General features: G+C 50.6%; 105 protein-coding genes, 1 pseudogene and 2 riboswitches (2 of these 108 only partly in view). Of the genes and pseudogenes, 58 read left to right on the top strand and 48 right to left on the bottom strand.

Translation table 11 applies throughout. The features are described 5' to 3' along the window. Positions 1-199: the start of a branched-chain amino acid ABC transporter substrate-binding protein gene (locus ABDZ76_RS04850; protein ID WP_343802046.1), read on the bottom strand. Its footprint begins 908 nt before the window's first position; the window shows 199 of its 1,107 coding nt (coding positions 1-199); its start codon is at positions 197-199; its stop codon lies beyond the left edge, outside the window. A 523-nt stretch (positions 200-722) separates the two neighbouring features. Here ABDZ76_RS04850 and ABDZ76_RS04845 point away from each other — a divergent pair. Next, positions 723-1,241 (top strand): transglutaminase-like cysteine peptidase, encoded by a 519-nt coding sequence (locus ABDZ76_RS04845; protein WP_343803107.1) that lies wholly within the window; start codon positions 723-725, stop codon positions 1,239-1,241. Positions 1,242-1,251: 10 nt separating this feature from the next. Here the strand turns inward: ABDZ76_RS04845 and ABDZ76_RS04840 are convergent, their stop codons facing one another. The 14 genes from ABDZ76_RS04840 to ABDZ76_RS04775 all read right to left on the bottom strand — a co-directional run bounded on the left by ABDZ76_RS04840 (position 1,252) and on the right by ABDZ76_RS04775 (position 18,289). Further along, complete coding sequence (locus tag ABDZ76_RS04840; protein ID WP_343802043.1) at positions 1,252-2,781, bottom strand: YifB family Mg chelatase-like AAA ATPase; 1,530 nt, start codon at positions 2,779-2,781, stop codon at positions 1,252-1,254. A 91-nt stretch (positions 2,782-2,872) separates the two neighbouring features. Continuing rightward, positions 2,873-3,814, bottom strand: a complete 942-nt coding sequence (gene gshB / locus ABDZ76_RS04835) for a glutathione synthase (RefSeq protein WP_343802040.1) — start codon at positions 3,812-3,814, stop codon at positions 2,873-2,875. Between the two features lie 101 nt (positions 3,815-3,915). Beyond that, complete coding sequence (locus tag ABDZ76_RS04830; RefSeq protein WP_343802037.1) at positions 3,916-4,206, bottom strand: DUF1330 domain-containing protein; 291 nt, start codon at positions 4,204-4,206, stop codon at positions 3,916-3,918. Positions 4,207-4,306: 100 nt separating this feature from the next. Next, positions 4,307-5,005, bottom strand: coding sequence for an orotidine-5'-phosphate decarboxylase (pyrF, locus tag ABDZ76_RS04825; RefSeq protein WP_343802034.1), 699 nt, complete (start codon positions 5,003-5,005; stop codon positions 4,307-4,309). 231 nt (positions 5,006-5,236) lie between these two features. Next, positions 5,237-5,818 carry an NADPH-dependent FMN reductase gene (locus tag ABDZ76_RS04820; protein WP_343802031.1) on the bottom strand — a complete coding sequence of 194 codons (582 nt, stop codon included), beginning with the start codon at positions 5,816-5,818 and terminating at the stop codon, positions 5,237-5,239. Positions 5,819-5,848: 30 nt separating this feature from the next. After that, a complete protein-coding gene (gene pmtA, locus ABDZ76_RS04815; protein WP_343802028.1) occupies positions 5,849-6,448 on the bottom strand; it encodes a phospholipid N-methyltransferase PmtA in 600 nt (199 codons plus the stop codon). Positions 6,449-6,658: 210 nt separating this feature from the next. Beyond that, complete coding sequence (gene dnaJ, locus ABDZ76_RS04810; RefSeq protein WP_343802025.1) at positions 6,659-7,807, bottom strand: molecular chaperone DnaJ; 1,149 nt, start codon at positions 7,805-7,807, stop codon at positions 6,659-6,661. 273 nt (positions 7,808-8,080) lie between these two features. Beyond that, positions 8,081-9,988 carry a molecular chaperone DnaK gene (gene dnaK, locus ABDZ76_RS04805; protein WP_343802022.1) on the bottom strand — a complete coding sequence of 636 codons (1,908 nt, stop codon included), beginning with the start codon at positions 9,986-9,988 and terminating at the stop codon, positions 8,081-8,083. A gap of 213 nt (positions 9,989-10,201) precedes the next feature. Beyond that, a complete protein-coding gene (locus tag ABDZ76_RS04800; protein ID WP_343802019.1) occupies positions 10,202-11,188 on the bottom strand; it encodes a Gfo/Idh/MocA family protein in 987 nt (328 codons plus the stop codon). A gap of 521 nt (positions 11,189-11,709) precedes the next feature. Continuing rightward, entirely contained in the window at positions 11,710-14,508 is a 2,799-nt protein-coding gene (gene gcvP, locus ABDZ76_RS04795) for an aminomethyl-transferring glycine dehydrogenase (RefSeq protein WP_343802016.1), read from the bottom strand. After that, on the bottom strand, positions 14,508-14,876 hold the full coding sequence (gene gcvH, locus ABDZ76_RS04790) for a glycine cleavage system protein GcvH (RefSeq protein WP_343802013.1): 369 nt from the start codon (positions 14,874-14,876) through the stop codon (positions 14,508-14,510). Before gcvH ends, gcvP begins: the two co-directional genes overlap by 1 nt. 5 nt (positions 14,877-14,881) lie before the next feature. Continuing rightward, positions 14,882-15,991, bottom strand: a complete 1,110-nt coding sequence (gene gcvT / locus ABDZ76_RS04785) for a glycine cleavage system aminomethyltransferase GcvT (protein WP_343802010.1) — start codon at positions 15,989-15,991, stop codon at positions 14,882-14,884. A 149-nt stretch (positions 15,992-16,140) separates the two neighbouring features. Continuing rightward, positions 16,141-16,242, bottom strand: a riboswitch (glycine riboswitch). Between the two features lie 85 nt (positions 16,243-16,327). Then, on the bottom strand, positions 16,328-17,488 hold the full coding sequence (locus ABDZ76_RS04780; RefSeq protein ID WP_343802007.1) for a benzoate/H(+) symporter BenE family transporter: 1,161 nt from the start codon (positions 17,486-17,488) through the stop codon (positions 16,328-16,330). A gap of 30 nt (positions 17,489-17,518) precedes the next feature. Continuing rightward, the gene (locus ABDZ76_RS04775; RefSeq protein WP_343802004.1) at positions 17,519-18,289 is read right to left on the bottom strand and encodes an alpha/beta hydrolase; all 771 of its coding nucleotides are present in this window, start codon (positions 18,287-18,289) and stop codon (positions 17,519-17,521) included. Positions 18,290-18,647: 358 nt separating this feature from the next. Between ABDZ76_RS04775 and infC the strand changes: the two genes are divergently transcribed. From infC to pheT, 6 genes are all read left to right on the top strand, one after another. Further along, positions 18,648-19,127, top strand: a complete 480-nt coding sequence (gene infC / locus ABDZ76_RS04770) for a translation initiation factor IF-3 (protein ID WP_343803104.1) — start codon at positions 18,648-18,650, stop codon at positions 19,125-19,127. 293 nt (positions 19,128-19,420) lie between these two features. Further along, on the top strand, positions 19,421-19,621 hold the full coding sequence (gene rpmI / locus ABDZ76_RS04765; RefSeq protein ID WP_184222183.1) for a 50S ribosomal protein L35: 201 nt from the start codon (positions 19,421-19,423) through the stop codon (positions 19,619-19,621). A gap of 28 nt (positions 19,622-19,649) precedes the next feature. Then, positions 19,650-20,051: a 50S ribosomal protein L20 gene (gene rplT / locus ABDZ76_RS04760; RefSeq protein ID WP_343801999.1), complete on the top strand. Its 402-nt coding sequence runs from the start codon at positions 19,650-19,652 to the stop codon at positions 20,049-20,051. An 89-nt stretch (positions 20,052-20,140) separates the two neighbouring features. Then, positions 20,141-20,971 carry a BUD32 family EKC/KEOPS complex subunit gene (locus tag ABDZ76_RS04755; RefSeq protein ID WP_343801996.1) on the top strand — a complete coding sequence of 277 codons (831 nt, stop codon included), beginning with the start codon at positions 20,141-20,143 and terminating at the stop codon, positions 20,969-20,971. 147 nt (positions 20,972-21,118) lie between these two features. Next, positions 21,119-22,228 carry a phenylalanine--tRNA ligase subunit alpha gene (pheS, locus tag ABDZ76_RS04750; RefSeq protein ID WP_343801993.1) on the top strand — a complete coding sequence of 370 codons (1,110 nt, stop codon included), beginning with the start codon at positions 21,119-21,121 and terminating at the stop codon, positions 22,226-22,228. A gap of 21 nt (positions 22,229-22,249) precedes the next feature. Further along, positions 22,250-24,667: a phenylalanine--tRNA ligase subunit beta gene (pheT, locus tag ABDZ76_RS04745; RefSeq protein ID WP_343801990.1), complete on the top strand. Its 2,418-nt coding sequence runs from the start codon at positions 22,250-22,252 to the stop codon at positions 24,665-24,667. Between the two features lie 108 nt (positions 24,668-24,775). Here pheT and ABDZ76_RS04740 read toward each other — a convergent pair whose 3' ends face one another. Then, entirely contained in the window at positions 24,776-26,029 is a 1,254-nt protein-coding gene (locus ABDZ76_RS04740; protein WP_343801987.1) for an aminopeptidase, read from the bottom strand. Positions 26,030-26,486: 457 nt separating this feature from the next. Here ABDZ76_RS04740 and ABDZ76_RS04735 point away from each other — a divergent pair, with 457 nt between their 5' ends. Next, positions 26,487-28,973 (top strand): PIG-L family deacetylase, encoded by a 2,487-nt coding sequence (locus tag ABDZ76_RS04735; protein ID WP_343803102.1) that lies wholly within the window; start codon positions 26,487-26,489, stop codon positions 28,971-28,973. A 123-nt stretch (positions 28,974-29,096) separates the two neighbouring features. Here ABDZ76_RS04735 and ABDZ76_RS04730 read toward each other — a convergent pair whose 3' ends face one another. The 8 genes from ABDZ76_RS04730 to ABDZ76_RS04695 all read right to left on the bottom strand — a co-directional run bounded on the left by ABDZ76_RS04730 (position 29,097) and on the right by ABDZ76_RS04695 (position 37,542). Beyond that, entirely contained in the window at positions 29,097-30,020 is a 924-nt protein-coding gene (locus ABDZ76_RS04730; RefSeq protein ID WP_374844537.1) for a cell wall hydrolase, read from the bottom strand. 541 nt (positions 30,021-30,561) lie between these two features. Next, positions 30,562-31,248 carry a phosphate regulon transcriptional regulator PhoB gene (phoB, locus tag ABDZ76_RS04725; RefSeq protein ID WP_184222197.1) on the bottom strand — a complete coding sequence of 229 codons (687 nt, stop codon included), beginning with the start codon at positions 31,246-31,248 and terminating at the stop codon, positions 30,562-30,564. A gap of 188 nt (positions 31,249-31,436) precedes the next feature. After that, positions 31,437-32,159, bottom strand: coding sequence for a phosphate signaling complex protein PhoU (gene phoU / locus ABDZ76_RS04720; RefSeq protein WP_343801982.1), 723 nt, complete (start codon positions 32,157-32,159; stop codon positions 31,437-31,439). Positions 32,160-32,194: 35 nt separating this feature from the next. Then, a complete protein-coding gene (gene pstB, locus ABDZ76_RS04715; RefSeq protein WP_343801979.1) occupies positions 32,195-33,016 on the bottom strand; it encodes a phosphate ABC transporter ATP-binding protein PstB in 822 nt (273 codons plus the stop codon). 14 nt (positions 33,017-33,030) lie between these two features. Then, positions 33,031-34,359, bottom strand: coding sequence for a phosphate ABC transporter permease PstA (pstA, locus tag ABDZ76_RS04710; protein WP_343801977.1), 1,329 nt, complete (start codon positions 34,357-34,359; stop codon positions 33,031-33,033). Continuing rightward, positions 34,359-35,822: a phosphate ABC transporter permease subunit PstC gene (pstC, locus tag ABDZ76_RS04705; protein ID WP_343801974.1), complete on the bottom strand. Its 1,464-nt coding sequence runs from the start codon at positions 35,820-35,822 to the stop codon at positions 34,359-34,361. Before pstC ends, pstA begins: the two co-directional genes overlap by 1 nt. A gap of 129 nt (positions 35,823-35,951) precedes the next feature. Further along, entirely contained in the window at positions 35,952-36,998 is a 1,047-nt protein-coding gene (locus tag ABDZ76_RS04700; RefSeq protein ID WP_343801971.1) for a PstS family phosphate ABC transporter substrate-binding protein, read from the bottom strand. Between the two features lie 175 nt (positions 36,999-37,173). After that, complete coding sequence (locus ABDZ76_RS04695; protein WP_374844559.1) at positions 37,174-37,542, bottom strand: YbaN family protein; 369 nt, start codon at positions 37,540-37,542, stop codon at positions 37,174-37,176. 726 nt (positions 37,543-38,268) lie between these two features. Between ABDZ76_RS04695 and ABDZ76_RS04690 the strand changes: the two genes are divergently transcribed. Next, entirely contained in the window at positions 38,269-38,601 is a 333-nt protein-coding gene (locus ABDZ76_RS04690) for a septal ring lytic transglycosylase RlpA family protein (protein WP_343803094.1), read from the top strand. A gap of 5 nt (positions 38,602-38,606) precedes the next feature. Here the strand turns inward: ABDZ76_RS04690 and dps are convergent, their stop codons facing one another. Next, positions 38,607-39,098: a DNA starvation/stationary phase protection protein Dps gene (dps, locus tag ABDZ76_RS04685; RefSeq protein WP_184222212.1), complete on the bottom strand. Its 492-nt coding sequence runs from the start codon at positions 39,096-39,098 to the stop codon at positions 38,607-38,609. A 204-nt stretch (positions 39,099-39,302) separates the two neighbouring features. Here dps and tsaB point away from each other — a divergent pair, with 204 nt between their 5' ends. From tsaB to ABDZ76_RS04585, 20 genes and pseudogenes are all read left to right on the top strand, one after another. Then, positions 39,303-40,007 carry a tRNA (adenosine(37)-N6)-threonylcarbamoyltransferase complex dimerization subunit type 1 TsaB gene (gene tsaB, locus ABDZ76_RS04680; RefSeq protein ID WP_343801965.1) on the top strand — a complete coding sequence of 235 codons (705 nt, stop codon included), beginning with the start codon at positions 39,303-39,305 and terminating at the stop codon, positions 40,005-40,007. A gap of 57 nt (positions 40,008-40,064) precedes the next feature. Continuing rightward, positions 40,065-40,568, top strand: coding sequence for a GNAT family N-acetyltransferase (locus tag ABDZ76_RS04675; protein WP_374844558.1), 504 nt, complete (start codon positions 40,065-40,067; stop codon positions 40,566-40,568). Then, positions 40,565-41,368: a lyso-ornithine lipid O-acyltransferase gene (olsA, locus tag ABDZ76_RS04670; RefSeq protein WP_343801959.1), complete on the top strand. Its 804-nt coding sequence runs from the start codon at positions 40,565-40,567 to the stop codon at positions 41,366-41,368. The genes ABDZ76_RS04675 and olsA overlap by 4 nt, the downstream gene beginning before the upstream one ends. A gap of 59 nt (positions 41,369-41,427) precedes the next feature. Next, positions 41,428-42,849, top strand: a complete 1,422-nt coding sequence (miaB, locus tag ABDZ76_RS04665; protein ID WP_343801956.1) for a tRNA (N6-isopentenyl adenosine(37)-C2)-methylthiotransferase MiaB — start codon at positions 41,428-41,430, stop codon at positions 42,847-42,849. Between the two features lie 60 nt (positions 42,850-42,909). After that, positions 42,910-43,974, top strand: coding sequence for a PhoH family protein (locus tag ABDZ76_RS04660; RefSeq protein WP_343801953.1), 1,065 nt, complete (start codon positions 42,910-42,912; stop codon positions 43,972-43,974). A gap of 126 nt (positions 43,975-44,100) precedes the next feature. Next, positions 44,101-44,622, top strand: coding sequence for an rRNA maturation RNase YbeY (gene ybeY / locus ABDZ76_RS04655; RefSeq protein WP_343801950.1), 522 nt, complete (start codon positions 44,101-44,103; stop codon positions 44,620-44,622). A gap of 2 nt (positions 44,623-44,624) precedes the next feature. After that, complete coding sequence (locus ABDZ76_RS04650; RefSeq protein ID WP_343801947.1) at positions 44,625-45,707, top strand: hemolysin family protein; 1,083 nt, start codon at positions 44,625-44,627, stop codon at positions 45,705-45,707. A 79-nt stretch (positions 45,708-45,786) separates the two neighbouring features. Next, positions 45,787-47,277 (top strand): annotated as a pseudogene (gene lnt / locus ABDZ76_RS04645) (apolipoprotein N-acyltransferase); the annotation flags it as partial. Positions 47,278-47,543: 266 nt separating this feature from the next. Next, positions 47,544-47,954: a helix-turn-helix domain-containing protein gene (locus tag ABDZ76_RS04640; protein WP_343801944.1), complete on the top strand. Its 411-nt coding sequence runs from the start codon at positions 47,544-47,546 to the stop codon at positions 47,952-47,954. Between the two features lie 206 nt (positions 47,955-48,160). Beyond that, the gene (gene metK, locus ABDZ76_RS04635) at positions 48,161-49,426 is read left to right on the top strand and encodes a methionine adenosyltransferase (protein WP_343801941.1); all 1,266 of its coding nucleotides are present in this window, start codon (positions 48,161-48,163) and stop codon (positions 49,424-49,426) included. Between the two features lie 11 nt (positions 49,427-49,437). Then, complete coding sequence (trmB, locus tag ABDZ76_RS04630) at positions 49,438-50,139, top strand: tRNA (guanosine(46)-N7)-methyltransferase TrmB (RefSeq protein ID WP_343801938.1); 702 nt, start codon at positions 49,438-49,440, stop codon at positions 50,137-50,139. A gap of 174 nt (positions 50,140-50,313) precedes the next feature. After that, positions 50,314-50,997, top strand: coding sequence for a ribosome maturation factor RimP (gene rimP, locus ABDZ76_RS04625; RefSeq protein WP_343801935.1), 684 nt, complete (start codon positions 50,314-50,316; stop codon positions 50,995-50,997). 54 nt (positions 50,998-51,051) lie between these two features. Further along, on the top strand, positions 51,052-52,656 hold the full coding sequence (gene nusA / locus ABDZ76_RS04620) for a transcription termination factor NusA (protein ID WP_343801932.1): 1,605 nt from the start codon (positions 51,052-51,054) through the stop codon (positions 52,654-52,656). Positions 52,657-52,757: 101 nt separating this feature from the next. Continuing rightward, the gene (locus tag ABDZ76_RS04615; protein WP_343801929.1) at positions 52,758-53,387 is read left to right on the top strand and encodes an RNA-binding protein; all 630 of its coding nucleotides are present in this window, start codon (positions 52,758-52,760) and stop codon (positions 53,385-53,387) included. 23 nt (positions 53,388-53,410) lie between these two features. Continuing rightward, positions 53,411-56,362 carry a translation initiation factor IF-2 gene (infB, locus tag ABDZ76_RS04610; RefSeq protein ID WP_343801925.1) on the top strand — a complete coding sequence of 984 codons (2,952 nt, stop codon included), beginning with the start codon at positions 53,411-53,413 and terminating at the stop codon, positions 56,360-56,362. 315 nt (positions 56,363-56,677) lie between these two features. Then, positions 56,678-57,118, top strand: a complete 441-nt coding sequence (gene rbfA / locus ABDZ76_RS04605) for a 30S ribosome-binding factor RbfA (protein WP_343801922.1) — start codon at positions 56,678-56,680, stop codon at positions 57,116-57,118. Between the two features lie 2 nt (positions 57,119-57,120). Then, positions 57,121-58,101: a tRNA pseudouridine(55) synthase TruB gene (gene truB / locus ABDZ76_RS04600; RefSeq protein ID WP_343801919.1), complete on the top strand. Its 981-nt coding sequence runs from the start codon at positions 57,121-57,123 to the stop codon at positions 58,099-58,101. 274 nt (positions 58,102-58,375) lie between these two features. Then, positions 58,376-58,645 (top strand): 30S ribosomal protein S15, encoded by a 270-nt coding sequence (gene rpsO / locus ABDZ76_RS04595; RefSeq protein ID WP_343801916.1) that lies wholly within the window; start codon positions 58,376-58,378, stop codon positions 58,643-58,645. A gap of 217 nt (positions 58,646-58,862) precedes the next feature. Next, complete coding sequence (pnp, locus tag ABDZ76_RS04590; protein ID WP_343803091.1) at positions 58,863-61,004, top strand: polyribonucleotide nucleotidyltransferase; 2,142 nt, start codon at positions 58,863-58,865, stop codon at positions 61,002-61,004. Positions 61,005-61,089: 85 nt separating this feature from the next. Then, entirely contained in the window at positions 61,090-62,106 is a 1,017-nt protein-coding gene (locus tag ABDZ76_RS04585) for a methyltransferase (RefSeq protein WP_343801913.1), read from the top strand. A gap of 73 nt (positions 62,107-62,179) precedes the next feature. Here ABDZ76_RS04585 and fabI read toward each other — a convergent pair whose 3' ends face one another. The 3 genes from fabI to fabA form a co-directional block, all read right to left on the bottom strand. Further along, complete coding sequence (gene fabI / locus ABDZ76_RS04580; RefSeq protein ID WP_343801910.1) at positions 62,180-62,998, bottom strand: enoyl-ACP reductase FabI; 819 nt, start codon at positions 62,996-62,998, stop codon at positions 62,180-62,182. 12 nt (positions 62,999-63,010) lie between these two features. After that, on the bottom strand, positions 63,011-64,234 hold the full coding sequence (fabB, locus tag ABDZ76_RS04575) for a beta-ketoacyl-ACP synthase I (RefSeq protein ID WP_343801907.1): 1,224 nt from the start codon (positions 64,232-64,234) through the stop codon (positions 63,011-63,013). A gap of 171 nt (positions 64,235-64,405) precedes the next feature. Continuing rightward, a complete protein-coding gene (gene fabA / locus ABDZ76_RS04570; RefSeq protein ID WP_343801904.1) occupies positions 64,406-64,924 on the bottom strand; it encodes a 3-hydroxyacyl-[acyl-carrier-protein] dehydratase FabA in 519 nt (172 codons plus the stop codon). Between the two features lie 279 nt (positions 64,925-65,203). Here fabA and irrA point away from each other — a divergent pair, with 279 nt between their 5' ends. Continuing rightward, the gene (irrA, locus tag ABDZ76_RS04565; RefSeq protein WP_374844557.1) at positions 65,204-65,611 is read left to right on the top strand and encodes an iron response transcriptional regulator IrrA; all 408 of its coding nucleotides are present in this window, start codon (positions 65,204-65,206) and stop codon (positions 65,609-65,611) included. A gap of 107 nt (positions 65,612-65,718) precedes the next feature. Here irrA and ABDZ76_RS04560 read toward each other — a convergent pair whose 3' ends face one another. Further along, positions 65,719-66,279: an SH3 domain-containing protein gene (locus tag ABDZ76_RS04560; protein ID WP_374844536.1), complete on the bottom strand. Its 561-nt coding sequence runs from the start codon at positions 66,277-66,279 to the stop codon at positions 65,719-65,721. A gap of 261 nt (positions 66,280-66,540) precedes the next feature. Here ABDZ76_RS04560 and ABDZ76_RS04555 point away from each other — a divergent pair, with 261 nt between their 5' ends. The 9 genes from ABDZ76_RS04555 (at position 66,541) to ABDZ76_RS04515 (ending at position 80,686) form a co-directional block, all read left to right on the top strand. After that, the gene (locus tag ABDZ76_RS04555; protein ID WP_343801901.1) at positions 66,541-67,545 is read left to right on the top strand and encodes a 2-hydroxyacid dehydrogenase; all 1,005 of its coding nucleotides are present in this window, start codon (positions 66,541-66,543) and stop codon (positions 67,543-67,545) included. 371 nt (positions 67,546-67,916) lie between these two features. Beyond that, positions 67,917-68,948, top strand: coding sequence for a ubiquinol oxidase subunit II (cyoA, locus tag ABDZ76_RS04550; RefSeq protein ID WP_343801898.1), 1,032 nt, complete (start codon positions 67,917-67,919; stop codon positions 68,946-68,948). Positions 68,949-68,972: 24 nt separating this feature from the next. Further along, complete coding sequence (gene cyoB, locus ABDZ76_RS04545) at positions 68,973-70,952, top strand: cytochrome o ubiquinol oxidase subunit I (protein WP_343801895.1); 1,980 nt, start codon at positions 68,973-68,975, stop codon at positions 70,950-70,952. Between the two features lie 2 nt (positions 70,953-70,954). Further along, entirely contained in the window at positions 70,955-71,584 is a 630-nt protein-coding gene (cyoC, locus tag ABDZ76_RS04540) for a cytochrome o ubiquinol oxidase subunit III (protein WP_343801892.1), read from the top strand. After that, positions 71,584-71,961 carry a cytochrome o ubiquinol oxidase subunit IV gene (gene cyoD / locus ABDZ76_RS04535; RefSeq protein WP_210307072.1) on the top strand — a complete coding sequence of 126 codons (378 nt, stop codon included), beginning with the start codon at positions 71,584-71,586 and terminating at the stop codon, positions 71,959-71,961. The genes cyoC and cyoD overlap by 1 nt, the downstream gene beginning before the upstream one ends. A 231-nt stretch (positions 71,962-72,192) precedes the next feature. Further along, complete coding sequence (locus ABDZ76_RS04530; protein WP_343801889.1) at positions 72,193-72,759, top strand: SH3 domain-containing protein; 567 nt, start codon at positions 72,193-72,195, stop codon at positions 72,757-72,759. A gap of 466 nt (positions 72,760-73,225) precedes the next feature. Then, positions 73,226-75,199 carry an autotransporter assembly complex protein TamA gene (locus ABDZ76_RS04525; protein WP_343801886.1) on the top strand — a complete coding sequence of 658 codons (1,974 nt, stop codon included), beginning with the start codon at positions 73,226-73,228 and terminating at the stop codon, positions 75,197-75,199. Beyond that, the gene (locus ABDZ76_RS04520; RefSeq protein WP_374844535.1) at positions 75,196-79,842 is read left to right on the top strand and encodes a translocation/assembly module TamB domain-containing protein; all 4,647 of its coding nucleotides are present in this window, start codon (positions 75,196-75,198) and stop codon (positions 79,840-79,842) included. Before ABDZ76_RS04525 ends, ABDZ76_RS04520 begins: the two co-directional genes overlap by 4 nt. A 118-nt stretch (positions 79,843-79,960) precedes the next feature. Continuing rightward, the gene (locus ABDZ76_RS04515; protein ID WP_343801883.1) at positions 79,961-80,686 is read left to right on the top strand and encodes a L,D-transpeptidase; all 726 of its coding nucleotides are present in this window, start codon (positions 79,961-79,963) and stop codon (positions 80,684-80,686) included. Positions 80,687-80,777: 91 nt separating this feature from the next. Here the strand turns inward: ABDZ76_RS04515 and ABDZ76_RS04510 are convergent, their stop codons facing one another. The 6 genes from ABDZ76_RS04510 to ABDZ76_RS04485 all read right to left on the bottom strand — a co-directional run bounded on the left by ABDZ76_RS04510 (position 80,778) and on the right by ABDZ76_RS04485 (position 83,848). Beyond that, positions 80,778-81,008 carry a hypothetical protein gene (locus tag ABDZ76_RS04510; protein ID WP_343801880.1) on the bottom strand — a complete coding sequence of 77 codons (231 nt, stop codon included), beginning with the start codon at positions 81,006-81,008 and terminating at the stop codon, positions 80,778-80,780. Positions 81,009-81,165: 157 nt separating this feature from the next. Further along, entirely contained in the window at positions 81,166-81,672 is a 507-nt protein-coding gene (locus tag ABDZ76_RS04505; protein ID WP_343801877.1) for a hypothetical protein, read from the bottom strand. Further along, positions 81,669-81,854 carry a hypothetical protein gene (locus tag ABDZ76_RS04500; RefSeq protein ID WP_343801874.1) on the bottom strand — a complete coding sequence of 62 codons (186 nt, stop codon included), beginning with the start codon at positions 81,852-81,854 and terminating at the stop codon, positions 81,669-81,671. The genes ABDZ76_RS04505 and ABDZ76_RS04500 overlap by 4 nt, the downstream gene beginning before the upstream one ends. A 424-nt stretch (positions 81,855-82,278) precedes the next feature. Next, positions 82,279-82,896 (bottom strand): copper chaperone PCu(A)C, encoded by a 618-nt coding sequence (locus ABDZ76_RS04495; RefSeq protein ID WP_374844534.1) that lies wholly within the window; start codon positions 82,894-82,896, stop codon positions 82,279-82,281. A gap of 82 nt (positions 82,897-82,978) precedes the next feature. Further along, positions 82,979-83,380 (bottom strand): hypothetical protein, encoded by a 402-nt coding sequence (locus ABDZ76_RS04490; RefSeq protein ID WP_343801871.1) that lies wholly within the window; start codon positions 83,378-83,380, stop codon positions 82,979-82,981. 72 nt (positions 83,381-83,452) lie between these two features. Further along, a complete protein-coding gene (locus tag ABDZ76_RS04485) occupies positions 83,453-83,848 on the bottom strand; it encodes a VOC family protein (protein ID WP_343801868.1) in 396 nt (131 codons plus the stop codon). A gap of 186 nt (positions 83,849-84,034) precedes the next feature. Between ABDZ76_RS04485 and ABDZ76_RS04480 the strand changes: the two genes are divergently transcribed. Further along, positions 84,035-85,210, top strand: coding sequence for an Mrp/NBP35 family ATP-binding protein (locus tag ABDZ76_RS04480; protein ID WP_343801865.1), 1,176 nt, complete (start codon positions 84,035-84,037; stop codon positions 85,208-85,210). 36 nt (positions 85,211-85,246) lie between these two features. Here ABDZ76_RS04480 and ABDZ76_RS04475 read toward each other — a convergent pair whose 3' ends face one another. After that, positions 85,247-86,878, bottom strand: coding sequence for an alpha-D-glucose phosphate-specific phosphoglucomutase (locus tag ABDZ76_RS04475; protein ID WP_343803076.1), 1,632 nt, complete (start codon positions 86,876-86,878; stop codon positions 85,247-85,249). Positions 86,879-87,169: 291 nt separating this feature from the next. Between ABDZ76_RS04475 and ABDZ76_RS04470 the strand changes: the two genes are divergently transcribed. The 6 genes from ABDZ76_RS04470 (at position 87,170) to map (ending at position 90,807) form a co-directional block, all read left to right on the top strand. After that, the gene (locus ABDZ76_RS04470; RefSeq protein WP_343801862.1) at positions 87,170-87,862 is read left to right on the top strand and encodes a fumarylacetoacetate hydrolase family protein; all 693 of its coding nucleotides are present in this window, start codon (positions 87,170-87,172) and stop codon (positions 87,860-87,862) included. A gap of 164 nt (positions 87,863-88,026) precedes the next feature. Beyond that, positions 88,027-88,215, top strand: coding sequence for a hypothetical protein (locus ABDZ76_RS04465; protein WP_343801859.1), 189 nt, complete (start codon positions 88,027-88,029; stop codon positions 88,213-88,215). Between the two features lie 51 nt (positions 88,216-88,266). Next, entirely contained in the window at positions 88,267-88,980 is a 714-nt protein-coding gene (locus ABDZ76_RS04460; RefSeq protein ID WP_343803073.1) for a transglycosylase SLT domain-containing protein, read from the top strand. Between the two features lie 119 nt (positions 88,981-89,099). Further along, positions 89,100-89,750 (top strand): PAQR family membrane homeostasis protein TrhA, encoded by a 651-nt coding sequence (gene trhA / locus ABDZ76_RS04455; RefSeq protein WP_343801857.1) that lies wholly within the window; start codon positions 89,100-89,102, stop codon positions 89,748-89,750. 68 nt (positions 89,751-89,818) lie between these two features. After that, positions 89,819-90,031, top strand: a complete 213-nt coding sequence (locus tag ABDZ76_RS04450) for a ParD-like family protein (RefSeq protein ID WP_184222297.1) — start codon at positions 89,819-89,821, stop codon at positions 90,029-90,031. Next, on the top strand, positions 90,028-90,807 hold the full coding sequence (gene map, locus ABDZ76_RS04445) for a type I methionyl aminopeptidase (protein WP_343801837.1): 780 nt from the start codon (positions 90,028-90,030) through the stop codon (positions 90,805-90,807). Before ABDZ76_RS04450 ends, map begins: the two co-directional genes overlap by 4 nt. Before the next feature lie 71 nt (positions 90,808-90,878). Here the strand turns inward: map and ABDZ76_RS04440 are convergent, their stop codons facing one another. Then, positions 90,879-92,099, bottom strand: a complete 1,221-nt coding sequence (locus tag ABDZ76_RS04440) for an argininosuccinate synthase (RefSeq protein WP_343801836.1) — start codon at positions 92,097-92,099, stop codon at positions 90,879-90,881. 202 nt (positions 92,100-92,301) lie between these two features. Between ABDZ76_RS04440 and ABDZ76_RS04435 the strand changes: the two genes are divergently transcribed. Continuing rightward, the gene (locus tag ABDZ76_RS04435) at positions 92,302-92,961 is read left to right on the top strand and encodes a LysE family translocator (RefSeq protein WP_343801835.1); all 660 of its coding nucleotides are present in this window, start codon (positions 92,302-92,304) and stop codon (positions 92,959-92,961) included. Between the two features lie 36 nt (positions 92,962-92,997). Here ABDZ76_RS04435 and ABDZ76_RS04430 read toward each other — a convergent pair whose 3' ends face one another. The 5 genes from ABDZ76_RS04430 to ABDZ76_RS04410 form a co-directional block, all read right to left on the bottom strand. Then, the gene (locus ABDZ76_RS04430; protein ID WP_343801834.1) at positions 92,998-93,465 is read right to left on the bottom strand and encodes a hypothetical protein; all 468 of its coding nucleotides are present in this window, start codon (positions 93,463-93,465) and stop codon (positions 92,998-93,000) included. Further along, positions 93,462-94,697 (bottom strand): dual-specificity RNA methyltransferase RlmN, encoded by a 1,236-nt coding sequence (rlmN, locus tag ABDZ76_RS04425; RefSeq protein ID WP_343801833.1) that lies wholly within the window; start codon positions 94,695-94,697, stop codon positions 93,462-93,464. Before rlmN ends, ABDZ76_RS04430 begins: the two co-directional genes overlap by 4 nt. A gap of 260 nt (positions 94,698-94,957) precedes the next feature. Further along, a complete protein-coding gene (locus ABDZ76_RS04420; protein WP_343801832.1) occupies positions 94,958-95,461 on the bottom strand; it encodes an invasion associated locus B family protein in 504 nt (167 codons plus the stop codon). 301 nt (positions 95,462-95,762) lie between these two features. Then, the gene (locus ABDZ76_RS04415) at positions 95,763-96,155 is read right to left on the bottom strand and encodes a YkvA family protein (protein ID WP_343801831.1); all 393 of its coding nucleotides are present in this window, start codon (positions 96,153-96,155) and stop codon (positions 95,763-95,765) included. Positions 96,156-96,286: 131 nt separating this feature from the next. Further along, positions 96,287-96,580 (bottom strand): 4a-hydroxytetrahydrobiopterin dehydratase, encoded by a 294-nt coding sequence (locus ABDZ76_RS04410; protein WP_343801830.1) that lies wholly within the window; start codon positions 96,578-96,580, stop codon positions 96,287-96,289. A 63-nt stretch (positions 96,581-96,643) separates the two neighbouring features. Here ABDZ76_RS04410 and ABDZ76_RS04405 point away from each other — a divergent pair, with 63 nt between their 5' ends. Then, positions 96,644-97,114 carry a low molecular weight protein-tyrosine-phosphatase gene (locus ABDZ76_RS04405; RefSeq protein ID WP_343801829.1) on the top strand — a complete coding sequence of 157 codons (471 nt, stop codon included), beginning with the start codon at positions 96,644-96,646 and terminating at the stop codon, positions 97,112-97,114. Here ABDZ76_RS04405 and thpR read toward each other — a convergent pair. Further along, entirely contained in the window at positions 97,066-97,659 is a 594-nt protein-coding gene (thpR, locus tag ABDZ76_RS04400; protein ID WP_343801828.1) for an RNA 2',3'-cyclic phosphodiesterase, read from the bottom strand. The genes ABDZ76_RS04405 and thpR overlap by 49 nt on opposite strands. A gap of 213 nt (positions 97,660-97,872) precedes the next feature. Continuing rightward, positions 97,873-98,610, bottom strand: a complete 738-nt coding sequence (locus ABDZ76_RS04395) for an arylesterase (protein ID WP_343801827.1) — start codon at positions 98,608-98,610, stop codon at positions 97,873-97,875. A 228-nt stretch (positions 98,611-98,838) separates the two neighbouring features. Between ABDZ76_RS04395 and ABDZ76_RS04390 the strand changes: the two genes are divergently transcribed. From ABDZ76_RS04390 to ABDZ76_RS04375, 4 genes are all read left to right on the top strand, one after another. Then, on the top strand, positions 98,839-99,558 hold the full coding sequence (locus ABDZ76_RS04390) for an ABC transporter ATP-binding protein (protein WP_343801826.1): 720 nt from the start codon (positions 98,839-98,841) through the stop codon (positions 99,556-99,558). Then, on the top strand, positions 99,555-102,116 hold the full coding sequence (locus tag ABDZ76_RS04385; RefSeq protein ID WP_343801825.1) for an ABC transporter permease: 2,562 nt from the start codon (positions 99,555-99,557) through the stop codon (positions 102,114-102,116). The genes ABDZ76_RS04390 and ABDZ76_RS04385 overlap by 4 nt, the downstream gene beginning before the upstream one ends. Before the next feature lie 247 nt (positions 102,117-102,363). After that, complete coding sequence (locus tag ABDZ76_RS04380) at positions 102,364-103,140, top strand: Bax inhibitor-1/YccA family protein (RefSeq protein WP_343801823.1); 777 nt, start codon at positions 102,364-102,366, stop codon at positions 103,138-103,140. A 174-nt stretch (positions 103,141-103,314) separates the two neighbouring features. After that, entirely contained in the window at positions 103,315-103,854 is a 540-nt protein-coding gene (locus ABDZ76_RS04375; RefSeq protein ID WP_343801821.1) for a GNAT family N-acetyltransferase, read from the top strand. Between the two features lie 810 nt (positions 103,855-104,664). Here ABDZ76_RS04375 and acnA read toward each other — a convergent pair. Beyond that, positions 104,665-107,352: an aconitate hydratase AcnA gene (gene acnA, locus ABDZ76_RS04370; protein WP_374844533.1), complete on the bottom strand. Its 2,688-nt coding sequence runs from the start codon at positions 107,350-107,352 to the stop codon at positions 104,665-104,667. Positions 107,353-107,664: 312 nt separating this feature from the next. Between acnA and ccmA the strand changes: the two genes are divergently transcribed. From ccmA to ABDZ76_RS04345, 5 genes are all read left to right on the top strand, one after another. Next, entirely contained in the window at positions 107,665-108,285 is a 621-nt protein-coding gene (gene ccmA / locus ABDZ76_RS04365) for a heme ABC exporter ATP-binding protein CcmA (RefSeq protein ID WP_343801819.1), read from the top strand. Next, positions 108,285-108,950: a heme exporter protein CcmB gene (gene ccmB / locus ABDZ76_RS04360; RefSeq protein ID WP_343801816.1), complete on the top strand. Its 666-nt coding sequence runs from the start codon at positions 108,285-108,287 to the stop codon at positions 108,948-108,950. Before ccmA ends, ccmB begins: the two co-directional genes overlap by 1 nt. Positions 108,951-109,153: 203 nt before the next feature. Then, entirely contained in the window at positions 109,154-109,960 is an 807-nt protein-coding gene (locus ABDZ76_RS04355; RefSeq protein ID WP_343801813.1) for a heme ABC transporter permease, read from the top strand. Between the two features lie 15 nt (positions 109,961-109,975). Further along, on the top strand, positions 109,976-110,161 hold the full coding sequence (gene ccmD, locus ABDZ76_RS04350; protein WP_374844532.1) for a heme exporter protein CcmD: 186 nt from the start codon (positions 109,976-109,978) through the stop codon (positions 110,159-110,161). Next, positions 110,154-110,759, top strand: coding sequence for a DsbE family thiol:disulfide interchange protein (locus tag ABDZ76_RS04345; RefSeq protein ID WP_343801810.1), 606 nt, complete (start codon positions 110,154-110,156; stop codon positions 110,757-110,759). The genes ccmD and ABDZ76_RS04345 overlap by 8 nt, the downstream gene beginning before the upstream one ends. 77 nt (positions 110,760-110,836) lie before the next feature. Here ABDZ76_RS04345 and ilvD read toward each other — a convergent pair whose 3' ends face one another. The 3 genes from ilvD to ABDZ76_RS04330 all read right to left on the bottom strand — a co-directional run bounded on the left by ilvD (position 110,837) and on the right by ABDZ76_RS04330 (position 114,054). After that, on the bottom strand, positions 110,837-112,672 hold the full coding sequence (gene ilvD / locus ABDZ76_RS04340) for a dihydroxy-acid dehydratase (protein ID WP_343801807.1): 1,836 nt from the start codon (positions 112,670-112,672) through the stop codon (positions 110,837-110,839). Positions 112,673-113,286: 614 nt separating this feature from the next. Next, positions 113,287-113,649, bottom strand: coding sequence for a response regulator (locus tag ABDZ76_RS04335; RefSeq protein WP_343801804.1), 363 nt, complete (start codon positions 113,647-113,649; stop codon positions 113,287-113,289). 168 nt (positions 113,650-113,817) lie between these two features. Then, the gene (locus ABDZ76_RS04330; RefSeq protein WP_184222405.1) at positions 113,818-114,054 is read right to left on the bottom strand and encodes an Lrp/AsnC ligand binding domain-containing protein; all 237 of its coding nucleotides are present in this window, start codon (positions 114,052-114,054) and stop codon (positions 113,818-113,820) included. Positions 114,055-114,192: 138 nt separating this feature from the next. Next, positions 114,193-114,279: riboswitch (glycine riboswitch) on the top strand. Between the two features lie 227 nt (positions 114,280-114,506). Here ABDZ76_RS04330 and ABDZ76_RS04325 point away from each other — a divergent pair. Continuing rightward, a protein-coding gene (locus ABDZ76_RS04325) for a D-amino acid dehydrogenase (RefSeq protein WP_343801801.1) crosses the window boundary here: on the top strand, positions 114,507-115,343 show its 5' portion. Its footprint extends 426 nt past the window's final position; only the first 837 of its 1,263 coding nucleotides appear in the window; its start codon is at positions 114,507-114,509; its stop codon lies beyond the right edge, outside the window.

Genomic DNA, 115,343 nt, shown 5'->3' with positions numbered 1-115,343 from the left:
CGAGTTTTTCACCAAGCACACCGCCATTTTTGTTGATTTCTTCAACAGCAGTTTCAGCACCGTTTTTAACTTGCTCACCAAAAGCGGCCACAGGGCCTGTCAGTGGTGCAATCAAGCCGATGGTGATGTCTGCATAGGCTGCGCTGGCAAAACCCAGGCTGGCGGCAAATACTACGCCTGACAGAAGCTTGAATTTCATTCTACTCTCCTTAATCGGGATCAATCCCTTATGTCTTTTCTTGCAACTGCCGAGCTTTCTGAGCGACGATCAGTTGTTTCCCCCGCAATTACCAAATGCTGTCATAGCAGCTTTTATAAAAGCCTGAGTTTAATGGCAGGAACGGCCTGTTCCCTTAATCTAATTACAAAGCACTTCTCTAATTTGATTGCAATAGTCTGTTTGTAGGGGGTGCTGCGCAATAAAATTATTATTGCGCGTTGTCCGGCCTAGGCGGTTTTTGCGTATTTTATGCCGAGAACCGCTCTGATTGCAGAAAATTGAGGGCTTGTGGTTGTTAACCAATTTTTAAGAAGTTCGGGGCGGAAAGCTTTCTACGAATTGACTCTTACGCCTGTCTATCATTAACGTTTTGTTAATGTTTTGACCCGCGGCAAAGGCGTTGAGTATGTTTCCCGTGTTTAAAAAAGTTTCAGTTGGTGTTTTAAGTGCAGTTGCCGCCTTCGGCATCTTTGCCTCAACTGCCGCTGCATCGGGCGAATTTATGATCACCGGTGGTCTGACATCACAGCCAATCGGCCATTATGAATTCTGCAAACGTGAAAGTGCTGAATGCGGTATCCGCAACAAAAGCATGGCACCGCTGAAGCTTGATCAGCAGATCTGGAACAAGATTGTGCAGGTCAATCTTTCCGTTAATGACCGCATCCAGCCGATGACCGATATGGAAATTTATGGTCAGGAAGAATATTGGGCCTATCCAACCACCGTTGGTGATTGTGAGGATTATGTTTTGCTCAAGCAGCGCGAGCTGGCACAGGCAGGCATTTCACTGTCTCATATGCTGATTACCGTTGTGCGTAAGCCTGATGGCGAAGGCCATGCGGTTTTAACATTGCGCACAGATCGCGGCGATTTCATCCTTGATAATCTGACCGATGAAATTTTGAACTGGCAGGCAACCGACTACACTTATCTGAAGCGCCAGTCCGACCAAAACACCGGCCAGTGGGTTTCGATTGAAACACCAAGCAATCTGGTTGTCGGTTCGGTTCGCCGTTAAAAAACTATCTTTAAGCAGATAATAATCGTTCCGCACCCATGCGGTAGGAAATGGCTTCGGCCAGATGTTTGGCGCTGATATTTTCTTGCGCCTCCAGATCGGCAAGTGTGCGCGCCACTTTTAAAATACGATGATAGGCGCGGGCAGAAAATTGCATGGCCTTGCTGGCACTATGCAAAAGCTGCAAGCCTGCCTGATCCGGCACGGCAATCTTTTCCACCAAGGCGGTCGGGCAACTGGCATTGGTCATAAAACTATCAAGACCTAAACTCAGATAGCGCTGTTGTTGAATTTGACGCGCACCGGCTACGCGCGCCGCAATCACTGCACTGCTTTCGCCAGTGGCGGGTTGTATCAGATCAAGCGCTGAAACCGCTGCCACATCCACCCGCAGGTCAATACGGTCAATCAAGGGGCCGGAAATCCGCGCCTGATAATCGGTCTGGCAGCGCGGACCTCTGGCGCAGGTGTGTCCCGGTTCGCCTGCCATGCCGCAACGACAGGGGTTCATGGCGGCGATCAGCTGAAAGCGTGCCGGATATTGGGTGCGATGCTGCACACGCGCGATAATGACTTCACCCGATTCTAATGGCTGGCGCAGAGAATCGAGCACTTGCGGGCTATATTCCGGCAATTCATCCAGAAACAACACGCCATTATGGGCAAGCGATACTTCCCCCGGTTTGGCGCGATGGCCGCCACCAACCATTGCCGCCATGGAGGCGGAATGATGGGGCGCACGAAACGGGCGCTGGTCGGAGAGGCGGCCACCGGTAAGCTCTCCGGCAATAGAGGCAATCATCGAAACATCAAGCAGTTCACGCGGTGAAAGCGGCGGCAGTATTGTCGGCAATCTTTGCGCGAGCATTGATTTGCCTGAACCCGGAGGGCCAACCATCAGCAAATTATGGCTACCGGCAGCTGCAACTTCAAGCGCGCGTTTAGCGGTTTCCTGTCCCTTGATGTCCGCCAGATCAAGCGAGGAGGAAAGGCTTAAATGTTTGGCGGGTTCTGGACGGGAGAGAACCTGCGTTCCTTTGAAATGATTGGCGAGTGCAATCAGGCTGCGTGGTGCCAGAATATCAATGTCTGCTCCTGCCCATGCAGCTTCTGCTCCGCACGCATTAGGGCAGATCAGCCCTTTATTTTGCCGGTTGGCTCCCATCGCAGCGGGAAGCACACCTGCAACCGCGGTGATGGAGCCATCAAGGGATAATTCGCCAAGTACCACATATTCCTGAAGCACATCTTGCGGAATAGCGCCAATGGCTGCCATCAGTCCCATGGCAATCGGCAGATCGTAATGCGAGCCTTCTTTGGGCAAATCGGCAGGTGCCAGATTGATGGTGACGCGTTTGGCAGGCAGGGACAAGCCGCAGGCATGAAGCGCTGCCTGCACACGCTCGCGGCTTTCAGCAACCGCTTTATCGGGCAGGCCGACAATGGAAATGCCCATCTTGCCCGGAGCGACCATGATTTGCACATCAACAGGAACGGCATCAATGCCTTGAAATGCGACCGTACCTACACGTGAAATCATAAAAGCCCTCCCGACTAATATAATAAGGGCCGCGATTATCATCGCAGCCCTTACGAATAGATCATGTCAAAGAGAGTGCTTCAATAGGAATTTAGTTACGCTTGGCTTCCACCGCATCCCAGAAAAGGGCTGCTACATCAGCACCGCCAAAGCGTTTAATTTCACGCAAACCTGTCGGCGAGGTCACATTGATTTCGGTCATGTAATCGCCGATCACATCAATACCGACGAGAATAAAGCCGCGCTCTTTCAGTGACGGGCCAATGCGGGCGCAAATTTCCTGTTCGCGCGCAGTCAGTTCGGTGGCTTCTGCACGGCCGCCCACATGCATGTTGGAGCGGGCATCACTTTCAGCCGGTACGCGGTTGATCGCGCCAACGGGTTCACCGTCAATCAGGATAATGCGCTTGTCACCGGCACGAACATCTTTCAGATAACGCTGTGCAATAAATGGCTCGCGATACATCTGCTCGAACATTTCCAGCAGCGATGTCAGATTGCGGTCGTCGGTGGTGAGGTGGAAAACGCCGGCGCCACCATTGCCGTAAAGCGGCTTGATAATGATGTCGCCATATTGTTTGCGAAATTCCAGCACTTCCTGAATATCTTTGGTAATCAGCGTTTCCGGCATCAAGTCCGGAAATTCTGTGACGAAGATTTTTTCAGGGCTGTTGCGCACCCATGCCGGATCGTTGACCACCAGTGTTTTCGGGTGGATACGCTCAAGCAAATGCGTGGTGGTAATGTAATTCATATCGAATGGCGGATCTTGGCGCAGTAGCACCACATCCATTTCCGACAAGTCACGACGTTCCGGCTCGCCTAAGGTGTAATGGTCGCCTTTGACATCGCGGACTTCGAGTTTTTCAAGGCGGGCTGTCACCACACCGTCGCGCATTGAAAGGCGGTCAGGGGTGTAGTGATAAAGCTCGTGGCCGCGCGCCTGTGCTTCCAGACAAAGCGCGAAAGTAGTGTCCCCTGTAATATTGATCGTGCTGATATGGTCCATCTGAACTGCAATCTTCAAGGCCATGGTCTCCTAAGGGCGTTCGCGTTTGTCATTTAAGTGTTTATGGCAAATAGGATATCCGCCCTCAAGTTCAAGTGAAGGCGAGAGCGGATATAGAGTTTATTTTAAACGGCTGCTTCCACCAGTACAATCTCGCCGTCGGCAACGGTTTGGCGGATGGCCTGTGCTGCCTGATATTCCGGCGAGTTGAAGCAATCGAGCGCGTGCTGCATTGATTCAAATTCGATAATCACGTTGCGGGCACGGCATTTGCCTTCAACCAATTCGGCTCTGCCGCCGCGGGCAAGAAACTTGGCGCCGTAGCGTTCAAAGGCTGGCTTGGCGGTCGAAACGTAATCCTTGTAACGCTCCGGATCCTTAACATCGACTCGTGCAATCCAATAAGCTTTGGTCATATGATCAATCTCCTCCTGATGATTAAGATGAAACTTTAAGCTTTTCAAAAACCTGCCCGCAATGCGGCATTCAGACTTTGGCTTTATACTTTAGGGGTGATTAGCTTGCGGCCATTTCGGCGAGGATTTTCTCCGCCGCTTCCCGTCTGTCCGGTGCTGCAATAATCGGGCGTGCGACAACCAGATGGCTGGCACCGGCTTTAAGAGCATCGGACGGGGTCATGACACGCTTCTGGTCACCAAGCTCTGCGCCTTGCGGGCGGATGCCGGGGGTGACGATTGCCAGATCATTGCCAACAATCTGGCGAATGGCGGCGGCTTCTGCGGCTGAGGCCACTACGCCGCCCATACCGGCTTCACGCGCTTGGGCTGCACGACGCAGCACCAGTGTCTGTGCATCATCTTTATAGCCGGCTTCGACGAGGTCGGCATTATCCATGGAGGTGAGAACCGTGACACCAAGCAAGCAAAGACCGGAGCCTTTAGCCGCCTCAACGCCTGCGCGCATCGCTTTAGGATAAGCATGCAATGTCAGCATGGATACGCCCATTTTAGCGATATTTTCCACGCCTTTGGCCACCGTATTATCGATGTCCAGCAGTTTCATATCCAGAAATACTTGTTTCTTGGCTGCAATCAAGGTGCGGACAAAATCCAACCCACCGGCAAATACCAATTGGTGACCGACTTTGTAGAAGGAAACCGTGTCGCCTAATTCATGAACGACTTGCTCTGCGTCTTTAACCGTCGGCACATCAAGCCCGACAATGAGACGGCTGCGTACATCTTCCACAGTCATGTCATTTTACCCTTTTATCTTTTCACAAACAGACTGTTATTGGCACAAACATCGGTGTTGTGAAAGTCTATAAACGCATGAGAGCGCCGCGTGCCGGTTTTGGCACGCAAAGGACGCTCTCACAGCTTAAAATGACAGCGCCGCGTGCCGGTTTTGGCAAGTAATGGTCTCTCGCACAGCTCAAAATGAGAGGGCAATTCTTCAACAGATTTACGTTTGAGAACTTGCCTGCTAAGTGCGCGGGCAGCGTTGACAATTTTCAATCAGAATACGGCAGGCATTAGTGAGGGCGCGTTGACTGCGTTCATCTTTGAGCGTGTTGTCTGTTTCAAAAGCATTGGCAGCACCTGAAACCGAACATTGCTCGGTCAGAACCTGTGCGCCGACCGCCATTAAAACCGCACGCAGATGATAAAGGCCGCGCATACCCGCAAAGGCTCCGTTGGAGGTGGAGCACAAAGCGGTAGTCAGACCTGCATAGGGTTTAAGCGGAGCATCGCCGTCTTTGGAAATACGGCTGACCCAGTCCAGTGTGTTTTTCAACAATGGCGGAATGGACGCATTATATTCGGGCGAGCAGATCATCAAGCCATCTTGTTTGGCGATAATGCGGGCGAGCTGCATGGCTGGCTCAGGTATGCCATGCTCGCTTTGAAGGTCTTCATCCATGATCGGCAGCGGATAATCACGCAGTGAAATTTGCGTGACTTCTGCACCCTGTTTTTTCAGTTCACGCGCTGCTGCATCAGCCATATGCTGGCTGAAAGCGCCGTTGCGAACCGAACCGGCAAACACCAGAATTTTAGAGGTCATGGATGAGTGCTCCTTCAAAGCAGGTTTCGGTTAAGAAAGCGGGCTGCGATAGACCCATAATTGTGCAGGCGGCACATTGCGCATGACAAAGTCATAATGCTTGACCACATAATTGCCTTTGCCTGCCGGAACAGGGGCAAGCGGGCCATAAGTGATCTGAATAACCGGACGACCGGCTGGCACGCGGCGCAGCAGATCTTCAATGATCTGGACGCGAGCCGGAACAGGGAAGTTCAACAGTGGCACAGCTGATATAACACTGTCGAACAACATGTCTTTGTTGTCGCCCAAAGTGGTATCGAGATCAAAAGCATCGCCCTGAATAATGTTTACGTCCGGAAAATTAATGCGCAGATGTTTCGCAAAATCTTCTGAATATTCGACGCAGTAAAGATCCTGCGGTTTTACACCGTGCTGCAAAATCGCTTTGGTGATCACACCTGTGCCGGGCCCGAGTTCAAGCACCGGCATTTTGGATGTTGTGTCGATAACACTTGCCATGCGGCGAGCAGTAATGGAACTTGTCGGTAAAATGGCTCCGACGGCTTTCGGCCCGTCAATCCAGCCTTTAAAGAAGCGAATTTCTTCGTTGAATTTCTCGGCGAATTTACGTGCCAGCGGTCCTGCCATTATGCGATCTCCCATTAACGTCACTTGGCAAAAAACAATTTGGTGCACTCATCAAACATCAAACTGCTTCAAGGTTTTCGTTCATAGCACGAAATTTATGGCAAGAAATTGCTTTTTCGCGTGTTTGAATTCACAGTTCATTTTTTTATGAAACAGTTTTACGTTTGATGATAAATGCAAAAAGACAAAGAAAAAGGGGCTAAAAGCCCCTTAATCTTTAATTCCTTCAAAGAAATCTTTCATCCGTGCGAAAAATCCGGTTGATTGCGGACTATTTTCTTTGGAAGAAATTTCTTCAAATTCCTGCAACAGCTCGCGCTGGCGCTTATTGAGATTCTGCGGCGTTTCAATTGCCACCTGAATGTAAAGGTCGCCGATATTGGTTTGACGCAGCACCGGCATGCCCTTTGCCTTAAGGCGGAACTGTTTGCCGTTTTGCGTGCCTTCCGGAATTTTCACCCGTGTTTGCGTGCCATCCAGTGTGGTCACTTCAAACTGGCCTCCAAGGGCTGCCGTGGTCATGGAAATCGGCACTTTGCAATAAAGGTCGGCTCCGTCGCGCTGGAAGAACTCATGCGGCTTGATGGAGATAAAGATGTAGAGATCACCCGAAGGGCCGCCGCGTGTACCGGCTTCACCTTCACCCGACAAACGGATGCGGGTGCCATCTTCAATGCCGGCCGGAATATTAACCGAGAGCGAGCGCTCTTGCGAAACATGACCTGTGCCGGAGCATTTGGTGCAAGGATCAGGAATGGTCTGGCCGCGGCCGTTACAGGTCGGGCAGGCGCGTTCAACTGAGAAGAAGCCCTGCGAGGCGCGCACACGTCCGGCACCACCACAGGTGGCACAGGTGACAGGCTGCGTGCCAGGCTTTGCGCCTGAGCCACTGCATTCATCGCAGGTGATGGAGCTTGGCACACGGATTTGTGCCGTTTTACCGCTGAAAGCTTCTTCGAGTGAAACTTCCATATTGTAGCGCAGATCAGCACCGCGTTCGCGTCCGCCGGAGCGGCGCTGGCGACCGCCACCCATCATCTCGCCAAAAATATCTTCAAAAATATCGGAGAAGCCACCGGCACCGCCGAAACCACCACCGAAGCCGCCGCCAAAACCACCGGCACCGCCGCCGCCATTTTCAAAGGCAGCATGGCCAAAGCGATCATAGGCTGCGCGTTTCTGCGGGTCTTTCAGCACATCATAGGCTTCACCAAGCTCAATAAACTTGCGCTCTGCTTCCGCATCGCCCGGGTTTTTGTCGGGGTGGAACTGCATGGCAAGTTTACGATATGCCGATTTCAGAACTTTATCGTCAGCTGTTTTGGTAACACCAAGGATTTCGTAATAGTCGATCTTCATGAATTCGTCTTTCAGGCGGCTCTCATAATGACGGCCAAAAACTTTAATGACCTCACAGCGCGCAAAACATATGGAAACTGGCTGCGATACCAGATCTAAAACAAGATGTTATCGCGACTGGCTGTGAATAGCAGAGTGCCTAAAGATGAGACCTCTGACCGGTTAATTAAGAACAAAACAACCGGAACAGCCGCCAATGTTTTGCTTCATAAATGTAAGCTCGAATATCGGAAAGCCCGACTTGAAAGTCGGGCTCCCCACATATCGGTTAGATTATGACTTCTTTTCGTTGTCGTCGATTTCTTCGAAATCAGCGTCAACGACGTCGTCATCAGAAGCCTGGGCACCTTCTTCGCCGCCCTGACCATCTTCGCCCTGATTGGCTTCATACATGGCCTGACCAAGCTTCATGGAAGCTTCAGCAAGGGTCTGTGTCTTGGTTTTGATGTCTTCTGCATCATCACCTTCAACAGCAGTTTTCAATGCTGCCAGTGCAGTTTCGATAGCCTGCTTGTCTTCAGCCGAAACCTTTTCGCCGTATTCTTTCAGCGACTTGTCGGTTGAATGGATGAGGCCTTCTGCCTGGTTCTTGGCTTCAACAGCTTCACGGCGCTTCTTGTCAGCTTCAGCGTTGGCTTCGGCATCTTTAACCATCTGCTCGATATCAGCATCGGAGAGACCGCCAGAAGCCTGAATACGGATCTGGTGTTCTTTGCCGGTGCCTTTGTCTTTTGCAGACACGTTAACAATACCGTTGGCATCGATGTCGAAGGTCACTTCAATCTGCGGAACGCCGCGTGGTGCCGGTGGGATACCAACCAGATCAAACTGGCCGAGCATCTTGTTGTCGGCAGCCATTTCGCGCTCGCCCTGAGCCACACGAATGGTCACAGCAGACTGGCTGTCTTCAGCGGTCGAGAAAGTCTGGGACTTCTTGGTAGGGATCGTGGTGTTACGCTCGATCAAACGGGTGAAAACGCCGCCCAATGTTTCGATACCCAGTGAAAGCGGGGTAACGTCGAGGAGCAACACGTCTTTCACGTCGCCCTGCAAGACACCGCCCTGAATTGCTGCACCCATGGCAACAACTTCGTCAGGGTTCACACCCTTGTGCGGCTCTTTACCAAAGAACTCTTTAACGACTTCCTGAATTTTTGGCATACGGGTCATACCGCCAACCAAAACAACTTCATCAATGTCGCCGGCTTTCAGACCAGCATCTTTCAATGCAGCCTTACATGGGTTGACTGTGCGCTGTACCAGATCGTCCACGAGGGTTTCGAGCTTGGCACGTGACAGTTTGATGGCCAGATGCTTCGGTCCGGTCTGATCTGCGGTGATGAACGGCAGGTTAATCTCGGTCTGCTGTGCAGATGAAAGTTCGATCTTGGCTTTTTCAGCAGCTTCTTTGAGGCGTTGCAGAGCAAGCTTGTCGTTCTTCAGGTCAATGCCCTGTTCTTTTTTGAACTCATTGACGAGATATTCAACCAGACGCATGTCGAAGTCTTCACCACCGAGGAATGTATCACCATTGGTGGATTTTACTTCAAATACGCCGTCGCCGATTTCGAGGATCGAAACGTCAAATGTACCGCCGCCAAGGTCATAAACCGCAATGGTCTTGCCTTCGCTCTTATCGAGGCCGTAAGCCAGAGCCGCAGCAGTTGGTTCGTTAATGATACGCAGAACTTCCAAACCAGCGATGCGGCCTGCATCTTTGGTTGCCTGACGCTGAGCATCGTTAAAATATGCAGGAACTGTAATAACAGCCTGTTCAACTTTTTCACCGAGGTAATCTTCTGCGGTTTCCTTCATTTTCTGAAGGATCATCGCGGATACCTGCGAAGGTGAATATTTTGTGCCGTGGACTTCTACCCACGCATCACCATTGTCGCCCTTAACAATCTTGTATGGCACCAGATCTTTATCTTTGGTGACCATCGGATCGTCGAAGCGACGGCCGACAAGACGTTTAACAGCAAACAAGGTGCCTTCCGGATTGGTAACGGCCTGACGTTTTGCAGGCTGGCCAGCGAGGCGTTCGTCACCTTCGGAGAAAGCGATAATCGACGGGGTGGTGCGTGCACCTTCCGCATTTTCGATGACCTTCGCGTTTTTACCGTCCATGACAGCTACGCAGGAGTTGGTCGTACCCAGATCAATACCAATTACTTTAGCCATTTTTATCTCCATTCAGCAAACCGCTTAGACCTCTGACGAGCGTTCTGTTAAGCGGCCCCTATCGGTTCTAGTCTGCCCCATCATGACGAATTAAGGCATCCCGTTGAGGGGTATATAAGAAAGGGTTATTTTCACTGCAAGTCGGTTTAGGCCAGTTCTGCAAGATTCCTGCCACAAGTGACATTATTTTGCCTGAAACCATGAAAAAACGTCTTAAACCTCTGTCCAGTTTCCTTTTTTTCCGGCTTCATAGACCATATCAATGAAATGCTGATTACCTTTTGAGTTTTCAAGACTGAAAACACTGACAGGTGCGCCGCGTGCTTTACGCACAAATGTTTCAGCTTGCAACTGATACTGATTAATATTCTGGAAGCTGTAGGTGGTCGTGGTGTCGCGGGTGACATTATGCACGGTAATCTGGGCATGATCATATTTGAGCGGATTGAAGGGCGCATGCACTTCAATATAGCCATTATCACCATGAAAAATCATTGATTGGCGGTAGGCCATCTGGGTCGCCACATAAAAATGCAAATCAAACCCATCAAATTGTGCTTCTACGCTGGCGTAGCGGTCGGTTTTGAAAGTGGGGTCAAATTCTATCTGTGCGCGGATGCGCTTCGGCTCAAGGCCGGTGCTCATACGGGTGGTAACCACTGGATAAACGCCGATATCAGGCAAGCCGCCACCGCCAAGCGATAATTGATTGCGCATATTGGCGGGATCATTGTTGAAGTAAGTGAAAACGCCTTCCACGCGGCGTAAATGCCCGATCACACCTTCTTGCAGAAGTTCACGCAGTTTGATCCACTGTGGATGGTAATAAACCATGAAAGCTTCAGAAATCACCACGCCATATTGATCGCGTGCTGCAATCAGCGCATCAATTTCTGCTGTTTTAAGCGCAATCGGCTTTTCGCATAAGACATGTTTACCGGCTTTGGCCGCTTTGAGTGTCCATTCCACATGTTGCGATGTCGGCAGCGGAATGTAAATTCCGTCGATCTCATCGCAGGCAAGCAGCTCGTCATAGGAGCCGAAGGCGTGTTTCATACCAAAACGATCAGCAACGTGACGCGCTTTGGCCAAATCGCGGCTGGCAATGGCGTGCGCAACACCGTTTTCACTGGCGCAGATTGCCGGAATAACCTGATTGATGCCGATATTCGCCGTTGACAGGATGCCCCACCTGAACATGATTTCCCCCTTTTATTTGAGTGGCTGATTTTTGGCGGACAGTATCGCGCACCCCTGCAAAAAGGAAATGCTGATTCTTTAAAAATGTTTAAGCAGGTGAATTTGAGTTGAAATGCGAGGCTATTTAAGCTCTTTGGTTGCGCATTCACTGTTTTATCAGCGTTTTTTCAAATGAATTTTCATTTTTTACCGAAATGTTCACAAAATTTGACAAAAGGGGTTGAATATTAACGACCGCTGATCCATATCAGGGTTACTTACCGCTGTGCCTCCTCCCATTGCGCGCGGTAAGTGTTCCCCTCTGAAGGTTTTGCCTTTAAGGCACCTTCATAAATTTTAAGCCGGGCTTTTTAGTCCGGCTCTTTTTTTGCCCGAAATTTGAACAGACATATTGCAGTTAACCAGTACTTGGCAGCCATGACTGAGCAGCCAGCCACTGCTGGCGAAAATGCTTTGCGTGATAAAAGAAAAAGGCGCCATGGTTTCCCATGGCGCCTTTTTTGCAAATTTAGCTATCTGAATTAGGCATAAGCCTGCATCGGAGGGCATGAGCAGATCAGGTTACGATCGCCGGCCACGTTGTCGATGCGGGATACCGGCGGCCAGTATTTGGCGGTCGGATCAGCATCTGCATTCGGGAATACAGCTTCCTGACGTGAGTAAGGATGCGTCCACTCACCGCCGATTGTATCAATGGCAGTATGCGGCGCATTGACCAGCGGGTTGTCTTCCAGTGGCCAATGGCCGGAGGCAACCTTGTCCGCTTCACCGGCAATGGCGATCATGGCGTCACACAGACGGTCAATCTCAGCCAATGGTTCGGATTCGGTCGGCTCAATCATCAATGTGCCGGAAACCGGCCATGACATGGTTGGCGCATGGAAGCCGTAGTCGATCAGACGTTTGGCAACATCTTCAACGCTGATGCCTGCCTGATCTTTCAACACGCGGGTGTCCACGATGCACTCATGTGCCACGCGGCCGTTCTTGCCTTTATAAAGGATCGGGAAGTGGCCTTCCAGACGATGCGCAATATAGTTGGCGTTGAGAATGGCCATTTTGGTGGCGCGTTTGAGACCGGCACCGCCCATCATTCGGATATACATCCATGTGATGACCAGAATGGACGCACTGCCGAATGGTGCAGCAGAAACAGCCTGACTGGTACCCTGTTCCACGTGACCCGGGATAAACGGCACCAGATGCTTGGCAACACCGATCGGGCCAACGCCCGGTCCGCCGCCGCCATGCGGGATGCAGAATGTCTTATGCAGGTTCATGTGGCAAACATCGGCACCAATATCGCAAGGACGGCCGAGGCCAACCAGAGCGTTCAGGTTTGCACCGTCGAAATAGACCTGACCGCCATGGGAATGAACGATCTCGCAGAATTCGCGGATGCCTTCTTCAAACACACCGTAAGTGGACGGGTAGGTGATCATGAAGGCTGCAAGGTTGGCGCTGTGTTTTTCAGCTTTTGCCTTGAGGTCTTCAATGTCGATGTCGCCTTCCGGCAGACAGTTGACCACAACCACTTTCATACCGGCCATGCTGGCGCTGGCAGGGTTGGTACCATGGGCCGATGACGGGATCAGGCAGATATCGCGCTGATGGTCGCCACGGGACTGATGGTAACGGCGGATTGCCAGAAGACCGGCATATTCACCCTGACTACCGGCGTTTGGCTGCAAGGAAACAGCGGCAAAGCCGGTGATTTCGCAAAGCCAGTTTTCAACGTCGGAGGTCATCTGGGCATAGCCCGTGCTCTGTTCTGCCGGTGCAAACGGATGCATATTGGCAACTGTATTCCAGCTGACAGGCATCATTTCTGCGGCCGCATTGAGCTTCATGGTGCAAGAGCCGAGCGGAATCATCGCACGGTCAAGCGCCAGATCTTTATCTGCCAAACGACGCAAGAATCGCATCATTTCGGTTTCGGAGCGGTGCTGATGGAACACTTCCTGTGTCAGGAAGGCCAGCGTGCGCTTCGATGGCAGACGGGTCGCATCAGTGCTTGCAACAGTGGCACCAAAGAGAGCGGCAATTGCTGCCACATCTTCGTCGCTTGAAGTTTCGTCAAAAGCCACAGCCACAGTGTCAGCATCAATGACGCGCAGCAGTCGGTCAGCTTTGTCAGCTTCGGCAGCAATCGATGCAGCTTTGCCCGGAACTTTGACGGTGACAGTGTCAAACAGCTTGTCGCCAGCCAGTTCAAAGCCTGCTTTTTTCACGGCATCGGCAAAATTGCTTGAGCGTTTTGCAATTTCAGTTGCAATCGACTGCAAGCCGGATGGGCCATGATAAATAGCATAAGATGCAGCCATATTGGCCAGCAATGCCTGAGCGGTACAGATGTTGGATGTCGCTTTATCACGACGGATATGCTGCTCACGGGTTTGCAATGCCAGACGGTAACCAACACGGCCGTGTGCATCGGTGGACTGGCCAACGATACGACCCGGAATGATACGGGTCAAAGCCTGTGAAACGCCGAGATAGGCTGCGTGCGGGCCACCAAAGCCCATCGGCACGCCAAAGCGCTGCATGGAACCAACAGCCATATCAGCACCCCATTCAGCAGGCGCTTCTGTGACAGTCAGAGCCAGCGGATCGGCAACAGCAATCACCTGTGTGCCAAGTGCTTTTGCAGCAGCAATCACAGCTTTATAATCGCCGTAAACGCCCTTTGTATCAGGCCAAGGAACGATCAGAGCGGTGGTGTCTGCATCGACATCGCCTGATGTTTCAATGGTGATGCCCAAAGGCTCAGCGCGGGTGCGCAGAACGTCCAAAGTCTGGGCATGCAGTTCACCGGCAATCAGCACACGGTGACGGTTTTCGCGGTGATGGCGGTAAGCGATAGCCATTGCTTCTGCAACAGCCGTTGCTTCATCAAGCAAGGATGCGCAAGCAACAGGCAGACCGGTCAACTCGGTTACCAGTGTCTGGAAGTGGAACAGCAATTCCAGACGACCCTGACTGATTTCTGACTGGTAAGGCGTATAGGCCGTGTACCATGCCGGATTTTCAAACAGGTTACGCTGGATCACCGGTGGGGTGTAGCAACCGCTGTAACCTGCACCGATAAAGCTTTTTTTGACGATATTGCGGTTCATCACCTGCTGAAGTTCAGCCAAAGCTGCTGCTTCGCTCAAAGGCTGTGGCAGATCCAGTTCGCGGTTAAAGCGAATGGATTCCGGCACTGCCTGTGTGATGAGTGTTTCCAGCGAGGAGACGCCGAGAGCACCAAGCATGGTGCGCTCATCCGCATCGCGGGGACCGATATGACGGTCCACAAATGGAAGTGAACCCTGTGTCATTAGTCTACCAGTGCCTTATAACCGGCTGCATCGAGCAGACCATTCAGCTGGCCTTCATCGGAAAGCTTCAGCTTGAACAACCAGCCTTCGCCTTCTGCGGCCTGATTGATGAGGGATGGATCGTTAACAACTGCATCGTTGATTTCAACGATTTCACCGTCAACCGGTGCGTAAACATCGGAAGCAGCTTTAACGGATTCGACCACAACGATGGCATCGCCTTTAGTAACCTTGCGGCCAACTTCCGGCAGTTCGACGAATACGAGGTCGCCGAGCTGTTCTTGCGCATGTACGGTAATGCCGACAGTGGCGGTGCCATTATCGTTGTTGATCCATTCGTGATCTTCGGTGAACAGGATAGAGGCCATGATTGTTATCCTTTGTGGTAGTGATGCGGTGTAAATGGAAGTGAATGAACATCAAGCGGTACAAGATTACCGCGGATATCTGCAAAAACACGGGAGCCGACAGCGGCAAATTCAGGGGTGACATAACCCATCGCTACCGGATGCCCCGCTGACGGGCCGAAGCCGCCGGAGGTGACGCGACCGATTTTGTTACCGTCTGCATCAAAGAGTTCAACATCTGCACGAACCGGCTGACGGCCTTCTGGCTTCAGGCCAACGCGTTTGGCTTTGGCACCGGCTGCAAGCTTTTCCAAAAAGGCTTTGGCGCCGATAAAACCGGCAGTTTCGCGCACAGGTTTTGGCACAGCCCAGAGAAGACCTGCATCCACCGGATTGATTTCAGGGGTGATGTCCTGACCATGCAGGCAAAGGCCGGCTTCCAGACGCAGGCTGTCACGCGCTGCAAGGCCGATCCACTGAACGCGCTCATCGGCAAAGAGTTTGGCGAGCAGGTCGCGGGCATCTTTTTCCGGCAGGGCAATTTCAAAACCGTCTTCACCGGTATAACCGGAACGGGTGACAAACCAGTCAGCCTTAGGCTCGATACCGGTCATGAAGGTCAGCTCACCACCGGGCACACCTGCTTTGGCTGCAACATCGGCAGCGGCAGGGCCCTGAAGCGCCAGCAAAACACGGTCAAGCGGGTTGACGGTTACGGATTTACCGGCTGCCACTTTGTTGAGATGTGCAATATCAGCATCCGCATTGCCGGCATTGGCAACGATCATGAAGCGGTTTTCGCCCAAACGGGTCACGATCAGGTCGTCTTCGACGCCTGCATTTTCGTTCAGCAAAAATGTGTATTTTGACTGGTTCATCGGGATGGAAAGCGGATCAAGCGGGCAGGCTTCTGCCAGCAGCTTGGCTGCATCATCACCGGAAATTTCGATGACACGCATGTGAGAAATGTCGAACAGGCCAGCCTGTTCACGCACATGCAAATGTTCTTTCATCACGCCCAGCGGGTAGGTGATTGGCATGTTCCAGCCGGCAAAGCCGCCAAAACGTGCTTTCGCTGCTTCATGAAGATCCTGCAATGGCAGGGTTTTTAACGTGGTTTGTGCCGTATCGCCCATATCAACTCCAAAAGTCGCACGAATGCCTCCGCAAAATGCGGTTGCTTCAGTGCCCCTCTGTCTGAAGCCTGAGAGACTCGCATAGTTTGAGATAAACTACACTTACACCTTCGGCGCGGGAGCAAAGCCCCGACTTTCCAGAGTTGCCTTTCCTGTCAGCGGTTCTTGATACCTGAGAGATTTCGGGCGATTTCCCCTTCGGTGGCTGAGATGCAGGTAATCTGCTCCCAACTCTCTCCCGCAGACAGACAGGGCAGTAGCCTTGTTGCTCCTTACCCTCGACGCGTTATGACTTAGCCGAAACTGGCTCTTAAGTCACTCGCTTTCTGTTGGCTTTCAGCCGGTTTTGCGCGACAATTTGCCTTGGGCGTAGTCCAGTGCAACCACTAAAAGCCCTGCAACAAGCGCCCAGAATGCAGAGCCGATGCTCAAAAAGCTAATGCCGGAAGCGGTAACAGCAAAAGTGACAACCGCACTTAAGCGTTCTTTTTCTTTCGAGAGCGCCAGTGTCATGGCATTGATGAAGGGGCCGGAGAGTGCCAGTCCGGCAATCAGTGCGATCAGCACCGGTGGCAGTACGGCAAATATCGCCACCAGTGACGCGCCGAACAGTGCAAAAATGACATAAATTACAGCGTAAACAGGGCCTGTCAGCCAGCGCTTTGTCTGGTCGGGGTGCGCGTCAGGGCTGGTGCAAAGGGCGGCGGAAATCGCGGCCAGATTGCTGGTGGCTGCGCCAAAAAAGGCTGAAACCAATGAGACAAGGCCGGTGACCTGAAGTGCTGGACCTGTCGGCGGCTCATAGCCAAAGGCGCGCAATACGGCAAAGCCCGGCAAATTCTGCGATGCCATGGTGACGAGATAAAGCGGCAGAGCCAGACCGACCATGGCGCTGAAATGGAAGGTTGGCGTGATGAATTCCAGTGTTGAAATTTCCGGTGCCGGAAGGCTCGGCGAGCGCCCTGTCACAAGCGCAAAAATAACGCCGCCGATGAGTACGGCAATGACTGCAAGCGACGGATTGAAAAGCCGGATGATGAAGAAGAGAGCCGCCAGCGGCAGCACCATCACCGGATCAATTTGTGCGGCCTTGGCCGCATTTAAGACAAAGCCGACCAAAACACCGGCCAGCATGCCGGAGGCCACGGATGTCGGGATACTGGAAACAAGGCGCGATAAAGGTTTGATGAGGCCTGTCAGAACGATCGCAATGGCGGTGACGATAAATGCACCGACCGCTTCATTGATGGTAAAGCCGCTGCTGGCACCGATTAAAGCCAGACCCGGTGTTGACCATGCGGCAATGATCGGCATTTTATAGCGGATGCTGAGATAGGCGGATGCGGCGGCAATAGCCAGACAAACAGCGGTCACCCAGCTTGCGGTTTGGGTTTGACTGGCTCCCAGCACGGTGGCTGCGGCAATGATGAGAGCAAGCGTGCCCCCAAAGCCGACAATGGCTGCAACACTGGATGAGGCAAGAACCGAAAACCGCATGGAATTAAACCTTTATCGGAAGGTTGAACCTTAATTGTTGATTTGGGCAATCATCATGTCGAGGGAACGTGTCAAAAGATCGAGATCCTGCGGGCGGGAAAGGCGGTGGTCGCCATCACGCACAAGGGTGAGGGTTACATTATCAACCGGCAGATGTTCGGTGAGGAGAAGGGCATGTGAATAAGGCACATCTTCATCCTGACACCCTTGCAGAATATGTACCGGACAACCGGTTTCGATAATGTCTGTTAAAACCAGATTTTGCCGTCCGTCCTCAATCAGCTTGCGCGTATAGATGAAGGGATTAGGCGAATATTCTGAAGGTTCTTCAAAATAGCCTTTTTCGATCAGCGATTTTTTATATTCTTCGCTTAAATTCGGCTCGATCAAACGGGCCGTGAAGTCCGGAGCCGGTGCTATCAGAATAATGCCGGCAGGGCCTTTGCCTTGTTTGATCAGTTCCTGCGTCATGCGCAAAGTGATCCATGCGCCCATGGAAGAGCCGACCAGAATTTGCGGATTTTTGTTATATTGATGATGCACGGCCAGAGATTCATTCAGCCAGCGTGAAATGCAGCCTTCATTGAAGTCGCCACCCGATTCGCCGTGACCGGAATAATCGAATCGTAAAAACTCGTGATCGTTGGTTGCTGCCCATTGATCGAGTGTTTCGGCCTTTGTGCCCAGCATATCCGACCGATAACCGCCCAGCCATGTGATTCCCGGTGCCTTGCTGCCTGCACGGTAACGCAGGGCGATAGGGGCGCCGTCCACAGTGATGAACTCTGGTTTATCTGTCATTGCTGCCAGTCTCCGTTTATTTCAATTATGATAGGGCTATACTTATGCGCGACCATGTTCAATAGCGCAAAAGCCTTGAAAATCTGCCTCATATGCTTAAATATTAACGTGGAGGCACGCTTTTGACCGATTTATTCGGTTGGGGGTGATTTTTCTTAACAAAGATGCTATTGACATCCACGCTTGCTTGGCGCCATGTCCCGCACTAAGTGCGACTGCGCTGGCAAGACACTGTTATTTCGCTGTTAAGCTGATAAAAGTGCCGCCGAAAAGTTTAATAATTGAGGAGTTAACGACCATTCGCCGACCGTTCAGAGCGACGCCGGTCCAGAAAGACGGACCGCGTGCCAACCGCGATATCCGGGTTCCCCGGGTTCAGCTAATCGATGCCGAGGGCCATAACCACGGTGACATGACCATTCAGGACGCCATTGCGATGGCTGAAGAGGCAGGCCTTGATCTTGTAGAGATCGTGCCTAACGCCGAACCACCTGTTTGTAAGATTGTTGATCTGGGTAAGCTCAAGTATCAGAGTCAGAAAAAAGCCGCTGAAGCGCGCAAAAAACAGAAAACGGTCGAAATCAAAGAAATTAAGATGCGACCGAACATCGACACTCATGACTATGAAGTGAAGATGAAGGCTGCGCACCGATTCTTTGATGAAGGTGATAAGGTTAAGTTCACACTGCGTTTCCGTGGTCGCGAAATGGCGCACCAGGAACTGGGTATGAAGCTGTTGCAGCGCGTTAAAGAAGAAACATTAGACATCGCCAAGGTTGAGGCTGAGCCGCGCCTTGAAGGTCGTCAGATGATGATGGTTCTTGCGCCACGTTCATAATATAGTTTTTATCAAGATAGGGCTGAGGCTTTATCTTGGCTTGTGAAGCTAAATTAGTTCAGCAGAAAACCGCCTTCGGGCGGTTTTTTATTTTATGGGTTATAAAATGTCGCGCTCTGATTCAGTAGTTGCGTTTTTATCATATTATGCCTATAAGGCCTCGTTCGAACCGACCGGCAGGGCATGCCGTGGCGGTTTCGCATGCTTTCCAGACTTTGGTCGGTCTGGAAGTAGAAAACCAGAGCTCTGATATTCATTGCGAATGTTAAGGGCCTCTAGATTAGGAGAGCAAAATGCCCAAGATGAAGACCAAATCCTCCGCTAAAAAGCGGTTCAAAATTACCGCAACCGGCAAAATCAAAGCTGCTGCTGCTGGTAAGCGTCATGGCATGATCAAGCGCTCGAACAAGTTCCTTCGCGATGCACGCGGCACCATGGTTCTTAGCGAACCAGATGCAAAGATCGTGAAGAAGTTCCTGCCAAACGGCCTCTAAGCCGCTATATCCTTAAGGAGATCATACTATGGCACGTGTAAAACGCGGCGTAACTGGCCACGCTAAACATAAAAAAGTTCTCAAGCAGGCAGAAGGTTTCCGCGGTCGTCGCAAGAACACCATCCGCACTGCAATGGCAGCTGTTGATCGTTCGAAGCAGTATGCTTACCGCGATCGTAAGAATCGTAAGCGTAACTTCCGCGCTCTCTGGATTCAGCGTATCAACGCTGCTGTTCGCGAGCATGGCTTGACCTATGGCCGTTTCATCGACGGTCTGATGAAGTCAAACATTGAAATCGACCGTAAAGTTCTGTCGGATATTGCTATCCATGAACCTGAAGCATTTGTTGCTTTGGTTGATTCTGCGAAGAAGGCACTGGAATATCTGAAAGATACCACGCCTAACGCTTTTGAAGGCGCTGTACGTTAAGCCAGCCGCCTTCCCAAAGCACGATTGAATAACTTTTGGGACCCGCGCTGGCTCGGCTGGCGCGGGTTTTCTTATTTTTCGGATTTGATATGTATATTGATACGCAAAATGCAGGACATAGATGGGCTGAGGAGCATCAGGATGCTCTCGCTCAGGCTGTTTTGCGTAGTGCGGGACAACGTATCATGAAGGCCGAGATTGCCGGACGTATTGTTTGGATCAAGCGTTATGATGTTGAAGCAGTGCCGCTGCCAAAACGTCTGCATAGCAGGCTGTCACGCTTTGTGCCTTATGCGTTTATGCGCTCACCTCGTATCAGAGACGGCGAGGGGCAGCGCGAGCGTGAATTGCGCAAGATGCAAGCCTTTGTTGAAGCGGGTTTGCACGTGCCGGATATGGTCTGGACGCAGCCACATGTCGTGGTGCTGGGGGATGCAACGCCTACACAGCAGGCGCGCCTTGATGAATTGAAGCATCAAGATCGCCGGTTACATGACCGTGTGCTGATTGAATGTGCTACGGCTTTAGCTAAGGCGCATGCCAAAGGGCTTTGCCATGGCCGCCCGCATCCGCGTGATTTCTTTGCCATTCAAACAAATGACGCAATGCAGTCTGGTTTTTTGGATTTTGAAGAAGAGCCGGAAGCCGTTATGTCGCTGGCAACGGCGCAAGCACGCGATTTATGGCTGATGTTCTTCCAGATTTCGTCTCAGGCACAGTTGCCGGATACAAGTGCGCAGGCATTTGCCGCTTATCGTGCGGTAGCACCGGACGATGTTATTCGCGAGCTTGGTAAAATTGTTGATTTCTTTCGCTTTACCATTCGCCCTTTGCGCTTTTTGAAGCGTTTTTATCTGGGCGGGGATGGGAAAAGACTGTTAAAAGCGATGGAATTTTTCGATAAGGCTTTAAAGAGTTAAATGCACAAATGGTGGTGTCTGGTTTTGGCAGTTGCGACCATTTGAAAGAAGACCCGATCAGGCCGGAAAAACTGCTTTTCGACAAAGTGTTTTTTCGGTTCCAACACACCCGAAGCCCTCGTATCCCGAAGGTATAAAGGCATAATCATGAGTGATCTAGAACAATTAGAACAGACAATTATGGGCGAAATCGCTGCCGCTGGTGACGAAAGCACCATTGAGGCGGTGCGTGTTTCGGCTTTGGGTAAAAAAGGTTCGGTTTCTGAGAAGCTGAAATCATTGGGCTCGATGTCACCGGAAGAACGCCAGCAGCAAGGCCCTGCCATTAACGGCTTGAAAAACCGTGTAACGGAAGCTTTGGCGGCGCGTAAATCTGAATTGCATAAGCTGGCCGTTGCTGCACGTCTGGAACGTGAAAAGCTGGATGTGACTTTGCCGGTTCGCAGCTCCGCCGCTTCACGTGGCCGCATTCATCCGATCAGTCAGGTGATTGACGAAATTACCGCGATCTTTGCCGATATGGGTTTTTCCATTGCCGAAGGTTCGGATGTTGAAACGGACTATTATAACTTCACTGCGCTGAACTTTCCTGAAGGACATCCTGCGCGTGAAATGCACGATACATTCTTCTTCAATCCGAATGAAAATGGTGAGCGCAAATTACTGCGCACCCATACGTCTCCGGTACAGGTTCACACCATGGAGCGCTTTGCGCAGATGCGCGACAAAGAAGGCCGTGACGAGCCTATCCGCATCGTTATTCCGGGCAAAACCTACCGCATGGATTCGGATGCAACCCACTCACCGATGTTCCATCAGGTGGAAGGTCTGGTTGTCGATAAATCTTCAAGCGTTGCCCAGATGAAATGGGTGCTGGAAGAGTTCTGCAAAGCCTTCTTTGAAGTGCCGTCAGTTAAGATGCGTATGCGTCCGAGCTTCTTTCCGTTCACCGAGCCTTCTGTTGAGGTTGACATTCAGTGCGACCGGTCAGGCAAGGAAGTGAAGTTCGGCGAAGGCAATGACTGGCTGGAAATTTTGGGTTGCGGCATGGTGCATCCGAATGTGCTGCGCAATGCGGGCTTTGATCCTGATGTTTATCAGGGCTTTGCATGGGGCATGGGTATCGACCGTATCGCCATGCTGAAATATGGCATGCCTGATTTGCGCGCTTTCTTTGATGCTGATGTGCGCTGGCTCAATCATTATGGCTTCCGTCCGCTTGATCTGCCGACCTTGTTCGGCGGTCTGAGTGCATAAGAGGCGGAAAGGACAAATAAAATGAAATTCACACTTTCCTGGTTGAAAGAACATCTTGAAACTGATGCCACGCTGGAACAGATCGTTGAGAAACTGACAGATATTGGTCTGGAAGTTGATGGCGTTGATGACCGCGCTAGCTTTAAAGCTTTTACCATTGCCAAAGTGCTCACCGCTGTTCAGCATCCTGATGCTGACAAGTTGCGCGTGCTGAGTGTTGATACAGGTGATGGCAAGCCGTTGCAGGTTGTGTGCGGTGCACCCAATGCGCGCGCCGGTATGGTTGGCGTGCTCGGGCGTCCGGGTGATTATGTGCCGGGCCTTGATGTGACATTGTCGGTCGGCAAAATCCGCGGCGTTGAAAGCTTCGGCATGATGTGTTCCGAGCGCGAGCTGGAACTGTCTGAAGAACATGACGGCATCATTGATTTGCCTGCTGATGCGCCTGTCGGCACCAGCTATGCGAGCTATATCGGCATTGATGATCCGATTATTGAAATCGGTCTGACCCCGAACCGTGCAGATTGCGCCGGCGTTCATGGTATTGCCCGTGATCTGGCAGCAGCCGGTCTTGGCACGCTTAAAGGTGACAAGATTGAAGCCGTTAAGGGCACTGGTGAAACACCGGTGAAGGTTGTGCTTGATCAGCCTGCTGACAAGCCATTTTGTAATGGTTTTGCATTGCGTCTGGTCAAGGGCGTTAAAAACACAGCCAGCCCGCAATGGTTGCAGCAGCGCTTAAAAGCCATTGGTCTGCGCCCGATCAACGCGCTGGTGGATATCACCAATTATGTGACCTTTGATTATGGCCGCCCATTACATGTGTTTGATGCTGCCAAGGTTAAAGGCAGTCTGACTGTTCGTGCAGCCAAGGATGGCGAAACCATTCTGGCGCTTGATCAGCGTGAATATAAATTATCATCGGACATGTATGTCATTGCTGATGATAACGGTGCTGAATCTATTGCCGGTATTATGGGTGGCGAACATTCAGGCTGTGATGAAAACACCACCGATGTGCTGATTGAATCAGCGCTTTGGGATGCGACCATGATTGCCCGCACCGGTCGTCAGCTTGGTATTGTCACCGATGCCCGCTATCGTTTTGAACGTGGCGTTGATCCTGAATTCATGGTTTCCGGCCTTGAATATGCAACCAAGCTGGTGATGGATTTGTGCGGCGGCACACCAACCGAAACGGACGTGGTTGGTTATCAGCCTTATACACCGCGTGAAATCACCTTCCCTGTGTCCGAGGTCAAGCGTTTGACCAATCTGGATGTGGCTTATGATGAAGCCGCCCAGATATTGTCGGGCCTGGGCTTTGGTGTGTCGGGCGATGGCAAAGCTGTTTTGGTTGTTAAAGTGCCGTCATGGCGCGGTGATGTGGAAGGCAAGGCAGACCTCGTTGAAGAGGTGATGCGTATTCATGGTCTCAATGAAATTGAACCACAGCCATTGGCCAATCTGGGCAATGTCAACGGTAAGATTCTTACCACCTTGCAAATCCGCACCCGCATGGCACGCCGTATGCTGGCGTCCCGCGGCATGATGGAAGCGGTGACCTATTCCTTCATTCCTGAAGCCCATGCCAAAGCTTTTGGCGGCGGTAAGCCTGAACTGAAGCTTGCGAACCCGATTGCCTCCGATATGTCGGATATGCGTCCCTCACTTCTGCCGGGCTTGCTGGTTGCAGCTCAGCGCAACGCAGACCGTGGCTTTGCCGATCTGGCGTTGTTCGAGGTGTCCGGTACTTATGAAGGCGATAAGCCTGAAGATCAGCGCCGTGTTGCTGGTGGTATCCGTCGCGGCACTGCCGGTGTTGAAGGTTCAGGTCGTCTGTGGTCAGGCAATGCAACGGCTGTTGGTGTTTATGATGCCAAGGCTGATGCGCTGGCGGCATTGGAAGCAGCCGGTGCTCCGGTTGACCGTATCCAGATCGAAGCAGGCGCACCTGAATGGTTCCATCCGGGTCGTTCCGGTACCATGAAACTGGGGCCTAAAGTTGTGCTTGGCTATTTCGGTGAATTCCATCCGGATACGCTGGAACTGCTCGATGTGAGCGGCGCACTTTGCGGCTTTGAAGTTTTCATCGATGCTATTCCTGAGCCGAAGAAAAAAGCGACCTGCACCAAGCCGTCACTGGTTCTGTCGCAGTTCCAGAGCGTTAAGCGCGACTTTGCCTTTGTGGTGGACAGCGATGTTGAAGCTGGCAGCCTGATCCGTGCGGTGATGTCTGCTGATAAGAAGCTGATCAGCAATGCGCAGGTATTTGATATTTTTGCCGGTGCATCTTTGGGTGAAAACAAGAAGTCGGTTGCGATCGAAGTTCTGTTGCAGCCGCTTGAACGCACTTTGACAGAAGAAGATCTGGAAGGCGTTGCCAAGAAAATTATCGAGGCAGTGACCAAGCAGACCGGCGGCGTTCTGCGCGGTTAAGTTCTTCTGAGGCTTCCTGCAAACACATCACTGTTTGCGGGAAGGTTTAAGATAATAAAAAAGCCGGAAACTTTGGTTTCCGGCTTTTTTTTGTGCTGTGTCGCTTAATCAATAAGCCCATTCGCCTTTGCGCATCAGCGGCTCATGGCTGCCATCGGCATTCACACCATCAACATCAATCTGGTCAGAGCCGATCATCCAGTCAATATGGATCAGGCTGGAATTGCCGCCTTTGGCTTTCACTTGTTCCGGTGTCAGGTTTGCACCATCAACAAAGCATTTTGAATAGCACTGGCCCAACGCAATATGGCTGGCGGCATTTTCATCAAACAATGTATTGTAGAACAGCAAACCGCTTTTTGAGATCGGTGAGGAATGGGGCACCAATGCCACTTCGCCTAAGTGACGTGCGCCTTCATCGGTATCCAGTACTTTGTTGAGCACTTCTTCGCCGCGGCTGGCTTTCGCTTCAACAATGCGGCCATTTTCAAAACGTACCGAGATATTATCGATCAGGGTTCCCTGATGCGACAATGGTTTGGTGCTGGAAACATGGCCGTTCACGCGCAGGGCGTGCGGAGTGGTAAACACTTCTTCGGTCGGAATATTCGGATTGCAGATAATGCCGTTTTTGGCAACCGACGCGCCGCCCATCCATTCATGACCATCGGCAAGACCAACGGTCAGGTCAGTGCCCGGACCTTTGAAATGCAAAGAATGGTAGTTCTTGGCATTCAAATAAGTGGTGCGTTCTTTCAGGGCTGCATTATGGGCTTCCCATGCAGCAACCGGATCTTCCACATCAACGCGGGAGGCCGCAAAAATTGCATCAGCGAGCTGGCGTGTTGCATCTTCAGGCGATGCATCAGGGAACATCAAAGCCGCCCATTCAGCATTTGGATAAGAGATGATGTTCCAGTTGATGTCGAAATTAGCGATTTTTTCCAATGCTGGCTGATAGGCTTTGGAATTGGCGCGGTTAGCGCGCGAAACCTTACCTGCATCTTGGCTCGACAACAGCAAAGGATTGTCGGCGGCAATAGCAAGACGCGCTGCATTTTTGCTGTAAGCTTTCGCCATGCCTTCATAGAGCCAGTCTGCGGCCTGATCAAAGCTTGCATCATTGGCATGCTGGTAGCGTGCCAGTGCAATCTGGTCATCGGAGAAAAACGGTGTCACCAGTCCGGCACCAGCCTGATAAGCATGTTTGGCAATCAGGCGCACCAATGGCAGGGCACAAACAGGTGCGGTGATGACGAGGTCTTGTCCCTCTTGCAAACGCAGGCCAACTTTAACGGCGACCTCGGCCAGACGGTCGAGCTTCACAGGATCAACAATATTTTCCGGTAATGTATAGGACATAATGGCCTCTGCTTTTATGAATTTCTGAGTGGAACATAACCCCTTGGCTAAGCTGTGACCAGTATCTTTTCAAAGCTGCAGTAGAGCGATGCGTGAAACAGCCTATAGCTGTCAATCAGCTTGTTTTAAGAAGTAAGACGCGTGCGGACGAGTTCCGCTTTTGAAGTTTTTGTTGATATAAACGGACGTGTTTCATTTCGTGGCAGTAATATTACAATAAATTACATCAACACACTTGAGTTATTATATTTACTTCATCATACTCGATAAAATCAGCACAAGCGCGCTGATACGTGGACAGAAGAATAAGAGTTAAACGGTAGCGTCTTGTTTGTTTCGCCAGCGTGCAACAAACATAGTTATGAAAATACAAGGTGTTAGAGGATATCATGCGGTTGATGCCGATGATCCATTTTCTTGGGAGCGCCTTGGATGAGAGGAGTAAACCGTGACTAAAATGACAAGGCGACTATTTATCGCCTCCCTTCCCCCAGCCCTTTTAGCAACGCGTATGCCTGCTTTTGCAGCGCCTGCGAGCGATCTTCAGCTGATCGCCAAGCAAAAATTAGAACCGGCGATTGTCACTATGCACCGCCGGCTGGAACGACTGACCTCGACGCTCACATTCATGACAACCGGCGCGCATCCGGATGACGAACCAAGTGGTCTGCTGGCGTCACTACGTCATGTCTATGGTATCCGTCCGGTGCTTTATTGCATCACACGCGGTGAGGGTGGCCAGAACAGCATTGGTGCGGAGCGTGGCTCTGTGCTTGGCGTTTTGCGTACCCGTGAAATGGAAGAAGCCTCCCGCTCGCTGGATGCCTCGCTGGCCTTTGGTGGTCGCGGTCATAATGACAGTGTGCATGATTTTGGCTTCTCCAAAGATCCGAATGCAACGATTGACCGTTGGGGCCGTGACCGTGTTGTCGAGCGCATGACTTGGGCTTTCCGTCAGTATAAGCCGGATATCGTGATGAACTGCTTCCTCGATGTACCGGGACAGCATGGTCAGCATCGTGCAGCTGTGGTTGCAACCTTTATCACGGCAGATATTTCCGGTAATCCGGATGAGTATCCAGAGCAGATCAAGGCTGGTCTTGCGCCTTGGAGTGTGCCGAAAATCTATTCGCCAGCCTATGGCGGCGGCGGCGGTGTTTATGATGATGAAACACCACCACCACCAACCACATTGACGGTTACAGCGCCTGAGCGCGACAAGATTTCCGGTGCGACTTTCCCGCAGATGGGTGAGTGGTCACGTTCTTGCCATCTGACACAGGCCATGGGGCGCTGGCGTCCTGAACCGCAGACCGAATGGGCACTGCATTTGGCTAAGGTTGCCAAGGGCGAGCCTGCAAAAACGGAAAAAGACATTCGTGAAGGTCTGATTGCCACTGTTGGTGATATTGCCAATGTTGACGGCATGCCTGCTTCTGCGGCGGATGCCATGCGTAATGCGCAAGGCTTGATCGATGAGGCAATGGCTGATTACGGCGATCCTGTTGTTGTGACTGCCAAGCTTCTGGAAATCGGCAAAGCCGTTGATGAAGCCCGCAAGCAATTGCCACAGGAACTGCATGACAATATCGCGCATCGTCTGGAACGTAAAACACGCGAGATTGATCTGGCACTGGCAACAGCGTCCGGCATGCATATCCGTGCCTTCACTGAAGGTGCAGACATCAAGGCCGGTGATACAATCACCATTAAAACCCTTGTTGATGCGCCTGAAAGCGTGGAAATCCAGTCGGCAGAAATCATTGCCCGCGAAGGTTTGAATGCGGCTGGCGATCAGGTGACTGCATCTGCTGATGCAGCTCTTACCAATCCGCTGACCGAGCAGTTTGATCCGCTTGGCGGTAACGGCGATGCCTTCGTGCGTCTGACTGCTAAAATCGGTGATCGTTCGGCTGTCATTGATGTGGATCTGGAAGATGCCTTGCGCGTTCTGCCATCTGCATCGCTGGAACTGAAGCCTGATGCGGTTGTATTTAACACGGCGCAGGAACTGGCGCCGGTGGCAATGACTGCAACGGTGACCAATGCCAAGACAGATGATCTGAAGATTGATCTGCCAGAAGGCTGGGCGATGAACAAAACCGGCAGCACTTCGGAAGAAGCTGCAAGTTTTGATCTGCAACCACCGGCAAAGCCGGGTGAAGTTCGCTTTGCAATCGAGCCTGAATTGCTGGGCAAAGAAGCCTATGCAATTAACACTTTCTCCTATCCGCATATCGGCCGTTCCGTTGTGCCGACCAAGGTTTCGGTGCCTGTTCAGACCGTTGGTGCTGAACTGCCTGCAAACCACAAAGTTGGCTATATCAGCGGCGGCAATGATAATGTCGGCCTCTGGATGAAGCGTCTGGGCATTGATGTTGTTGAGCTTTCACCAAAGGATGTCGAACGCGGTGCTTACCGTGATCTGAAAACGATTGTTGTCGGCATCTTTGCCTTCGGTCGTCGTAAAGATCTGGCAGCTGCCGTACCGGCTCTGCATGAGTGGGTTAAGAAGGGCGGCCATCTGGTAACCCTTTATCACCGTCCAAGCGATGGCTGGAACCCTGAAACTGTGCCGCCGGCATTCCTGAAAATCGGTTCGCCTTCCATCCGCTTCCGCGTGACAGACGCGAATTCGGAGGTGGATATTCTTGAGCCGGATCATCCATTGCTCAACTACCCGAACAAGATCGGGCCGGAAGACTGGGCGAATTGGGATAAGGAACGCGGTCTTTATTTCGCATCCGAATGGGACGAGGCTTATAAGCCGTTGCTCGCCATGAGTGATGCCGGTGAAGACAAGCTGAAAGGCTCTTTGGTTTCGGCTGAAATCGGTGAAGGCCGTCATACTCATACAAGCCTTGTGCTGCATCATCAGCTGGACAAACTGGTGCCGGGTGCATTCCGCTTGCTGGCCAATCTGGTTCAGCCTGCTAAGCACTAAGAGCATTTCCAGCAAAAGTGTGAAGCGGTTTTGCGTAGGATAATGCGATAAAGAAACAATATGACAATGAAAAAGCCCCGTCAGTTCTGTTGACGGGGCTTTTTTATAGAGAAAATAAAAAAATCAGTTGAGGGTCGGGCGCTGCTGGGTCAGCAAAAATGCGCCGATCGCATCGACATTTTCTGCTGCTGGGGCATAGGCCAGCGATGATGCGGCCGGTGTTGCTGTGTTGGGTGTTGTTGCTGGCAGCGGCACTTGCAGTTCAGCGACTTGCGAAGCCGCATTTGTCTGCGTCTGAGCTGGTGCCTGAACCTTTGGCTCGGCGCTGGCAATCATGGTTGCTGGTGCAACTATTGCTGCTGGTTCTTCAGCTGTCTGTGGTGTGGTTACATTATATGCTTTGCCACTTGGCACAGCCTGATTTTGCGGTGTGTAGATCATCGCAAGATTATATGGCTCAGTCGGAACAGGCGCTTGCAGGGAGCCGTCTTTGTTGCGCTTTTCATAGAAAGCATTGCCACCGGCGACTAGCACATAATGCATATTCTTGTAAGGGAATTTCAAACCGGCGGTGTGGAAGAACATTGAATTTTTAGCAGCCGGATGGCGCTTACCCTTCAACACATCATCGGCGGCTTTTTGAACATCCGGCAGTGCCTTGGAGTTCATCTTGCGGGTAAGGACACCCGGCGCAAACTGGTTTTTCTGTCCGACAACGCCACAAATCGTATCAGGATATTGTTTTGACAGCAGACGGTTAATCACCACGGTGCCGACGGCCACGAGGCCATCCTGACTGGAGCGGTTGGCTTCAAAGAACATGGCGCGTTCAAGGCACTCACGGTCTTTGGCAGTGTAGGTATAAGTTTTCACACCATTGATATTCATGACATTGCCTTTATCGGCACTGGCAATTTTTGATTGCTTGGCGCTTTTAAGCGCTGCTGTCTGATCGGTGGTGGTGCAGCCCGATACAATTACTGATGCCGCCAGCATTGCCATTGTCAGGGCAAACTTTGCCGAATGACCAGAGAACATGTGTTTCATCAGTTTAATCCTATATCAGGCACTAAAGTTTGGGGGTGCTATGGTGCTTGCCCAAAGCTTTTAACTTTGTCTTTCGTGGATCCGTGTGATTTTTTAACCGCATTCGAACCTGTGGGTCAAATGTCACAGTTACAATAAATTCGTGAATGAACGCCTAAAAGACGCGAAGTTTATCGGGATACAGACCTGATGAAACTTTATTTATATTAATATTTTCTTAAAAAGCTTTGACTGATGCTGCGGCGCATTTTCATGCAGCTTGCTTTAAAAGCCCCTGAGTTACAGCCTTTTCAGGCAAACAAAGAGAGGCAGGGCAGTTTCGTTTGCTTTAACGCAGACTTAGACCGGACGCAATTTCAAAACCGCTAACGGGCTTTTGCAATTATGGTTCCGGACACCATTCTCAACTTTATGCGTGAATTGTAACTTTGCGTGAGAATTGACCCGTTTGTACGAATTTCATTCAAAACTATGATTTACAGGACAGATATCGATTCGAAAAAGCGGCAGCCGATTTAATCGAACTGCCGCTTTTTTAATCTTAACCGAATGAGTATCCTGCGCCACGCACAGTACGGATCGGGTCGGTGGAACCATTCGGGTTAATGGCTTTGCGCAGGCGCCCGATATGAACGTCCACGGTGCGGTCATCAACGTAAATATCAGCGCCCCAAACACCATCCAGCAATTGGCTTCGCGAAAACACGCGCCCTGGTGCCATCATGAAATATTCAAGCAGGCGATATTCTGTCGGGCCCAGATGCACTTCCTTGTCTTTACGATAGACACGGTGCTGCTGGCGATCGAGGATGAGATCGCCGACTTTCAGCACATGGGAGAGCAAGCTCGGATTAGCACGGCGCAGCATGGCTTTGACACGGGCAATCAGCTCAGGTGTCGAGAAAGGTTTGACCACATAGTCATCCGCGCCCACGGCCAGACCGCGCACGCGCTCGCTTTCTTCGCCGCGGGCTGTCAGCATGATAATCGGCAGGCGTTCGGTCTCTGCGCGCTGGCGCAGGCGACGGCATAGTTCAATGCCGGAGACACCGGGCAGCATCCAATCCAAAATCAACAGGTCGGGCACATCTTCGCGTAAAGCAATTTCTGCTTCATCGCCGCGCATGATGGTTGTGACCTGATAGCCTTCCGCTTCCAGATTATAGCGCAGCAATACACTAAGCGCTTCTTCATCTTCCACGACGGCAATTTTGGGAGCATGTGACATCACGAGATTCCTTCAGTCAATTGGCGCAAAAGTCAGACCATGCAGTTGCAATGTAAGTCTGGGTAAGTCTGGCAGGCTGAAATTGCGACAAAGCTAGGGTGCAGAGCGGGAGCGCCGCTCTTGAAAACTACATAAAACCGTTGGCGGACAATTATTTTCATCAAAATCTTGTCCGCCTTTCCGGTCATTTAAGGCTTGCGGGCCTCATCCACGATGATGTCGTGGCTGAGGTCTTCCTTTGGCCGTTCGGCCGGCATTTGCTGGCCGGTGACGATATAATAAACCGTCTCGGCAATATTGGTGGCGTGGTCGCCGATGCGCTCAATGTTTTTGGCGCTGAACAGCAAATGGGTGCAGGAAGAGATGTTGCGCGGATCTTCCATCATATAAGTGAGAAGCTCACGGAAGATCGAGGTGTACATAGCGTCGATTTCATCATCGCGGTCACGCACAATATTGATCTGTGCCACCGAACGGGTGGCATAGGCATCAAGCACTTCTTTTAGCTGGGTGAGTGCCAGTTCAGCCAAGGTTTCAAGGCCGCGATAGAGCTTGACGGATTGGCGGGTGTCGGAAACAGCCGCCACGCGTTTGGCAATGTTTTTGCCCAAATCACCAACGCGTTCCAGATCAGCGGAAATGCGGATGGCACCGATAATTTCGCGCAGGTCAATCGCCATTGGCTGACGCTTGGCAATGATGGTGATGGCTTTGTCGTCGATCTCGCGCTCGGCAGCATCGAGAAACAGATCATCAGCAATGACGCGCTGTGCCAGTTCTTGGTCGGCATTGACGATTGCGGCAATGGATTGCTCGACCATACGCTCGGCATGGCCGCCCATTTCGGCAATCTTATGGGCCAGAAATTTCAGTTCTTCATCATAAGAGCGGACAGTGTGTTTTATAGGCATGAAAAAACCTCTTAAAAAAGTATCGGCAACAACAATCAGCCGAAGCGGCCGGTGATGTAGTCCTGTGTCCGTTTTTCTTTTGGTGCGGTGAAGATCGCTTCAGTTTCGCCTTCCTCGACAATATTGCCAAGATGGAAGAAGGCGGTTTTTTGCGAAACACGCGCGGCTTGCTGCATGGAGTGGGTTACGATTGCAATCGTATAATTCTGGCGCAGTTCGTCGATCAGCTCTTCGATCTTAGCTGTGGCAATCGGGTCAAGCGCCGAGCAAGGCTCATCCATGAGGATAACTTCAGGGCTGACTGCAATAGCGCGGGCAATGCACAGGCGCTGCTGCTGACCACCGGAAAGGCCGGTGCCGGCATCATGAAGGCGGTCTTTGACCTCTTCATAAAGGCTGGCCTTTTTCAGGCTGGTAATAACCGTTTCTTCCAGATCGGTACGGTCTTTGACAAGGCCGTGAATACGCGGGCCGTAAGCCACATTGTCGAAGATGGATTTTGGAAACGGATTAGGCTTCTGGAATACCATGCCAACGCGGGCGCGCAGTTCCACCACGTCGATTTTCGGATCGTAAATATCCTCATTATCGAGCGTGATCTTGCCTTCGACGCGACAGCCCTCAATCGTATCATTCATACGGTTAAGCGAGCGCAGGAAGGTGGACTTGCCGCAACCCGAAGGGCCGATCAGAGCCGTGACCATCTTTTCAGGAATGTCGAGATCAACTCCGAACAGCGCTTGTTTTGCGCCATAAAACACGCTGACTTTTTCACCGCGCATTTTGATTGGTTGGGCGCTGAGGTTCATATTAACTCCCGGTGTGTTGTCCTGAGGATGTTCTGATACATAATTCATCGTTATGGCTCCGCTTACCAACGACGCTCGAAGCGGCGGCGCAGGATGATGGCAGCAATGTTCATAATGGCCAAGAATGCCAGAAGTACAATGATGGCACCGGATGTGCGTTCCCCAAAGGCACGCTCGGCTTCGTTCGCCCACATGAAGATCTGAACCGGCAGCGCCGTTGCAGGATCAAGCGGTGAAACCGGTACGTTGGCCACGAAAGCAACCATACCGATGAGAAGAAGCGGTGCAGTTTCACCCAAAGCCTGTGCCAGACCAATAATGGTGCCGGTCAGAATGCCTGGTGCTGCAAGCGGCAGCACGTGGTGAAACACAACTTGTGTTTTGGAAGCGCCAAGGCCTAAAGCGGCATCGCGGATGGATGGTGGCACAGCACGCAGTGCTGCACGGGTGGCAATGATGATGGTTGGCAGGGTCATCAGCGAAAGCACCAGACCACCGACCAGAGAGGCTGAACGCGGCCAGCCGAAGAGGTTGATGAAAACTGCCAGTCCCAACAGACCAAAAACGATGGAAGGAACAGCTGCCAGATTGTTGATGTTGACTTCGACCAAGTCGGTGAAGCGGTTTTTCTTGGCAAATTCTTCCAGATAAATGGAGGCCGCAACACCTACCGGCAGCGCTACACAAAGCACGATCAGCATCATGTAAAGCGAGCCGACAAAGGCAACAGCCAGACCGGAGGTTTCAGGGCGGCTGGATGCGCCGTTGAGAAAAAGCCCCGTGTTGAAGGACTGCCCCATCACGCTTTGTTCTGAAAGCGTGTTCATCCATGTAACCTGACGGTCGGACACTTTGCGGTTTGTTTCCGCTACACTCAAATCGATCTGGCCTTTAAAGGCTGAATCAATATCGGCGCTGGCAAGGAATTTGATATTCTGTGTTGTGCCAATGAGCGACGGATTATCCATCACCATCTGGCGCAGCTGCACGCGCACACCATCAGAATAGAATTTGCCCAGTTCACGCATAGCAGGCTTGTCGCTGGCCGGAACTTTCAAATGTTCTGCCAAGGCATTGCGTACCAAAATCGGGTAATTGGCGGTAATGAGGACATTCGGATCCTCAGCACGCTTATTGCCCGGATCAATGGTTTTTTCATCCAACATAACCGGAATGCTGACAGTGGTTTGCCAGAAAGCGGTGTAGCCATTGGAAAAGACGGTAAACAGCAATGAACAGAGGAAGAACACACCGATGGCAATTGCCAGCACACCATAAAGGCGGAAGCGGCGTTCAGCAGCATAGCGGCGTTTGATGCCGATATCACGGCGCGCTGGTTTTGCACTCATCGGGGCACCTGTTGAATTTGTAGTAAGGCTTGTGTCACTCATCAGTCGTACTGCTCCCGATATTTGCGAACAATATAGAGCGCAAAAATGTTCATGATCAGCGTCAGGAAGAACAAGGTGATGCCAAGCGCAAAGGCAACCAATGTCTGCGGTGAGTTAAACTCAAGGTCACCGGTCAGCTGATTGACGATTTTAACGGTAATGGTGGTCATAGCTTCAAACGGGTTGAGCGTCAGATTGGCGGCAACACCGGCAGCCAGCACCACAATCATGGTTTCACCGATCGCGCGTGATGCGGTGAGAAGCAGTGCGCCGACTATGCCCGGAAGAGCAGCAGGCAGCACGACTTTTTTGATGGTTTCCGATTGTGTCGCACCAAGACCGAGCGAGCCGTCACGCATGGAATTGGGCACGGCTGTAATGATGTCGTCGGAAAGCGAAGACACAAACGGGATCAGCATCACGCCCATCACCAAACCTGCGGTGAGCACGCTTTGTGCCATGATAAAGCCCTGACCACCGGCGATTGCCATGCTCAAATCACGTAAAAACGGGCCGACGGTGACCATGGCAAAGAAGCCGTAAACGATGGTCGGGATACCGGCCAGCAGCTCCAGCACCGGTTTGACAATGCTGCGCACCTTTGGCGAGGCATATTCTGCCATGTAAACGGCTGAGAAAAGGCCGACCGGAACGGCAAACAACATAGCAACAAAGGCGATATAAAGTGTACCGGCCAGCAGCGGAATAAGGCCGAACTGACCAACAGCACCATCAGAACCGGCAGCTGCAAAGCGCGGGTCCCAAACTGTGCCGAAGAAGAAATCAGAAAGAGAAACGGACTGGAAGAAAGTGATTGTCTGAAACAGCATCGAGAAAATGATGCCGACCGTGGTGGCAATGGCGATGGCGGAAGCTGCAATCAAACCCCACAACACGATCTTTTCAACATTGTTACGGGCGCGCGCACGTACCTTGATCGTGGAGATACCAAAGACCAGACCGGCAAGAGCCAATGCAATGCTGATGATGGCGCCGGTGTTTTGTGCAAGAGATGATGCTTTTATCCAATATTGGGCAATCGGCACCATGAAATTCTGGCCTTCAGAGGCAATCACAACACCTTTATTGCCCATCATGTCACGCACAGCCTGATAATCAGTCGGCAGAGCCTCTCTTTCAGCAGGTGTGAGAATGTTGATGGCTTTGACAAGGCCGTTCACCATGCTCAAATTCAGGTTTTGATTGGTGGTCGAGGCCGCTGCCAGCTGGGCGGTTGTGTTGTGATTGATATAGATCGAAGAGCCGATCAACCAGACAATCATGAAGATAGCGGCTGGCAATGCAGAAACTAAAAACACCCACCAGCCGTGATAATGAGGCCGTGAGTGCATTTTTTCGTTTTGGGGCACGGATTTATATTGTGAAAGCGCTTTCTGACGCCCCATAAAAAATCCAGCCAAACCTATCAGTATGACTGTGAGAAAAACCATCAAGGCGGACATTCATTTTCCTTAAAGCGCGCTATGTAAACTTTAGTGAAAGTGCTGGAATAAGAGCTTGTTGCAGGCAAATGCCTGCGAAGAATGAAATGATCCATGCGGCCGGATATCCGGCCGCATGGATCTTTTTTATTATTTGGCCGCCAGTACTTTACCTGCTGCAAAATCGGTGCGCTGTGCTTCACGCTCAGCTTCTGGTGCAGGCACCAGACCATATTCAGCCAGCGGGCTGTCCGGGCCAACCATCTGTTCTGACAAGAAGAAGTCTACATATTCTTTCAGGCCAGGAATAACGCCGAGATGCGCTTTTTTCACGTAGAAGAACAGCGGACGCGATACCGGATATTCGCCGGAAGCAACTGTTTCAGCTGAAGGAACAACGTCGTTGACGGTTGCTACACGCAGCTTGTCAGCATTGTTTTCGTAGAAATAGAGGCCGAAAACGCCAACGCCGGTTTTGTTTGAGTCGATGCGGGCAAGGGTTTCGCTGTAATCGCCGTCGATATCAACGGCTTTGCCGTCTTTACGCACTGCGATACAAGCAGAAGCTGCTGCCTTGTCATCAAGGCCGGTTGCTTTGATGGCTTCCAGAGCACCGGAAACTTTACAGCCTTCGGTGAGAACTTTTTCTTCGAAAACTTCACGGGTACCGTGCTTTTCGCCAGGGATATAGGCAGCAATGTCCCAATTCGGCAGAGCGGCGTTAACCTGATTCCATTTGGTGTTCGGATTGTCGACGAGCTTGCCGTCTACGATCACTTTAGCAGCCAGAGCCTGATAAAGATCAGCAGGCTTCAGCTTCCATTCAGGGCCCTTTGCATCGGTTGCAAAGACGATGCCGTCATAACCGAAACGGACTTCCTGAACATCTTTAACGCCTGCTTCGATGCAGGATTTCAGTTCGGAATCTTTCAGTGCACGGGATGCATTGGCGATGTCGATTGTGTTTTCACCAACACCTTTACAGAATTCTTTAATACCTGCGCCCGAACCGCCGGATTCAATCACCGGAGTTTTAAAGTCTGGGTAGGTTTCGCCGAAAGTTTCGGCAACGATTTTTGCATATGGCAGAACGGTTGAAGAACCAGCGACTTGGATCTGATCGCGAGCGGAAGCTGCGGAAACGGACATGACAGCCGCGATAGCAAGTGCAGCGGTTGTGGAAATCAACGTGTTCATAGGAGTAGCTCCAGTTGGGTAAAGACAATGACGTTTAATGTCACTAACCGTCTAGGCGCTGTTTATTACAGTCATATGACAGTAATATTACAGCTTTGTGTCATATGAACTTTATCAAAAAATATCGGGCAATTTTTAAGTGTGGCTTTAGCCGCTTGGACGGCGTTTATTATGCTTAGCCGTTTGGACGGCTGACAACATAAATTGCGCTGGCGAGCATGAAGATACCAACTGCTAATGCAAGCCAGAGGCCGGGCTGTGCGCCCCACCAAAAAATTGCATAGCCTAATGTCATGCCGCCACAGGCAAAGAACTTGGCTTTAACCGGTACTGCACCTTTGTCGCGCCATTTAATCAGTAAGGGGCCGAATTGCGGATGCGCCAGCAGCCTTGCTTCAAATTTGGGTGAGGAGCGGCCGAAAAACCATGCAGCCAAAATGATGAAAATGGTCGTTGGCATAACAGGCAGAAATGCACCGATAATGCCCAGCGCAAGCATTAAGAAACCCAGTACCATATAAATGATGCGTTGCGCTTTTGACAAAACGCTTCCACGGCTGGCTGTTTCTGCCCCGTTTGGTTGTGCATTAATGTCGTCAGGTTGCGGGTTGCTCACTGCATGTCTTTCAAGGTGTCGATATCGATAAATGACGGACGGCTATTTTGATACTGCTTTGTGCATGGAATCGCCAGTGTTCAAAGTGCCAGATCAGCGAAAACCAGTGTAAAAAAGTAAACTTTACGCGATCACAAACTGTTGCGCCGTGTTATTTTATGCGGTTCAGGCATGTTTCTTGCCATGAAAAAGCCATAAAAGTTAATTGCCCCGATGGGCGTTAACACTTAAGCGCAGAATAAAAAGCTCCTCAGCCTGCATACCGCTTTCATTTTACAACAGTGAAAATAGCGGGCGTCACTTTGAAAAGGTGAAAGTTAACGATTTTTCCCGATGATAAATTGGTGGTAATCATATTTAAAAACTGATTCATGTGAATATAATCAAGATGTAGAAAATATATACTCAAATATAAACAGTAAAATTTAGAATTATGGGATAATTTTCCTTTTAACTGTAGGTTCAAAATGCCTTAAATCATCTTTATTTCGTCCACTTGAGCGCCACATTTACAGGTCAGTCGGGCAGCGTTTTTAAAACCTGCCTTTTATTGTTTTCAAAAAGAAACAGTAAAAGAGCGGCTTTGCAAATCCTGATGTGCAACTGTGGACGCTTGAGACGATGACAAAATATGTGGCTTTATTGACCGTTGGTATGGCTGTTGCCTTTTCCGCCAATACGGCGCTGGCCGCTGCCGGACAATGCGGCGGTGCTTCATGGTATGCGCTGACATCGAAAACCGCGTCAGGTGAGCGCATGAACCCGTCGGGTATGACCGCTGCACATCGCACATTACCACTGGGCACAAAAATTAAAGTCACCAATCAGGCAAATGGTAAGTCGCTGGTGGTGCGGATAAACGACCGCGGCCCTTTCATTAAAGGCCGCGTGCTTGATTTATCGAAAGGTGCGGCAAGCCGTTTGGGCTTTATCAATGCCGGCCATACAAAAGTTTGTATCACACCGGTTGCCGCTAAAAAGGGCTAAGAGCTTTAGTTCTTTTCTTGCAGATGCGCTTCGAGGAACCACAAGGATTTGTCGAGGTCACGCGAGGCAGCCGTCAAGACGTCAGCCGAAGTTTCATCACCGGCTTCATCGGCATCCTTGATGGACTGACGCACCAGATTGGCCACATCCGCATAGCGTTCGATCAGCGCATTAAGGTGATCGTGAATATTATAAATATCGGTCGGATATGGTTTGAGTTTGGTGTCGTTGCCGACAGTTTGCACTGTGCCAAAAGCGGTGCCGCCTAATTGCACGACGCGTTCGGCAATGGTGTCGGTATGTTCGTCCAGACTGTCGCGGAAACCATCAAGCATTTCATGCACGGCAATAAATTGGAGACCTTTGAGATTCCAATGAGCCTGCTTGGTGGCCAATGACAAATCAAGTGTTGCCGCCAGATTTTGATTAAGCAGAGAAATAACCGTTGCCTTAGCATTGGATGGCAGATCGTTACGTGTGTTATGGGTTTTAGCCATTATATCCTCGCTCGTTTTGCAAATTTCACTGTCTGTGTCTCGTGCGAATGGGAGCTCGCCAGAGCCACATCTCTTAAATTAAACGCTGTTAATGACAGTTGGTTCCCTCTCAATAACAAGTTTATATAAAATATAGTGTTTCTGATTGCGGAAAAAAGGCTCTAAAGCTTGCCGCAACGCAATATCTGTTTTACCTGATAGATTATGAAAATACTTGCCCTTGATACTGCGGCTTCTTTTTGTGCCGCCGCCCTTTATGACAGCGATAAAGCTTTAGTGCTGGCACAGCGCCGTGAAAATATCGGCAAAGGCCATGCTGAAGTGTTGATGGCCTATGTCGATGAAGTACTGGCAGAGGCAAAATTTGATTTTCACCAGATCGATCGCGTGGCGGTGAATGTGGGGCCGGGTTCTTTCACCGGTGTTCGCATTGCTGTTTCTTCAGCGCGTGGTTTTGCTTTAGCGCTGAAAACAACAGCAATCGGCGTCAGCGCTTTTGAAGCGCTTTGTGTGCAAGCACAGGAAAATAAGAGCGGGCATCCGGTTTTGGTGCTGCTTGATGCGCATCGCGGCGAAATCTTTGCCCAAAGCTTTGATGGCAATGGTGTGCCGGAAACGGAACCTTTGGCGCTGACCTTGGAAGAGGCGGTCGCATTATGTGCCGGAAAACCTGATCATGCGCTGACAGGGTCGGCTGCGCCGGCTGTTAGTCAGGCGCTGGATGAAAGCCGCATGATTGCGCAAACCGAGCCAACCGCAGATATTGCTGTTTATGCGCGCATTGCAGCTTCAAAACAGGCAGGTGAAGCACCAAAGCCGCTTTATTTGCGCGGGCCTGACGCTAAGCCGCAGGTTGGTTTTGCTCTACCCAGAAAAGCAGAAGCTGAGCAAGATGAGCAGGCGTCATAGGGGTGAGGCGAAAAGTACAAAATGTGCGGCCTGAGGGGCAAGTTATCAGCGAAGAAAATAATGGGACGTTTGATGGAGCACTTTAGTAAAAAAGGCTTTTCAATTGCGCCATTGACGCTTGATGACAGTGCTGAACTGGAAGATGTGCATATGGCCTCTTTCCATCAGGGCTGGAGCACGGAAGACTTTCGCGGGCTGTTGAGCGAGCCGACAGTGTTTGGCTTTTTGGCGCGTCCCGAAGGAGCACCTAAGAGGCTGGCCGGTTTTGTGCTGGCGCGTCTTGTTGTGGATGAGGCTGAAATTCTGACCATTGCTGTGGCTACCGCTTCGCGTAAATTAGGTGCCGGACACGGGCTGATGGATGCTGTTTTGCGCCATTTGCATCATGAGCGGGCGGCAAGCCTGTTTTTGGAAGTGGATAAAAGCAATGTAGCGGCACAGGCGCTTTATAATCGCCTTGGCTTTATCAAAGTCGGTGATCGTCCAAGCTATTATCAGCACGCGGATGGCACTTTTGCCTCGGCGCTGATTTTGCGCCGTGATCTGGTGGCTGCCAAATGATTGGTGCAGTCAGAATCATTTTTGTGCTGGTGGCTTTCATTCTGCTGGTGGTTTCGCTGGTGCCGTTTCAGTATGTTTTCATGAAGCTGAACCATGTTTTCCAGCGCCGTTTGCCGCGCTTTTTCCATCGCTTAGTGGCAAGGCTTTTTGGTTTTCGCGTTAAAACGATTGGCACAATGAGCGAAGACCGTCCGCTATTGCTGGTGTCGAACCATGTTTCATGGAGCGATATTATTGTGCTTTCAACCGTCGGCGAAGTGTCGTTTATCGCTAAATCCGAGGTGCGGTCATGGCCGGTTTTTGGTGTTTTGGCGTATTTGCAACGCTCGGTTTTTGTCGAGCGGGCAAAGCGTGGCAAAACCGGCGAGCAGGCTTCTGAAATTGCCACACGACTGGCGGCAGGCGATGCAATGGTGTTGTTTCCTGAGGGGACAACATCAGATGGCAATCGTTTATTGCCATTTAAGACCGCACTTTTTGGTGCCGCCCATGCTGCCATCCGTGAGGGTGGCGCTGAACATGTGACAGTTCAGCCAGTTTCCATTGCCTATACGGGCGTGCATGGTATGCCGATGGGGCGCTATCATCGCCCGATTGCGTCCTGGCCGGGTGATGTCGAATTAATGCCACATCTGAAAGGCATCCTGAAAGAAGGTGCAATTGATGTGGAAATTACTTTCGGCGAGCCAATGGTGATTGATGCCAATACCGACCGTAAGCTTTTGGCCAGAGTGATGGAAGAGCGGGTACGCTCGCAATTGCAGTCCTCGCTTCTCGGGCGCGAAATTAAACCGGACTGATGGAAATATCATCAGACTAACTATTCTCAAACGGCGATAAAAGGTTTAGAAGCCAGCCTATGAGCACTCTTGAAACGACACTGACCCCTTCTTCATCCCTTGACGCTGATGCAAGCACATCGGCAATTACAGGTGCAAATCCGCGCAAGGTTTTTGTGAAAACTTATGGCTGCCAGATGAATGTCTATGACAGTCAGCGCATGGCCGATAGTTTGGCCGCAGAAGGTTATGTAACGACCGATACGCCTGAAGATGCGGATCTGGTTCTGCTCAATACATGTCATATTCGTGAGCGCGCTTCTGAAAAGCTTTATTCAGCTCTTGGCCGTTTGCGCAAACTTAAAGATAAAAATGCTGCCAAAGGCAAAGAGCTGACCATTGGTGTGGCTGGTTGTGTGGCACAGGCCGAAGGACAAGAAATCCTGCGCCGTGCGCCTTCCGTTGATCTCGTGATCGGCCCGCAGACCTATCACCGCTTGCCGCAGGCACTGGCTAAAGTGCGCGATGGTGAAAAGGTTGTTGAAACCGAATATGCGCTGGAAGATAAATTTGAACATCTGCCGGCACCCCAGCGTGAAGTGGTGCGCAAGCGTGGTGTGTCCGCCTTCCTGACAGTGCAGGAAGGTTGCGATAAATTCTGCACATTCTGCGTTGTGCCTTATACACGCGGCTCAGAAGTATCGCGTTCGGTTGCGCAAATTGTTGCCGAAGCTGAAAAGCTTGTGGCCGGTGGTGTGCGTGAAATTACCCTGCTTGGCCAGAATGTGAATGCATGGCACGGGCTTGGCGATGATGGCCGTGAATGGGGCTTTGGCGAATTGCTTTACCGTCTGGCCGAAGTGCCGGAGTTGACACGTCTTCGTTATACCACCAGCCATCCGCGTGACATGGATGATGCACTGATCAATGCGCATCGTGATCTTGATATTTTGATGCCTTATCTGCATTTGCCGGTGCAGGCTGGTTCTGACCGTATTTTGAAGGCGATGAACCGCAAACATAAGGGTGATGATTATCGCCGTCTGATCGAACGTATCCGTGAAGCACGCCCTGATATGGCGCTGTCAGGTGATTTTATTGTCGGTTTTCCGGGCGAAACAGATCAGGATTTTGAAGATACGATGCAGCTGGTGCGTGATGTAAAATATGCGCAAGCCTATTCGTTTAAATATTCGAGCCGTCCGGGCACACCGGGTGCAGATTTGCCGGATCATGTGGATGAAGCCGTTAAAGACGAGCGTTTGCAGCGCTTGCAGGCTTTGCTCAATGAGCAGCAATATGCGTTTCAGGATAGTCTGGTGGGCAAGAAAACCAGCGTGTTGATTGAAAAGCCGGGTCGTGAAGAACATCAGATGGTTGGGCGTTCACCGTGGCTCCTGCCAGTTATTATTGATAATAATCACGACAACATTGGTGATATTATCAATGTTGAAATCATTTCCACAGGAACCAATAGTTTGGTTGCGAAAAAACTGTCTTAAAGGCATGATAAGACCATCATACAGTTTCGCGGGTGTTTTTCGTGTCATGAGGAGAGCCGGTTGAGCGCTACAGAACAGCTGAAGACCGATAAGAGTAAGACTGAAACACAGACCAAATTATCTAATGGCGCTTCGGATATGGCGCATATTGTGCTGACTTTTGACAATAATCGTCATGCCATTGCGCTTTACGGGCAGTTTGATGAAAATCTGGCACGCATCGAGCAGAAGCTCGGTGTGGATGTGCGCTCCAAAGGCAATGAGCTGACGATTCGCGGTACACCTTCAGCGACCGAGCAGGCGCGACGCGCATTGGATGAGCTTTACGGCTTTTTACAAAAAGGACGTGAAATTACGCTTTCTGATGTGGATGGCGCTTTGCGAATGGCGGGAAATATAACCACGACTGCGGAAGGCCAATTACCGCTTCCTACAATGGAAAATAAAGGCAAGCTGGCCTCCGCTCAGATTTCCACCCGTAAGAAAACCATTTTTGCCCGCACACCGACACAAGATGCCTATATGCGCGCGCTTGATCGCTCGGAGCTGGTTTTTGGTGTTGGGCCTGCGGGTACAGGTAAAACTTATCTGGCGGTTGCCCATGCAGCGATGCTGCTGGAACGTGGGTTGGTCGAGCGCATTATTCTGTCGCGTCCGGCGGTGGAAGCGGGCGAGCGTCTGGGCTTTTTGCCGGGCGACATGAAAGAGAAGGTCGATCCTTATCTGCGTCCGCTTTATGATGCGCTTTATGATATGATGCCTGCCGATAAGGTGGAGCGTGCTTTGGCTGCTGGTGTGATTGAAATTGCGCCGCTTGCTTTCATGCGCGGCCGTACCCTTGCACATGCAGCGGTTATTCTGGATGAGGCGCAAAATACCACCTCCATGCAGATGAAGATGTTTCTCACCCGTTTGGGTGAGGGCTCACGCATGATTGTCACTGGTGATCCGAGCCAGATTGACTTACCCCCGGGGCAGAAATCCGGCCTTGTTGAAGCCTTGCGTATTCTGGACAATGTGGATGGTGTTGTGACCGTTCGCTTCACCCAGAAAGACGTGGTGCGCCATGCGCTGGTGGCAGCAATTGTTGAAGCCTATGACAATGACGGCAGATCACAGAGCTGACGTGACAAAATAGTGAGGCGTTAAACCTTGTATTTTGTGATGTGTGCTATGATCTATTCATGTTTATATGGTATTTAATACGACTTTAGAGTTTGTAAGAGAAAGGACTATGCGTCAGCCGGTTTCTTGTTAGCCGCAACTGCCGTTTTAAAAGTGATCGACATCGATATATTGATAGAGGCGGAAGGCTGGCCTGAAGAGGACGTCTTACTCCAAGTGGCACAAAAAGCGGTTGATGCCGCATGGAAAAGCCTTTTTACCGATGAAGGGGAAACAGAGCTAAGTCTCGTTTTTACCGATGATGCTTCTATTCAGGAGCTGAATGCGCAGTGGCGCAACAAGGATAAGGCAACCAATGTTTTGTCTTTTCCGGCCTTTCCTGTCAAAGCAGGCGCAAAGCCAGGCCCTATGCTCGGCGACATTGTTATCGCGCGCGAAACAGTAATGCGCGAAGCGCAGGAGGAAGGAAAACCCTTCGACCATCATTTGAACCATATGATCGTGCACGGATTTTTACATCTGCTTGGCTATGACCATGAAGATGATGCCGAGGCGGAACTTATGGAACAATGGGAGCGCGATATTTTGGCCGCTCTTGCTATTCCCGATCCTTATTCACAAACCCTTTCACCTAACAAAGCCGGTTGACCATGTCTGATCAAACTAGTGTTCCCTCGTCGGGCGATGCCCCGCAAAATTCTGATCCGGAGGGGCAGAGTACGCACAGAGCCTCTCCAACAGAGAAGCGCTCTTTCTTAGGCAATTTCTTGCCGTTTTTACGCAGTCGCCAAACATCTTCATTGCGTGAAGATCTGGCAGATGCTCTGTCCGAACAGGACAGTACCGACACGGTTTTCTCGCCTGAAGAACGGGCGATGCTCAATAATATTTTGCGCTTGCGAGAAATCCGCGTTGAAGATGTGATGATCCCGCGCGCCGATGTGGAAGCAGTGGAAATCTCAACCCCGCTTGGTGAAGTGCTGGAGCAATTTGAAAAATCCGGCCATTCACGCATGCCTGTCTATGCTGAAACGCTCGATGATCCGCGCGGTATGATCCATATTCGCGACGTGTTGAATTTCATCACTCGTCAGTCACGCCAGAAGGCTGGACGCCGCAATGGCGCAACAACAAAAACTGCCGGCAGCACACCAACCAAATTTGATATTGGCCGCATTGATCTGACCAAGACCATCGGCGAACTCAACTTGATGCGTAAAGTGCTGTTTGTGCCGCCATCCATGTTGGCCAGCGGCCTGATGGCGCGTATGCAGGCCAGCCATATTCAGATGGCGCTGGTTATTGACGAATATGGCGGCACCGATGGTCTGGTGTCGCTGGAAGATATTGTTGAAATGGTCGTCGGCGATATTGAAGACGAGCATGATGACGAAGAAATCATGATCTTGCAGGAAGCAGACGGCATTTTTGTCGTTGATGCGCGTGCTGATCCGGATGAACTGACCGAGCAAATCGGCCCGTCTTTTGTCGTTGGCGAGCATGGCGAGGATGTGGACACGGTTGGCGGCCTGATCTTCTCGGTGCTGGGGCGTATTCCGTCGCGCGGCGAGGTGGTGCAGGCCATTCCGGGTTATGAGTTTCATGTGCTGGAAGTTGATCCACGACGCATTCGTCGGGTGCGGATTATTCCGCTGTCTGCAGCCGATCGCCGTCGTCAGGCGCGTACTGGTGTAGCAACAAAATCCGGCGAAGAACATCTGACCGAACATTAAAAACAAACAGGCGATAGCGGTTGTGCCAGCAACGCTTTTCGCCTGTTATTAAATTGATCTGCACCTGATAGGGATTTTCATGTTTGCGCAATTGGCTCAAAAAATAACCCTGTCAGGGAAATGGCCGCACCGCTTTCTAAGTCTGTTGGCTGGTTTGCTTTTGACGCTGGCGCTTCCTCCGTATGATTTTTTGCCGGTTGGGTTTATCGCTTTGCCGATACTGGTCTGGCTGCTTGACCGACCTCTTCCACAGGCCGGCAAAGGCTGGTTGCACAGGCATTTGTCGGCCTTTGCCACCGGCTGGTGGTTTGGCTTTGGCTATTTTGTCGGTGGCTTGTGGTGGATCGGTGCGGCACTTCTGGTCGATGCCGAGCAGTTTGCTTGGGCATTGCCTCTTGCTGTGCTTGGTTTGCCTGCCTTTTTAGCGCTTTTTTATGGCTGTGCTACTGCGCTGGCAAAGCTCTGCTGGTCGCCGGGTTTGGGGCGTATTCTGGCGCTGAGTCTGGCTTTTGGTCTGGTTGAATATATCCGCAGCTTTATTCTGACCGGATTTCCGTGGAATGCTGTTGGCTATACGGCAATGCCGACACCTTTACTCATGCAATCTGCCAAGTTGATCGGTTTGAGCGGCATGAATGTGCTGGCGGTTATGGTTTTTGCCATGCCAGCCTTGCTGGCTGCCAAGCGTCACAGGTTAAGCGGCATGGCTGTTTGGGGGGCGCTTGTTGCTTGTCATTTGAGCTATGGCGCATGGCAACTTCAACAACCGGTTGAGGTGGCGGCAAACAACCCGCATATTCGTATTGTGCAACCATCGATTGCGCAGGATCTCAAATGGGACAATGCCGAGCGACGCAATATTTTTGAGCGACATTTAAGCCTGACGGCGCAAGCACCGCAAAATGGTGCGCCGCGTCCCGATATTATTATCTGGCCGGAAACGTCCGTTCCTTATATTTTGAGCCAGACGCCGGATGCTTTGGCACGTATTGCTGAAGTGTTGCAGGACGGACAACTGCTAATGGTTGGCGCGGTGCGTGAGGAAGAAACGCCGCAGGGGCTCAATTATTATAATTCAATCACCGTGATTAATGATCAGGGCTTTATTGTCAGCTCTTTTGACAAGGTGCATCTAGTGCCTTTTGGTGAATATTTACCACTGGAAGGTGTTTTGCGGGCACTGGGGTTGCAAGAAGTTGTGGAAATGCCTGGCGGTTTCAAAGCCGGAAAAAGCCGCCATTCACTGAAAATCGGTGAGCATCTGGCTATCCTGCCATTGATTTGCTACGAGGCGATTTTTGCCAATGAACTGGGCTACGAGGGAGAGCGTGCCAGTGCCATTGTCAATGTCACCAATGATGCGTGGTATGGCAACACACCGGGGCCTTACCAGCATTTCAGGCAGGCGCAATTGCGTGCCGTGGAGCAGAAAATGCCGCTGTTGCGTGCTGCCAATAACGGCATATCGGCAGTAACCGATAGTTACGGCCGAATCATCGCCTCGCTGAACCTGAATGAGGTTGGTGTTGTCGATGCGGTTTTACCGCAAATGCGAAATTCGAGTGGGGGGAATGAATGAATTCGCGTAAGGCTTCGCGTAAGACGTGGAATTTTTTCACATTACTACTTTGTGGTTTATTAGCAAATGTGTATAAAAGAAAACCACAGCGCGATTGACATCGCAATTTTCATCGGTTGTTATAGTTTCATCATGCTGACATCTTGAAATCACATAGCAGCGCAGTCTCTGAAATATCACGTAATTTGAAATCGTATGGTGTTGTACCGTTGAGGGAAGCACGTACAGGGAAGCTCGCAAATCGCGAGGAGCATTGAATGGTACAGAATAAAAAGAAGCCCAACCCGATTGATATCCACGTAGGCAGCCGTATCCGCCTGCGCCGGAATATGCTGGGCTTTAGTCAGGAAAAGCTGGGCGAAAGTTTAGGTATTACCTTCCAGCAGATTCAAAAATATGAAAAAGGCACAAACCGCGTTGGTGCCAGCCGTTTGCAAGCCATTTCCTCCATTCTGAATGTTCCTGTTTCTTTTTTCTTTGAAGATGCACCCGGTTCTGAAACCCAGGCTGCCGGTTTTGCCGAAGATAATGATTCAACCTATATCGTCGATTTCATGAATTCTAATGAAGGCGTTCAGCTGACACGCGCTTTCACCAAAATTACCGACCCTAAAATCCGCCGCAAGATTATTGATCTGGTCAAGACGCTGGATCCGGACGCGGAATAATCGTTTCCCTCAACAATTCGTGATGAGAAGAGTGTTATCGGCACAATTGCTGTTGACGCTAAAGAACTATGTTGGCAAAGACATAAAAAGTTAAGGCGATAGTTTCGGGTATGCACATTTCTTGTGTTTACATCCGAAAAATCGCCTTTACTGTGCTTGTCTGAAGCGGAGATCTGGCTCCGCAAGATTTTCTAGAGGGGTTTCCCGTGTCGCGCAGTTCTTATCTTTTTACCAGCGAATCCGTATCTGAGGGCCACCCGGATAAGGTATGCGATCGTATTTCCGACGAAATTGTTGATATGATTTACAAGGAGGCGCGCCGTTCGGGTGTTGATCCTTGGACAGTTCGTATCGCTTGTGAAACTTTGGCGACGACCAATCGTTTGGTCATTGCCGGTGAAGTGCGCGTGCCTGAAACATTCCTGAAAAAGGATAAGCAAGGCAACGTCATCAAGGATGACAAGGGAAATCCGGTTATCAATCCGGCTCGTTTCCGCTCCGCCGCCCGTAAAGCCATTCGTGAGATTGGTTATGAGCAGGATGGCTTCCATTGGAAGACCGTTAAAATCGACGTGCTGCTGCATTCGCAATCTGCGGATATTGCGCAAGGCGTTGATAATGCTGCTGACCGTCAGGGCGAAGAAGGTGCAGGCGATCAGGGTATCATGTTTGGCTATGCCTGCCGTGAAACACCTGATCTGATGCCGGCGCCGATTTATTATTCTCATAAAATTCTCGAGCTTCTGGCCGCAGCGCGTCATAGCAATGAAGGCGAAGCCGGCAAGCTTGGACCGGACGCTAAAAGTCAGGTTACCGTGCGCTATGTGAACGGCAAGCCTGCGGAAGTCACTCAGATTGTGTTGTCAACACAGCATCTGGATGCAAGCTGGGATTCTGCCAAGGTTCGCACCGTTGTTGAGCCTTATATTTTGCAAGCGCTTGAAGGTCTGCCAATTGCGCATGATTGCGTATGGTATATCAATCCGACCGGCAAATTTGTCATCGGTGGCCCGGACGGCGATGCTGGTCTGACAGGCCGTAAAATCATCGTTGACACTTATGGCGGTGCGGCTCCGCATGGCGGCGGTGCATTCTCCGGCAAGGACACCACGAAAGTGGATCGTTCGGCGGCTTATGCTGCCCGTTATCTGGCGAAAAACGTCGTTGCTGCCGGATATGCGGATCGTTGCACCATTCAGCTGTCATATGCCATCGGCGTTGCACAGCCTTTGTCTGTCTATGTAGATCTGCATGGTACCGGCAAGGTGGACGAAGCTGCACTTGAAGATGCATTGCGTAAAGTTGTCGATCTTTCGCCAACCGGTATCCGCAAACATTTGGATCTGAATAAGCCGATCTATGCCAAGACTGCTGCTTATGGTCATTTTGGCCGCAAGCCGGGTCGTGACGGCTCGTTCTCATGGGAAAAAACAGATCTGGGCAAGGCGCTTAAAAACGCACTTGTTGCCTGACGGAAATATTTATGTCGGATGAGATGAAAAAATCACGTGCGACCGAGGCTTTCTTCGGTCGCCGTCACGGTAAGCCGTTACGCCCGCATCAAAAGATGCTGCGTGAAGGCTTGCTGCCTGAACTGCTGATTGATTTGAACGAACCTGCGCCGCAGGATTTGCGCACTCTTTTTGCAGCGCCTGTTGAAAATGTCCGTATGGAAATCGGCTTTGGCGGCGGCGAGCATTTGATGCATGAAGCAGGCCGCACCCCACAAAGCGGCTTTATCGGCGTTGAGCCTTTCGTCAATGGTATGGCGAAAATGCTTGGCACTTTGCATGAAAAGCCATTGCAGAATATTCGTCTCTATGATGATGACGCAACGGAAGTGCTGGATTGGCTTCCTGACAATTCTTTATCAGGAATTGATCTGTTCTATCCTGATCCATGGCACAAAAAGCGCCATTGGAAACGTCGCTTTGTAAGTCAGAAGAATCTCGATCGTTTCGCGCGGGTGCTGAAATCCGGTGGTCGCTTCCGATTCGCATCCGACATTGAATCTTATGTGAACTGGACATTGCAGCATTGCGATGCGCATGAAGCATTTGCGTGGCAGGCATCTTCTTCTGCCGATTGGAAAACGCCTTATGAAGGTTGGCCGGGCACACGCTATGAAGCCAAGGCTTTCCGCGAGGGGCGTGTCGGTGCCTATCTGACATTTATCCGCCGATAGGCGGGCAAATGATTGTTGAATGGGATGAATATTGCTGCATCTGAACTGCGTACTTGAAAAGAACGTGAAAAGTCAGTATATTCATTTCAAATTCTTGGTCGATTGAACAAGGGTGGGTCCGGTCGGTCCCGCTCTTTTTTGTTTGATGATATAGCTATTAAGGAAAAATCTGGGTTGTCCGAACAATTAGACACTGCACAAACAAACGCTGCTGAAGCCGTGGCCGACACTCGCATCATTCGTGAAACCGGTGTTGATGCGAAGGTTGCAGCTATTGTCCAGCCTGTTTTGCAGGTGCTTGGTTTTCGGCTGGTGCGCGTTCGCCTGTCCGGCTTGAACGGCGCCACCTTGCAGATAATGGCTGAACGCTTTGACGGTACCATGACCGTTGAAGATTGCGAGCTGATCAGCCGTAACGTATCACCGGCCCTTGATGTGGATGATCCGATCAGCGGCAAATATCATTTGGAAGTTTCTTCCCCTGGTATTGATCGCCCATTGGTTCGCGTGTCAGATTTTGCTGACTGGTCAGGCCATCTGGCGCGTATCGAAACATCGATGATCATCAATGGCCGCAAAAAGTTCCGCGGTAAAATCACTGCTCATGATGATGAGGGGGTGACAATTGAAAATGATCAGGTTGGTTATGGTCATGAACAGGTCGTAACCATTCCGTATGATGTCATTTCTGATGCACGTCTGGTTTTGACGGATGATTTGATTCGCGATGCCCTGCGCAAAGATAAAGACCTGCGTGAGGGACGTATTCCCGGCGATGATTTAAGTGATGAGCTGGGCGAAGTGTCTGGTACTGATGCAGATGACGCTGAAGCAGGCGACGTCGGCGAAGAAAATTAAGATTTAAGCACCCGTCGAAGAGGAAAAGGCGGGCGCGGCACCAAGGAGAGACTTATGGCAGTCAGTGCAAACAGGCTGGAACTTCTGCAGATCGCCGATGCGGTCGCCCGTGAGAAGTCTATCGACCGCGAAATCGTAATCGCGGCGATGGCCGATGCCATCCAGAAAGCTGCGCGTTCGCGCTATGGTCAGGAAACCAATATCCGCGCTGATATCAATGCGAAATCAGGCGAGATTAAATTGCAGCGTTTGCTGGAAGTGGTTGAACTGGTTGAAGATTACAATACGCAGATCGCGCTGGAAACAGCTCGCGAGCGTAATCCGGATGCGCAGATCGGCGATTTTCTGGCTGATCAGCTGCCGCCAATGGATTTCGGCCGTATTGCTGCCCAGTCTGCTAAGCAGGTTATCGTGCAGAAAGTGCGCGAAGCTGAGCGTGATCGCCAATATGATGAATTCCATGATCGCGTTGGCGAAATCATCAACGGCACCGTCAAGCGCGTTGAATATGGCAATGTGATTGTTGATCTTGGTCGCGGTGAAGCCATTGTGCGCCGTGACGAACTGATCCCGCGTGAAGCATTCCGCTATGGTGATCGTATCCGTGCTTATGTTTACGATGTACGTCGTGAACAGCGCGGTCCGCAGGTTTTCCTGTCGCGTACCCATCCGCAGTTCATGGCGAAACTGTTCACCATGGAAGTGCCGGAAATTTACGACGGCATTATTGAGATTAAGTCGGTTGCCCGTGATCCGGGTTCGCGCGCTAAGATTGCAGTTGTGTCGCGCGATAGCTCTATCGATCCTGTCGGTGCCTGCGTTGGTATGCGCGGTTCCCGTGTTCAGGCGGTTGTGGCAGAATTGCAGGGTGAAAAAGTGGATATTATTCCATGGTCACCTGATGCTGCTTCTTTCATCGTCAATGCCTTGCAGCCTGCTGAAGTTGCCAAGGTTGTTCTGGATGAAGATGCAGAGCGTATTGAAGTTGTGGTTCCGGATGACCAATTATCATTGGCAATCGGTCGTCGCGGTCAAAACGTACGTCTGGCGTCGCAGCTGACCGGCTGGGATATCGACATCATGACCGAAAATGAAGAATCCGAGCGTCGTCAGAAAGAATTTGCCGAACGTTCAGCATTGTTCATGGACGCACTCAATGTTGACGAAATGGTTGGTCAGGTTCTGGCTTCTGAAGGTTTTGCTTCTGTTGAAGAGCTGGCCTATGTCGAAGCAGAAGAAATTTCGTCGATCGACGGTTTCGGAGATGAAACCGCCAGCGAAATTCAGGATCGCGCCCGTGAATATCTGGATCGCCTTGAAGGTGAACAGAATGCACGTCGTCTTGAGCTGGGTGTTGAAGACGAACTGCGTGAACTGCCGAGCATGACGACAGGCATCATGGTTGCAGTCGGTGAAGATGGTGTCAAAACTGTCGAAGATTTCGCCGGTTATGCCGTTGATGATCTGGTTGGCTGGCGTGAACGCAAAGAAGGTGAGACAATCAACCATGCCGGTATTTTGTCCAACTTCGAACTGTCACGCGTTGAAGCAGAACAGATGATCCTGCAGGCACGCTTGAAGTGTGGCTGGATTACCGAAGAAGAAGCTGTTGCCACCGAAACTGACGATGGCACGGAAACAGCAGAAGAAGCCGTTTAAGGTTTCTTGACGTTAAGGGGTTGGCGTTTGCGCGCCAACCTGCCATAAGGCGGGAGTTCTTGCCTGCCAGAAGCAGGGGTTCTTCAGTGAGGCCCATATGAATGACAGAAATTGCCATGAATGACAGAAGTTGTATCGTAACGCGTGAGAGCGGCTCTGTCGAAAACATGATAAGGTTTGTCGAAGGGCCCGATGGTTCGGTTGTGCCGGATCTGAAAGCGAATTTGCCTGGGCGCGGTTGTTGGGTTACAGCCGAGCGCGGGAAAGTGGATGAGGCTGTTAAGCGTAATTTGTTTGCGCGCAGCTTTAAAAAGGGTGTAACGGTTCATCCAGATCTTGGCGCGCTGGTCGATCAGCTGCTGACAAAGTCTGCGATTGGTAGTTTAGCCCTTGCCCGTAAATCTGGTGTGGTCGTAACAGGCTCCGCTAAGGTTGATGCGGATATACGTTCAGGCAATGCAATTATGGTGTTGCATGCTTTGGAAGCTTCGCCGGATGGCGTGAGAAAACTTGATCAGGCCCGCCGTGCTGTGATCCATACGCTGGGGCGTGACATCCCCGCTTTCTCTCTTTTCACAGGAGAGGAAATGGATTTGGCATTCGGGGGTGGAAATGTGATACATGCTGCCGTGCTCCAAGGAATGGCGGCGAACGGGTTCGTAAAGCGGGCGCAAATGTTGCGAAATTATCGCGGGTTGAGCGCAGCGAATTCGGAAAGTGAAACGGCGTAGGCCGTCAGGGAAACGGAAACGGAATGAGCGACAGCAAATCTAACGACGACAAGACGCTGGGCGTCGATAACAAAAAAACGTTGACCCTTAAACGGTCAAACGTTGAACAGAGCACCGTGCGCCAAAACTTCAGCCACGGACGCACGAAAGCTGTCGTCGTGGAAACGAAAAAACGCAAGTTTTCGCGACCAGACGACAAACCGGCAGCAACTGAAGCTGTAGCGGCTAAGCCAGCTGAAACCCCTGTTGCGCCGCAAGCGGCTGCACCTGTGGCGCCAGCTCCGGCACCAGCTGCTCCGGCAGCGCCTGCTGCTCCGGCTCCGGTTTCGGCACCAGCTGCTGAAGTGAAGCCTGTTGTTGTAAAGCCTGCGGAAGCGCCGGCTCCTGCAAAACCAGTTGAAGCAGCCAAGCCTGCTGCACCTAAACCTGCGCAGCCACAGGCATCTGCTCCGGTACAGGCGCAGCCACAACGTGGCGGCCAGCGTCAAGGACAGGGCCAAGGTCAGCGTAATCAGGGCGGTGGTCGCCCGCAGCGTGATGGTCAGCAGAACCGTTCGCGTTCGAATAATCAGGGTGGCGCAGTACTCAACACCTTATCACGCAACGAAATGGACGCTCGTCGCCGCGCATTGGAAGATGCAATGGTGCGCGATGCGGAAGAGAAAAAACGTGCCGCTGAAGAAGCTGTTCGTCAGGCTGCAGAAGATGCACGTCTTGCGAAAGAGCGCGAAGAAGCTGCCCGCTTGCAGGCTATTGAAGACGCACGTCTGAAAGCTGAAGCGGAAGCCCGTCAGGCTCAGGAAAAAGAAGCCGCGAAAAACGCACCTGCTGCCGCTGCACCAGTGCGCAATACACAGCCACGCTCTGACAATCAGCGTGGTGGCTCTTCACGTCCTGCTCCTGTTGCAGCAACACCGATGGATCAGGTTCCGCAGAAGCCAAATACATCGGGTGCGCTGTCACGCAGCAAAAACAACAATAATGACGATGATGATCGTCGTGGTCCAGGTGCCCGTCGTGGCGGCGCTGCCACACCTGCAAAACCTGAAGTGCGCGCACCAAAGGTTGTGAAGGGTGAAGAAGATCGCCGTCGCGGTAAGCTGACACTCAACAGTAATTTGGAAGAAGACGGTGCACGTTCACGTTCATTGTCTGCGATGCGTCGCCGTCAGGAAAAATTCAAGCGCTCCCAGATGCAGGAAGTGCGTGAAAAGATTTCCCGCGAAGTGACTATTCCTGAAACCATTACCATTCAGGAACTGGCACAGCGTATGACCGAGCGCTCTGTTGATATCATCAAATATTTGATGAAACAGGGTCAGATGATGAAGCCGGGCGATGTGATCGATTCAGATCTGGCACAGCTGATTGCAGAAGAGTTTGGCCATACCGTTAAGCGCGTTGCTGAATCTGACGTTGAAGATGGTATCTTTAACGTAGAGGACAACGAAGGTGCATTGTTGCCACGTGCGCCGGTTGTGACCATTATGGGTCACGTTGACCACGGTAAAACCTCGCTTCTCGATTCGATCCGTAAAGCCAATGTTGTATCGGGTGAAGCTGGTGGCATTACCCAGCACATCGGTGCTTATCAGGTTGAACAGAACGGTCAGAAGATCACTTTCATCGATACACCTGGTCACGCTGCATTTACACAGATGCGTGCGCGTGGTGCACAGGCAACCGATATCGCCATTCTGGTGGTAGCAGCTGATGACAGCGTGATGCCGCAGACGATTGAATCGATCAATCATGCTAAAGCCGCTGGCGTTCCGATCATTGTTGCTATCAACAAGATCGATAAGCCGACTGCTGATCCGCAGAAAGTTCGCACAGCCCTGTTGCAGCACGATGTGTTTGTAGAAAGCATGGGCGGTGAAGTGCTTGATGTGGAAGTATCCGCCAAGCAGCGCTTGAACCTCGACAAACTGCTTGAAGCAGTTCTGTTGCAGGCAGAAATTCTGGATCTGAAAGCGGATCCTGAGCGTACTGCTGAAGGTGTTGTCATCGAAGCGCAGCTGGATCGCGGTCGCGGTGCTGTTGCTACCGTTCTGGTTCAGAAGGGTACTTTGCGTCCGGGCGAAATCATCGTGGCCGGCAGCGAATGGGGCCGTGTACGCGCTCTGGTCAACGACCATGGCGATCACGTCAAAGAAGCTGGTCCTGCAATGCCGGTCGAGATCCTCGGTCTGTCTGGCACACCTCAGGCTGGTGACCGTTTCGCGGTTGTTGCTAACGAAGCGAAAGCACGTGAAATCTCTGAATATCGTCAGCGTCTGGCTCGTGACAAGGCTGTTGCCCGTCAGACCGGTATGCGCGGTTCGCTCGAACAGATGATGTCGAACTTGCAGGATACCGGCCTCAAAGAATTCCCGCTTGTCATCAAGGGTGACGTGCAGGGTTCTGTTGAAGCGATTATTGCTTCGCTCGATAAGCTGGGTACTGACGAAGTTCGCGCACGTATCGTTCATGCGGGTGCCGGTGGTATTACCGAGAGTGATATTGCTTTGGCTGAAGCTTCAAACGCTGCCATTATCGGCTTTAACGTACGTGCTAACCCACAGGCGCGCGCTGCTTCTGAACAGCAGGGCATCGAAATCCGCTACTACAACATCATCTACGATCTGTTGGATGACGTGAAAGCAGCGATGTCGGGTCTGTTGTCGCCAGAACGTCGTGAAACCTTCATCGGTAACGCGGAAATTCTTGAAGTCTTCAACATTACCAAAGTTGGTAAAGTGGCTGGTTGCCGTGTTGTTGATGGCAAGGTTGAGCGTGGTGCTGGTGTCCGTCTTATCCGTGATAACGTTGTTATCCACGAAGGTAAGCTCAAGACACTCAAGCGCTTCAAGGATGAAGTATCCGAAGTGCCGATGGGTCAGGAATGCGGTATGGCCTTTGAAAATTACGATGATATTCGCGCAGGCGACATCATTGAAGCCTTCCGCGTTGAGCATATTACCCGTACGCTCTGATTGGACGGCTTTTGAGAAGCTAATTGCGGGCGTGCGCGGCATTAAAGCTGCGCACGCCGTTTCTTCTTCTGCAAGCAGAATGAGATTTTAAATAAGATTGCATGCGACTGCTATAATCCGCCTGTGTTCCATGATTGAACGAGCCGGATTTGATATGCTGGCGGGTCTGATCCCCGCAAAGTATGGTGCAAAAAGCATCCTGAAGATGCGAATGAATTTTCAGACGGATGCACGCTAAACAAATAAACAGAGCATTTCCTTTTGTTGTAACAAAGCCGGAATGTTCTCGAATAATAAAAATCGGGATTTAAAACCATGTCACGTCATCAAGGGAATGGCCCTTCGCAGCGCCAGCTTCGTGTGGGCGAACAAGTGCGCCATGCAATTGCGCAAGTGCTGCAACGCGAACAAATTCACGACGATTTGCTGGAACAAACAGTCGTTTCCGTATCCGAAGTGCGTATGTCGCCGGATTTGAAAATTGCCACCTGCTTTATCACGCCTTTGGGTGATGTTGATGGTCAGGCAGTGGTTAAGGCGCTGGCCAAACACGCTAAATTCTTGCGTGGTAAAATGGCGCCATATTTGAGCCAGATGAAATATATGCCGGAATTCCGCTTCCGCATTGATACAAGCTTTGACAATTTCTCGAAAATTGATGCCCTGTTGCGCTCTCCTGAAGTCGCCCGCGATCTTGATCAGGCAGCAGATGACGCTGACGCGTTTGATACCAAGCCTGAAGGCGGAGCAGAATAAGCATGGCAAGACGCGGTAAGAAAAAAGGCCGTCCGGTTTCCGGCTGGGTTATCTTTGATAAGCCGAAAGGCATGGGTTCGACTGAGGCCGTCTCAAAGATAAAATGGCTTTTTAATGCGGAAAAAGCAGGCCATGCCGGCACGCTTGATCCACTGGCCTCCGGCATGTTGCCGATTGCATTGGGCGAAGCCACCAAGACCGTTCCTTATGTTATGGACGGCACCAAGGTTTATCGTTTCCGCGTTGGCTGGGGCGAGCAGCGCTCGACTGATGATATGGAAGGTGTTGTGACACATTCTTCGCAACAGCGTCCTTCGCGTGAAGAGATATTAGCTGCTGCCGCTCAATATGTTGGTGTTATCAGTCAGGTGCCGCCACAGTTTTCAGCCATTAAAATTGATGGCGAACGCGCTTATGATCTGGCACGCAGTGGTGAGGCGGTTGAAATTCCATCCCGTGAAGTGGAAATCGACAGTCTTGATTTGGTGGAAATGCCGGATGAGCATTTCGCCGAATTTGAAGTTGTCTGTTCTAAAGGCACTTATGTTCGCTCGCTTGCCCGCGATATGGGGCTCGATCTTGGCTGCTATGGCTATATTGCCGAATTGCGCCGTATCGAGGTTTCGCCGTTTACGGGTGAAGATTTGGTGACATTAAGCGAGCTGGAGCAGGTCTGGCCGCCGATGCCGCCAAAACCGGAAGAGGGCGAGGAAGTTGAAGATCGTCCGTTTATCGTGCGTGATTTTTCAGCCCTTGATGCTTTGGTGATTGACACTTTGGCGGCACTTGAATGTCTGCCGCAAGTGCCTCTGTCTGATGATCAGGCGCATCGTGTACGCCTTGGTAATCCGGTGATTTTGCGTGGCCGTGATGCGCCGTTGGAAGCTGATGAAGCGTGCGTCACCACCAAAGGTAAGCTTTTGGCTATTGGCCTGATTGAACAAGGTCAGTTCAAGCCGAAACGCGTTTTCACATCTCTTTAATAACATATTCCGGCGGCATGACATTCATGCCGCCGGAGTTTGTTTTGCCTGCCATGAAATAAGACGTTCGCATGAAACAGCCCTGTTGAAATGGCTGATGGCAAAGGCTGAAAGCCAATTAAACGCGACACGCTCTAGTAATATTGCCTTATTTCGATTATATGCACTGCATTGGTTTTGTATTTTTTAAAAATACAGACTCATTTAAACGGCCTTAGCTGGACGACATCCCGGCTCGGGCATCCCATTTCCCTCTCTTTAGAAAGGTATTACGATGTCGATTACAGCAGAACGTAAAGCAGCTTTGATCAAAGAATACGCAACGAAGGAAGGTGACACTGGTTCGCCTGAAGTTCAGGTTGCAGTTCTTTCCGAGCGCATTTCAAACCTGACCGAGCACTTCAAAGGCCACAAGAATGATAACCATTCACGTCGCGGTCTCTTGAAGCTGGTTTCCCAGCGTCGTCGTCTTCTCGACTACGTAAAGGGCGTTGATCAGGCTCGTTACCAGGCGCTCATCAGCCGTCTTGGCCTGCGTCGCTAAAATAAATTACGGGCGATGTTTTTTAAACGTCGCCCGTTACTCTATGGGCTTGATGAAAAAGCCCTGAAATGATCGTCATGGGGCAGGATTGCCGGTGGTTTTAGTCAAAGATGCTGTTTGCTTAAAACCACTTGTTGTCTTGCCCATGGCCATTAAGCCAACCAGTGGGGTGCTTGCTGCATAAGATTGCGCAGCATCTCCAATTGAAGGACATATGATGTTCAATACCCACAAAGTGGAAATCGAATGGGGCGGTCGTCCGCTCATTCTCGAAACAGGTAAAGTTGCCCGTCAGGCTGATGGTGCAGTGATTGCCACTTACGGTGAAACAATGGTTCTCGCAACTGTCGTTTCTGCCAAGGAAGCAAAGCCGGGTCAGGATTTCTTTCCGCTGACCGTAAACTATCAGGAAAAGACCTATGCTGCCGGTAAAATTCCGGGCGGTTATTTCAAGCGTGAAGGCCGTCCAAGCGAAAACGAAACCCTCGTTTCCCGCCTGATTGACCGTCCGATCCGTCCGCTTTTTGCTGATGGCTATAAGAACGACACACAGGTTGTTCTGACCGTTATCCAGCATGATCTGGAAAACAACCCTGACATTCTGTCGATGGTTGCTGCTTCTGCTGCTTTGACCCTTTCCGGCGTTCCTTTCATGGGCCCGATCGGTGCATCGCGCGTTGGTCTGATCAACGGCGAATATGTGCTCAACCCAAGCATTGATGTTCTGCCGGAATCCAGCCTCGATCTGGTTGTTGCCGGTACATCAGAAGCTGTTCTGATGGTTGAATCCGAAGCGCAGGAACTTTCCGAAGAGCTGATGCTCGGCGCTGTGATGTTCGGTCACAAAGCATTCCAGCCTGTTATTGATGCAATCATCAAGCTTGCTGAAGTTGCTGCTAAAGAACCACGCGAATTTCAGGCAGAAGATCTGTCCGACCTCGAAGGCAAAATGCTGGCGATTGCAGAAGATGATCTGCGCGCTGCTTACAAGATCATCGACAAGCAGGCACGTTATGCCGCTGTTGATGCTGCCAAGGCAAAAGTTAAAGCCCACTTCCTGCCGGAAGATGCAGAAACAACCGAATTCTCCAAAGAACAGGTTGATACTGTATTCAAGAGCTTGCAGGCTAAGATCGTTCGTTGGAACATTCTGGATACCGGCAGCCGTATTGATGGCCGTGATCTGAGCACTGTTCGTGCGATTGATTCACAGGTTCGTTTGCTGCCACGTACCCACGGTTCGTCGCTGTTTACCCGCGGTGAAACACAGGCTTTCGTTGTTGCCACACTCGGCACCGGTGAAGATGAACAGTTCATCGATTCTCTGACCGGCATGTACAAGGAATCATTCCTTCTGCATTACAACTTCCCGCCATATTCCGTTGGTGAAACCGGCCGTATGGGTTCGCCTGGCCGTCGTGAAATCGGTCACGGCAAGCTGGCATGGCGCGCAATTCATCCGATGCTGCCTGCCAAAGAGCAGTTCCCGTACACCCTTCGCGTTGTTTCGGAAATTACTGAATCAAACGGTTCTTCTTCGATGGCAACTGTTTGCGGTGCATCGCTTGCTCTGATGGATGCCGGTGTTCCTCTTCAGCGTCCGGTTGCAGGTATTGCAATGGGTCTGATCAAGGAAGGCGACCGTTACGCAGTTCTGTCCGATATTCTGGGTGATGAAGATCATCTGGGCGATATGGACTTTAAGGTAGCCGGTACAGAAAACGGTATTACCGCTCTGCAGATGGACATCAAAATTGATGGCATCACACAGGAAATTATGCAGATTGCGCTGGAACAGGCTAAGGGCGGTCGCGTCCATATCCTCGGCGAAATGGCAAATGCACTGAGCGGTTCACGTGAAGAGCTGGGCGAATTTGCACCACGCATCGAAGTTATGAATATCCCGACCGACAAGATCCGTGATGTGATCGGTTCCGGTGGTAAGGTTATTCGTGAAATCGTTGAAAAGACCGGCGCGAAAATCAACATCGAAGATGACGGCACCGTTAAAATTGCTTCTTCTTCGGCCAAAGAAATCGAAGCTGCTAAAAAGTGGATTCATTCCATTGTTGCTGAACCGGAAGTTGGCGAAATCTACGAAGGTACAGTTGTTAAAACTGCTGACTTCGGTGCATTCGTAAACTTCTTCGGTCCACGTGATGGCTTGGTACACATTTCACAGCTCGCTTCTGACCGCGTTGCCAAAACCACTGATGTGGTCAAGGAAGGCCAGAAGGTTTGGGTTAAACTGATGGGCTTCGATGAGCGCGGTAAAGTTCGCTTGTCGATGAAAGTCGTTGATCAGGAAACCGGCAAAGAAGTCGTTGCTGAAAAGAAAGCAGAAGCAGACGCTGAGTAATCAGTGACTGGCTTTGTATTTCAAGAAAGCGCACCCAAAAGGTGCGCTTTTTTATTCATCTTAATTTGATGCAGGTGATGCGAAAATGATTTCAGGCGCGCAACAGACATTATTTCTACCTTTTGACCATGAGATTTTTGACATGCCGGAAGAAGGCGCGCGCTTTCTTGCCTGCGGTATTGCTGCTGACCGGACATTGGACGCATCATGGAAAGCAGTGCTGACCTGCCTGCAACCACAGCGGCCGGATTTTCTGGCGCTGGAACGCGAAGGCTTCCAAGCCGTGCCGCGTCTGGAAGGTGATGAGAGCTTTGATGGCGGCCTGTTGCTGCTTGGCAAACATCGAGGCCGTAACGAAGCATGGCTTGCCGAGATTTTGGCGCGGGTTAAGCCAGGCGGAACGATCATTGTTTCAGGCGATAAAAAGCTCGGCATTGATAGTTTTCGTAAGCTGACAAGCGGCATTGCCGACATTGAAGACCGGATGTCGAAAAACCATGCGGTGGCTTTTTGGTTCAGACGCCCAGCCAATATTACGGATGAGCAATTGGCGGGCTTAAAACCGGCACACAACCTCGTGGACGGGCTTTATTACACGCAAGCGGGCATGTTCTCATCAAATGCGGTTGATCGCGGCTCGGCGCTGCTTGTGCCTTTTATGAAGGATATTCTCTTTGGTAATGTCGCTGATTACGGTGCCGGATGGGGCTATTTAAGCGCACAGGCCTTGGCGCAGGCGCCGAAACTTGAACGCCTTGATCTTTATGAGGCTGACTATGAATCGCTTCAGGCGGCGCGTGAAAATTTGAAGCAGGCTGAAAAGCCGGTCAATTTTCATTGGTTTGATCTGACCAAAGAAGCGGTTACCGGTATTTATGATACGGTGATTATGAACCCGCCTTTCCATGAAGGGCGCGCGACAGATGTTTCTTTGGGACAAAGCTTTATTAGTGCTGCGGCCAGACGTTTGAAAACCGGCGGGCGTTTGCTGATGGTGGCCAATCGTCAGCTGCCATATGAAGCGGTACTGAAAGGCTCTTTCCGTGTCGTCAATTTGTTGAAAGACGAGGGCGGCTTTAAGGTGATCGAAGCGCGTAAATAGCGCGTTTCTCATTGCTGTTTTGATACAAAAACGCCGCCTTAGTTTTAAGGCGGCGTTTTTTGTTTTGGTATTTTTAGTCGTTGCTGGTGTCAGGCACTTTTTTCAGCTCATCAATGGATGGCATCGAAACGATATTATAGCCTGAATCCACAAAGTGAATTTCACCGGTCACACCGCTGGAGAGATCAGACAGCATGTAAAGCGCTGCTTTACCCACATCATCAATATCAACGGTACGGCGCAGCGGCGCATTGCGGCGCTGATAGGTGAAAATTTCGCGTGCATCACCAATACCGGCACCTGCCAGCGTGCGCACAGGGCCTGCGGAAATTGCATTAACGCGGATGCCCTGAGGGCCGTAATCGGAGGCCAGATAGCGAACCATCGCTTCAAGAGCAGCTTTAGCCACGCCCATTACGTTATAGTTCGGGATTACGCGGGTGGAGCCGCCATAGGTGAGCGTCAGCATCGAGCCGCCGTCTTTCATCAGCTTGGCAGCGCGCTGCGCCACTTCGGTGAATGAATAGGCAGAGATCACCATGGTGCGGCTGAAGTTTTCGCGTGTTGTTACATCCGCATAACGGCCTTTCAGCTCGTTCTTGTCGGAGAAACCAATGGCGTGCACAACAAAGTCCAAACCACCCCATTCTTTTTCAATGGTTTCGAACACTTTGTCGACCGAGGCAATATCTTCCACATCGCAAGGCAGTACGAATTTAGAACCGGCCTGTTCAGCCAGTGGCATAACGCGCTTGCCCAATGCTTCGCCCTGATAGGTAAATGCAAGTTCTGCGCCCTGATCGGCGAGGTTTTTTGCAATGCCCCAAGCGATTGAGTGGTTATTCGCGACCCCCATAATCAGGCCGCGTTTGCCTTTCATAAGACCTTCCATATATTTTCTCCGTCAGTCCTGATAGCGCTGGAAAACCAGCGTCGCGTTCGTGCCCCCAAACCCGAACGAGTTGGACAGGACCGTATTTATTTCAGCATTATCAATACGTTTACGCACAATCGGCATATCGGCAAAAGCCGGATCGATTTCTTCAATATGTGCGCTCTCGCAGATGAAGTTGTTGTGCATCATCAACAGCGAGTAAATGGCTTCCTGAACGCCGGTTGCGCCCAGCGAGTGACCGGTCAGGGATTTGGTTGCAGCAATCGGCGGGCAATTGTCGCCGGAGCCGAAAATCTTGCGGATCGATTCAATTTCCGGTGCGTCGCCGGCAGGGGTCGAGGTCGCATGCGGGTTGATATAGTCGATTTTGCCTTTAACAGTGGAAAGCGCCATCTGCATGCAGCGCAATGCGCCTTCGCCGGATGGGGCAACCATGTCGTAACCGTCAGATGTCGCACCATAGCCAACCACTTCGCCGTAAATTTTGGCGCCGCGTGCAAGGGCGGTTTCGAGGTCTTCCAGCACCAGTACACCGGCACCACCGGCAATCACAAAACCGTCGCGGTTTTTGTCATAGGCACGCGATGCTGTGGACGGGGTGTCGTTATATTTTGAAGACATGGCGCCCATGGCGTCAAACAACACGGACAATGTCCAGTCGAGGTCTTCACAGCCACCGGCAAACATACGATCCTGCTTGCCGTACTGGATCATCTCAACCGCATTGCCGATGCAATGGTTGGATGTCGCGCAGGCAGAAGAAATCGAATAATTGATGCCTTTGATTTTGAAGAAGGTTGCCAAAGTAGCAGACGCTGTCGAACTCATGGCTTTTGGCACAGCAAAAGGACCAACGCGTTTCGGGCCTTTTTCACGGGTGATGTCAGCTGATTCGACAATCGTGCGTGTCGAAGGGCCGCCGGAACCCATAATAATGCCGGTTCGCTCGTTAGAAACCTGTTCTTCGCTCAAACCTGCATCAGCAATTGCCTGATCCATGGCAATGTGATTCCATGCCGTACCACGGCCATGAAAACGCATATTGCGACGGTCAACCAGTGCTTCAATATCAATTTTTGGTTCGCCATGAACCTGACATCTGAAGCCCAGATCGGCATATTCCTGCGCCCGGCTGATGCCGGATTTCGCTTCACGAAGCGAGGCTGTCACCTCGTCGGTATTGTTTCCAATTGAGGATACGATCCCCATTCCGGTGACGACTACACGCCGCATAGCGCTCTCCTTTGACACCTGTGCCGTTCTTAAGTTGCTATCAGAACAGATAGGTGTGTTCTTCACATGTTTTGAGCGCGGCGTTAAAGAAAATTACTTTTCTGAACGCCACGCTCATGAAAATTTGCCCAAATTTTTATTCTGGAGCAATCAATATTTTATAAAACTGACTTATTCGGCTGAACTGTCTTTGGAAAGTCCGACGCGCAGATCTGAAGCCGTATAAATTGTTTCACCATCCGCTTTAAGCCAGCCATCAGCTGTACCCAGTACCAGACGACCACGCATAACACGTTTAAAATCAATGCCGTACTGAAGTAGCTTGGTGTGCGGACGCACCATGCCTTTGAACTTTACTTCGCCGGTTGAAAGCGCCATGCCGCGACCAGGCTCACCGAGCCAGCCGAGGAAAAATCCGGTCAGCTGCCACATGCCGTCAAGGCCAAGGCAGCCAGGCATGATCGGGTTGCCCTGAAAATGGCACGGGAAGTACCAATCATCGGCCGATACATCATATTCAGCGCGAATATAGCCTTTGCCGTGTTCGCCACCGGTTTCTGAAATCTCGGTGATGCGGTGTACCATCAACATTGGTGGTAGCGGGAGCTGGGCATTGCCTGGACCAAACAATTCGCCGCGAGCGCAAGAAAGGAGCTCCTCGTACCCGTAGCTCGATTTTTGTTCTGCCATTACGCCTCCAAATCAAATTCTGTCTGTGACCGTCCATGCCGGTCATGAATGATACGTTTATGTTGTAAATAGTCTTAGCACAGACTGTTTCCAACAGTAAAACCATCCTGATAGCTTTTTCCCGCAATCAATGCTATGAGGAAGGCTATTGATAGTATTATTGTGACTGCATATATCAATGGAGCAGGCCAATGAGCAACACTTCGTTGCATTTTTGGCAAATTTGGTACGAGCTGTAACGGATAAAACGTGAATATACCTGTTTTGCATGCAGATTCGATGTTGATGGAACACCGTTTACGTGACGCAGGTTTGCGGCCTACACGACAACGAGTTGCACTTGCCAGTTTGATTTTCGCACGCGGTGACCGCCACTTATCAGCCGAAGAGCTGCATGAAGAGGCTGTGGTTGCTGACGTGCCGGTTTCTCTGGCCACCGTTTATAATACGCTGCATCAGTTTACTGAAGCGGGCATGTTGCGCATCATCGCCATTGAAGGTGCCAAAACCTATTTTGATACCAATATTTCTGATCACCAGCATTTCTTCCTTGAAGGAGAAAATGTAGTGTTTGACATTCCGCACAGTGCGAAAGGCCAGCCGGTCGTGGCTAATATGCCTGATGCGCCTGAGGGCATGGAAATTGTCAATGTGGATATTATTGTGCGTCTGCGCCGTAAAAGCTGACAAAACTTTTTAAATCCGGCTTTTCAACACGGAATTTAAAAAAAGCTCATGATGGATATCATGAGCTTTTTTATTGTCTGGATTAGGTTTGTTGTCAAAGATGAGGCTTAATCAAAAACCTCGCCCGGATAAGCGCCCCAAATTTCGCGCTGCGGCAGCCAGCCGCGCACTTTATTGACTTCCAGACGGCACCATTCGCCATTGCATTCACGGATATTGGCAATAACGCCACCTTCAACATGGGCAATGATTGATGCTGTTGGTTCAGGGGAAGAGCGCAATTCCAGCAATCGATCAGACTTTTCCCAAGGGGCGGTCATCGCAGTGCGCTTGCCTGATAAGAGTGACTGGTAGATCCAGCCCTCAGTGCCGTCAGCATCACGGATACGGCGCCAATTGTCATATTCCTGAATGATCTCGACCGGCAGTCCGGCTTTCATGAAAAGCCAGGATACGGCATAATCGCGGCCGGGCCCCACGCGAATATTGGCGCGTGCCGGTTTCAAACTGACAAAACGAGGCAGGGGCAGGCCGCTTTTGCCCACCGGTGTGTCGATTTTTTCTTCAGATTGCGCGTGTGCAGGCATGTTCAGGCTGAGACCTAAAACGGTGGCTGCGACTGCGACAGTGATGAATTTCAATAGTTGCGCAAGAAAAACCCGGTACACTTATCCTCGCTTTGACCCTTTTATTCGCGTCATTTCCACCGGCTGCAAGCAGCTTTAAGCTGCTTGCAGCCGGTTATTTCAGGCACGGATTTGCATGATGATGTGAAATTGCTGCATCATGAACCCGTTTTCCTTTGTCTTTGTGAATGCGCCTTGATAGATAAGAAGCGCATGAAGCTTTTTGTGATTTTGCACCTTCTTGGTTAAGGAGGTCTCAACACAGATAAATTCGCTGTGGATTCGACCAAAAAAGAGGTGAATATGTCCGTCAGGAAGAAGCCGCTGGTTGTTCTTGCTCGCAAATTGCCCGATTCGGTTGAAACGCGGATGCGGGAACTGTTTGACGCGCGGCTGAATATTGATGACCACCGCATGACGCAGGCGGAAATCGTTGCGGCATTGAAAGATGCGGACGTGTTCGTGCCGACGATTAATGACATTATTGATGCATCAATGATTGAACAGGCGGGGCCTGATCTGAAACTGATTGCCAATTTTGGTAACGGGGTCGATAATATTGATGTGGCTGCCGCTGCAAAGCGCGGCATCACTGTCACCAATACGCCCAATGTGCTGACTGAAGATACGGCCGATATGACGCTGGCTTTATTGCTGTCCGTGCCGCGTCGTCTGGTCGAGGGCGCAAACTCTTTGCATGAAAATGATGGTCAGTGGCCGGGCTGGTCGCCTACATGGATGCTGGGACGCCGTATCTGGGGCAAGCGCATCGGTATTATCGGTATGGGGCGTATCGGTACGGCTGTTGCACGGCGTGCCAAAGCTTTTGGCATGTCGATCCATTATCACAACCGCAAAAATGTCAGTCCGAAGGTCGAGGAAGAGCTGGAAGCGACCTATTGGGACAGCCTTGATCAGATGCTGGCGCGGATGGATATTATTTCTGTCAACTGCCCGTCGACACCGGCAACATTCCATTTATTATCAGCACGCCGCATCGCCTTGATGCAGCCGCATGCTTATGTGGTGAATACAGCACGTGGGCAGATTATTGATGAAATGGCGCTGATCGAGCAGATCGAGCAGGGCAAGCTCGCAGGTGCAGGTCTGGATGTGTTTGAACATGAGCCGGCGGTTAATCCGCGGCTGTTGGAGTTGGCCAAAAAAGGCAAAGTCGTGATTCTCCCGCATATGGGGTCGGCCACCTTGGAAGGGCGTATTGATATGGGTGACAAGGTCATCATCAATATCCGCGCCTTTGTTGACGGACACCGTCCGCCGGATCGTGTGCTGCCTAATAAGGTCTGATTGGGGTCAAAATAATTGATAAAACAAGGGCTGCTCCTGATAAAGAGGCGGCCTTTTTTATGTGGTCTTGATGTATAGTGTTGAAATTAAACAATAATTCGTATGGGTGTGACAATAGTGCCAAATATTATATTTTACATTAGTAATATTGAAATTTTATAAGTTTTTAGCGATTTCCCGCGTTGCTTTTTTTTGCGTGAGCCATTTTTAGTATCTTCTAATTGATCGATAATTATTTTAGAAGACGCGTGACAATCTGAGGTAATAGGTATAACTGTACCTTTCAAACTTTCAGTAATTACCGTAAATTGAGAAATTGAGGCGTGTGTTGTCTTCCCCCATTTCGGGCAATGCACGAAACGGAAGCGTAAATGAAATTTGGATCATCGCGCGTGCTGGCTCTGTTGAGCCTTGCAGTCCTGACCCTTTTTATGAGTGGCTGCCAGCAGGTTCTGCTGGACCCTAAGGGCGCAGTCGGGATGCAGGAACGCAACCTTATCTATTTTGCAACAGGCCTTATGTTGCTGGTTGTTATTCCGGTCATTTTTATGACCCTGTATTTCGCCTGGAAATACCGCGCTTCAAATGAAGAGGCTGATTATCAGCCTGATTGGCATCACTCCACAAAAATCGAATTGGCTGTCTGGCTCATTCCATGTGCCATTATTGTCGTACTCGGCACGGTGACATGGTTTGCCACCCATAAGCTCGATCCTTACCGACCGCTGGATTCCGACGTTCCGCCATTGGAAGTTGAAGTCACTGCTCTCGACTGGAAGTGGGTATTCTTCTATCCGCAATATGGCATTGCGACCGTCAATGAGATGGCCATGCCTGTGGATGTGCCGGTCAATTTCAAACTGACCTCCGGCACTGTGATGAATTCATTCTTCATTCCGGCTTTGGGCAGTCAGGTTTACACCATGGCTGGTATGCAGACAAAACTGCACCTGATTGCCAATCATGAAGGCGTTTTTGATGGTATGTCGGCCAACTATAGTGGTGCCGGTTTTGCCCAGATGCGCTTTAAGGCACACAGCTTCGATCAGGCTGGTTTCGACAAATGGGTTGCCGAGGTGAAAACCAAAGGCGATGTGCTGGATCGCACCCGTTATATGTCGCTTGAACAGCCAAGTGAAAAACATCCGGTTCAGTATTTCACTTATAATGATCCGACGCTGTATCACGACATTATCAATCGTTGCGTTGATGGCAAAACCGTTTGCATGGACGATGAAATGCACCGTGTGCAGATGGCTCGTGCCGCACGCGCCAACTTACGTAAGTCTTCGCCGATCGACATGAGCCTCTGGGCAGATGATGTGATTTGCCTGACTGCTCCGGTCAATCTGACTGAGGCCGATTCAATGAAAACTTCGTCGCCACGTCCCCCGCGCGGCTGACAAAAATTCAAGTGAAGCTTTAAAATGTTCGGAAAATTAACGCTTGATGCGATTCCATTTCATGAGCCGATCGTCATGGTTACCCTGGCGGCCGTGTTTGGTGGTGGTTTAGCACTTTTTGCTGCGATTACCTATTTTCGCAAATGGGGCGTGTTGTGGCATGACTGGCTGACGTCGGTTGATCATAAACGCGTCGGTATCATGTATATCATTCTTGCATTGGTGATGCTGTTCCGCGGCTTCTCCGATGCTGTGATGATGCGCGCACAGCAGGCAATGGCCAGCGGTGCGGAAGAGGGCTTCTTGCCACCGCATCACTATGACCAGATCTTCACCGCCCATGGCGTGATCATGATCTTCTTCGTGGCGATGCCGTTCATCGTTGGTTTGATGAACTTTGCTGTGCCGTTGCAGATCGGTGCGCGCGACGTTGCTTTCCCTTATCTGAACAATTTAAGCTTCTGGCTGACTGCAGCCGGTGCCATTTTGCTTAACGTATCTTTGGGTGTCGGTGAATTTGCAAAAACCGGCTGGCTGGCTTATCCGCCGCTTTCCGGTATGCAGTTTAGTCCTGATGTCGGCGTCGATTATTATATCTGGGCATTGCAGATTTCCGGTATGGGGACGCTGCTTTCCGGTGTGAACCTGATAACCACAATCATCAAAATGCGTGCCCCTGGCATGGATATGATGAAGGTGCCGGTATTCACATGGACAGCGCTTTGCTCCAACATCCTGATTGTTGCTGCATTCCCGATCCTGACCGTTACGCTGGCTATGCTGACGCTTGATCGTTACCTCGACTTCCATTTCTTCACCAATGATCTTGGTGGCAATGCGATGATGTATATCAACCTCATCTGGATTTGGGGTCATCCTGAGGTTTACATTCTGGTTCTGCCTTGCTTCGGTGTGTTTTCTGAAGTTATTGCGACCTATAGCGGCAAACGTCTTTTCGGTTATACATCAATGGTTTATGCAACCGTTGCCATTACCGTTCTATCGTTCCTCGTCTGGGCGCACCACTTCTTCACCATGGGTGGCGGCGCAAGTGTGAACGCGTTCTTTGGTGTGGCAACCATGATCATTTCCATCCCGACGGGTGCGAAAGTGTTCAACTGGCTGTTCACCATGTATAAAGGCCGTGTGCGTTTTGAAACGCCGGTTCTGTGGACCATCGGCTTTATGTGCACCTTCGTTATCGGTGGTATGACCGGTGTTCTTCTGGCTGTTCCGCCGGCAGACTTCGTGTTGCACAACTCTGTATTCCTGATTGCACACTTCCATAATGTTATTATTTCAGGCGTGTTGTTCGGTTGCTTTGCCGGTATGATCTACTGGTTCCCGAAAGCTTTCGGCTTCAAGCTTAATGAACGTCTTGGCCGTTATGCTTTCTGGTGCTGGCTCACCGGTTTCATTCTTGCCTTCGCACCGCTTTACGTGCTGGGTCTGATGGGTATGACCCGTCGTCTGAACCACACCGAAAACCCTGCATGGCAGATCTATCTGATTATCGCAGCCGTTGGTGTGGCGATCATTCTGGTCGGCATTGTCTTCCAGGTTCTTCAGGTGCTTGTCTCAATCCGTGACCGTGAAAAACTGCGTGATCTCAATGGCGATACATGGGGCACAGGCCGCACACTTGAGTGGTCAGTTTCCTCACCGCCGCCATTCTACAACTTTGCCGAAACTCCGCCGATCAAAGATGTGGATGCCTGGTGGGAGATCAAAAAGAGTGGCGTACCACGCCGCACACAGAAATTCGCCCGCATCCATATGCCGAAAAATACCGGCGCAGGTTTCATCCTTGCCATGATCAGCATCGTCTTTGGTTTTGCTATGGTATGGCATATCTGGTGGCTGGCGATCGTCGGTGTGGTGGGCATGCTGGCTGTTGGTATCGGTCACTCCTTCTCGCTGGACAGAGATTATTATGTATCTGCCGATGAAGTGCAGGCGGTTGAAGATATCCGCACCGCTCAACTCAAAGCACAGGAGGCCTGATCATGAGTTCCTCAGCTGTTTTAGATAATCACAGCGCTTCTATTGATGTGGAAGCAGCGCATGAAGATCATCACGATGCAGGCTCCACCTCGCTGGTAGGTTTCTGGATCTATCTGATGAGCGACTGCGTGTTGTTCTCAGGGCTCTTTGCAACTTATGCCGTTTTATCCCACCAGTTCGCTGGTGGGCCAACGGGGCGTGAATTGTTCGACCTGCAATTTGTTGCGGTTGAAACAGGTTTGCTGCTGGTATCGAGCTTGACCTATGGTCTGGCGACATTGGCAATGTTCAAAGGTAATCGTGCCGGACTTATCCGCTGGCTCGGCGTTACTTTCCTGCTTGGTGCTACCTTCCTTGCGATGGAAATCTATGAATTCCATCATATGATTTCGATCGGTGCAGGCCCTGATCGCAGTGCGTTCCTGTCGGCATTCTTTACACTTGTTGGTACGCACGGTTTCCACATTCTCACCGGTCTGATCTGGATTGTTGTGCTGGTTGCGCAGGTTATGCGTACCGGTCTCACCAAGAGCAATCAGACGCGTATTATGTGCCTCAGCCTGTTCTGGCACTTTCTGGATATCGTCTGGATTGGTGTCTTCACGCTGGTCTATTTGATGGGAGTATTGTGATGAGTGCTGTGAAAGATACACACGGAACAACTGATCATGGTGCTGATCACGGTGATCTGAAAACCTATCTGATCGGCTTTGTATTGGCGGTTATTCTCACCGCCGTACCTTTCGGTCTGGTAATGGTGGGAACATTTACACCAGCGGTTACCGCTGCCATCGTTTTGGGTATTGCAGCAGTGCAGATGGTCGTTCATCTGATTTACTTCCTGCATATGAGCCCGAAATCAGAAGGTGGCTGGAACATGATGGCGCTGTTGTTCACCGTTATCATTCTGGCGATTGTTCTGATTGGTTCGGTTTGGATCATGCATCATTTGGATACCAATATGATGCCGATGCAGATGACCCCAGAGGCAGCCCGCAACCTGCCTTGATATAATTAACATCCTGTTTTCAGCGGCTTTTCTCTCCTCTCCCCCCGCAAAAGCCGCATCGGGCGCTCCGGATTTTTTGATCCGGAGCGCTTTTTTATTTTGCGTGTGTAAATACACTAAAGCACTCATTGGTTGTATTTGTGTTTACTAAAGTGGTAAAAATACATCTTTGACCGGAAGGGCTTAAGGTGTGCTTGATGCCTTGCTCCGGTGAGAACGGAGTTTTTTTATATGTTACTGCGCAAATTGATTGGTAAACCAAAATATATTTTCAAACTGGCTTTATTGAGTGTGCTGTTAGGTGCGCCTGCTGTTAGTTATGCTGCGCCTGCAATTGTGACCGGCAATGTGAATGTACGTGAAGGGGCAGCAGCACGCTATAAGAAAATTGGCACCTTAAGACCTGGCTGGCAGGTGGATGCAGGCCCGTGTCAGGCCGGATGGTGTCATGTGCGTGTCGGGCGTATTTATGGCTGGGTATCGGCGCGTTATTTAAATTTCAACCGTGTCGTTCAGCCAGCACCTTACTATACGCGCCAGCCGACAGTCATTATTGAAAGCGGCCCTGTCATCAGACGTCAGCCTTTTTGGGGGTGGGGTGGCTGGGGCAATGATAATGGACACTACCGGCCATCACGCCATCAGTACCGTCCGCCATATCGGCCGCGACCTTTGCCACCGCAGCCGGCACCTTCAGCGCCTTTCTATGACCCTTATAAGGATGCAGGAAGCGGACCGGTTTATCCGCCTATGCGCAATGTTCCCATTGGTGAGGGTGTAAGGCCGGTTGGAGGATAAGAGCCTGAAACTGATTCCATTGAGCAGGATGATAATTAAGAACCTGATGCTTTCCGGCATTTTGATATTATGATTTTCATCAATTTGAGCGCATTTTTTGTAAAAAATATTTGGCACGAAATTTGCGCTCAAAAATCATTAATTCAGAAATTGCTTATATTTTATAAGGACTTGTAAGGTCATAAAGCCGGATCGGATTAGCTCCTAATTCAGGTTAACCTTTCATTCACCTAAAAGTTGAATTGCATCTTCTCTTGTGTGCCCGTTAACCATGCCCGTGCTATTCACTGTATATCTCACATGAGCGCGATTTTTGATCTTGTTCTTATGTTGGGTAGGCGCATTGCGCAGTAAAAAATATACTGTAGCAATCGACAAATACAGGTGGAACAGATAAGATTTCTGTCAAAGAAATGTATCCGGTTCAGTCTGTTCGTATGGATTTAGTATAGGAATGCACAAGCATATGAGACTGAAGGCAAGGCCAATTTATAAAGCAAGCGTACTGGCATTGCTGATGGCTGCCCAGCTTTCACCTTTCCTTGCTTCTCCGGCACAAGCATTTGAACTTTTCGGCATTCATTTATGGGGCGAGAAAAAGCAAGTAAATGATCCTGATGCCGTGATCGCTGAACCTAAAAACTACGATGTTGAAGTGGTTGTCGGCGGTGTTCAGATCAAGCCGGACGGTAAAGCAGATAATAGCAAGGAAGTCATCGAGGGTGCATCCGGTTTGGTCGCGGATCAGGATAAACCTGCATCCGGTTCAGCAGGCTTGCTGGCTAAAGCCCGTGGTGATTATCGTCGTATTCTGGCAGCCCTTTATAATGAAGGGCGCTATGGCGGTACGATTTCCATTTTAGTGAATGGCCGCGAGGCCAGTGATATTCCGCCTGATGCGGAAATGCCTGATCACGTTAGTATAGTTATGAATGTCGATCCGGGCCCGCAATTTCTGTTTTCGCGTGCAAGCATTGTCAATATGGCACCGCCACCGGCAACGCCTCGCCGTGATCAGGTGAAGACGCCGGCAGAATCCGGATTTGCTGATGGTGAAATTGCCAAGTCCGGCACGATTTTGCGTGCCGAGCGTCTGGCTGTTGAAGCATGGCGCCAGCAAGGTTATGCCAAAGCCCGCATGACGGATGAGCAGGTAACCGCCGACCATCAGGGCAATACGATTGCCGCCGAAATTACCATTGATCCGGGCATGCATGCGCAATATGGCCCTGTCACCGTTGAAGGTGCGCAGCGGATGGATCCGGAATTTGTGGCATGGATGACCGGCCTCAAAGAGGGCGAGGATTTCGATCCTGCCGATCTGGAACGCGCCAAAAAACGTCTGGCACGTATGGAAGTTTTCCGCGCGATGAGCTTTCAGGAAGCTGAAGCCATCAATCCGGACGGCACTTTGCCGATGACACTCAATGTGCAGGAGCGCAAACCGCGCCGTTTCGGCATTGGTGGCAGCTATTCTACGCTGGACGGTTTTGGGGCTGAATCCTATTGGATGCACCGTAACCTGCTGGGTAAAGGCGAGCGTTTGCGCGTTGAAGGCAAGGTCAGCGGTATTGGTGGGTCACAGAAAGATTCCTTCAATCCGAAGAACTATACTTATTTGCTGGGCACAAGCTTTGCTAAGCCGGGTGTTTTTACACCAGATACGGATTTTGTTGCCGCTCTGAATGCGCGTCGTGAAGTGATCGATGCTTATACGGAAACATCGGTGAACCTGAAAGGCGGCTTCACGCATATCTTCTCTGAAGAATTATCAGGAAGTATTTATGCTAATGTCGGTCGCTCGCACTTTAATGACGATTATTACGGCAAGCGTCAGTTCACGACGATTGGTCTGCAAAGCAATCTGCTTTATGATGGTCGTGATGATAAGAATGATGCCAAGCACGGCCTTTATGGCGAGCTCTATCTTGAGCCGTTTTATGAGGCCACTTATGGCAACTTTATCAATAAGTTCACTGCTGAAGGCCGCGCCTATTACAGCTTTGGCAAAGGCGACCGCGTAACGCTTGCAGGTCGTGCTAAGGTTGGCTCTATCGTTGGTGCAAGTATCAGCGAATTGCCACCGGATAAATTGTTCTTTGCCGGTGGTGGCGGTTCCATCCGTGGTTATGCTTATCGCAATGTGGGTGTGGAAACATCAACCGGTGAAATCATTGGTGGTCGCTCCCTGGTTGAGGCATCCGGTGAGGTGCGCGCTAAGGTGACCGAATCCATTGGCGTGGTGGCTTTTGCCGATGCGGGTTATGTGGGGGAGAAATCCTATCCGGACTTCTCTGAAAAACTGCGCGTCGGTGTTGGTGGCGGTTTGCGCTATCACACAGGGCTTGGCCCCATCCGCCTTGATGCAGCCGTGCCGCTTGACCGCGGCTCCGGCGATCCTAAATTTTCTTTCTATGTGGGTATAGGACAGTCGTTTTGACACGATTACTGACACTTATTCTTGTTCTTTTGTTTGCTCTGCCATCCTTTGCACAGGATCAGGCGGAGGAAGAAAAGTCGTATTTTCTATCCTTCATCGAAAATCAATTATCCGCACCAAACCGCAGAATTTCGTTCTCTGGTCTTAACGGTGTTTTGTCTTCCGAAGCTAAAGTTGGTGCGATCACTGTTGCCGACCGTGAAGGTGTGTGGCTGCGTATTGAAAACGCAACCCTGAACTGGAGCCGTTTGGCGCTGTTGCGCGGTAATTTGAGCATTCAGAACCTTTCTGCTGAACGTGTGGATTTGCTGCGCACACCAGTGCCGGACAGCAATGTGCCGTCACCTGAATCGTCAAGTTTCAGCGTGCCGGAACTGCCATTGTCGGTGCATCTGGATCAGCTCGACATTGCCAAAATTCATTTTGGCAATGATATTTTCGGTCTTGAATCTGAAGTTTCTGCCAAGGGTAAACTGGCGCTGGCTGATGGTTCGTTGCAGTCTGAATTTGCGATCAGCCGTCTTGACGGGCCGGGTGGTAAATTTGATCTTAAAGCTGATTTTACCAACAGCACGCAAAAGCTTGATCTGAATTTGCAGGCGGAAGAACCTGCCAATGGTATTATTGCGAATTTGCTGAAAATCGATGGCCGTCCTCCGGTCAAACTCGATGTTCAGGGCGCCGGCGTTCTCGATGATCTTAACATCGATCTGAACCTTGATGCTGATGGCAAACGTATTCTGACCGGTGCTCTGACCGTGGATCGTAAAGATTCAGGTCAAGATAAGGGCCGAGCTTTTACCGCCCGCCTCAATGGTCCGATTGCAGCTTTGGTGCCGCAGGAATTTCGTGATTTCTTTGGTGCAGATACAAAATTGTCCGCACTTGGCCTGATTAAAGATGAAGGCGGCATGCGCCTTGATGATCTGGCTCTGGATAGTGCGGCCTTGAAACTTGCAGCTTCTGCTGAAAGCGGCAAAGACGGTTTCTTAAATCGTCTGCGTGTGGATCTGACATTGGCTGACGCTGAAAAGGGACGTGTTTTGCTGCCTGTTTCTGGTGGTGAAACCTCTGTTGCTAATGCCCGTTTCCAGCTTGCATTTGGTGATCGCCCGACCAATGACTGGGTTGGCCGTCTTGATGTTGCTAAGCTTAAAACTGCTGATCTCACCAGTGATCATATCAGCTTTGATATGGGTGGTGTGGCCGAAAACCTCGATCAGCCTGATGCCCGTCATATTACTTTTGATGTGAAGGGTAATGTTGGTGGCCTTGGTTCTCCGCATGATGATTTGGCACAAGCGCTTGGCGAAAAAATCGAGCTTTTGATCAATGGACAATGGACAGCCGGTCAGCCGGTTGATCTGAACCGTGCCGATATTATTGCGCAGGATACCAAGCTGAGCCTGAAAGGTATCATCGAGGATAATCACTTTAAGGGTGATATCAATGCAGCAATTGAGAGCCTGTCTCCATTTGGTGCGCTGGCCGGACGTGATCTTGGCGGTGCACTGCATCTGACAGCTAAAGGTAAAATCGCACCGTTAACCGGCGCTTTTGACCTTGATCTTGATGGTAGTGCCGATGGCATGCGCACCGGCATTGAGGCGGCTGATAAAGTGCTGGCCGGACAGACACGTCTGACAGGTGGTATTGCGCGTGGGCCGCAAGGTTTTGCAGCCCGTAATTTCCGTCTCGGTAATGAGCAGACAGAGCTGACAGCCAATGGCGTATTCGCCAGTAAAGATGCGGATTTCAACTTCGCTGCCTCGCTTGGCGATATGGCTTATCTCTCCGATCAGACATCAGGTAAACTGACTGTCAAAGGCAGTGCACGCGGCAATGACGGCGTGTTTGCTGTCGCTATGCGTGCGGCTGCGCCTGAAGGAACATTGGCCGGTCAAAAGCTGAGCAATGGTGCGTTTGACTTTAACGCTGTGATGGATGGCAATTCAAAAACCGGTACTGTGCTGAATGGTCAGTTGGCTGGTCATGCTTTCCTCAATGGCGAGCGCGTTGATCTGTCCACTTTGGTGGGTCTGGTTGATGATGAAAAACGTTTGAGCAACCTGCTGTTTAAAGCAGGTGGTGCCGAAGTTCGTGGTAATGTCACGCAAACAGCCAAAGGTTTGTTTGAAGGCCAGTTGCAGGTTGATGCACCGGATGTGTCCACTGCTGCTGCACTGTTTCTGGTTGAAGCGGCTGGTAGTGTCAAAGCTGAAATCGGCCTTGATCATAATGGTGAAACCCAGAATGCTGTGGTCAATGCGACAGTTAAAAGCCTGAAGGCGAATGGCAACCGCATTGATGCTGCCGATATCGCGATGAAAGCGCAGGATTTGCTGGGCGTTCCGGTTGTTGATGGTCAGGCAACTGCACGCAATATCAAGATCGGTGATTTCGGTATTGATACGCTTGATGCGCAGGCCAATGCCCAAGGCTCGAAAACACAGTTTAATGCCACAACCAAGCTTTCCATTGGTACTGTTGCCAATGCGGCCGGTTCGCTGGAGCCAAAAGATGGCGGCTTCTTGTTAAGCCTGGCAAAAGCAGATGTGAAACAGGCGCAGTTGAATGCAAGCCTTGCCGCACCTGCTGATATTGCTGTGAAAGACGGCCGTATTTCCTTTGGCGATGTTCTGATTAATGCCAGCAATGGCGGTAATAGTGGTCAGGTTAAAGTGAAAGGCGGTCTGGCAGATAAGTTTGATTTGTCTGTCGCTGTTTCTGACTTGCCGTTGGCGCTTGCCAATGCGGTGCAGCCAGCTCTGGGGCTTGGCGGTATCGTTAATGGTACAGCCCATATCACCGGTACTGCTGATGCGCCGGATGTCCGTTTTGATTTGCAGGCACGCGGTGTAACCGCTGCTGAATTGAAAAAGCAGGGCATTGCAGCACTGGATGCCGATGCGAAAGGCACGTCAGCCAATAATCGCCTCAATGTTGATGCGCGCGTCTTTGGCGGCGGCGGCATTGATGTGCGTGCCAATGGCGGTGTGCCGTTGGGCAAGGGCGAACTGGCGCTTGATGTTAATTTGACCCAATTGCCGCTCACTGTTTTGAATGGTGCGGTAAAGGGACAGGATTTGCGTGGTCTTGTTACAGGCACTGCACGTGTGACCGGCACATTGCAAAATCCGAATGCCAAATTCTCCCTGAAAGGCTCCGAACTGTCGACGTCATTTTTACGTGAAAACGGTCTGGCGCCTTTAACACTCAATACTGCCGGTGATTATGCCGGTCAGGCAGTTAACTTCTCCAGTCTGACAGTTGACGGCCCAAAAGGCCTGAATGTCAGTGCCAGTGGTAAAGTGCCGCTTTCCGGTCAGGGCTTGGGTGTTAATGTGACCGGTAATGTGCCTCTGGCGCTTGCCAATCGCTTTATCGCTGATCGTGGTTCGCAGGCGAGCGGTACTCTGTCTTTGACCGCTTCGGTTTCGGGTGGCTTTGATCGTCCGCAATTGCGCGGCATGTTCTCGACCAATGGCGCACAGTTCATTGATCCGGAAACCAATGTCCGTCTCAACAATATCAATGTGATGGGTAGTCTCGACGGCGAAACCATTTCGCTGCGTCAGGTTAATGCTGATCTGGGCAGCGGTGGTTCACTTAGCGCCAGCGGCACAATTTCCACCAATATGGCAGCTGCAATGCCTGCCAATATTGAGATCAAGTTCAACCGTGCGCGTTATGCTGATGGCACGCTGGTGGTGGCAACTGTTAATGGTGGTCTGTCAATCACCGGTCCGTTGCTGCGTGATCCGCTGATTGGTGGCCGCATTGATATTGAACGTGCAGAAATCTCCGTGCCGGAAAGCATGGGCGGTGGTGCCGCCAGCATCAATGTCAACCATATCAACACACCGCTTGCGGTGATGCGTACGCTGACCCGTGCGAAAGTTGAAACTCGCAAAGGGCCAATTCCGACACCTTCGGCACGTCCGAGTGTCGCTAAGCTGGATGTGTTGGTCAACGCTCCGAACAAGATCTTTGTTCGTGGTCGTGGTTTGGATACGGAACTGGGCGGACGTTTACGTCTGACTGGCCCTGTAACCAATATCCAGCCTGTCGGTGGTTTTGATCTGCTGCGTGGTCGTATCGGCATTATGGGACAGCGCATTACCTTTGATGAAGGTCAGGTGACCCTGATTGGTGATCTTAACCCGCAGGTAAACTTTGTTGCCCGCACAGAAGGTAATGACATCATCGTGCTGGTAACGGTTAAAGGTACTGTCGATAATCTCGATATCTCCTTTAGTTCGCAGCCTGAATTGCCTCAGGATGAAGTTCTGGCGCGTTTGCTCTTCAATCGTTCGATCAGTGAATTGTCGGCCTTCCAGATTGCACAGCTGGCAGCAGCTGCAGCAGAATTGGCTGGCGGCAAGAACACTTCGTTGATGGGAAGTATCCGTCAGGGTATCGGCCTTGATGATCTGGATGTGGTCACTGACCAGCAGGGCAACACCGCTGTTCGCGCAGGGACTTATATCCGTGACAATATTTATCTGGGTGTTGAGGCTGGTTCTGCCGGTTCGACCAAGGGTACTGTGAACATGGATATTACCCGCAGCCTGAAGGCTAAAGCTTCGGTTGGTTCCGATGGCAATTCCAGCGCTGGTGTGTTTTACGAGCGTGATTACTAAGACATAAGCGTTTTATTTTGTGATCCGGCAGCGATTGAATGAAGCTGCCGGATTAACGCTTCCTAAACCATAAAAGCGCAAGGTCATACTCCGTACTAATCATGACCGGAATACGTTTATGGCGAAGTTTGACGCGCATTTTACCCGTCGTATATTTTTACTCGGCACTGGCTCGGTCGCTCTGTCAGCGGTAGCGGGCTGTCAGTCGATGGATATGTCGGCTTTTCAGATGGATGTTGATCCGATGAGCACCGGCGGCATTTCGCCAATGCGTCCGCAGATCAGTGTTGATAAAGCTATTACCACGCCTGATGTGATGTATGCAGCGGTGAATGAGGGTGTTTATAGCCTTCCGGCCATTCCTTATGAAAAAGTGTCGAAAGAGTTTCGCCGTCAGATCGTGCCTGATCCGACCGGAGAGGCACCGGGCACGATTGTTGTCGATACAACAAATCATTATCTCTATCTGGTGCAACCGGGCGGCGATGCCCTGCGCTATGGTGTCGGCATCGGTAAAGCCGGCTTTGAGTGGTCAGGCCGCGCCAATGTCCAATATAAAAAGCAATGGCCGCGCTGGACACCACCGCCGGAAATGATCAAACGACAGCCGGAACTGGAAAAATATCGTAATGGTATGGAGCCGGGGCCGCAAAACCCGTTGGGTGCTCGTGCATTATATATTTATCAAAACGGGCAAGATACCGGCTATCGCATTCATGGCTCGCCGGAATGGTGGTCAATCGGACAATCAATGTCATCCGGCTGCATCCGTTTGATGAATCAGGATATTATTGACCTTTATAATCGCACAGACGGCAAAGCGCCGATCGTTGTGCGCGGATAAGGTCTTATATAAAATTCCGGATGAGGCCAGAGGTCAGGAAAAGCCCCATCCGGCGCACTTTAACGAGTTTGGGTGATAAAGTGCAGCTGTATTAGCGCATAGCTACGTGTTGGCCATTCTGTTGCTTGCCGGTGAAATTCATCACGACTTTAGAGCTGTCAGGCAGGTTTGTTTCTGCCGCGGTCTGGACAACTGTGGTGAGCGTGGTTGTAGCCACTTGATAAGTGGTCATCGGATGCTGCTGGCTCATCATCAGCAGTGAGGCTGCTGTCAAAGCTGAAGCCGCAATAAGTCCGAGGCGTTTTTCAGTACTGGCAAGCATAACACACTCCGTTGTGTGAGGCATTTGAGGAGACTGCACTCAAATGCTTGGGTTAACTGGTCGTCCGGCGATGCGTATCTTAAGTGTCAGTCTTAAGTACTGGCGGGAGGATTGGGGCAACTGATTAAGACCGCACCGCCTCATATTCGATTGAACTCTAATGTACGGTCACTGCCGATGTGCGGCTAAGCGCACTCATCAATGCATTTGTCGGTATTGGCAGCAAAATCTGATCTGCTGCCATCAGGGCATCAGCAAAATCCTGCGCTGCTTTTTCCACTTCCAGACAACGGCTTTTGCAAGCGATGGAGCCAAGGCACGCATCAATCGTTGTTTGGTCACCATTTTGCATGGCGGAAATGAGCCCGAGGGTTAAGCATTCAGCCTGACACACCTGATGGGAATCAAACGGGAAACTATGCAGCGGACATAAAGCGCAATGACGCAGCACGCGCACAAATTGCGATAATTCCGCAATCAGGCCTTTGCTGGCATCAATGCCTACAGCGTCACTATAAAGTGCCCAGGTCATTTCCCATGGCAATACGGAGCCGGTCTCAAAGCCGGCAATCCAGCGGCGATAACCTTCCAGCACCAGCCGTTCAGGCATACGGTCAAAATAGGAGGTGTTGCTGCCGTTCAGTTCAGCAATACGCGGGTTCATGAGAACCTCCGCGGTGCCGTTTCACATGCTTTAACAGCAACGGAATGATATGAATAAGGTGCTGCTGCTATCGGGTTAAAACCACAGGCAGAGGCAAAAATGCGCTGACCATTGCTCACGGATAAAAATTGCGCCTGCAATCCGCTATCCGCAGTGTAATGGTCTTTTTTAAGACCAAACATAAGGTCCTCCAATCGAACGGGTTCAAGGCCCAAACATTAAAGGTTGAACGAGGCTGACTTGGATAGCTTAAAGCCCTCTTTGTCAGTTTCATTTGCAGACATAGAACGATGGATTCTTCGATCTGTCAAATGAAATTTAGGTATTCTCTTTATATTTCAATAGTTTAGAATTATTCTAGACTAAAATAGTCATGTTTCTTGTATTCTCAATAGCAAATAATTTTTTTGCTGCAAAGTGCCTTCAACGCTTTATCCGCTGCTGTGACAAATTGCGCGTGAATATGCGTTAAGGGGCAACCAAGGCCTTAACATGGCGGGTTGATGAAGCTTTTTTGAAAAATGCGCAGGCATAATAAAATGCCGGACAAAACACCTGTCTTGTCCGGCAAATAGATTGGCTATCTCCACATGAGGTGGAAATTGTTTAGTGGTGGCTGTGTTCAGAGGCCGCTTTACCCTTGGCTGAGGTCACATTGAATTCGATGTCGATTTTACCGGCTTTTTCAAATTCTAAAGTGACGGCAACCTTTTCGCCTTCAAGGTAAGGCTTGGCTGGTTTCATCAGCATCAGATGATAGCTGCCGGATTTCAGCTCAACGGTTTCACCGGCCGGAATTTCCAAGCCATCTTTCAGCTGACGCATTTTCATAACATTGTTTTCCATGCTCATTTCATGGATTTCCATGTGGTCTGCTGTCGGTGTGGAGGCTGCAACAAGACGGTCGGCTTCCTTGCCACCATTGTTGATGGTGATGTAGCCACCGGCAACGCTGGCACCCGGCACAGTGGCGCGCACTGTCGGATTGTTAAGGGTCAGATCGCCAAGCTTGATTGGTTCTGCTGCCATTGCATGTTTGTCGTGACCGTGTTCTGCATGTTCTTTTTCACCATGGCCATCTTTTGCGTGGCCATGATCGCTGGCTTGAGCGGTTGTTTCATGTGCTGCGGGTGCTTTTGCCGGTGAATGTGCTTGTGCTTGTGCAGCGGAGAGGCTGATGAGAAGAGCGGCGGCAGATGTTGCAGCTAAAAAACGTAATGACATATTGGTAATCCTGATTTTTTTGATGGTTGTTTGATGCGCAAAACCGTCTGGTTGGCGCAATCACATGAATGTTCAATCAAAATCAGGCGGCAGGCGGTGCGCGAGGTGGTGCTGCGGGCGGATAGACCGCGCGGCGCATCACAGGGGCAGGTAAAAGATCACCATGCGCCAAACCAAGTGCAAGAACGGGGCCGGAAGAGGCGTTTGGTGCAGGGCAGATGAATTTGGCAGACAGGCGGCAGGCATCACAATCTGCAACATGCAGATGGCGGCCTTCACCGGGCTTGCCGTTTACATCGCGGTTGCTGTCAAGGCAGATAACCGGAAAAGTGCCGTCCGGCAGTCTGAACTCTGCACGCAGAAAATCGGAGCTTTCTGTTGCACGTAATTCAATTGGTTTATGGGCAAAAGCGACAAAAAACAGTGCCAATACGCTTAAAAAGCGTATCAGAAATGCTGTTTTTGTCTTTGTGTTTCGCACCATTCACCCACTGCCGGATTAAATCTGCATCAAGTTGAGGCGTATTTAGCTTGGAATGTTTGGTTTTGCCAAGGGCTAAATATAGCGGCCACCGCGCTGGATAACTTCGATCTTATAGCCGTCCGGATCACTGATGAAGAAGAAACGGGCAACGAGTGTGTCGCCGTTTTTAAATTCCACCATGTCGCGTGGTGCAAAGCCCAAAGCTGTCACGCGTTTGTGTTCAGCATCGAGATCATCAACGACAAAAGCCAGATGGCCGTAGCCGTCGCCCAGATCATAAGGGGTTTCACGGTTTTTATTGACGGTGAGTTCCAGCTCGAAATCATTTTCGTTATTGCGCAGATAAACGAGCGTAAATGCTTCAAAATCAATGCGTTCGGCAATTTTCAGGCCGAAAACGCGGTCATAAAAATCAACCGATTTCTGCTCGTCAAGCACACGGATCATACTGTGAATAGCTTTAGCCATAAAACGCTCCTGATAAATTTAGCCCCTTTTACCACCCAGATGTGAAATGACAATGAACTATAAAGGAACTGTAGCGGTGCAATCTGTGCCGAAATCTGCACAGAAGGGTTTTTGAGGGGTTGGCCTTTTCCTGCAAACTGCTTTATCCCTATATGTATCAAAATGATGATGCGGGATGAAGGCTCAATGTCAGGTGTAACGCGCGAACAAGTTCTTACCCAACTCCGGCAGGTCACAGGGCCGGATTTTAAAGGCGATATTGTTTCGCTGGGGCTGGTTTCGGATATTTTTATTGCCGATGGTAAAGTGTTCTTTTCCATCACTGTGCCGTCGGATCGTGCAGAGGCGCTTGAGCCATTGCGCAGCATGGCTGAGAAGGTTGTTTCTAACATTCCGGGCGTTAAAAGCACGCTGGTGACGCTGACGGCAGAAAAAATCGGTGGTCGTACCAGTGATGATGCGCCGCCGCCACGCCCGCAGGCGCGCGCCGCCAATCCGGCAGCTCAGCCACAGGCCGGTCGTCCGCAAGGGGCGCCAACATTGCCGCCTAAAGCCGGTGTGCCGGGTGTTAAACATATTATCGCTGTTGCTTCGGGCAAGGGCGGTGTGGGCAAATCTACGACTACCGTCAATCTGGCGCTCGGGCTTCAGGCCAATGGTTTGAAGGTTGGTATTCTGGATGCCGATATTTATGGCCCGTCGATGCCGCGCCTGCTTGGTATCTCCGGCCAGCTGGAACAAACCCGCGATAAACGTATTGAGCCAATGGAGCGCTATGGCATCAAAGTGATGTCGATGGGCTTCATGGTGGATGAAGATGCGCCGATGATCTGGCGCGGACCGATGGTGGTTTCAGCGCTGACGCAAATGCTGCGCGAAGTGAACTGGGGCAATCTCGACGTGATGGTGGTGGATATGCCTCCGGGCACCGGCGATGTGCAGCTGACCATGGCGCAGAAAGTGCCGCTTTCTGGTGCTGTCATTGTGTCCACGCCGCAGGATCTGGCGCTGATTGATGCGCGCAAAGGTCTGAACATGTTCCGCAAAGTGGAAATTCCTTTGCTGGGCGTGGTGGAAAATATGAGCTACTTTATCGCGCCGGATACGGGTGCGCGTTATGATATTTTCGGTCATGGCGGTGCCAAATCGGAAGCTGAGCGTATCGGCGTCCCGTTCTTAGGTGAAGTGCCGCTGCATATGGATGTGCGTGCTTATTCGGATGCCGGAACACCAATCACCGCGAAAGAGCCGGAAAGCGAACACGCAAAAATCTACCGCGATATCGCTAAAAAGGTTTGGGACAATATCAATGCAGGTGAGGGCGGCAGTGGTCGTCAGGCACCTAATATTGTTTTCGATTGATATAAAAAAGGCCGGTTAACCGGCCTTTTTTATGCTTTAAATGATAGCAGTCGGGGCTTCAAAGCCGGTGATGGCTTTGACCTGTATAATCTTTTCGGCAATCGCAATCAGTTCGGCCAAAGCCTCTTGTGTGTCGAGCGCCAGTTTATCTTCATCTGCTTCATAGCGTTCAATATAAATGCGGATGGTGGCACCTGTGGTGCCGGTGCCTGACAGGCGCACAACAATGCGCGAACCATTATCAAACAAAATGCGGATGCCCTGATGCGCGCTGACCGATTGATCAACCGGATCATGATAGGCGAAATCATCGGCTTTCTCGATTGTTTGACCATCGATACTGGTGCCGGCCAGCGAGGCAAGCTCACCACGCAGACGCTGCATCACCTTGTTTGCGACATCCGTATCGACGCCTTCAAAATCATGGCGTGAATAATAGTTACGGCCAAAATCACGCCAATGTTCATTGACGATATCGGCAACGCTTTGGCGGCGCACGGCCAGAATATTGAGCCAGAGCAGTACGGCCCAAAGGCCGTCTTTTTCACGCACATGATCGGAGCTTGTTCCGGCACTTTCTTCACCGCAAATGGTTGCCATTTGATGGTCGAGCAGATTGCCGAAGAATTTCCAGCCGGTCGGCACTTCATACATGCCGATTTTCAGTTTTTCTGCCACCCGGTCAGCGGCACAGCTTGTCGGCATTGAACGGGCAATGCCTTTCAATCCGGCTGCATAGGCCGGTACCAGATGCGCATTGGCGGCCAAGACGGCTAAAGAATCAGAAGGGGCGACAAACATGCCGCGCCCGATAATCATATTGCGGTCGCCGTCCCCGTCAGAGGCTGCACCAAAGTCTGGCGCATTATCCGACATCAGCAGGTCATAAAGACCTTTGGCATAAATCAGGTTTGGATCGGGATGCTGGCCGCCAAAATCCGGCAGAGGCACGGCATTGATGACACTGCCTTCAGCGGCACCCAAACGCTTTTCAAAAATCTCTTTGGCATAAGGGCCGGTGACGGCGTGCATCGCATCAAATTGCAGGGTGAAACCGGATTGGATATAGGTGCGGATGGCATCAAAATCGAAGATGTCTTCCATCATCTCAGCGTAATCGGCAACGCTGTCGATAATCTCGATGGTGGTCGCGCCAATCTGATGTTTGCCGATCTGGCTTAAATCAATGTCGCTGGTTTCAACGGTGAGATATTGATCAATAAGCTTTGAGCGCTCAAAGGCTGCATTGGTAAATTTTTCCGGTGCGGGGCCGCCATTGCTGATATTATATTTGATGCCGAAATCCTGTTTCGGGCCACCCGGATTATGGCTGGCAGAAAGCACAATGCCGCCCAGCGCTTTATATTTGCGGATCAGATTAGAAACGGCGGGCGTCGATAAAATACCGTTTTGGCCGATCATCACATGGCCAAAGCCGTTGGCAACAGCCAGACGGATGGCTTTTTGAATGACCTGATCATTATAAAAACGGCCATCACCACCAATCACCAGTTTTTTGCCTTTTACATCGCCACTGACGTCAAAGATCGACTGGATGAAGTTCTCGGCATAATTTTCCTGCTGAAAGACCGGAACTTTTTTGCGCAATCCCGATGTGCCGGGCATCTGATCCAGATAAGGCTTCGTTGCTACAGTTTTGATCACTATATCATCACTTATCTTTGTCATGGCGTTCCGGTTCTTCTTTGGTTTTGTGAATGATCTTTAATGCTGTTTAGCGCATTCGTCTGACGTTATGATATCAATATTGCGCTGACTTGATAATAATCCGTGTCTGCCGCTTTGGTTGCATGAAAGCAAATTCTATTTTGTATAGCTGCTTTATTTTATCCTGCTTAAACCTTTGCAAAAGTTTAATCTTTCGGGCTTGTGCGCGCAGCTTTTATACGTCTAAATCATGGCACTTAAAAAAACAGCTTGGCAAAGACAGGATATTCCATGTCACAGACTTATGTTTTCGCGCCTCAGCCGCAGGCAAGCCTGCCTGTAAAAGGGATTGATCAACGCTTTCCGGTGCATCGCATCTATTGCGTTGGTCAAAATTATGCTGACCATGTGGTGGAAATGGGTGGCGATCCAAACCGTTCTTTCCCGTTTTTCTTCCAGAAAAGCCCTGACTGTCTGGTGGAAGGCGGGGCTGTTTTTCCTTATCCATCGCAGACAAATGATGTGCATCACGAGATTGAGCTGGTGGTGGCAATTGGTAAAGACGGCGCTGACATTGCGGTGGAAGACGCATTCAACCATGTTTACGCCTATGCGGTTGGCATCGATATGACGCGTCGTGATTTGCAGGCCGTGGCTAAAAAAGCAGGCCGCCCATGGGAAACAGCCAAGTCGTTTGATCATTCGGCACCGTGCGGTGATCTGGTGCGCGTGGATGAAGCGGGGCATCCTTCGGCTGGTGCTATCTGGTTGAAAGTCAATGGTGAAACACGCCAGAGCGGTGATCTTAATCAGATGATCTGGAAAGTAGGCGAGAGCATTGCTTATCTTTCTTCCCTGTTTGAATTGAAAGCAGGCGACCTCATTTTCACCGGCACACCGGCCGGAGTCGGGGCTGTCCAGCGTGGTGATATGATTGAGGGCGGCATTGATAAACTTGGGACACTGCGCTGCAAAGTGGCCTGATTGCGCGTGTTGCAGCCCTATTCTAACAGCGTGTAATATTGATTTTATCAAGGTTACACGCTTTGCTCTTTCGTAATTGCTTATTTACGTGGTAGGTTCAGACTAGGCTGAAAGAGCGGGAAGAGATTCCGGCGCTGCGGTTTTAGATTGCAAAAGGATTGGTCATGGCATTTGAGGATATCAAGGCAGAACTGGCGCTCTTGTTTGAGCAGATGGTGAACCAGCCGGAAGATGCACACGAAATTCGTGAAACTTTGCATGAAAAACTCAATGCTTTGAAAGCCAGCGGTCTGCCGCTTCCTGAAGAGCTGGTGGAGCTTGAAAAGCGCCTCACCCGTGATTTTGAAGCGTAAAACCAGATGACGGCTCTCCAACTTTATAATCAGACAAAGCACAAGCCGCTGATGCGTGCTTTTCATGTGGCGCTGACAGTATCGGCACTTGGTCTGGTTCTAACGGGTTGCAACACGACCAGTGAGAGCGGCTCATCACAGACAGCATTATTATCATCTGCTGCGGAAGGGGCGTCTGCTTCTGCTACTTCGGCAAGCAGTGGTGAGGCTGTCAAAACAGCATCTGAGGTGGCCGCAGAAACACTCGCCGCTACACAGATTGCAAGCTTGCAGCAGTCTGCTCCTTTGCCGTCTTCACGCGAAGCGGCCATTCCGGCTATGGCCTATGCGGCTGGTTCGCCGGTTCAGACTTCTCCTGTTTCAGTCGCGAGTAATTTGGCCTTTAAAACACCGGCCAATGCGCCCGCCGGCCTTGATGAGCTGATCCAGAAATATGCAGCTACTTATGAGGTGCCGGAACGTCTGGTGCGCCGTGTTGTGCACCGCGAAAGCAGGTTTAATCCGGCAGCACGCAACGGGCCATATTGGGGCCTGATGCAGATCAGCCATCCTACGGCACGTGGTATGGGCTATCGTGGTGCGGCCAGTGGTTTGCTAGATGCTGAAACCAATCTCAAATATGCAGTCAAATATCTTTCCGGTGCCTATAAAGTTGCTGAAGGCGATGAAACTCAGGCGGTTAAGTTCTACGCGCGCGGCTATTATTATGATGCCAAGCGCAAGGGGTTGCTGGAAGAAACTGGTCTGCGTCCGGCACGCAAATAAAGTTCAAAATTTCAAGTCATGACCATGTCATAATTGCGCGACATCTTTAAGTCGTGCAGATGACGGCTTAACTATTGCTGTGTGTTTGCGTATCAAACGGACCAGCAGAAAGCATAGCAATGACGATGAAACCCACTCAATCATGGAATTACACGCGCGCCGAATTATGGGCGGATGGCGTTATCCATGTGCTGGGCGTGACGCTCGGTGTGATTGGTGCTGTTGCATTGCTGACTTTTTATCTGCCGGTATTGCCGTTTTCTAAATCTTTTGCCATTGCCATTTATGCAGTGTCGCTGGTGTTGGTTTTAACCATGTCGGCCATTTACAATATCTGGCCGGTATCACGGGTGAAATGGTTTTTACGCCGTTTTGATCACGCCGCCATTTATGTGCTGATTGCCGGTACATATACACCTTTTCTCATCCAGACAGGTGACAAAGCTCCGTATTTATTGAGCTTTGTCTGGGCCGTGGCACTCATAGGTGTCGCGCTTAAACTTTTATGGCCTGCCCGTTTTGAACGCTTGTCGATTGTGCTTTATCTGGCTTTGGGCTGGAGTGGTATCTTGGTTTATGACACACTGTTTCAGGTATTGTCGCCGGCAACCCTCTGGCTGATTGCGGCAGGTGGCGTGGTTTATTCACTCGGTGTCATTTTTCATGTCTGGGAGCGGTTGCGTTTTCAAAACGCTATTTGGCATGGTTTTGTCGCAACCGGTGCTGCGCTGCATTATTGTGCGGTTTTTGTTGCCAGTTCTTTACATTAAATTTGGGTTTGATTTTTTAAAAGCTGACCAATATATGTTTCGTATATGAATCATATATTGGTAGCAAAATGGGTATTGTAAAAATTAATGATGAGCTGCACGAAGAGCTGCGTAAAGCCAGTGATGTGATGTGCCGCTCTATCAATGCGCAGGCAGAATATTGGATGAAAATCGGCATGTTGGCGCAAGCCCATCCCGAGATGACATTTAATGAAATTGTGCAGATGCAGTTGCGCAACGCCAAGGTTGATCTTGGGCAGATTGCGATAAGATTATCATGATTAAAACCGTTGAAGAGCTGGAAAAAATGGCCGTTTCCGGCCGTTTGCTGGCAGATGTTTTCACCTTCATCGACCGTTTGCCGCTGGTGGGCATGACCACTATGCAGGTCAATAATATGGTGGAAGATTACATTGTTCATGAGCTGAAATCACGTCCCGCCAGCAAAGGACAATATGAATATCCTTATGTTCTGAATTGCTCGCGCAACGAAGTTGTGTGCCACGGTATGCCGTCGGAAAGGGATGTGATTGCCAATGGTCAGATCATCAATTTCGACATCACGCTCGAGAAAGATGGCTTTATCGCTGATTCCAGCAAAACCTATATGATTGGTGACGTGCCGCCTTATGCGGAAAAGCTGGTGCGAAGCACTTATGAAGCTTTGTGGAAGGGGATTGCTGTCGTGCGTCCTGGCGCAACGGTTGGTGATATCGGCCATGCAATTGAACGCTTTGCCAAGGGCCATGGCTATGGCGTGGTGAGCGAATATTGCGGCCACGGTATTGGTCGTGAGATGCATGAGGAGCCGGACATTATCCATGTTGGCAAGGCTGGCACCGGCGTGGTGTTGCGCGAGGGCATGACCTTTACCATTGAGCCGATGCTCAATCAGGGAACGGCGCGGGTGAAAACCAAAAAAGACGGCTGGACGGTGGTGACGAAGGATGGAAAATTATCCGCTCAGTTTGAACATACCGTGGCGGTGACGGCTGATGGCGCCAGGGTTTTGACATTGCGCCCTGATGAAGAAAACATGCTGGATTTGCTGAAATAAAAGCAATTTCAGATACAAAAAAGCCCTTGCCGCGATGGGACAAGGGCTTTTTCATTTTTATCCAATCAGGATTAGCGACGGTTGCGTGCAGCCAATGTGCGCAGACGCAATGCGTTGAGCTTGATGAAGCCTGCTGCATCTTTCTGATCATAAGCGCCGTGATCGTCTTCAAAGGTAACGAGTGCATCGGAGTAAAGCGACTTATCGCTTTCACGGCCGGTAACAATAACATTGCCCTTGTAGAGCTTGAGGGTCACTTCACCTTCAACATGCTGCTGGCTGAGGTCGATAGCGGCCTGCAACATTTCACGCTCAGGTGAGAACCAGAAGCCGTAATAGATCAGCTCTGCATAGCGTGGCATCAGCTCATCTTTAAGGTGAGCAGCACCACGATCAAGGGTGATGGATTCCATCGCACGGTGGGCTGCCAACAGGATGGTGCCGCCTGGTGTTTCGTAAACGCCGCGCGACTTCATGCCGACAAAGCGGTTTTCTACGAGGTCAAGACGACCAATGCCGTTGTCACGGCCATAATCGTTGAGCTTGGCCAGAATGGTTGCCGGTGACATGCGGATGCCGTTGATGGAAACTGCATCACCTTTTTCAAAGCCGATCTTGATGACGGTTGGCTTGTCTGGTGCGGTTTCTGGCGAAATCGTGCGCATATGCACATATTCAGGCGCTTCAACTGCCGGATCTTCCAGCACTTTACCTTCGGATGAAGAGTGCAGCAGGTTGGCATCTACGGAGAATGGTGCTTCGCCGAGCTTGTCTTTTGCAACAGGGATCTGGTGCTGTTCAGCAAAGTTGAGCAGGTCTGTACGGCTCTTGAAAGCCCAGTCGCGCCAAGGAGCGATGATCTTGATATCCGGGTTCAGCGCATAAGCGGAAAGCTCGAAACGCACCTGATCGTTGCCCTTACCGGTTGCACCGTGGGCAATGGCATCAGCGCCGGTTTCTTCAGCAATTTCAATCAAACGCTTGGAAATGAGCGGACGTGCAATGGAAGTTCCGAGCAGATACACGCCTTCATAAACAGCATTGGCGCGGAACATCGGGAATACGAAGTCACGAACGAATTCTTCACGGACATCTTCAACATAGATTTCTTTGATGCCAAGCATTTCTGCTTTTTTACGTGCAGGTTCGAGTTCTTCACCCTGACCAAGGTCAGCAGTAAAAGTAACAACTTCTGCATTCAGTTCGGTTTGCAGCCATTTGAGAATGATGGATGTATCGAGGCCGCCCGAATAGGCGAGAACGACTTTTTTAACGTCTTTCAACTTGCTCATAATTAACTTCCGTTCGATGCAAAATCAGCCGGATGACGGCCTGAAAGGGTCGGTGAAATATATTTGTTACTTGGTCTTTTATCAGTTGGAGGCGACTGTGCAAGTATCATGGCGCAAGAGGCGCTGTTTCTGTCAAAAAAAATGATAGATAATCGCTTCTATTCGCGTTAGCTTGCCGAAAATTCATCTCAAAGAGGTTCGGATGTCGTTTTTGGCGGGGCTTACATTTATTCCTGAATGGTCGGTGATTGCGCAGTTTTTTGTCGCAACAGCGATACTGTCACTAACGCCCGGGCCGGATATGACCTTATTTGTCGGCCGCTCACTGTCGGAAGGCAAGGGGGCAGGTTTTGCCTGTATGGCAGGTGCATGCACCGGTATTGTTATTCATAGCAGCATGGTGGCGCTGGGCTTGTCTGCGCTCATTATTGCCTCACCAACCGCTTTCTGGGTGTTGAAGGTGGTCGGCGCTGTCTATCTTGTCTGGCTGGCATTTCAGGCGATCACCAAGGGATCGGCCTTCTCGCTGGAAAAAAACGGCAGCAAGAAACATACTTTCTGGCAGAACTGGCTCACCGGTTTGGGCATCAATTTGCTGAACCCGAAAGTGATCTTGTTTAACATGACCTTCCTGCCGCAATTTGTCTCGGCACATGACCCGCATGTAACCGGAAAATTGCTGTTCTTAGGGTTGATTTTCATCCCGATGGCGCTGCCTTTCACCATTCCGATGGTGCTGGTCGCCGATAAATTTGCCGGACTTTTGAAGAAAAATCCGAAAGTGACCCGTATTATTGATTGGTTGTTTGCCGGTGTGTTCTCGGCCTTTGCTCTGAAAATTCTGACCGCACAGACCAAATAAAATCAAAACGGGGCTTTTAAGCCCCGTTTTGTGATTTTAATCACACATTCTTTGTCTGATGATACCGGCATTGCGACCGGCAATTTTCCAGTAGATCAGCCCGCAAATCGCACCGCTGATGAAAAGTCCGGTGAGTTTTAACAAGCTGTCCTCAAAGGGCATCAGCCGTCCGTGAGCTAAGTTTTCAAGCCAGTTATAATAAAGGACGCAAACGCCCAAACCTGCTCCAAAAATCAGATAGGGCAGTCGGCGTTTCAGGCCGAAAAATTCCGAAATCACAATGAAAATTGCACAAGGAATAGCCATGATGAAGGATGTTAAAGTCCATCCTAACAGCAAGACACCGCCTGTGCTTTTAATAAACTCTAGCGGGTTTTCGATGCCTTCCGGAAATAAAAAACTTTTCGGATCAGAGACAAAGAGGAGAGAGAGGAGGGCGACCAGTGTGGTTAAAAAATAGCCGCCCAGAATTTTCAAAATTAATAAAATAGTTGATTGGTTCAAATAGCGTTTTCCTCTGCCATCATGGCTTCTAGTTCAAGACGTTCACTCTTACGCATAATTTCAGATTCGGATTTCAGCTGGCCGCAGGCTGCAAAAATATCGCGGCCACGCGGGGTGCGGATCGGCGAAGCATAGCCCGCCGCATTGACGTAATCAGCAAAACGCTCAATCTGCTCCCAATCGGAACACTGGTAATTGGTGCCCGGCCATGGGTTGAACGGAATGAGATTGATTTTTGCCGGAATACCGCGCAGCAATTTAACAAGAGCCTTGGCATCTTCCATGCTGTCATTCACATCCTTGAGCATCACATATTCAAATGTAATGCGCTTGGCATTGGAAAGGCCCGGATAATCGCGGCAGGCTTTCATCAGTTCAGCCAGCGGATATTTTTTGTTGATCGGCACCAGCATGTCGCGCAATTCATCGCGCACAGCATGAAGCGAGATCGCCAGCATAACGCCGATTTCTTCACCGGTGCGGTAAATTTCCGGCACAACACCTGAGGTTGAAAGCGTAATACGGCGCTTGGAAAGCGCCAAGCCATCGCCATCCGAGGCAATCAGCAGCGCCTTTTTAACTTCTTCAAAGTTATAAAGCGGCTCGCCCATGCCCATCATGACGATGTTGGTAACCTTGCGACCTTCAGCGGGTACGATTGCACCGTCTGGTGTGCCTTTTTCAGGGAAATCGCCCAAGCGATCACGCGCGACCAGCAACTGCGCCAGAATTTCTTCGGCGGTCAGGTTGCGCACCATTTTCTGGGTGCCGGTATGGCAGAAAGAGCAAGTGAGCGTGCAACCAACCTGCGAGGAAATGCACAGGGTTCCGCGACCTTCTTCAGGAATATAAACGGTTTCAATTTCCACCGGACGACCGGCACCGCGTGGCGGAAAGCGGAACAGCCATTTGCGCGTTCCGTCATTGGAAATCTGTTCTTCAACCATTTCTGGGCGTTGAATGCTGAAATTTTCTTTCAAGCTACTGCGCAAATCCTTGGAAATGTTGAGCATATCATCAAAATCAGATACGCCGCGCACATAGAGCCAGTGCCAGAGCTGTGCGATACGCATTTTGGTCTGTCGTGCAGGAACGCCGACATTGACCAAAGCGTCGGCCATTTCTTCACGGGAAAGACCGATTAAAGATGGTTTCAGCGGCCTGTTGGCGCGAATATGCTGCGCCAGACGGTCACGTGTATCATCCTGTGTCAGGTCGAAAGAAATGGACATCGCTTTACAGTTCTTCTGTGTTGGTTCAACTTAAAAATATGGGTATGATCAGGGCTATTCATAGCCTGTGCCTGTTCAAAGGCATCATCTTGGGCGCTCATAACATGAAAAAGCGCAGCCGTCATCACACTTGTTCTCTTATGTAATTGCGGCTTTTTTCTATATAGAACAAAAAAGCCGGACTTAAAGCCCGGCTTTGAAAAATGAACCCGCAATTGAAAACTTACATTTTCACAAGTGCAGGTTTTGTAAGTCAGTGATTACTTACAATTTTGAACTGCGTTCAATGCCGCTGAAATGCCTTTCAGCGAATAGGTGTAGGATGTGTTGGTGCCGCGCTGGGACTGCGCTTTTACAACCATATCCGCACCGCCACGCATGGCTGCGATCAGCTGTGGCTCTTCTGCTGCATTTTCCATCCAGCCGGATTTGCCATTAACAAACATGTTGAACGAACGTGAACCGATGGTGACGGTTACTTTCGAATTGGCCTTCAGGTCATAGCCAGCCATAAATTGCGGCTCGAATGACACGTTCTGGCCAGGCTTCTGGGTTACCAGAAAGAAATTGTCGCCATGATTAACGGAAGACGGCTGCATCTGGGTCGGAACCGACAGCACATAGCAAACCTTGCCGTTACCTGACTTATAGCTATAGGCGCCCCAGACGTCGAACTGTTTAATCTGGGTCGGTGTCTGTGCGAGTGCCGAACCCGCCATTGCAATAGTAAACACCGAAGCCGCGACGATCGATTTTCCAAGCATTGTTTTTTACCGGTTCTCTTTCGTTTGCTTCAAAATGGTAGATCGGGATAATCGCCGTTCACACGCCGTCCCGTTCAATTACCCTTAATTTGACTTAATTTAGGTTACTAAACGGTGAAGATTTAGCGAAAAAACTTTAAGTTTTTTCGCCTTGTGGAAAATGGCGAAAATCTCGTCTCTGATTGCTCAGACATCAGCCAAAAGAAGGTGGCGAGATTTTGTCATATTCGCGACTGCTGATAATAAGTTTGTTTTTTACCTATGTAAAATCATAAATTGAGTAAAAACATCAGCTTTTAATTTATGCACTTTTGTTCGCGGTGTCGCCGGTTTCTTGCAAAGCTGTTTTAGCGGCAGCACGATGGGCTGGCGTAATATGAGTGCGGATTGCTGCCAGCGCTGCCATTAGCACGGCAATATCATCGGTAAAACCAATGCCGAGTAATATATCCGGCACAAAGTCAAACGGCAGAACAAAATAAGCAAGTGCCGCCATCAGTGTCATGCGGACACGACGAGGGGTTTGTGGGTCAAGCGCACAAAAATAAGCAGCTACCACCTCATCCATAAAAGGAATGTGGCGACCGGCGCGGCGCACCGTTTTCCAGAAACCATGTTTCACTTTGGCTTTACGCTCCTGATAGGTGCTCTCATCACCAGGTTCCAGAATTTCTCCTATTTTCACATCATCCATCGACATCCCTCCGGGACTTTAAAAGCAGACTGGTTCATGTGCTTTATTGGCCAAGCACCTTGGGCACATCATTGCCTATAAATGGGAAGGCTTGTGCCTGCGCGCAAGCTTTTGCCGACATTCACTCGTTTTTAGCCGCCAAGCTTGTCCATAATCTCGGCCATTTGAATATCCAGCTTGCTGATACCTTGGCTGGAATGGGTGGTGAGTGTTACTTCCACTTTATTATAGACATTCGACCATTCCGGATGATGGTCGAGCTTTTCGGCATGCATGGCAATGCGGGTCATGAAACCAAATGCCTCGTTAAAATCTTTGAAGGTAAAAAGTCTGCGGATGGCTTTGCCGCTGCTGACAATATCCCAGTCCGGCAGGGCGCTTAAGGCTTGAGCCAGTTCCTGCGGGGTCAGAAGTGTACGTGACATTCGCTGTTGCTCCGGGTTAGATAGGGTGGTCATTTTTTATATTTGCAGACGGGTGACAGGATTATGCTGAAAAATACGCCGCGTTCCATTTTATTTATCTGTCTTGGCAATATTTGCCGCTCGCCTTTGGCGGAAGGCGTGATGCGCCATGTCTGGGAAAATTCCGGCCGCGATGAAGCCATTCATTTTGATTCTGCCGGCACCAATGGCTACCACACCGGCGAAGCTCCGGATCCGCGCTCGGTTGAGGTGGCAAAATTGCACGGCATTGATATCTCGGCGCAACGCTGCCGCCAGCTCACCCTTGATGATTTTTATAATTTCGACCTGATTATAGGCATGGATCAGGTTAATATGGCAACGCTTGCGCAGCGAAAACCAGAGGATGCAACCGCACATGTCGCGCTTTTTACCGATATTGCAGGTGTGGGGGATATGGAAATCCCCGACCCTTATTTTGGCGATATGTCCGGCTTTGAAGAGGTTTATCGTATGGTGTTTTCATCTTCCAAAGCATTGGCGGCACGCATTTGAAATGAAGACGGGCGGCTTAACGGCCATGCTTCTTCGATGATGTAGGGGCCGCCGCCAACAGAATCGCGCGACGACATCAGTACAAAGCGCGACACAGGGAAGGGCGGCGTTGAAAAATTGCCGCGTGAGGAAAGATAATGTGCCACATCGCCGTCACGCGGGTTTTTCAACCGTGCAAGCGTAACATGAGGCACAAATTTGCGTGGATCAGCCGGTACGCCCAAGCGCTGGCAAATGCGTTCGATCTCGGCCTGAAGCGCATTAAGTTCGGGTGAAGGCGCAACGCCTGCATAAATACTATGTGGTTTTTTGGAGCCGAAAGCCCCGACGCCTGAAAGGCTTAAAGAAAATTGCTGCCGTTCGATACGGTCGAATTCGGATACGATTTCATCAGCAATATGGCCTTCAATATCGCCGATAAAGCGTAATGTCAGGTGGTAGTTTTCAACATCAATCCAGCGTGCACCGGGCAAACCGCCGCGTAAGAGCGAGAGGGAAAGTGTAGCATCGCGTGGGATTTCGAGAGCGGTGAAAAGACGTGGCATCTGGCAACTCCCCGAACTGTTGTGCCCCAAATCACCATGCCTGAAATGGCCGGGATCGGGTCATTTGCGTGAAGCTGCTGTTATTTATGAGCAGTTTCAGGCATTTGAGTGCTTAAGTTCTGCTTTTCATCGCCTTTAATTGTGAAGGCGATATGTCAGCCAAACATTGAAACAGCTTTGGGGCAAGCTAATTTAACCGTTTTAGCCGATGAATTACTGTGCTTTCCCCTGAATTTGCAGTTCTGTGATAGTTTTTTGAACAAAGGGTGCAAAATTTGCAACCATCACAGCCACACCTTCAGCATTCGGATGCATGCCGTCTTCCAATTGCAAAGATTGCTTGGTCATCACGCCATCCAGAAAGAACGGATAAAGCGGCACCTGATATTTATCAGCCAGTTTTTGATAAATCGGATTGAACTGTGCTGCATAATCGGCACCCATATTAGGCGGCGCCATCATGCCGGCCAGTACAACAGGGATTTTACGTGTTTGCAGGCGTTGCAGCATCTCGTCCAGATTTTGCTCGGTAATTGCCGGTGCAATGCCGCGCAAGGCATCATTGGCACCGAGCTCCAAAATCACCAGATCGGTATCGTCAGGCACCGACCAGTTGAGGCGTTCCAGCCCGCCGGTGGTGGTGTCGCCTGAAACACCGGCATTTTCTACTAAGACATCAAGGCCGTTTTTAAGCAGTGCCTCTTCCAGCTGCTGCGGAAATGCATCATTGGCAGGCAATAGATAGCCAGCCATCAGACTGTCGCCGAAGCCGATGATTTTAAATGATGAAAGCTGATCTTCCGGCAAAACCTCTTCCATACCCGATGATTCTTCCATTTCCGGCTCCGGATTTTGCACAGGAGATTGCGCGCGCGCTGCAAGCGCAAACAGCCCCATAATGCCTATGATGAGGATAATGTGAAGAAAAGCTGCAAGAGGTTTGAAACGCATTCAGAAAAACCCATATTGCCGGAGTATGCAAACGCAGGAGACCAGTATTTGCAATTTTTAAAGCGGTGAGAGCCGCTTTACTTGTTTAAGTTAAATCATATGTAGGTCAAACAATCTGCATCGCCACTGATTTACTCGTTTTCATCGTAAATATTTTGTTAGTGCCCACAACTAGAACATGATTGCGTGAAATATGAGGCGAGATCATGGATAAGGAAAGAAAAATACGTGTCACATCAAGCGGATGAACAAGCGATTGTCCTCGACAATATCGAGCTTACTTTAGGGCACGGGGTTTCTTCCGTACATGTGTTGAAGGGCATTAGTCTTGTGCTGCCTAAAGCACATTCTTTTGGCATTGTCGGGCCTTCCGGTTCGGGCAAGTCGACGCTTTTGATGGTGCTGGCAGGCCTGGAAAAGGTTGATAGCGGCAGCGTGACTATTCATGGTGAGCGCCTTGATTTGATGAGCGAGGATCAGGCGGCGGCATTTCGTGGTCAGCATATCGGCATTGTATTTCAATCTTTTCATCTGATTCCCAATATGACAGCGCTGGAAAATGTGGCCGTGCCTTTGGAATTGGCAGGACGCAAAGATGCTTTTGAAGTGGCTGAAAAAGAATTGCACGCTGTCGGCCTTGGGCAACGGCTCAATCATTATCCTTCTCAATTATCAGGCGGCGAGCAGCAACGTGTGGCGATTGCCCGTGCGCTTGCGCCATCGCCTAAAATTCTGATCGCCGATGAGCCGACCGGCAATCTTGACACCGTAACCGGCCAGCAGATTGCTGATTTGCTTTTTGCCAAACAGCGCGAAACCGGCTTAACCATGGTGCTGGTTACGCATGATCCTTCGCTGGCCGCACGCTGTGATCTGGAAATTCCGGTGCGTTCCGGTTTGATCGAAAGCGAAAAGATGAACGCCTCAAGGCAGGCGGTATCTGCATGAGCGTGATGAAATCTGGTATATTGGCGCTGCGCTATGCTTTGCGTGAAATGCGCGGTGGTTTAAGCGGCTTTTATGTGTTTATCGCCTGTATTGCCTTGGGCGTTGCGGCGATTGGCGGCGTCAATTCAGTGGCGCAATCGGTGGGCGACGGTATTGCCGCTCAAGGCCGCAGTATTTTGGCGGGAGACATGAGTTTTGCGCTTCAGCAGCGTCAGGCCACCTCGCTTGAAAAACAGTTTTTAGACAAACAAATTCAACCGTCGGGGCGAATATCGGAAAGCGCCACCATGCGCTCGATGGCCAGAAAACCCGATGGCAGTGACCAGTCTTTGGTCGAAGTGAAGGCGGTTGAGCAAAATTATCCGCTTTATGGTGATTTGAAAACCAGCCCGCAATTACCGTCAGATAAACGCTTTGCTTCAGAACAAGGCCTTTATGGTGCGCTGGTTTCGCAGCTTTTTCTTGACCGGATGGGGCTTGCCATTGGTGAAGAAGTGCTGCTTGGCACAGCACGTTTTCAATTGCGTGGTGTGATTGATGAAGAGCCGGATTTATTATCAGACGGCTTTAGTTTTGCGCCACGCTTTATGATTTCTTTGGATGCTTTGTCTGCTGCGGGGCTTATTCAGCCGGGCAGTCTGGTCACGCATATTTATAAGCTCGCTTTGCCTGATGGGGCTGGTGATAGCGTGTTGACACAAATCCGTGCCGATGCGGCAAAGGATTTTGCCGATGCAGGGTGGAATATCCGCACCCGCAACAATGCAGCACCCTCTTTAACGGCAAATATTAAGCGTTTTTCGCAGTTTTTAACCTTGGTGGGATTAACTGCTTTGATCGTGGGTGGTGTTGGCGTCGCCAATGCGGTGCGTGCTTATCTTGATAGTAAGCGCGCGGTGATTGCGATGTTTAAATCGCTTGGGGCGCCTGCGCGTTTTGCCGTGCTTGTTTATCTGATCCAGATCACATTGATTGCTCTGATCGGTATTGTGATTGGTTTGGCACTGGCCATGCTCATTCCGATTGCTGCACTGGCAGCCTTGGATGGCTATCTGCCGGTAACGGGTATGAGCGGCATTTATCCGTGGTCGCTGGCGCTGGCTGCCGTTTTTGGTCTCATCACTGTTTGGGCTTTTGCCAGCATTCCGCTGGGGCGGGCACGCGCTGTTGCACCAACGGAATTGCTGCGTGAAAACGGCATTGCCCATCACGGACGCGCCCCTTGGATCTATTTTGCATGCGCGTTTGCCTTGATGGCAATCTTGGCCGGGCTGGCACTTTATGTGGCTTATGACCGGCGCATTGCGATTGTGTTCATTACGGCCACGATTGTTGCTTTTATCATTTTGCGGCTGGTGGCACATCTCATTCAATATATTGCCAAAAAAGCACCGCGCACCCGCTCAACGGCATTGCGTTTGGCGGTTGGCAATATTTATCGCCCCAATGCGCTGACCTCTTCGGTGGTTTTATCGCTTGGGCTTGGGCTGACCTTGATGGTGGCTTTAGCGCTGGTGGACGGCAATTTGCGTCAGCAGGTTGCCTCTAATATTCCGGCACAGGCACCCGACTTTTTCTTCGTTGATATTCAAAATGCAGAAATTGCAGGTTTCCAAAAACTGGTTGGCGATGTTGCACCAAACGGCAAACTGGCTGTCTTGCCAATGTTGCGCGGACGTGTGGTGCAGCTCAACGGCACTGATGTGCGGAAAATGGAAATTCCGGCCGCCGGTGGCTGGGTATTGCGGGGTGATCGCGGCATTACCTTCTCTGAAACAATGCCGGACAATGCGACGCTTAATGAAGGAACGTGGTGGCCTGCTGATTATAGCGGCGAACCTTTAGTGTCTTTTGCCGCGCAAGAAGCGCAGGATTTAGGCTTAAAAATCGGCGATACGATTACGGTCAATGTGCTGGGACGCAATATTACCGCTAAAATTGCCAATTTCCGGCAGGTGCAATGGGAAACGCTGGCGATGAATTTCGTCATGGTGTTTTCGCCCAATACATTTGCCGGTGCGCCGGTGACATGGCTTTCCACTTTGACGCTGGAGAATGGCGATAAGGCTTTGACGGCTGATATTTTGCGTCAGGTGACACAAACCTATCCGACGATCACTTCTGTTGGTGTCAAGGATGCGGTTGAAGTAGCCAACACGTTGATATCGCAGCTTTCTACCGCCATTCGTGCGGCTGCTTCCATCGCCTTGGCGGCTTCCGTTTTGGTGTTGGGTGGTGCTTTGGCTGCGGGCAATCGGGCGCGGGTTTATGATGCGGTGGTGCTGAAAACACTGGGCGCTACACGAGGCACGCTGATTAAAGCCTATGTGCTTGAATATATGTTGCTGGGGCTGGCAACCGCTGTTTTTGCGCTTTTTGCCGGAGGCTTGGCGGGTTGGTATGTGGTTGCGCAGATTATGCGTTTGAAGGCTGAGTTTTTGCCGGATGTGGCAGGGATGACGATCTTTATTGCGCTGATTTTGACCATTGGATTTGGTCTGGCCGGCACATGGCGTGTGCTTGGACAAAAGCCTGCCAATATATTGCGAGAGCTGTAATCATAGCAATTTTATCGGATTTTATGTTAAACTACTGGCGAATATGCAAAATAATGCATGGGAATCGGGGCTGAATCGTCGGTTTTTTTAAACATTGTCTTGTGTCGGAGGCTGATAATCCCCATAATATAAGCAGGCATGCTGGGGTCCCGCCAGCGGCGCCTGGAGTGTTTTTGTAGTCGCGGCTTGTTTCGCGGTTACGGATCGCACCGACACCGGACGGGACAACGCAAAAGGATTTTAAGTCATGGCTGACTATCGCAACATTCAGGCGCGTGGTCCGGTTGGAGCCCGCGCAGACGCAGGCATCGATCAGGGTCTGCGCAGTTACATGCTCGGCGTTTACAATATGATGGCCATTGGTTTGGCTGTCACAGGTATTGCGGCTTATGCAATGGCCTCGCTGGCAACAACCACAGATGCAGCACTGGCTGTCGCTCAGATGAGCAACGGCAAAATGCTCACATCTTTTGGTGCAGCACTTTACACCTCGCCACTGCGCTGGGTTGTTATGCTTGCGCCTCTGGCCGCAGTATTCTTCCTGAGCTTCCGCATTGAACGTCTTTCAGTAGCAACTGCAAATGCAGTGTTCTGGGGCTATGCGGCGTTGGTAGGTATTTCACTGTCGTCGATCTTCCTGGTCTTCACCGGCCAGAGCATCGTTCGTACATTCTTTGTAACAGCTGCTTCATTCGGCGCGCTGTCGCTCTACGGTTACACCACAAAGCGTGACCTGTCGGCGATGGGCTCGTTCCTGATGATGGGTCTTTTCGGCCTGATCATCGCATCGATTGTGAACATTTTCCTTGGTTCAACTGCATTGCAGTTTGCAATCTCGGTCATCGGTGTTCTGATCTTTGCTGGTCTGACCGCTTATGACACCCAGTCGATCAAGGAAATGTATTACGAAGGTGATGGTTCCGAAACGCAGGGTCGTAAGGTTGTTATGGGCGCGCTGCGTCTGTACCTCGACTTCATCAACATGTTCATGTTCCTGCTTCAATTCATGGGCAACCGTGAATAGTCACTGAATGTGAATGAATTGAGAAAGGCGGCTGCAAAGGCCGCCTTTTTTATTGGCAATTTTTTTAAAAGTTTTTCCTTTTGATTTAGGCCTTGTGCCTTTTGTTTAAACTATGCAATAGCACTCATGTTTATGTTTCCGGCAGATGATGCCGTGAGGATGCAGGAATAGATCATGGTCAGTATTCGTAAGTTTCAGTTTTCCGATTTCGCTGATGTCTATGCAATTTATGCAGATGCGGTTGAAAAAGGCACCGGCAGCTATGAAACCGAGCCGCCGACCATGACGGATATGCGCGGCCGCCTGACCATGCTGATTGCGCAAGGTTTTCCATTGATTGTTGCGGTGGAGGGCGATCAGGTGCTGGGCTATGCCTATGGCAGCTATTTCCGCACGCGGCCTGCCTATCGCTGGATGGTTGAAGATTCCATTTACATTGCTGAGGAAGCGCGCGGTAAGGGCGTCGGTAAACTGCTTTTGAGCGAGCTGATCAAACAGTGCACGGCTTTGGGCTTCCGGCAGATGGTTTCCGTGATTGGTGATGCTGAGGGCAATCTGGGCTCGGTGGGTTTGCATGAAAGCTTAGGTTTTGCCGAGTGTGGCCGTATTAAAGGCTCTGGCTTCAAGCATGAGCGCTGGCTCGATACTTTGCTGATGCAGCTGGAATTGAATGAAGGTGATAAAGTGCCTGCGGGTAAGCCTCCATTTGTTTGATTTTTTGAGACACTCTTAAAAAAACACCAATAGCGACCTGTCGCTTTTGATGAAAAGCCGACAGCGTCGTGATGGTTGGTTGCAAGCTATAAAGCAACCAGATGAGCGGGCGGATGCCCACGCGTTTATATAAACCGCATACAGCTGTTGTCAGAAGCGCCACCGGTATCAAAGAGCCGGAGGAATGCTTAAGCTTAAAGGCTGATGGTCAGACGTCATGCCTGATGCGTTGATGACAAAGCTATGGGCGATAATGCTTCTGCTATGACTCCTTTCTGCTTTGGTCAGTTATCATCATCTAATCATCTCCTTTGATGGCAGGGTTATTTATGCTTTATGCGTGCGCAAAGGCGGCAGTAGAGCGTTTTGAAAGAAAGCGCACATATGTTTCTGCTCATAAATGGCAGTGTTGATATGGTGCTCTAACCCGCCAGTTTTGCGATTATGATGTAATAAAAAAGGATGCCTGCTCTTGAGATTGACATTATATAGCTCCGTCATTTGAAAATCTTTTAAATAAAATATGTTTGAAAATTACGTTTAACCGGACTGAAAAACTCTTGAGATTACGCCTCTAGTTATAGCTTTGTTTGTCTCTGTTTGGAATCCCGATTCCTTGCTTGAAAAATAGATAAAGACAGAAAGAGCATAAATTGTTTTTCACCTGTTTCAGCTTACTTCAGTAAAGCATTTCGGACGGGCATCTGTGCGGAACAGTGGCTGGTGCGATTCGTCTTCAAGGATAAGACCAATAAAAAATGCCGCCGGATCGCTCAGGCGGCATTCTTTAATTAATAACTGACTTGCAGATTAAGAAGCCAGATCACGCAGAACGGTTTGCAAGATGCCGCCGTTCTTCATGTAGTCGATTTCATCAAGTGTATCGATACGGCAGATCAATGGAACCTGCTTTACGCTGCCATCAGCAAAAGTGATGGTGGCGTTGATAACCTGACGCGGGCGTACATTTTCCAAGCCTTCAATGGTGACGACTTCGTCGCCCTTGAGGCCGAGAGACTGCCAGCTGGTGCCGTCTTCAAACACGAATGGCACGATACCCATACCAACGAGGTTGGAGCGGTGAATACGCTCGAAAGACTGCGCAATCACGGCCTTAACGCCGAGCAGGTTGGTGCCCTTGGCAGCCCAGTCACGCGATGAACCGTTACCATATTCCACACCGGCAAACACAACCAATGGAACGCCTTCATCTTTATACTGCATTGCTGCATCATAAATGGAGGTTTCTTCCTTGGATGGGTAATGGATGGTGTAACCGCCTTCGCGGCCGTTTTCACCCAGCATATGGTTGCGGATACGGATATTGGCAAATGTGCCACGCATCATTACTTCGTGGTTACCACGACGTGTACCGTACTGGTTGAAGTCTGCAACAGCTACGCCGTTGTCGAGCAGATATTTACCAGCTGGTGACTGAGCCTTGATCGAACCGGCCGGGGAGATGTGGTCAGTGGTGATCTTGTCGCCGAAGAGACCGAGAACACGTGCGCCTTTAACATCATTGATCTTACCGGCAGATTTGCCCATGCCAACAAAGTATGGCGGGTTCTGCACATAGGTGGACTTGTCATCCCAGGCATAGGTTTGACCAGCCGGAACCTGAACTGCCTGCCAGTTTTCGTCGCCCTTGAATACGTCCGCATATTTCTCAGAGAAGATTTTGCGGGTTACGTTCTTAGCGATGAATTCCTGAATTTCGGCAGATGAAGGCCAGATATCACGAAGATAAACCGGATTGCCGTTCTGGTCTTCGCCCAGAGGCTCTTTGGTCAGATCTTTGGTGACTGTACCTGCCAGCGCGTGTGCAACAACCAGTGGCGGGGAAGCCAGATAGTTTGCCTGTACGTCTGGAGATACGCGGCCTTCAAAGTTACGGTTACCCGACAGTACGGCAGCCGCAATCAGACCCTTTTCATTGATGGTCTTGGAAATTGCAGCAGGCAGCGGACCAGAGTTACCGATACAAGTGGTGCAACCAAAGCCGACAAGGTTGAAGCCGAGTGCATCGAGGTCTTTTTGTAAGCCCGCATTTTCGAGGTAAGCAGCAACCACCTGAGAGCCAGGAGCCAGCGAGGTTTTAACCCAAGGCTTGGTTTTTAAGCCCTTGGCAACTGCGTTGCGTGCGAGAAGACCGGCAGCAATAAGAACACTTGGGTTGGATGTGTTGGTGCAGGAGGTAATTGCAGCAATCGCAACATCACCATGACCGAGATCATAATCTTCACCTTCTACAGCGTAGCGGGCATCCTGACCTGAGGTTTTCTTGTATTCGGCTTCCAGTGCAGTGGCAAAGCCGGATGCAATATTTTCAAGCGGAATACGGCCTTCAGGACGCTTAGGACCAGCCATCGAAGGAACAACATCGCCCATGTCCAGCTCAAGAATGTCGGTAAATACAGGATCTTCCGAACCTGCTTCACGCCACATGCCCTGTGCGCGGGAGTAAGCTTCAACCAGAGCCATACGTTCTTCTGTACGGCCGGTGGTGTTCATGTAGTTGAGGGTTTCTTTGTCCACAGGGAAGAAACCACAGGTCGCACCATATTCAGGGCCCATATTGGCAATGGTGGCGCGATCGGCAAGGGTCATATTGTCGAGACCAGGGCCGAAGAATTCAACGAACTTACCGACAACGCCTTTTTTACGCAGCATCTGTGTAACGGTCAGCACCAAGTCAGTTGCAGTAATGCCTTCTTTGACCTTACCGGTCAGCTTGAAGCCGATAACTTCCGGCAACAGCATGGAAACCGGCTGGCCGAGCATGGCAGCTTCAGCTTCAATACCGCCAACACCCCAGCCCAGAACGCCAAGGCCGTTGACCATGGTGGTGTGACTGTCGGTACCAACGCATGTGTCAGGATAAGCAACGGTGACACCGTCTTCTTCCTTGGTCCATACGGTCTGCGCCAGATATTCAAGGTTTACCTGATGGCAGATACCGGTGCCAGGAGGCACAACGCGGAAGTTCTGGAATGCCTGCTGACCCCATTTGAGGAAGCGGTAGCGTTCGCCGTTGCGTTCATATTCGAGATCAACGTTACGCTTGAATGCGTTTGGATTGCCAAACTCGTCAACGATGACAGAGTGGTCAATCACGAGGTCAACCGGCACGAGCGGATTGATCTTTTCAGGGTCGCCGCCGAGCGAAACCATTGCATCGCGCATGGCAGCCAGATCAACAACGGCCGGAACGCCGGTGAAATCCTGCATCAAAACGCGTGCCGGACGATAAGCGATTTCGGCGCCGGCTGTACCGCGGTCGGTCAGCCATTTGGCAACATTTTCAATGTCTGTTTTTTTGACAGAGCGGCCGTCTTCAAAACGAAGCAGGTTTTCAAGCAATACTTTCATGGAGAAAGGCAGCTTGGAAATACCAGTCAGTCCGTTTTTCTCAGCTTCGGTCAGGCTGTAATAGACATAGTCCTTGCCCCCTGCTTGCAAGGTTTTGCGGCATTTAAAACTGTCGATTTGCGACACGATGTTCGTCCTTCATGCTACTGGCCGGAAAACCAGGACGAACGCCAAGGCTTGCGTTTCAAGGACGCTGCTCAAGGTGCGGGTGCAGTCATTTCCGCTGTCCGTCCCGACCTGTGCTGTTTTAGCATCAAGCTTTTGAGATCGGCCAAAATTCGTTTCCACACCGACCGCTGGCATGGTAGCTGCTATATAGAGAGTTTTTTAAAACGATTCTAGATAGATATTATGATTATTGGCTGGTTGCGGCGAAATGTTGCGATGCACTATATTTAATCGGTTCGTAATCGCAGATGCAGGGTTTTCGGAGGTGAAATGCGGGTTGTTGTGACGGATTTAGCCGCAGAACGCGGCGGTCAGCATGTTTTTAGCGGCCTTTTTTTCAGCCTTGAACAGGGTAACGCTTTGGTGATCACCGGCGAAAATGGTTCCGGTAAATCCACATTGCTGCGAATCATCTGTGGGCTGCTTGAGCCGGTGCGCGGATTCATCCGGCTGGAAAGCGGTGAAGGTCTGTTGGATTTGCAATCTTCATTGCATTATCTTGGCCATCAAAATGCGATGAAGCCAAGTCTGACCGTGCGTGAGAATTTGCAATATTGGCGTACCTTCAATGGTAATCCGCATATCGAAATTGATGATGCGCTGGAACAGGTTGGCTTGATCGGTATCGATCATTTGCCGTTTGGGTATCTGTCGACTGGGCAAAAGCGCCGTGTTTCGATTGCCAAACTGCTGGTAAGCTATCGCCCGATCTGGGTGGTGGATGAGCCAACAGCCGGTCTTGATGAGGCATCTGAGAAGCGCTTTGCCAATCTGATGAAAGCACATCTGGCTGAAGGCGGCATGATTATTGCCGCTACCCACATTCCGCTTGGCCTTGAAGGCGCACAAAGAATTGATCTTGGTGCATATCAAACGGAAAGCGCGGATTAATGCTGGCACTTTTTATCCGTGATTTTCGCCTGAGCCTGCGTGCAGGCGGCGGCGCTTTGATCGGAATCCTGTTTTTTCTGGCGGTGATCGCGGTGATGCCTTTTGGTGTCGGCCCTGATCTTAACCTGCTGGCACGTATCGGCCCTGCTATGTTGTGGATCGGTGCATTGCTTGCGGTTTTGCTGGGGCTTGACCGGTTGTTTCAGGTGGATCGTGAAGACGGCTCGATTGATCTGATGATCATGGCCTCGCACACCCATATGTTGCCGCTGCTGGTTTTTACCAAAAGTCTGGCGCATTGGACGGGCAGTGTTTTGCCGTTGGTGGTGGCAAGTCCGCTGCTGGGTCTGTTCATGAATATGAATGAAGTGTCGATTGGTGCAACGGCTTTGACCCTGCTTGTCGGCACCCCTGCAATCACCTTTGTGGGGGCAGTTGGTGCTGCCTTAGCAGTGGCACTTCCGCGCGGGGGGCTGCTTGTCTCGGTGATTGTGTTGCCTTTAACCATCCCTGTGCTTATTTTCGGGGTTTCTGCTTCTTATGGCGCAACGGTTGAAGGTTCACCATTTCTGGCACCTTTGTTGATCCTGATTGCAATCACGCTGTTTTTTGCAGTTATCGGTCCGATCGCGGCGGCTTCTGCGCTGAAGAATGCAACAGATTAAAGAAACTAAACCGGATGAATTGAAGCGATCTGACTAAATAAGCGCAGACTGCGGCGAAAATGATGATTTGCGGGAAGCCGGTAGCAGTATACTGCACGTATATGAGCAACAGAGCATGTAGCAAAAAAACATCATATGCAGAGCAGGGTGGCGCATTTGCAGGCAGGTGTTGAAGATTTGACCGGCGAGGCTATGTAGGTTTAATGAGCAATAAATTCTTTCTTTCTCGCTGGATTGATCTGGCTAATCCAACGCGGTTTTTGTGGCTGGCCGGCCTGTTGCTGCCGTGGATGGCTGCGCTTTCGGCCGTGTTGCTGGTGGTTGGCCTTTATATGGTCTATGGCTCGCCGGAAGATTATCAGCAGGGCATCACTGTCTGGATTATGTATATCCATGTGCCTTTCGCATGGTTGTCGATGATGTGCTATTCGGTCATGGCGATGTCGGCGCTCGGCACGCTTGTCTGGCGGCATCCGCTGGCTGATGTGTCTGCCCGTGCGGCGGCGCCAATCGGTGCTGCATTCACCGCGCTTGCGCTTCTGACCGGCTCCTTATGGGGCAAGCCGATGTGGGGCACCTGGTGGGTGTGGGACGCACGTCTGACCTCTGTTTTCATATTGTTTTTGATGTATCTCGGCGTGATTGCTTTGAGCCGCGCCATTGATGATCCGTCAAAATCGGCGCGTGCTGCGGCTGTGCTCATTCTGATCGGCTTCATCAATATCCCGATTATCAAATTCTCGGTCGACTGGTGGAATACATTGCATCAGCCAGCTTCCGTTATCCGCATGGGCGGCTCGACGATTGATCCGTCGATGCTTTATCCTTTGTTGGTGATGGCCGCTGGTTTTACCACCTTGTTTTTCACACTGCATCTGATGGCGATGCGCAATGAAATCTGGCGCCGCCGTGTGGCTGCCATGCGAAAAATGGCAGCACGTAATGCCGATGCACGCCCTGCAAGATCGCAAGCTGCGCCACAAGTCGCGCCGCAAGCAACAGATGTGTGAGAGGAAGCATAGATCATGACCCATATTACTTATGTCGTCGCTTCTTATGTGATTTCCGCTTTGGTTCTGACCGGCATGATTACATGGATTTTGCTTGATCAGCGCGCACAGCGCAGTGAATTGCAGCGTCTGGAAGCGCAAGGTGTGCGCCGCCGTTCCCGCCGCACCCAAGAAGATGGCGCAGGAAATAATAATGACTGAGCAAAAACGGCCTGAAACACAAGCGCAATCTGCGGGCTCCAAACGCGTGATCATGGCTTTGCTGCCATTGATTATCTTTGCCAGCTTGGCCGGTGTTTTTGCCTATCAATTATTGTCGGGCAAAGATGCATCCACCATTCCGTCAGCTTTGATTGGCAAGCAGGCACCTGCAACTGAACTTCCGCCTTTGGAAGGTTTGGTGCGTGATGGTGTGCAATTACCGGGCATCACCAGTGCCGATTTTAAAGGCCAGCTGACCTTGCTTAATGTCTGGGCATCATGGTGTGCGCCTTGTCGTCAGGAGCATCCGGTGTTTATGGAGCTGGCGAAAGATAAGCGCATCAAGATTGTTGGCCTGAATTATAAAGACCAGCCGGAAAATGCCCGCCGCTTTTTGGGTGATCTGGGCAATCCTTATGCCGCTGTCGGTACAGATCAGGCCGGACGCTCAACTATTAACTGGGGCGTTTATGGTGTGCCGGAAACATTCCTCATCGGCCCTGATGGGGCTATTTTATATAAGCATGTGGGGCCTGTGACGCCGAAGGCGGTGGTGGAAGAAATCCTGCCATTGGTTGAAAAGCATACGGCTTCTTAAAATTTTCATTTTTAAGCCTATAAAAAAAGCGCAGTGCCAAGTGGCACTGCGCTTTTTTTGATTATATCTGCTGGCGCTTATTCAGGCACAACGCGCACAGCACCTTTAGCCGCACTGGTGGTCATGGCTGCATAAGCACGCAGAGCCGCACTGACTTTACGCTTGCGGTTTTCAACCGGCTTCCAGCCTTTAGCTTCCATCGCAATACGGCGTTCTGCCAAAACGGCATCAGCAACATCCAGATGGATGATACGGTTTGGAATGTCGATATTGATGATATCGCCTTCTTCAACCAGACCAATGGTGCCGCCTTCTGCCGCTTCCGGTGAAACGTGACCAATGGAAAGACCCGAAGAGCCACCAGAGAAGCGACCATCCGTGACAAGCGCACAGGCTTTGCCTAGGCCTTTCGACTTCAGATAGCTGGTCGGGTAGAGCATTTCCTGCATGCCAGGGCCGCCGCGCGGGCCTTCATAACGGATGAGGACGATATCGCCTTCTTTGATCTTGCCGTTGAGAATGCCGAGAACCGCACTGTCCTGACTTTCAAAAATGCGTGCAGGGCCTGAGAAGGTCAGGATGCTGTCATCAACACCGGCTGTTTTAACAATGCAGCCGTCTTCGGCCAGATTGCCATAAAGCACGGCCAGACCACCGTCTTGCGAGAAGGCATGTTCTTTGTTGCGGATCACGCCATTGTCACGGTCGCTGTCGACACTGTCGAAGCGGCGTGACTGGCTGAAGGCAACCTGTGTCGGTACACCGCCCGGTGCAGCACGGAAGAAATTGTGCACGCTTTCGTCATTGGTGCGTTTGATGTCCCATTTATCAAGCGCATCTTTCAAAGATTTGGCGTGAACGGAACCAACCGATGTATCGAGAAGACCGGCGCGATCCAATTCGCCCAAAATGCCCATGATGCCACCGGCACGATGCACGTCTTCCATGTGAACATCAGGCACAGCAGGTGCTACTTTACACAAGACCGGCACATGGCGTGACAACTGATCAATATGGCTCATATTGAAGTCAAGCTCTGCTTCGTGCGCTGCTGCCAGCAAGTGCAGTACGGTGTTGGTCGAGCCGCCCATCGCCACATCAAGGGTCATGGCGTTTTTGAAAGCCTCAAAATTGGCAATGGCGCGCGGCAGAACGGATGCATCATCCTGTTCATAATAGCGGCGTGCCAGATCAACCACCAGACGGCCTGCTTCAAGGAACAGACGTTCACGATCGGCGTGGGTTGCAAGAGTGGAACCATTGCCCGGCAGTGAGAGGCCAAGCGCTTCGGTCAGGCAGTTCATTGAGTTGGCGGTAAACATGCCGGAGCAGGAGCCGCAGGTCGGGCAAGCCGAGCGTTCAATCGCTGCCACTTGTTCGTCGCTGTAATTGTCGTCGGCTGCTGCAACCATGGCATCAACCAGATCGAGGCTTTTTTCGACGTCATCCCAGATAACTTTACCAGCTTCCATCGGGCCGCCGGAAACGAACACAACAGGGATATTGAGGCGCAATGAAGCCATCAACATGCCCGGAGTGATCTTGTCACAGTTGGAAATGCACACCATCGCATCGGCGCAATGGGCATTGACCATATATTCAACCGAGTCTGCGATGATTTCACGTGATGGCAGCGAATAGAGCATACCATCGTGCCCCATAGCGATACCGTCATCAACCGCAATGGTGTTGAATTCTTTGGCGACGCCACCGGCGCGTTCAATCTCGCGCGCAACCAGCTGTCCCATATCTTTCAGGTGAACGTGACCCGGCACAAACTGGGTGAACGAGTTGACTACCGCAATAATTGGTTTGCCGAAATCCTCATCTTTCATGCCGGTGGCGCGCCAGAGGCCGCGTGCACCAGCCATATTACGGCCGTGGGTGGTAGTGCGCGAACGATAAGGAGGCATTCTGAGTCCTTCACGAATTCAAGTTAACTTGTCATATTATTTCAAAAATAATGCGACATTGGTTATAATATAAGGTGCTTATTGCAATTCTTCATCCCCGACTGCAAGAGCCGGAACGAAAAGAGTGCAATAATTTTGTTATTTTTATTACAGAACCGCCCGCACGGGGCAAAGGACAAATTGCCCCAGCGAGAGGTTCGTTAATGTTCACAATCATGACTGAACGAAGCAAGTTTAATATGGGGTGCTTCGTTCGGCCTTCGGACGGAAAACCGTTAAAAGCCTCCGGTGTGACTTAACACAATTTCAAGTTTAAAATTTAAGTCATTCCAGAAGTGGTCATGCTGTGCATGTAACTTTCTGATCCGGTGGTGCGACCAAAGATAAACCAATGCATAGGAAGGATGCGGTTTATTCAGTCATCGGAAGAGAAAGATGTCGCGCCAAAAATATACGCCGACAAAATATTGTTAGCATATTAAATTTAAAATTTAAAGAGGATTGATCGCGGTGTGGATAGCGTCCGCTGCCTTTGAAAGGGCTGTTATGATCACGTCTGCGTCAAATGGCGGGTCATTTGCCATGCATGGTGCTGGATATGGCGATTGATGAAATCAGAATGCGTTCATCAAGGCGCGGGTCAAAACGGCATGGGGAATGGGCTTTTGAAAGAAGGAAAGACTTGGGTGGCGTTTGGTCATTTCTTTAGGCAGACCAGCACTGCTATAAACAATGACAAAAATACCATGCGCTCGAAGCCGTTCCAAAACAGGCCAGACATCGCCATCTCTTAAATTCACGTCTAATATGGCTGCATGGATGGTATTATGTTCAATCAGGTCCAGTGCATCCTGCACTGAACTGCAAGGGCCAAGGACTGTTCCACCTGCGTCTTCAACTGTTGCCGCAACATCTATTGCGGTCATCACTTCATCTTCGACGATAAGTATACTTAAGTCCTGAAGCGTATTGGGCATTTTTAGCCTGCCTGATTGAAAACCGGTGAATCCTTATTCGTCATATCCCGTATCGTATGCCTTTAACTGCACCAAGCGACTGTCAATTCGTGCAGTTAAAAGCAATATAAGTCCAAGTAATATTTATAGTGTTAAAGCTACACTATAACATTATTATCGGCAAGTTGTTTAAAAAGCGGTAAATGTCAGTGTTGTCAGGGATCTGACAATATCTGGAATGTTAAGAACATTGTCATTGATAAACTTGCCGATATCATCTTCTTCTTTGATGTAGATCTTGATCAGTAAATCAAACTCACCGCTGGTGGAATAAAGCTCGGAAGCAATCTCGCGGCGAAACAGTTCTTCTGCAACCTGATAGGTTTTCCCCGGCGTGCATTGCAGCTGTAAAAAAACTGGTTTCATCATGTGGCTCCGTTGCGTTGACTGTTAATAGGCGTGCGATCTTTTACTGTAAAATCATCGGATTACAATGTGCTTTTGGCACATCTTCACATACGCTTGTGATCAATCTGTGATTACGTTATACATGGCCTGTTCGAATATGACCATCTGGAAGAGATCGGGAAAACCGACGCCGACGGAGCAACCACCCCGGAAACTCTCAGGCAAAAGGACCAGACGGTTGGAGAACATCTGGAGAGAGGCACACAGGCACGAGGGATAAGCCTTGTAAGCCCACCGAAGGAGAAAGTCTTTTCGCCTTTTATTTGAAGGCAGAAACGTTGAGCACGGGTGATTCAACATCCGGCCGCGTGGAAAGGTCAAGCTCTCAGGTTCCATGACAGATGGGGTTTCATGTTCTCTGGCCATGTTATGGCAGAGGATTGGGTGGAACCTTTGTTTGTGGGATTTACATGTCACATATTGCAATTATTGGCGCCGGTATTACCGGCATTACGACCGCTTATGCTTTGTTGAAACAGGGGCATGAGGTAACGGTCTTTGACCGCAACCGTTATGCTGCGATGGAAACATCCTTTGCCAATGGCGGACAGCTTTCTGCATCCAATGCGGAAGTTTGGAATAATTGGGGTACGGTTCTCAAGGGGCTCAAATGGATTTTGCGCAAAGACGCGCCATTGCTGATGAACCCGAAACCATCATGGCATAAATATTCCTGGCTGACGGAATTTATGCTTAATATCCCGAAATATCAGAACAATACTGTTGCAACTGCCAAGCTTGCTATTGAAGCCCGTGAGCATCTCTACCGGATTGCAGAAGAAGAGGGCATCAACTTTGATCTGGAGAAGCGCGGTATTCTGCATGTTTATCGTAACGAAGCCGGTTATCGCCATGCGGAAAAGGTCAATGAGCTGCTGACCAGAGCTGGACTGGATCGCAGAGCCGTTTCACCGGAAGAGGCAAGGCAGATCGAACCTGCACTTACCGGTTCACTATATGGCGGCTTCTTTACGCCGTCTGATGCCACCGGCGATATTCACAAGTTTACCCGCGGTCTTGCCGATGCTGCGATGCGCAAGGGGTTGAATTTCATTGGCGATGCGGATGTCGAGAACCTGTCGCACACCGGCAATGGCATTAAAATCAGCTGGCGCAGCAATTCCTGCCCGGAAAAATCCGATGGTGAAAAAGCGCAATTTGATGCGGTGGTGATTTGTGCCGGTATTGGCAGCAGACGCTTTGCATCCATGCTGGGCGACAGGGTCAATATTTATCCGGTCAAAGGC

Origin of the sequence: Paenochrobactrum glaciei (assembly GCF_039522165.1) — a bacterium.
In the GTDB taxonomy this organism is placed as follows: Bacteria; Pseudomonadota; Alphaproteobacteria; order Rhizobiales; family Rhizobiaceae; genus Paenochrobactrum; species Paenochrobactrum glaciei.
The sequence above is the reverse complement of the archived record's forward strand: the minus strand, read 5'-3'. Positions and strand labels throughout refer to the sequence as shown.

Excerpts from the sequence above, each read along its gene's own strand:
- ABDZ76_RS04465 (WP_343801859.1), top strand. The coding sequence starts at position 88,027 with ATGGCATTTGAGGATATCAAGGCAGAACTGGCGCTCTTGTTTGAGCAG.
- rpsO (WP_343801916.1), top strand. The coding sequence starts at position 58,376 with ATGTCGATTACAGCAGAACGTAAAGCAGCTTTGATCAAAGAATACGCA.
- ABDZ76_RS04495 (WP_374844534.1), bottom strand. The coding sequence starts at position 82,896 with ATGTCATTACGTTTTTTAGCTGCAACATCTGCCGCCGCTCTTCTCATC.
- pnp (WP_343803091.1), top strand. The coding sequence starts at position 58,863 with ATGTTCAATACCCACAAAGTGGAAATCGAATGGGGCGGTCGTCCGCTC.
- dnaJ (WP_343802025.1), bottom strand. The coding sequence starts at position 7,807 with ATGAAGATCGACTATTACGAAATCCTTGGTGTTACCAAAACAGCTGAC.
- ABDZ76_RS04375 (WP_343801821.1), top strand. The coding sequence starts at position 103,315 with ATGGTCAGTATTCGTAAGTTTCAGTTTTCCGATTTCGCTGATGTCTAT.
- pstC (WP_343801974.1), bottom strand. The coding sequence starts at position 35,822 with ATGTCCGCCTTGATGGTTTTTCTCACAGTCATACTGATAGGTTTGGCT.
- ABDZ76_RS04405 (WP_343801829.1), top strand. The coding sequence starts at position 96,644 with ATGCTGAAAAATACGCCGCGTTCCATTTTATTTATCTGTCTTGGCAAT.
- ABDZ76_RS04345 (WP_343801810.1), top strand. The coding sequence starts at position 110,154 with ATGACTGAGCAAAAACGGCCTGAAACACAAGCGCAATCTGCGGGCTCC.
- pheT (WP_343801990.1), top strand. The coding sequence starts at position 22,250 with ATGAAATTCACACTTTCCTGGTTGAAAGAACATCTTGAAACTGATGCC.
- ccmB (WP_343801816.1), top strand. The coding sequence starts at position 108,285 with ATGCTGGCACTTTTTATCCGTGATTTTCGCCTGAGCCTGCGTGCAGGC.
- ABDZ76_RS04840 (WP_343802043.1), bottom strand. The coding sequence starts at position 2,781 with ATGATTTCACGTGTAGGTACGGTCGCATTTCAAGGCATTGATGCCGTT.
- truB (WP_343801919.1), top strand. The coding sequence starts at position 57,121 with ATGGCAAGACGCGGTAAGAAAAAAGGCCGTCCGGTTTCCGGCTGGGTT.
- ABDZ76_RS04775 (WP_343802004.1), bottom strand. The coding sequence starts at position 18,289 with ATGACAGATAAACCAGAGTTCATCACTGTGGACGGCGCCCCTATCGCC.
- ABDZ76_RS04585 (WP_343801913.1), top strand. The coding sequence starts at position 61,090 with ATGATTTCAGGCGCGCAACAGACATTATTTCTACCTTTTGACCATGAG.
- rplT (WP_343801999.1), top strand. The coding sequence starts at position 19,650 with ATGGCACGTGTAAAACGCGGCGTAACTGGCCACGCTAAACATAAAAAA.
- ABDZ76_RS04450 (WP_184222297.1), top strand. The coding sequence starts at position 89,819 with ATGGGTATTGTAAAAATTAATGATGAGCTGCACGAAGAGCTGCGTAAA.
- ABDZ76_RS04640 (WP_343801944.1), top strand. The coding sequence starts at position 47,544 with ATGGTACAGAATAAAAAGAAGCCCAACCCGATTGATATCCACGTAGGC.
- ABDZ76_RS04515 (WP_343801883.1), top strand. The coding sequence starts at position 79,961 with ATGGCGAAGTTTGACGCGCATTTTACCCGTCGTATATTTTTACTCGGC.
- ABDZ76_RS04420 (WP_343801832.1), bottom strand. The coding sequence starts at position 95,461 with ATGCTTGGAAAATCGATCGTCGCGGCTTCGGTGTTTACTATTGCAATG.
- rpmI (WP_184222183.1), top strand. The coding sequence starts at position 19,421 with ATGCCCAAGATGAAGACCAAATCCTCCGCTAAAAAGCGGTTCAAAATT.
- ccmD (WP_374844532.1), top strand. The coding sequence starts at position 109,976 with ATGACCCATATTACTTATGTCGTCGCTTCTTATGTGATTTCCGCTTTG.
- infB (WP_343801925.1), top strand. The coding sequence starts at position 53,411 with ATGAGCGACAGCAAATCTAACGACGACAAGACGCTGGGCGTCGATAAC.
- ccmA (WP_343801819.1), top strand. The coding sequence starts at position 107,665 with ATGCGGGTTGTTGTGACGGATTTAGCCGCAGAACGCGGCGGTCAGCAT.
- ABDZ76_RS04820 (WP_343802031.1), bottom strand. The coding sequence starts at position 5,818 with ATGACCTCTAAAATTCTGGTGTTTGCCGGTTCGGTTCGCAACGGCGCT.
- ABDZ76_RS04700 (WP_343801971.1), bottom strand. The coding sequence starts at position 36,998 with ATGAACACGTTGATTTCCACAACCGCTGCACTTGCTATCGCGGCTGTC.
- ABDZ76_RS04335 (WP_343801804.1), bottom strand. The coding sequence starts at position 113,649 with ATGCCCAATACGCTTCAGGACTTAAGTATACTTATCGTCGAAGATGAA.
- tsaB (WP_343801965.1), top strand. The coding sequence starts at position 39,303 with ATGAAAATACTTGCCCTTGATACTGCGGCTTCTTTTTGTGCCGCCGCC.
- pheS (WP_343801993.1), top strand. The coding sequence starts at position 21,119 with ATGAGTGATCTAGAACAATTAGAACAGACAATTATGGGCGAAATCGCT.
- ABDZ76_RS04615 (WP_343801929.1), top strand. The coding sequence starts at position 52,758 with ATGACAGAAATTGCCATGAATGACAGAAGTTGTATCGTAACGCGTGAG.
- rlmN (WP_343801833.1), bottom strand. The coding sequence starts at position 94,697 with ATGTCCATTTCTTTCGACCTGACACAGGATGATACACGTGACCGTCTG.
- ABDZ76_RS04530 (WP_343801889.1), top strand. The coding sequence starts at position 72,193 with ATGTTACTGCGCAAATTGATTGGTAAACCAAAATATATTTTCAAACTG.
- map (WP_343801837.1), top strand. The coding sequence starts at position 90,028 with ATGATTAAAACCGTTGAAGAGCTGGAAAAAATGGCCGTTTCCGGCCGT.
- ABDZ76_RS04395 (WP_343801827.1), bottom strand. The coding sequence starts at position 98,610 with ATGCGTTTCAAACCTCTTGCAGCTTTTCTTCACATTATCCTCATCATA.
- fabI (WP_343801910.1), bottom strand. The coding sequence starts at position 62,998 with ATGGAAGGTCTTATGAAAGGCAAACGCGGCCTGATTATGGGGGTCGCG.
- ABDZ76_RS04480 (WP_343801865.1), top strand. The coding sequence starts at position 84,035 with ATGTCAGGTGTAACGCGCGAACAAGTTCTTACCCAACTCCGGCAGGTC.
- thpR (WP_343801828.1), bottom strand. The coding sequence starts at position 97,659 with ATGCCACGTCTTTTCACCGCTCTCGAAATCCCACGCGATGCTACACTT.
- ABDZ76_RS04650 (WP_343801947.1), top strand. The coding sequence starts at position 44,625 with ATGTCTGATCAAACTAGTGTTCCCTCGTCGGGCGATGCCCCGCAAAAT.
- miaB (WP_343801956.1), top strand. The coding sequence starts at position 41,428 with ATGAGCACTCTTGAAACGACACTGACCCCTTCTTCATCCCTTGACGCT.
- ABDZ76_RS04410 (WP_343801830.1), bottom strand. The coding sequence starts at position 96,580 with ATGTCACGTACACTTCTGACCCCGCAGGAACTGGCTCAAGCCTTAAGC.
- phoU (WP_343801982.1), bottom strand. The coding sequence starts at position 32,159 with ATGCCTATAAAACACACTGTCCGCTCTTATGATGAAGAACTGAAATTT.
- ABDZ76_RS04780 (WP_343802007.1), bottom strand. The coding sequence starts at position 17,488 with ATGCGGTTTTCGGTTCTTGCCTCATCCAGTGTTGCAGCCATTGTCGGC.
- cyoC (WP_343801892.1), top strand. The coding sequence starts at position 70,955 with ATGAGTTCCTCAGCTGTTTTAGATAATCACAGCGCTTCTATTGATGTG.
- cyoD (WP_210307072.1), top strand. The coding sequence starts at position 71,584 with ATGAGTGCTGTGAAAGATACACACGGAACAACTGATCATGGTGCTGAT.
- phoB (WP_184222197.1), bottom strand. The coding sequence starts at position 31,248 with ATGTCACATGCTCCCAAAATTGCCGTCGTGGAAGATGAAGAAGCGCTT.
- ABDZ76_RS04460 (WP_343803073.1), top strand. The coding sequence starts at position 88,267 with ATGCGTGCTTTTCATGTGGCGCTGACAGTATCGGCACTTGGTCTGGTT.
- dps (WP_184222212.1), bottom strand. The coding sequence starts at position 39,098 with ATGGCTAAAACCCATAACACACGTAACGATCTGCCATCCAATGCTAAG.
- ABDZ76_RS04485 (WP_343801868.1), bottom strand. The coding sequence starts at position 83,848 with ATGGCTAAAGCTATTCACAGTATGATCCGTGTGCTTGACGAGCAGAAA.
- ABDZ76_RS04500 (WP_343801874.1), bottom strand. The coding sequence starts at position 81,854 with ATGTTTGGTCTTAAAAAAGACCATTACACTGCGGATAGCGGATTGCAG.
- ABDZ76_RS04440 (WP_343801836.1), bottom strand. The coding sequence starts at position 92,099 with ATGAGCAAGTTGAAAGACGTTAAAAAAGTCGTTCTCGCCTATTCGGGC.
- ABDZ76_RS04830 (WP_343802037.1), bottom strand. The coding sequence starts at position 4,206 with ATGACCAAAGCTTATTGGATTGCACGAGTCGATGTTAAGGATCCGGAG.
- cyoA (WP_343801898.1), top strand. The coding sequence starts at position 67,917 with ATGAAATTTGGATCATCGCGCGTGCTGGCTCTGTTGAGCCTTGCAGTC.
- ABDZ76_RS04355 (WP_343801813.1), top strand. The coding sequence starts at position 109,154 with ATGAGCAATAAATTCTTTCTTTCTCGCTGGATTGATCTGGCTAATCCA.
- olsA (WP_343801959.1), top strand. The coding sequence starts at position 40,565 with ATGATTGGTGCAGTCAGAATCATTTTTGTGCTGGTGGCTTTCATTCTG.
- trmB (WP_343801938.1), top strand. The coding sequence starts at position 49,438 with ATGTCGGATGAGATGAAAAAATCACGTGCGACCGAGGCTTTCTTCGGT.
- rbfA (WP_343801922.1), top strand. The coding sequence starts at position 56,678 with ATGTCACGTCATCAAGGGAATGGCCCTTCGCAGCGCCAGCTTCGTGTG.
- gcvP (WP_343802016.1), bottom strand. The coding sequence starts at position 14,508 with ATGACACAGGGTTCACTTCCATTTGTGGACCGTCATATCGGTCCCCGC.
- ABDZ76_RS04690 (WP_343803094.1), top strand. The coding sequence starts at position 38,269 with ATGGCTGTTGCCTTTTCCGCCAATACGGCGCTGGCCGCTGCCGGACAA.
- gcvH (WP_343802013.1), bottom strand. The coding sequence starts at position 14,876 with ATGGCCTCTATCCTGTTCACCGAAGATCACGAATGGATCAACAACGAT.
- gcvT (WP_343802010.1), bottom strand. The coding sequence starts at position 15,991 with ATGGGCGATACGGCACAAACCACGTTAAAAACCCTGCCATTGCAGGAT.
- ABDZ76_RS04385 (WP_343801825.1), top strand. The coding sequence starts at position 99,555 with ATGAGCGTGATGAAATCTGGTATATTGGCGCTGCGCTATGCTTTGCGT.
- pmtA (WP_343802028.1), bottom strand. The coding sequence starts at position 6,448 with ATGGCAGGACCGCTGGCACGTAAATTCGCCGAGAAATTCAACGAAGAA.
- ABDZ76_RS04510 (WP_343801880.1), bottom strand. The coding sequence starts at position 81,008 with ATGCTTGCCAGTACTGAAAAACGCCTCGGACTTATTGCGGCTTCAGCT.
- pstB (WP_343801979.1), bottom strand. The coding sequence starts at position 33,016 with ATGAATTATGTATCAGAACATCCTCAGGACAACACACCGGGAGTTAAT.
- irrA (WP_374844557.1), top strand. The coding sequence starts at position 65,204 with ATGTTGATGGAACACCGTTTACGTGACGCAGGTTTGCGGCCTACACGA.
- pyrF (WP_343802034.1), bottom strand. The coding sequence starts at position 5,005 with ATGACTGTGGAAGATGTACGCAGCCGTCTCATTGTCGGGCTTGATGTG.
- pstA (WP_343801977.1), bottom strand. The coding sequence starts at position 34,359 with ATGAGTGACACAAGCCTTACTACAAATTCAACAGGTGCCCCGATGAGT.
- nusA (WP_343801932.1), top strand. The coding sequence starts at position 51,052 with ATGGCAGTCAGTGCAAACAGGCTGGAACTTCTGCAGATCGCCGATGCG.
- ABDZ76_RS04735 (WP_343803102.1), top strand. The coding sequence starts at position 26,487 with ATGACAAGGCGACTATTTATCGCCTCCCTTCCCCCAGCCCTTTTAGCA.
- ABDZ76_RS04740 (WP_343801987.1), bottom strand. The coding sequence starts at position 26,029 with ATGTCCTATACATTACCGGAAAATATTGTTGATCCTGTGAAGCTCGAC.
- ABDZ76_RS04435 (WP_343801835.1), top strand. The coding sequence starts at position 92,302 with ATGTCGTTTTTGGCGGGGCTTACATTTATTCCTGAATGGTCGGTGATT.
- ABDZ76_RS04800 (WP_343802019.1), bottom strand. The coding sequence starts at position 11,188 with ATGTTCAGGTGGGGCATCCTGTCAACGGCGAATATCGGCATCAATCAG.
- ABDZ76_RS04380 (WP_343801823.1), top strand. The coding sequence starts at position 102,364 with ATGGCTGACTATCGCAACATTCAGGCGCGTGGTCCGGTTGGAGCCCGC.
- ABDZ76_RS04505 (WP_343801877.1), bottom strand. The coding sequence starts at position 81,672 with ATGAACCCGCGTATTGCTGAACTGAACGGCAGCAACACCTCCTATTTT.
- cyoB (WP_343801895.1), top strand. The coding sequence starts at position 68,973 with ATGTTCGGAAAATTAACGCTTGATGCGATTCCATTTCATGAGCCGATC.
- ABDZ76_RS04730 (WP_374844537.1), bottom strand. The coding sequence starts at position 30,020 with ATGAAACACATGTTCTCTGGTCATTCGGCAAAGTTTGCCCTGACAATG.
- dnaK (WP_343802022.1), bottom strand. The coding sequence starts at position 9,988 with ATGGCTAAAGTAATTGGTATTGATCTGGGTACGACCAACTCCTGCGTA.
- ABDZ76_RS04755 (WP_343801996.1), top strand. The coding sequence starts at position 20,141 with ATGTATATTGATACGCAAAATGCAGGACATAGATGGGCTGAGGAGCAT.
- fabB (WP_343801907.1), bottom strand. The coding sequence starts at position 64,234 with ATGCGGCGTGTAGTCGTCACCGGAATGGGGATCGTATCCTCAATTGGA.
- ABDZ76_RS04845 (WP_343803107.1), top strand. The coding sequence starts at position 723 with ATGATCACCGGTGGTCTGACATCACAGCCAATCGGCCATTATGAATTC.
- fabA (WP_343801904.1), bottom strand. The coding sequence starts at position 64,924 with ATGGCAGAACAAAAATCGAGCTACGGGTACGAGGAGCTCCTTTCTTGC.
- ABDZ76_RS04330 (WP_184222405.1), bottom strand. The coding sequence starts at position 114,054 with ATGAAACCAGTTTTTTTACAGCTGCAATGCACGCCGGGGAAAACCTAT.
- gshB (WP_343802040.1), bottom strand. The coding sequence starts at position 3,814 with ATGGCCTTGAAGATTGCAGTTCAGATGGACCATATCAGCACGATCAAT.
- ABDZ76_RS04555 (WP_343801901.1), top strand. The coding sequence starts at position 66,541 with ATGTCCGTCAGGAAGAAGCCGCTGGTTGTTCTTGCTCGCAAATTGCCC.
- ABDZ76_RS04525 (WP_343801886.1), top strand. The coding sequence starts at position 73,226 with ATGAGACTGAAGGCAAGGCCAATTTATAAAGCAAGCGTACTGGCATTG.
- ABDZ76_RS04415 (WP_343801831.1), bottom strand. The coding sequence starts at position 96,155 with ATGGATGATGTGAAAATAGGAGAAATTCTGGAACCTGGTGATGAGAGC.
- trhA (WP_343801857.1), top strand. The coding sequence starts at position 89,100 with ATGACGATGAAACCCACTCAATCATGGAATTACACGCGCGCCGAATTA.
- ABDZ76_RS04470 (WP_343801862.1), top strand. The coding sequence starts at position 87,170 with ATGTCACAGACTTATGTTTTCGCGCCTCAGCCGCAGGCAAGCCTGCCT.
- ilvD (WP_343801807.1), bottom strand. The coding sequence starts at position 112,672 with ATGCCTCCTTATCGTTCGCGCACTACCACCCACGGCCGTAATATGGCT.
- ABDZ76_RS04490 (WP_343801871.1), bottom strand. The coding sequence starts at position 83,380 with ATGGTGCGAAACACAAAGACAAAAACAGCATTTCTGATACGCTTTTTA.